The 104,960-nt window shown below is 68.1% G+C and carries 98 protein-coding genes, 1 tRNA gene and 1 pseudogene (1 of these 100 running past the window's edge); 68 read left to right on the plus strand and 32 right to left on the minus strand.

All coding sequences use genetic code 11. The annotated features are described in order from the left end of the window. The 11 genes from ftsH to lysS form a co-directional block, all read left to right on the plus strand. Positions 1-432: the final stretch of an ATP-dependent zinc metalloprotease FtsH gene (ftsH, locus tag NCG93_RS05960; protein WP_194414847.1), read on the plus strand. Its footprint begins 1,575 nt before the window's first position; the window shows 432 of its 2,007 coding nt (coding positions 1,576-2,007); the start codon falls outside the window, past its left edge; its stop codon occupies positions 430-432. Between the two features lie 9 nt (positions 433-441). Then, positions 442-1,041, plus strand: coding sequence for a GTP cyclohydrolase I (folE, locus tag NCG93_RS05965; protein ID WP_194414846.1), 600 nt, complete (start codon positions 442-444; stop codon positions 1,039-1,041). Continuing rightward, positions 1,038-1,892, plus strand: coding sequence for a dihydropteroate synthase (gene folP, locus NCG93_RS05970; protein ID WP_194414845.1), 855 nt, complete (start codon positions 1,038-1,040; stop codon positions 1,890-1,892). Before folE ends, folP begins: the two co-directional genes overlap by 4 nt. 8 nt (positions 1,893-1,900) lie before the next feature. Next, positions 1,901-2,287, plus strand: a complete 387-nt coding sequence (gene folB / locus NCG93_RS05975) for a dihydroneopterin aldolase (protein WP_206687794.1) — start codon at positions 1,901-1,903, stop codon at positions 2,285-2,287. Further along, a complete protein-coding gene (folK, locus tag NCG93_RS05980; protein ID WP_194414843.1) occupies positions 2,284-2,844 on the plus strand; it encodes a 2-amino-4-hydroxy-6-hydroxymethyldihydropteridine diphosphokinase in 561 nt (186 codons plus the stop codon). The genes folB and folK overlap by 4 nt, the downstream gene beginning before the upstream one ends. Further along, on the plus strand, positions 2,841-3,338 hold the full coding sequence (locus NCG93_RS05985) for a DUF3180 domain-containing protein (protein ID WP_194414842.1): 498 nt from the start codon (positions 2,841-2,843) through the stop codon (positions 3,336-3,338). The genes folK and NCG93_RS05985 overlap by 4 nt, the downstream gene beginning before the upstream one ends. After that, the gene (locus NCG93_RS05990; protein WP_194414841.1) at positions 3,280-3,861 is read left to right on the plus strand and encodes a PH domain-containing protein; all 582 of its coding nucleotides are present in this window, start codon (positions 3,280-3,282) and stop codon (positions 3,859-3,861) included. The genes NCG93_RS05985 and NCG93_RS05990 overlap by 59 nt, the downstream gene beginning before the upstream one ends. Beyond that, positions 3,858-5,666 (plus strand): PH domain-containing protein, encoded by a 1,809-nt coding sequence (locus NCG93_RS05995; RefSeq protein WP_194414840.1) that lies wholly within the window; start codon positions 3,858-3,860, stop codon positions 5,664-5,666. The genes NCG93_RS05990 and NCG93_RS05995 overlap by 4 nt, the downstream gene beginning before the upstream one ends. After that, entirely contained in the window at positions 5,663-6,376 is a 714-nt protein-coding gene (locus NCG93_RS06000; RefSeq protein ID WP_194414839.1) for a Rossmann-like and DUF2520 domain-containing protein, read from the plus strand. Before NCG93_RS05995 ends, NCG93_RS06000 begins: the two co-directional genes overlap by 4 nt. Then, a complete protein-coding gene (gene panC / locus NCG93_RS06005; RefSeq protein WP_194414838.1) occupies positions 6,376-7,221 on the plus strand; it encodes a pantoate--beta-alanine ligase in 846 nt (281 codons plus the stop codon). The genes NCG93_RS06000 and panC overlap by 1 nt, the downstream gene beginning before the upstream one ends. Before the next feature lie 173 nt (positions 7,222-7,394). Beyond that, positions 7,395-8,918, plus strand: coding sequence for a lysine--tRNA ligase (gene lysS / locus NCG93_RS06010; protein WP_194414837.1), 1,524 nt, complete (start codon positions 7,395-7,397; stop codon positions 8,916-8,918). 31 nt (positions 8,919-8,949) lie between these two features. On the opposite strand, the gene NCG93_RS06015 is transcribed toward lysS, so the two are convergent. Further along, complete coding sequence (locus tag NCG93_RS06015; protein WP_194414836.1) at positions 8,950-10,347, minus strand: DUF4192 family protein; 1,398 nt, start codon at positions 10,345-10,347, stop codon at positions 8,950-8,952. Positions 10,348-10,533: 186 nt separating this feature from the next. Between NCG93_RS06015 and NCG93_RS06020 the strand changes: the two genes are divergently transcribed. The 3 genes from NCG93_RS06020 to NCG93_RS06030 all read left to right on the plus strand — a co-directional run bounded on the left by NCG93_RS06020 (position 10,534) and on the right by NCG93_RS06030 (position 13,227). Continuing rightward, complete coding sequence (locus tag NCG93_RS06020) at positions 10,534-10,722, plus strand: hypothetical protein (protein WP_194414835.1); 189 nt, start codon at positions 10,534-10,536, stop codon at positions 10,720-10,722. A 177-nt stretch (positions 10,723-10,899) separates the two neighbouring features. Further along, the gene (cls, locus tag NCG93_RS06025; RefSeq protein WP_194414834.1) at positions 10,900-12,366 is read left to right on the plus strand and encodes a cardiolipin synthase; all 1,467 of its coding nucleotides are present in this window, start codon (positions 10,900-10,902) and stop codon (positions 12,364-12,366) included. Positions 12,367-12,492: 126 nt separating this feature from the next. Then, complete coding sequence (locus NCG93_RS06030) at positions 12,493-13,227, plus strand: hypothetical protein (RefSeq protein ID WP_194414833.1); 735 nt, start codon at positions 12,493-12,495, stop codon at positions 13,225-13,227. A gap of 163 nt (positions 13,228-13,390) precedes the next feature. Here NCG93_RS06030 and NCG93_RS06035 read toward each other — a convergent pair whose 3' ends face one another. Genes NCG93_RS06035 through NCG93_RS06045 form a run of 3 tightly spaced genes read right to left on the minus strand, consistent with a single transcriptional unit; the run spans position 13,391 to position 14,855 of the window. Then, positions 13,391-13,624, minus strand: coding sequence for a helix-turn-helix domain-containing protein (locus tag NCG93_RS06035; protein WP_194414832.1), 234 nt, complete (start codon positions 13,622-13,624; stop codon positions 13,391-13,393). Continuing rightward, entirely contained in the window at positions 13,621-14,229 is a 609-nt protein-coding gene (locus NCG93_RS06040; protein ID WP_194414831.1) for a hypothetical protein, read from the minus strand. The genes NCG93_RS06035 and NCG93_RS06040 overlap by 4 nt, the downstream gene beginning before the upstream one ends. Then, positions 14,229-14,855 carry a hypothetical protein gene (locus NCG93_RS06045; protein ID WP_194414830.1) on the minus strand — a complete coding sequence of 209 codons (627 nt, stop codon included), beginning with the start codon at positions 14,853-14,855 and terminating at the stop codon, positions 14,229-14,231. Before NCG93_RS06045 ends, NCG93_RS06040 begins: the two co-directional genes overlap by 1 nt. 208 nt (positions 14,856-15,063) lie before the next feature. Here NCG93_RS06045 and NCG93_RS06050 point away from each other — a divergent pair, with 208 nt between their 5' ends. From NCG93_RS06050 to NCG93_RS06060, 3 genes are all read left to right on the plus strand, one after another. Then, positions 15,064-17,589: an ATP-dependent Clp protease ATP-binding subunit gene (locus NCG93_RS06050; RefSeq protein WP_194415014.1), complete on the plus strand. Its 2,526-nt coding sequence runs from the start codon at positions 15,064-15,066 to the stop codon at positions 17,587-17,589. A gap of 250 nt (positions 17,590-17,839) precedes the next feature. Continuing rightward, positions 17,840-18,343 carry an amino-acid N-acetyltransferase gene (locus tag NCG93_RS06055; RefSeq protein ID WP_194414829.1) on the plus strand — a complete coding sequence of 168 codons (504 nt, stop codon included), beginning with the start codon at positions 17,840-17,842 and terminating at the stop codon, positions 18,341-18,343. An 84-nt stretch (positions 18,344-18,427) separates the two neighbouring features. After that, positions 18,428-19,129, plus strand: coding sequence for a hypothetical protein (locus tag NCG93_RS06060; RefSeq protein ID WP_194414828.1), 702 nt, complete (start codon positions 18,428-18,430; stop codon positions 19,127-19,129). A 1,397-nt stretch (positions 19,130-20,526) separates the two neighbouring features. Here the strand turns inward: NCG93_RS06060 and NCG93_RS06065 are convergent. After that, positions 20,527-22,095: an amino acid permease gene (locus NCG93_RS06065; RefSeq protein WP_194414827.1), complete on the minus strand. Its 1,569-nt coding sequence runs from the start codon at positions 22,093-22,095 to the stop codon at positions 20,527-20,529. Between the two features lie 187 nt (positions 22,096-22,282). On the opposite strand from NCG93_RS06065, the gene NCG93_RS06070 reads away from it, so the two are divergent. From NCG93_RS06070 to NCG93_RS06095, 6 genes and pseudogenes are all read left to right on the plus strand, one after another. Next, positions 22,283-23,638 carry a glutamine synthetase family protein gene (locus tag NCG93_RS06070; protein WP_194414826.1) on the plus strand — a complete coding sequence of 452 codons (1,356 nt, stop codon included), beginning with the start codon at positions 22,283-22,285 and terminating at the stop codon, positions 23,636-23,638. A 199-nt stretch (positions 23,639-23,837) separates the two neighbouring features. Then, a pseudogene (locus NCG93_RS06075) lies at positions 23,838-24,533 on the plus strand (gamma-glutamyl-gamma-aminobutyrate hydrolase family protein); the annotation flags it as partial. A gap of 221 nt (positions 24,534-24,754) precedes the next feature. Continuing rightward, positions 24,755-26,131, plus strand: coding sequence for an aldehyde dehydrogenase family protein (locus NCG93_RS06080; protein ID WP_194414825.1), 1,377 nt, complete (start codon positions 24,755-24,757; stop codon positions 26,129-26,131). 10 nt (positions 26,132-26,141) lie between these two features. Beyond that, positions 26,142-26,915, plus strand: a complete 774-nt coding sequence (locus NCG93_RS06085) for a 3-oxoacyl-ACP reductase (RefSeq protein ID WP_194414824.1) — start codon at positions 26,142-26,144, stop codon at positions 26,913-26,915. A gap of 129 nt (positions 26,916-27,044) precedes the next feature. Next, complete coding sequence (locus NCG93_RS06090) at positions 27,045-27,761, plus strand: FadR/GntR family transcriptional regulator (RefSeq protein WP_194414823.1); 717 nt, start codon at positions 27,045-27,047, stop codon at positions 27,759-27,761. Between the two features lie 63 nt (positions 27,762-27,824). Then, a complete protein-coding gene (locus tag NCG93_RS06095) occupies positions 27,825-28,235 on the plus strand; it encodes a dehydrogenase (protein ID WP_194414822.1) in 411 nt (136 codons plus the stop codon). A 307-nt stretch (positions 28,236-28,542) separates the two neighbouring features. Here NCG93_RS06095 and radA read toward each other — a convergent pair whose 3' ends face one another. From radA to NCG93_RS06110, 3 genes are all read right to left on the minus strand, one after another. Next, on the minus strand, positions 28,543-29,913 hold the full coding sequence (gene radA / locus NCG93_RS06100) for a DNA repair protein RadA (protein WP_194414821.1): 1,371 nt from the start codon (positions 29,911-29,913) through the stop codon (positions 28,543-28,545). A 208-nt stretch (positions 29,914-30,121) separates the two neighbouring features. Further along, complete coding sequence (locus NCG93_RS06105) at positions 30,122-31,075, minus strand: L-lactate dehydrogenase (protein WP_194414820.1); 954 nt, start codon at positions 31,073-31,075, stop codon at positions 30,122-30,124. Positions 31,076-31,143: 68 nt separating this feature from the next. Continuing rightward, the gene (locus NCG93_RS06110; RefSeq protein ID WP_194415012.1) at positions 31,144-32,514 is read right to left on the minus strand and encodes an MFS transporter; all 1,371 of its coding nucleotides are present in this window, start codon (positions 32,512-32,514) and stop codon (positions 31,144-31,146) included. A 193-nt stretch (positions 32,515-32,707) separates the two neighbouring features. Here NCG93_RS06110 and NCG93_RS06115 point away from each other — a divergent pair, with 193 nt between their 5' ends. From NCG93_RS06115 to NCG93_RS06125, 3 genes are all read left to right on the plus strand, one after another. Then, a complete protein-coding gene (locus tag NCG93_RS06115; protein WP_194414819.1) occupies positions 32,708-33,553 on the plus strand; it encodes a class II glutamine amidotransferase in 846 nt (281 codons plus the stop codon). A gap of 58 nt (positions 33,554-33,611) precedes the next feature. Beyond that, the gene (locus NCG93_RS06120; protein WP_194414818.1) at positions 33,612-34,472 is read left to right on the plus strand and encodes an LLM class F420-dependent oxidoreductase; all 861 of its coding nucleotides are present in this window, start codon (positions 33,612-33,614) and stop codon (positions 34,470-34,472) included. A gap of 55 nt (positions 34,473-34,527) precedes the next feature. Next, positions 34,528-34,618: transfer RNA gene (locus tag NCG93_RS06125), tRNA-Ser, on the plus strand. A 398-nt stretch (positions 34,619-35,016) separates the two neighbouring features. Here NCG93_RS06125 and NCG93_RS06130 read toward each other — a convergent pair. Further along, a complete protein-coding gene (locus NCG93_RS06130) occupies positions 35,017-36,636 on the minus strand; it encodes a class I adenylate-forming enzyme family protein (RefSeq protein WP_194414817.1) in 1,620 nt (539 codons plus the stop codon). A 106-nt stretch (positions 36,637-36,742) separates the two neighbouring features. Here NCG93_RS06130 and NCG93_RS06135 point away from each other — a divergent pair, with 106 nt between their 5' ends. Genes NCG93_RS06135 through NCG93_RS06150 form a run of 4 tightly spaced genes read left to right on the plus strand, consistent with a single transcriptional unit; the run spans position 36,743 to position 41,482 of the window. Beyond that, a complete protein-coding gene (locus tag NCG93_RS06135) occupies positions 36,743-37,621 on the plus strand; it encodes a branched-chain amino acid ABC transporter permease (protein WP_194414816.1) in 879 nt (292 codons plus the stop codon). A gap of 1 nt (position 37,622) precedes the next feature. Beyond that, positions 37,623-39,536: a branched-chain amino acid ABC transporter ATP-binding protein/permease gene (locus NCG93_RS06140; protein ID WP_194414815.1), complete on the plus strand. Its 1,914-nt coding sequence runs from the start codon at positions 37,623-37,625 to the stop codon at positions 39,534-39,536. Further along, complete coding sequence (locus NCG93_RS06145) at positions 39,536-40,228, plus strand: ABC transporter ATP-binding protein (RefSeq protein WP_194414814.1); 693 nt, start codon at positions 39,536-39,538, stop codon at positions 40,226-40,228. The genes NCG93_RS06140 and NCG93_RS06145 overlap by 1 nt, the downstream gene beginning before the upstream one ends. Positions 40,229-40,255: 27 nt before the next feature. Continuing rightward, positions 40,256-41,482: an ABC transporter substrate-binding protein gene (locus tag NCG93_RS06150; protein ID WP_194414813.1), complete on the plus strand. Its 1,227-nt coding sequence runs from the start codon at positions 40,256-40,258 to the stop codon at positions 41,480-41,482. A gap of 55 nt (positions 41,483-41,537) precedes the next feature. On the opposite strand, the gene NCG93_RS06155 is transcribed toward NCG93_RS06150, so the two are convergent. Genes NCG93_RS06155 through NCG93_RS06170 form a run of 4 tightly spaced genes read right to left on the minus strand, consistent with a single transcriptional unit; the run spans position 41,538 to position 44,920 of the window. Then, positions 41,538-42,323, minus strand: a complete 786-nt coding sequence (locus tag NCG93_RS06155; RefSeq protein ID WP_194414812.1) for an SDR family NAD(P)-dependent oxidoreductase — start codon at positions 42,321-42,323, stop codon at positions 41,538-41,540. Further along, on the minus strand, positions 42,320-43,120 hold the full coding sequence (locus NCG93_RS06160; protein WP_194414811.1) for an SDR family NAD(P)-dependent oxidoreductase: 801 nt from the start codon (positions 43,118-43,120) through the stop codon (positions 42,320-42,322). The genes NCG93_RS06155 and NCG93_RS06160 overlap by 4 nt, the downstream gene beginning before the upstream one ends. A gap of 2 nt (positions 43,121-43,122) precedes the next feature. Beyond that, positions 43,123-43,929, minus strand: coding sequence for an enoyl-CoA hydratase/isomerase family protein (locus tag NCG93_RS06165; protein WP_194414810.1), 807 nt, complete (start codon positions 43,927-43,929; stop codon positions 43,123-43,125). Continuing rightward, positions 43,919-44,920: an NAD(P)H-dependent flavin oxidoreductase gene (locus tag NCG93_RS06170; RefSeq protein ID WP_194414809.1), complete on the minus strand. Its 1,002-nt coding sequence runs from the start codon at positions 44,918-44,920 to the stop codon at positions 43,919-43,921. The genes NCG93_RS06165 and NCG93_RS06170 overlap by 11 nt, the downstream gene beginning before the upstream one ends. 58 nt (positions 44,921-44,978) lie before the next feature. Between NCG93_RS06170 and NCG93_RS06175 the strand changes: the two genes are divergently transcribed. After that, positions 44,979-45,734 (plus strand): enoyl-CoA hydratase-related protein, encoded by a 756-nt coding sequence (locus tag NCG93_RS06175; RefSeq protein WP_194414808.1) that lies wholly within the window; start codon positions 44,979-44,981, stop codon positions 45,732-45,734. Here NCG93_RS06175 and NCG93_RS06180 read toward each other — a convergent pair. Genes NCG93_RS06180 through NCG93_RS20315 form a run of 3 tightly spaced genes read right to left on the minus strand, consistent with a single transcriptional unit; the run spans position 45,707 to position 48,686 of the window. After that, entirely contained in the window at positions 45,707-46,537 is an 831-nt protein-coding gene (locus tag NCG93_RS06180; protein ID WP_194414807.1) for an SDR family NAD(P)-dependent oxidoreductase, read from the minus strand. The genes NCG93_RS06175 and NCG93_RS06180 overlap by 28 nt on opposite strands. 2 nt (positions 46,538-46,539) lie before the next feature. Beyond that, positions 46,540-47,643, minus strand: a complete 1,104-nt coding sequence (locus NCG93_RS06185; RefSeq protein WP_194414806.1) for an acyl-CoA dehydrogenase family protein — start codon at positions 47,641-47,643, stop codon at positions 46,540-46,542. Beyond that, positions 47,640-48,686: an acyl-CoA dehydrogenase family protein gene (locus NCG93_RS20315; protein ID WP_194414805.1), complete on the minus strand. Its 1,047-nt coding sequence runs from the start codon at positions 48,684-48,686 to the stop codon at positions 47,640-47,642. The genes NCG93_RS06185 and NCG93_RS20315 overlap by 4 nt, the downstream gene beginning before the upstream one ends. A gap of 111 nt (positions 48,687-48,797) precedes the next feature. Between NCG93_RS20315 and NCG93_RS06195 the strand changes: the two genes are divergently transcribed. From NCG93_RS06195 to NCG93_RS06205, 3 genes are all read left to right on the plus strand, one after another. Next, a complete protein-coding gene (locus NCG93_RS06195) occupies positions 48,798-49,946 on the plus strand; it encodes an acyl-CoA dehydrogenase family protein (RefSeq protein ID WP_194414804.1) in 1,149 nt (382 codons plus the stop codon). Next, positions 49,943-50,914 carry an acyl-CoA dehydrogenase family protein gene (locus NCG93_RS06200; RefSeq protein WP_194414803.1) on the plus strand — a complete coding sequence of 324 codons (972 nt, stop codon included), beginning with the start codon at positions 49,943-49,945 and terminating at the stop codon, positions 50,912-50,914. Before NCG93_RS06195 ends, NCG93_RS06200 begins: the two co-directional genes overlap by 4 nt. A gap of 76 nt (positions 50,915-50,990) precedes the next feature. After that, positions 50,991-51,797 (plus strand): FadR/GntR family transcriptional regulator, encoded by an 807-nt coding sequence (locus NCG93_RS06205; protein WP_206687653.1) that lies wholly within the window; start codon positions 50,991-50,993, stop codon positions 51,795-51,797. Between the two features lies 1 nt (position 51,798). On the opposite strand, the gene NCG93_RS06210 is transcribed toward NCG93_RS06205, so the two are convergent. From NCG93_RS06210 to NCG93_RS06225, 4 genes are read right to left on the minus strand one after another with little or no spacing between them, the layout of a single operon-like run. Next, the gene (locus tag NCG93_RS06210) at positions 51,799-52,653 is read right to left on the minus strand and encodes an SDR family oxidoreductase (protein WP_194414802.1); all 855 of its coding nucleotides are present in this window, start codon (positions 52,651-52,653) and stop codon (positions 51,799-51,801) included. Continuing rightward, positions 52,650-53,420 carry an enoyl-CoA hydratase/isomerase family protein gene (locus tag NCG93_RS06215; protein ID WP_194414801.1) on the minus strand — a complete coding sequence of 257 codons (771 nt, stop codon included), beginning with the start codon at positions 53,418-53,420 and terminating at the stop codon, positions 52,650-52,652. The genes NCG93_RS06210 and NCG93_RS06215 overlap by 4 nt, the downstream gene beginning before the upstream one ends. Before the next feature lie 3 nt (positions 53,421-53,423). Then, the gene (locus tag NCG93_RS06220; protein ID WP_194414800.1) at positions 53,424-54,182 is read right to left on the minus strand and encodes an SDR family NAD(P)-dependent oxidoreductase; all 759 of its coding nucleotides are present in this window, start codon (positions 54,180-54,182) and stop codon (positions 53,424-53,426) included. After that, the gene (locus tag NCG93_RS06225; RefSeq protein WP_194414799.1) at positions 54,179-54,784 is read right to left on the minus strand and encodes a TetR/AcrR family transcriptional regulator; all 606 of its coding nucleotides are present in this window, start codon (positions 54,782-54,784) and stop codon (positions 54,179-54,181) included. Before NCG93_RS06225 ends, NCG93_RS06220 begins: the two co-directional genes overlap by 4 nt. A 75-nt stretch (positions 54,785-54,859) precedes the next feature. Here NCG93_RS06225 and NCG93_RS06230 point away from each other — a divergent pair, with 75 nt between their 5' ends. From NCG93_RS06230 to NCG93_RS06265, 9 genes are all read left to right on the plus strand, one after another. Then, a complete protein-coding gene (locus tag NCG93_RS06230) occupies positions 54,860-56,011 on the plus strand; it encodes an acyl-CoA dehydrogenase family protein (protein WP_194414798.1) in 1,152 nt (383 codons plus the stop codon). 17 nt (positions 56,012-56,028) lie between these two features. Beyond that, complete coding sequence (locus tag NCG93_RS06235; protein WP_194414797.1) at positions 56,029-57,204, plus strand: thiolase family protein; 1,176 nt, start codon at positions 56,029-56,031, stop codon at positions 57,202-57,204. 444 nt (positions 57,205-57,648) lie between these two features. Next, a complete protein-coding gene (locus NCG93_RS20445) occupies positions 57,649-58,062 on the plus strand; it encodes a helix-turn-helix domain-containing protein (RefSeq protein ID WP_372495959.1) in 414 nt (137 codons plus the stop codon). A gap of 1,398 nt (positions 58,063-59,460) precedes the next feature. Then, positions 59,461-60,333, plus strand: coding sequence for a nucleoside hydrolase (locus NCG93_RS06240; protein ID WP_252787466.1), 873 nt, complete (start codon positions 59,461-59,463; stop codon positions 60,331-60,333). 36 nt (positions 60,334-60,369) lie between these two features. Further along, complete coding sequence (locus tag NCG93_RS06245) at positions 60,370-61,674, plus strand: sugar ABC transporter substrate-binding protein (protein WP_194414794.1); 1,305 nt, start codon at positions 60,370-60,372, stop codon at positions 61,672-61,674. 124 nt (positions 61,675-61,798) lie between these two features. Then, on the plus strand, positions 61,799-62,641 hold the full coding sequence (locus tag NCG93_RS06250) for a carbohydrate ABC transporter permease (protein ID WP_206687652.1): 843 nt from the start codon (positions 61,799-61,801) through the stop codon (positions 62,639-62,641). Continuing rightward, positions 62,638-63,474: a carbohydrate ABC transporter permease gene (locus tag NCG93_RS06255; RefSeq protein WP_194414793.1), complete on the plus strand. Its 837-nt coding sequence runs from the start codon at positions 62,638-62,640 to the stop codon at positions 63,472-63,474. Before NCG93_RS06250 ends, NCG93_RS06255 begins: the two co-directional genes overlap by 4 nt. Then, complete coding sequence (locus NCG93_RS06260; RefSeq protein ID WP_194414792.1) at positions 63,471-64,400, plus strand: ribokinase; 930 nt, start codon at positions 63,471-63,473, stop codon at positions 64,398-64,400. Before NCG93_RS06255 ends, NCG93_RS06260 begins: the two co-directional genes overlap by 4 nt. Continuing rightward, entirely contained in the window at positions 64,397-65,524 is a 1,128-nt protein-coding gene (locus tag NCG93_RS06265) for a hypothetical protein (RefSeq protein WP_194414791.1), read from the plus strand. Before NCG93_RS06260 ends, NCG93_RS06265 begins: the two co-directional genes overlap by 4 nt. 51 nt (positions 65,525-65,575) lie before the next feature. Here the strand turns inward: NCG93_RS06265 and NCG93_RS06270 are convergent, their stop codons facing one another. Together NCG93_RS06270 and NCG93_RS06275 are read right to left on the minus strand one after the other, a co-directional pair. After that, complete coding sequence (locus tag NCG93_RS06270; protein WP_194414790.1) at positions 65,576-66,598, minus strand: LacI family DNA-binding transcriptional regulator; 1,023 nt, start codon at positions 66,596-66,598, stop codon at positions 65,576-65,578. 102 nt (positions 66,599-66,700) lie between these two features. After that, a complete protein-coding gene (locus tag NCG93_RS06275) occupies positions 66,701-67,843 on the minus strand; it encodes a glycoside hydrolase family protein (RefSeq protein WP_194414789.1) in 1,143 nt (380 codons plus the stop codon). A gap of 94 nt (positions 67,844-67,937) precedes the next feature. Here NCG93_RS06275 and NCG93_RS06280 point away from each other — a divergent pair, with 94 nt between their 5' ends. After that, positions 67,938-68,996, plus strand: coding sequence for a glycoside hydrolase family protein (locus NCG93_RS06280; RefSeq protein ID WP_194414788.1), 1,059 nt, complete (start codon positions 67,938-67,940; stop codon positions 68,994-68,996). 405 nt (positions 68,997-69,401) lie between these two features. Here the strand turns inward: NCG93_RS06280 and NCG93_RS06285 are convergent, their stop codons facing one another. Both NCG93_RS06285 and NCG93_RS06295 read right to left on the minus strand, forming a co-directional pair. Then, positions 69,402-69,620: a hypothetical protein gene (locus NCG93_RS06285; protein WP_194414787.1), complete on the minus strand. Its 219-nt coding sequence runs from the start codon at positions 69,618-69,620 to the stop codon at positions 69,402-69,404. Positions 69,621-70,019: 399 nt separating this feature from the next. Continuing rightward, complete coding sequence (locus NCG93_RS06295; protein WP_194414785.1) at positions 70,020-70,625, minus strand: TetR/AcrR family transcriptional regulator; 606 nt, start codon at positions 70,623-70,625, stop codon at positions 70,020-70,022. Between the two features lie 124 nt (positions 70,626-70,749). Between NCG93_RS06295 and NCG93_RS06300 the strand changes: the two genes are divergently transcribed. The 7 genes from NCG93_RS06300 to NCG93_RS06330 all read left to right on the plus strand — a co-directional run bounded on the left by NCG93_RS06300 (position 70,750) and on the right by NCG93_RS06330 (position 80,117). Beyond that, complete coding sequence (locus tag NCG93_RS06300; RefSeq protein ID WP_194414784.1) at positions 70,750-72,276, plus strand: ABC transporter substrate-binding protein; 1,527 nt, start codon at positions 70,750-70,752, stop codon at positions 72,274-72,276. A 57-nt stretch (positions 72,277-72,333) separates the two neighbouring features. Further along, positions 72,334-73,275 carry an ABC transporter permease gene (locus NCG93_RS06305; protein WP_194414783.1) on the plus strand — a complete coding sequence of 314 codons (942 nt, stop codon included), beginning with the start codon at positions 72,334-72,336 and terminating at the stop codon, positions 73,273-73,275. Continuing rightward, on the plus strand, positions 73,272-75,008 hold the full coding sequence (locus tag NCG93_RS06310; RefSeq protein ID WP_241741916.1) for a dipeptide/oligopeptide/nickel ABC transporter permease/ATP-binding protein: 1,737 nt from the start codon (positions 73,272-73,274) through the stop codon (positions 75,006-75,008). Before NCG93_RS06305 ends, NCG93_RS06310 begins: the two co-directional genes overlap by 4 nt. Continuing rightward, positions 75,005-75,898 carry an ATP-binding cassette domain-containing protein gene (locus tag NCG93_RS06315; RefSeq protein WP_206687650.1) on the plus strand — a complete coding sequence of 298 codons (894 nt, stop codon included), beginning with the start codon at positions 75,005-75,007 and terminating at the stop codon, positions 75,896-75,898. Before NCG93_RS06310 ends, NCG93_RS06315 begins: the two co-directional genes overlap by 4 nt. Next, on the plus strand, positions 75,895-77,679 hold the full coding sequence (locus NCG93_RS06320; RefSeq protein WP_194414782.1) for a glycoside hydrolase family 3 protein: 1,785 nt from the start codon (positions 75,895-75,897) through the stop codon (positions 77,677-77,679). Before NCG93_RS06315 ends, NCG93_RS06320 begins: the two co-directional genes overlap by 4 nt. Before the next feature lie 28 nt (positions 77,680-77,707). Then, positions 77,708-79,114 carry a DUF1593 domain-containing protein gene (locus NCG93_RS06325; protein ID WP_241741915.1) on the plus strand — a complete coding sequence of 469 codons (1,407 nt, stop codon included), beginning with the start codon at positions 77,708-77,710 and terminating at the stop codon, positions 79,112-79,114. Positions 79,115-79,187: 73 nt separating this feature from the next. After that, positions 79,188-80,117: an SGNH/GDSL hydrolase family protein gene (locus tag NCG93_RS06330; RefSeq protein WP_194414781.1), complete on the plus strand. Its 930-nt coding sequence runs from the start codon at positions 79,188-79,190 to the stop codon at positions 80,115-80,117. A gap of 934 nt (positions 80,118-81,051) precedes the next feature. Here the strand turns inward: NCG93_RS06330 and NCG93_RS06335 are convergent. From NCG93_RS06335 to NCG93_RS06345, 3 genes are all read right to left on the minus strand, one after another. Continuing rightward, positions 81,052-82,605, minus strand: a complete 1,554-nt coding sequence (locus NCG93_RS06335) for a CocE/NonD family hydrolase (RefSeq protein WP_194414780.1) — start codon at positions 82,603-82,605, stop codon at positions 81,052-81,054. Next, positions 82,602-83,867: an MFS transporter gene (locus NCG93_RS06340; RefSeq protein ID WP_194414779.1), complete on the minus strand. Its 1,266-nt coding sequence runs from the start codon at positions 83,865-83,867 to the stop codon at positions 82,602-82,604. The genes NCG93_RS06335 and NCG93_RS06340 overlap by 4 nt, the downstream gene beginning before the upstream one ends. 196 nt (positions 83,868-84,063) lie before the next feature. Continuing rightward, entirely contained in the window at positions 84,064-84,726 is a 663-nt protein-coding gene (locus NCG93_RS06345; RefSeq protein WP_194414778.1) for a TetR/AcrR family transcriptional regulator, read from the minus strand. Positions 84,727-84,851: 125 nt separating this feature from the next. Here NCG93_RS06345 and NCG93_RS06350 point away from each other — a divergent pair, with 125 nt between their 5' ends. From NCG93_RS06350 to NCG93_RS06375, 6 genes are all read left to right on the plus strand, one after another. Continuing rightward, entirely contained in the window at positions 84,852-85,832 is a 981-nt protein-coding gene (locus NCG93_RS06350) for a fumarylacetoacetate hydrolase family protein (RefSeq protein ID WP_194414777.1), read from the plus strand. Between the two features lie 34 nt (positions 85,833-85,866). Continuing rightward, complete coding sequence (locus NCG93_RS06355; RefSeq protein ID WP_194414776.1) at positions 85,867-86,904, plus strand: VOC family protein; 1,038 nt, start codon at positions 85,867-85,869, stop codon at positions 86,902-86,904. 56 nt (positions 86,905-86,960) lie between these two features. Further along, positions 86,961-88,094 carry an FAD-dependent monooxygenase gene (locus NCG93_RS06360; protein ID WP_194414775.1) on the plus strand — a complete coding sequence of 378 codons (1,134 nt, stop codon included), beginning with the start codon at positions 86,961-86,963 and terminating at the stop codon, positions 88,092-88,094. A gap of 120 nt (positions 88,095-88,214) precedes the next feature. After that, on the plus strand, positions 88,215-89,231 hold the full coding sequence (locus NCG93_RS06365) for a phosphotransferase family protein (RefSeq protein ID WP_194414774.1): 1,017 nt from the start codon (positions 88,215-88,217) through the stop codon (positions 89,229-89,231). Then, positions 89,224-90,507 (plus strand): phosphopyruvate hydratase, encoded by a 1,284-nt coding sequence (eno, locus tag NCG93_RS06370; RefSeq protein WP_425563544.1) that lies wholly within the window; start codon positions 89,224-89,226, stop codon positions 90,505-90,507. Before NCG93_RS06365 ends, eno begins: the two co-directional genes overlap by 8 nt. A gap of 1 nt (position 90,508) precedes the next feature. Beyond that, positions 90,509-91,498, plus strand: coding sequence for a C-terminal binding protein (locus NCG93_RS06375; RefSeq protein ID WP_194414773.1), 990 nt, complete (start codon positions 90,509-90,511; stop codon positions 91,496-91,498). A 174-nt stretch (positions 91,499-91,672) separates the two neighbouring features. Here NCG93_RS06375 and NCG93_RS06380 read toward each other — a convergent pair whose 3' ends face one another. After that, positions 91,673-92,194 carry a carboxymuconolactone decarboxylase family protein gene (locus NCG93_RS06380; RefSeq protein ID WP_194414772.1) on the minus strand — a complete coding sequence of 174 codons (522 nt, stop codon included), beginning with the start codon at positions 92,192-92,194 and terminating at the stop codon, positions 91,673-91,675. Between the two features lie 77 nt (positions 92,195-92,271). Here NCG93_RS06380 and NCG93_RS06385 point away from each other — a divergent pair, with 77 nt between their 5' ends. The 5 genes from NCG93_RS06385 (at position 92,272) to NCG93_RS06405 (ending at position 96,651) form a co-directional block, all read left to right on the plus strand. After that, positions 92,272-93,333 (plus strand): 3-hydroxyacyl-CoA dehydrogenase family protein, encoded by a 1,062-nt coding sequence (locus NCG93_RS06385; RefSeq protein WP_194414771.1) that lies wholly within the window; start codon positions 92,272-92,274, stop codon positions 93,331-93,333. Then, on the plus strand, positions 93,323-94,753 hold the full coding sequence (locus NCG93_RS06390; protein WP_194414770.1) for an aldehyde dehydrogenase family protein: 1,431 nt from the start codon (positions 93,323-93,325) through the stop codon (positions 94,751-94,753). The genes NCG93_RS06385 and NCG93_RS06390 overlap by 11 nt, the downstream gene beginning before the upstream one ends. Then, positions 94,750-95,223 carry a nuclear transport factor 2 family protein gene (locus NCG93_RS06395; protein ID WP_194414769.1) on the plus strand — a complete coding sequence of 158 codons (474 nt, stop codon included), beginning with the start codon at positions 94,750-94,752 and terminating at the stop codon, positions 95,221-95,223. The genes NCG93_RS06390 and NCG93_RS06395 overlap by 4 nt, the downstream gene beginning before the upstream one ends. Next, entirely contained in the window at positions 95,220-95,963 is a 744-nt protein-coding gene (locus NCG93_RS06400; protein ID WP_194414768.1) for an enoyl-CoA hydratase/isomerase family protein, read from the plus strand. The genes NCG93_RS06395 and NCG93_RS06400 overlap by 4 nt, the downstream gene beginning before the upstream one ends. Positions 95,964-96,033: 70 nt before the next feature. Next, positions 96,034-96,651, plus strand: coding sequence for a TetR/AcrR family transcriptional regulator (locus tag NCG93_RS06405; protein WP_194414767.1), 618 nt, complete (start codon positions 96,034-96,036; stop codon positions 96,649-96,651). On the opposite strand, the gene NCG93_RS06410 is transcribed toward NCG93_RS06405, so the two are convergent. Both NCG93_RS06410 and NCG93_RS06415 read right to left on the minus strand, forming a co-directional pair. Then, complete coding sequence (locus NCG93_RS06410; protein WP_194414766.1) at positions 96,644-97,633, minus strand: cyclase family protein; 990 nt, start codon at positions 97,631-97,633, stop codon at positions 96,644-96,646. The genes NCG93_RS06405 and NCG93_RS06410 overlap by 8 nt on opposite strands. Next, entirely contained in the window at positions 97,630-98,652 is a 1,023-nt protein-coding gene (locus NCG93_RS06415; RefSeq protein ID WP_206687649.1) for an amidohydrolase family protein, read from the minus strand. Before NCG93_RS06415 ends, NCG93_RS06410 begins: the two co-directional genes overlap by 4 nt. Positions 98,653-98,765: 113 nt before the next feature. On the opposite strand from NCG93_RS06415, the gene NCG93_RS06420 reads away from it, so the two are divergent. Genes NCG93_RS06420 through NCG93_RS06440 form a run of 5 tightly spaced genes read left to right on the plus strand, consistent with a single transcriptional unit; the run spans position 98,766 to position 103,179 of the window. Next, positions 98,766-99,719: a fumarylacetoacetate hydrolase family protein gene (locus tag NCG93_RS06420; protein ID WP_206687648.1), complete on the plus strand. Its 954-nt coding sequence runs from the start codon at positions 98,766-98,768 to the stop codon at positions 99,717-99,719. Next, positions 99,716-100,492, plus strand: a complete 777-nt coding sequence (locus tag NCG93_RS06425) for a 3-oxoacid CoA-transferase subunit A (RefSeq protein ID WP_194414764.1) — start codon at positions 99,716-99,718, stop codon at positions 100,490-100,492. The genes NCG93_RS06420 and NCG93_RS06425 overlap by 4 nt, the downstream gene beginning before the upstream one ends. Then, positions 100,489-101,172: a 3-oxoacid CoA-transferase subunit B gene (locus NCG93_RS06430; protein WP_194414763.1), complete on the plus strand. Its 684-nt coding sequence runs from the start codon at positions 100,489-100,491 to the stop codon at positions 101,170-101,172. Before NCG93_RS06425 ends, NCG93_RS06430 begins: the two co-directional genes overlap by 4 nt. Next, entirely contained in the window at positions 101,169-101,945 is a 777-nt protein-coding gene (locus NCG93_RS06435) for an enoyl-CoA hydratase-related protein (RefSeq protein WP_194414762.1), read from the plus strand. The genes NCG93_RS06430 and NCG93_RS06435 overlap by 4 nt, the downstream gene beginning before the upstream one ends. 25 nt (positions 101,946-101,970) lie before the next feature. Then, entirely contained in the window at positions 101,971-103,179 is a 1,209-nt protein-coding gene (locus NCG93_RS06440) for an MBL fold metallo-hydrolase (RefSeq protein ID WP_206687647.1), read from the plus strand. Between the two features lie 212 nt (positions 103,180-103,391). Here the strand turns inward: NCG93_RS06440 and NCG93_RS06445 are convergent, their stop codons facing one another. Together NCG93_RS06445 and NCG93_RS06450 are read right to left on the minus strand one after the other, a co-directional pair. After that, complete coding sequence (locus tag NCG93_RS06445; protein WP_194414761.1) at positions 103,392-103,625, minus strand: hypothetical protein; 234 nt, start codon at positions 103,623-103,625, stop codon at positions 103,392-103,394. Between the two features lie 242 nt (positions 103,626-103,867). Then, positions 103,868-104,485: a TetR/AcrR family transcriptional regulator gene (locus tag NCG93_RS06450; RefSeq protein ID WP_194414760.1), complete on the minus strand. Its 618-nt coding sequence runs from the start codon at positions 104,483-104,485 to the stop codon at positions 103,868-103,870. An 87-nt stretch (positions 104,486-104,572) separates the two neighbouring features. Here NCG93_RS06450 and NCG93_RS06455 point away from each other — a divergent pair, with 87 nt between their 5' ends. Beyond that, positions 104,573-104,935, plus strand: a complete 363-nt coding sequence (locus NCG93_RS06455; protein WP_194414759.1) for a nuclear transport factor 2 family protein — start codon at positions 104,573-104,575, stop codon at positions 104,933-104,935. Positions 104,936-104,960 lie beyond the last annotated feature (25 nt).

Raw genomic sequence — 104,960 nt, forward strand, 5'->3', positions numbered from 1 at the left:
GTCAAGCTGGGCCAGTCGTCGGGCGAGGTCTTCATGGGCCGCGACATGGGCCACGGCCGCGAGTTCTCGGAGCGCATCGCCGAGCGCGTCGACACGCAGGTGCGCGACCTCATCGAGCAGGCCCACAACGAGGCCTACGAGGTCATCAACGCCAACCGCGCGGTGCTCGACAAGCTCGCCCTCGAGCTTCTCGAGAAGGAGACGCTCGACCACCTGGAGCTCGCCGAGATCTTCAAGGACGTCAAGCGCCTGCCCCCGCGTCCGCAGTGGCTGTCGAGCGAGCAGCGCCCGCCGTCGACGCTGCCCCCGATCGACGTGCCGAAGCGCCGCGACGAGGCAGGCCTCGCCGCGAGCGTCGAGGCCGAGCAGCCGGCCGCCGAGAAGGCGTCCAAGCGTCGTGCCACCGGACAGGCGCGGCCCGCGACCGCGTAGGCTCGGCCCGTGGCCGTCGATCGTGAGCGCATCGCCGCGCTCGTACGCGAACTGCTGGAGGCGATCGGCGAAGACCCCGAGCGCCCCGGACTGAGGCAGACGCCCGAGCGCGTCGCCGACGCGTACGCCGAGTTCTTCGCCGGAGTGGGAGAGGATGCCGCGGCCCCGCTCGCCCGCACCATCTCGGTGTCGCGCGGGCCGGCGCCCGACACACTCCCGTCGGGTGCCGTCATGCTGCGCGACATCCTGTTCCGCTCGGTGTGCGAGCACCATCTGCTGCCCTTCCGCGGCCATGCGCACCTCGCCTATCTGCCCGGCGAGCAGGTCGTCGGGCTGGGGGCGCTGCCGAAGGTCGTCGAGATCCTGTCGTCGCGCCCTCAGGTGCAGGAACGCCTCGGTGAGCAGATCGCCGACGTGATCGCGGCATCCCTCGACGCGCGCGGGGTGCTGGTCGTGCTGGAGGCGGCGCACGAGTGCGTGACGATGCGCGGCGGACGGCAGCCCGACGCCTCCACCGTCACGATCGCCGCTCGCGGCGAACTGGCCGAGCCGGCGGCACGCGCCGAGCTGGTCGCCCTGATCGGTGCGTCCCGGGGGATGCGCGCATGACGCTCATCATGGGCGTCGTCAACGTGACGCCGGACTCGTTCAGCGACGGCGGACGGCATGCGGATGCCGAGGCCGCCGTCGCCCACGGACTGGCGCTGCACGCGCAGGGCGCTGACATCCTCGATATCGGAGGCGAGTCCACGAGGCCCGGCGCCGACCGCGTCGATCCTCGCGTGGAGCAGGACCGCGTGCTCCCCGTCGTGCGGGCCCTCGCCGACGCCGGTGTCGTCGTGAGCATCGACACGATGAATGCCTCGACGGCGCTCGCCGCCGTCGCGGCCGGCGCACGCATCGTCAACGATGTGTCGGGCGGCATGGCCGACGCCGACATGCTGCCGGCTGTCGCGTCGACCGATGCCGACGTGGTGCTCCAGCACTGGCGGGGCCACTCCGCCGACATGTACGCCCGAGCCGTCTACGACGATGTCGTGACGGAAGTGGTCCACGAGCTGCGCGCACGCGTGGAGGCCGCGGCGCTGGCCGGGATCGCGCCCGATCGGGTGATCGTCGACCCGGGCATCGGCTTCGGCAAGCTCGGTGAGCAGAATTGGCAGACGCTGCGCGGGCTCGAGCGCTTCGTCGCGATGGGTCCACGGGTGCTGATCGGCACGAGTCGCAAGCGTTTCCTCGCCGACGCCCTCGTCGGCGACCGCGGCGACCCCGCCGACGCGACCGAGGCGACCGAGGCGAGGCGCGACCTGGCGACGGCCGTGACCAGTGTGTTGGCCGCCCAGGCGGGAGTGTGGGGCGTGCGCGTCCACGATGTCGCCGCTACGCGCGATGCTCTCGTGATCGCCGAGCGCTGGACCGGCGTGCGTCAGGCCGACCGATCGCGCAGCCGGGAGGGCTGATGGACTTCATGGACGAGATCACGCTGACCGGCGTGCGCGCCTTCGGGTATCACGGCGTGTTCGCCGAAGAGCGACGCGAGGGTCAGGAGTTCGTCGTCGACGCGACGCTGTTCGTCAGCACCGCGCAGGCCGCGGCATCCGACGACGTCGCCGACACGGTCCACTACGGCGAGGTCGCCGAGCGCATCGTCGAACTCGTCGGCGGCGAGCCGCTGAACCTCATCGAAGGCCTCGCCGTCCGCATCGCCGACGACCTCCTCGCCCGCGACGGCGTGAAGATGGCAGCGGTCACGGTCCACAAGCCCCACGCGCCGATCACCGTGCCCTTCGCCGATGTGTCGGTGACCGTCCGGCGCGTCCGCCCCGGAGAGCAGAACTGGACGGTGGGATCGTGAGCCGTCGCCTCGCGCAGGGCTTCGATCGCGATGTCGAGCGCCATCCGCGCGGCCCCGTCGAGGCCGTCGTCGCCCTGGGCGCGAACCTCGGCGATCGCGCCGAGACCATGACGGCGGCGATCACGGACCTCGCCCGGGTGCCCCTGGTCGACGCCGTCCGCGTGTCGGAGCCGATCGAGTCTGTCGCGATGAAGCCGGAGGGACCGGATGCCGCGGCCCCGGCGTATCTGAACGCCGTGGCGATCCTCACCACGCGCCTCGCGCCGTCCGTGCTGCTGGGGTACCTCCATGCCATCGAGCAGCGGCACGGCCGGGTGCGGTCGGCCGCCCGCTCCGCGAACGAGGCCGGGTGGGAGGATCGCACGCTCGACCTCGATCTCATCGCCTACGGCGATGTCGTCAGCGACGACCCTCGACTCGTGCTGCCGCACCCGCGCGCCGCCGCCCGCGACTTCGTGCTGGGGCCCTGGCTGACCGTCGACCCGGATGCTGTGCTGCCGGGTGCAGGTCGTGTCGACGAGATCCTCCGGCGGCTGGGCGAGGCGGGGCCGCGATGAAACGCACCGGTGCCGGCGTTCTGGCCATCTCGGCGATCCTCGGTGTCGCCGCGGGCTTCCTCGTCGACCAGCTGCTCACGTCCTCCGGGCGCCCGACGTTCACCCCCGCGGTGACCCTGCCGATCCTCCTCGTCCTGCTGGGCGCGCTGGCGATCGCGCTGGCCGTCCCGATCCGACGCGCCACGCGCGGCACCTCGACGGCGAAGGTCGACCCCTTCCGTGCCGTGCGCGTCGCGATGCTCGCCAAAGCCTCCAGCATCGTGGGCGCCGCGGTCGGCGGCGTCGGAGCGGGTCTGTGGATCTTCCTGGCGACCCGGCCGGTCACGCCATCGCTAGGCTCGTTGGGAGCGGTCATCGCGACGACCGTGAGCGGCGCCCTGCTGGTCGCCGCCGGCCTCGTCGCGGAGCACCTGTGCACCATCCGGAAGGACGATGATGACGAACAGCCCGGAGGCGACGACCCCGGACTCGAACCCCGCCTCCACGACCACTGAGGCCGGGAGCGGGTTCGACGGCATCGTCGAGCCGCGATCCGAGAACCGGTTGGTGCTCCAGGGTGGGGTGTGGCACCAGATCTCGCCGAAGTACGTGACGGTGCAGCTGATCTCGACCGGCTCGTTCCTGGTGCTCGTCATCGCGGCCACCCTGGTGCTCACGCTGCTGATGCACCAGCTGTGGGCCTGGATCCCGGGCGGCATCCTGACGGTCATCCTCGCCTGGACGCTCGTGATCCTGCCGCGCCAGGCTCGCTCGATCGGCTACCAGCTGCGCGCCGACGACCTGGTCTTCCGCCGCGGCATCCTGTGGCAGCGGTTCGTCGCGGTGCCGTACGGGCGCATGCAGCTGATCGACATCACGCATGGCCCGCTCGACCGGGGCTTCGGAATCGCGCAGCTCAAGTTCGTCACCGCCGCGGCAGCGACCGGCGTCGTGATCCCGGGTCTCGAGCAGACCACGGCCGAGACGCTGCGCGACCACCTCGTCGACGTCGCCGAGAGCCGGCGCACCGGTCTATGACGTCGACCTCCGAACCCTTCGAAGCACCCGGCACGTCGACCGGCGTGCCGGGCGCGCCGCCCCCGCAGCTGGTGCGATCGCCGCTCAGCGACGGCGAATGGCATCGCCTGCACCCGCTCACGCCGCTCCTGCGCGGCGGGCTGTTCCTCATCGTCGTCATCGGCATCGTGTTCGCGAACCTCCGCGATCGCCTCGTGTTCATCTTCCTGCCGTGGCTCGCACCCGACATCGAAGACGAGGTCGGCGAATGGGAGGGAGCCGAGGGCGACCCGATCGACTTCATCATCGCGAACAACCTCTACGTCCTCGCCGGGCTGGCGGTGCTCGGGGTGCTGATCGTGCTGGTCGCCGTCTTCTACACCTCCTGGCGCTTCCACACGTTCCGGATCACTGACGACGACGTCGAGGTGCGCAGCGGCATCCTGTTCCGGACCCAGCGCCGTGCCCCGCTCGACCGCGTGCAGGGCGTCAATCTCACCCGGCCGATGATCGCGAGACTGCTGGGCATGGCGAAGCTCGAGGTCGTCGGGGCCGGAGCGGACGCCAACGTCAAGCTCGAGTACCTCTCCACGGCCAACGCCGAGGCAGTGCGCGCCGACATCCTGCGGCTCGCGTCCGGCCGTCGCCTCGGCATGACGTCCGGGACCGCCGCCCCACGGCCTGTGGGCAGGGCTGCCATGCTGAGCCAGACGGTGGGGCGCGAGATCACCGGCCTCATCGAGGGGCCCGAGGCGCCGGTGGCTGAGCTCGAATCCGTCGTGCACATCCCGGTGGGCCGGCTCGTGGCATCCCACATCCTCAGCATGTCGACGCTGGGGCTGCTGGTCGCCGTGGTCGCGATCGTGATCGGTGTCAGCCAGGGCGTCACCTGGCTGCTGTTCGGCTTCGTACCGGCCATCATCGGCTACGGCGCGTACTGGCTGCGCTCGATCGTCCGATCGCTGCGGTACGCGATCGCGCCGACGCCCGACGGCGTGCGCATCACGTTCGGCCTGTTCACCACCATCACCGAGATCGTGCCGCCCGGGCGCGTGCACGCGGTCGAGGTGACGCAGCCGATCCTCTGGCGCCCCGCCGGCTGGTGGACCGTCCGCATCAACCGCCTCACCGGTCGCAGCGTCGCCGACAGCAGCACCGATCAGTTCACGACCGCCCTGCCCGTCGGCACCGCCGCCGACGTCGAGCGGGTGCTGCGGCTGCTGCAGCCCGCTCTGCCCGACGGCGAGCGGGCTCTCGTCGTGCAGCAGGGCATGTTCGGGCCGGGGGAGGGCGACACCTTCACGAACACGCCGAAGCGCGCGTGGTGGATCCGGCCCCTGTCGTATCGCCGGAACGGATTCCGGCTCACCGGCGACGTCCTGCTGATGCGGCGCGGCGTCGTGTGGCGCAAGCTGGTGATCCTGCCGCTCGCACGCCTGCAGAGCCTCGGGCTGTACCAGGGCCCGCTCGACCGGGCGTCGGGTGTGACCAACGTGCGCGCGCACGTGGTGACCGGCCCGGTATCGCCGTTCCTGGCGGCGGTCGACCGCGACAGCGCGCTCGAGCTCTTCGACGATGTCGCGCGCGGTGCGGTGCGCGAAGCGCTCGCCGACCGCACGCATCGGTGGGCGCAGGAGGCGACGGATGCCGCAGCCGTCGCACCCGCCGGATCCACCGCAGCGGACGACGCCGGCGACGTTCCGTCTCGCTTCGGTCCCTCGACGTCCGAACCTCCGGTTGCGGTGGTCGAGCGGGCGAGCGCCGGCGAGCGAGACGACACCCGCCGAGCCTCCGAAGGCACGCCGAGCGAGGAGGACCGCACATGACCCGTGACGGGCGACTCGGAGTCGGGATCATCGGGGCCGGCCGTGTCGGGCCGGTGCTCGGTGCCGCGCTCGGCGGTGCCGGTCACGCGCTGGTCGGGATCACGCAGGGCTCCGACCCGGAACGGGTGCAGGCGATCCTGCCGGGAGTGCCGGTGCTGGACGCGACGGAGGTCGCACGGCGGAGCGAGCTGGTGATCGTCGCCGTGCCCCACGACCAGCTCGAGGGACTCGTGGCGGGTCTCGCCGAGGTCGGCGCCTGGCAGCCCGGACAGCTCGTGCTGCACACGGATCCGGCCTGGGGCGCCGGCATCCTGTCCCCTGCGGTCGCCAAGGGAGTCATTCCGCTCGCCGTCCATCCCGCGATCGAGTTCAGCGGCACATCGATGGATCTGCGGGCGCTCGCGAGCGCCTACGCCGCGGTCACCGCGCCCGGGCCGGTGCTCCCGATCGCGCAGGCCCTCGCGGTGGAGCTCGGCTGCGAGCCGGTCGTCGTCGAGGAATCTGCCCGGCCGGCGTACGGCGAGGCCATCGCGACGGCGCGCGTCTTCTCGCGGTCGATCGTGCACCAGGCGGCGGCGCTCCTCGCCGAGGCGGGGGTGCCGTACCCGGGGTCGTTCCTCTCCGCCCTGGCGCACACCACGCTCGATCACGCGCTCGCCGAGGCTGGCTCTGGTCCGGTGAGCGGTGAGCCCCCCGCTACGATCCAATGATGATCAGCACCATCGACGGGCTCCGTGCTCGGCTCGCCGAGGTCCGCGCGACGGCACCCGAGGCACGTGTCGCCCTCATCTCGACGATCGGCTCCCTGCACGACGGTCACATCGACCTCGTGCACCGGGCACGTGAGCTCGCCGACATCGTGGTCGTCTCGGTGTTCGTCAATCCGCTGCGCTTCGCCTCGCCGGCCGACTTCGCCGCGTATCCCCGCACCCCCGACGAGGACGCCCGGCTGCTCGAATCCCTCGGGGTCGACGTCGTCTTCGCGCCGGAGACGAAGGAGCTGCTGCCCGACGGCTCGGCGACGACGAAGGTCACGGCCGGCGACCTCGGCCTACGCTATGAAGGACGCTCGCGCCCGTTCTACTTCGACGGCCTCCTCACCGTCGAGGCGAAGCTGTTGCACCTCGTCCGGCCCGACGTCGCCGTCTACGGCGAGCGCGACCGGCAGCGCGTCTTCCTCGTGCGGCGCATGGTCCGTGACCTGTTCTTCGACGTCGAGGTGGCGACGGTGGAGACGGTACGCGGCGACGACGGCCTGCCGATCTCGACCCGCGTCGGGATGCTCGAGGACCGCGACCTCGCCGCGGCGGCCCTCCTTCCGGCGGCCCTGGATGCCGCCGCCGCCAACGCCGACCGCGGCATCGACGCGTGCATCGCCGCGGCCCAGTCCGCGCTCATGGGCGAGCCGCGCATCCGCCTGGAGTACCTGAGCGTCGTCGACCCGACGACGTTCCTTCCGGTCGACGAGGGCAGCACCGGTCCGGCACTCGCCCTCATCGCCGCGACGGTGGCAGGTCACCGCCTCATCGACAACGCCGAGATCTACCTCGGCTGAGGGTGCCGCGACGCCGGCGGGGGCCGGCAACGCAGGCCGCGGCATCCGCTCACCGGCAGAGCTGCTCGGCAAGGCCGGAGACGCCCGCCGATAGAATGGCGAGTCCGTGCTGCGCGGAGCATCCCCCACGGAGCACCTGCCGCAGCGCACATGCCATTCAAGGAGCCCATCCCGTGACCGACACGACCTCGCCTGCCGAGACCGACGAGCCGACCGAAGAGGAAGTCTTCGAGCAGAAGGCCGTGCGGCTGGCCAAGCGCGAGCGGCTGATCGCGGAGCGCACGGATGCCGCGGGCGGGGCGTACCCGGTCAGCCTGCCGATCACCGACACCATCCCCGCGCTGCGTCAGCGCTTCGCGGAGCTGGAGGCGGGAGCCGAGACGGGCGTCACCGCCGCCGTCGCGGGTCGTGTCGTCCTGAGCCGCAACGGCGGCAAGCTCTGCTTCGCGACGCTGCAGGCGGGAGACGGCAGTCGCATCCAGGCCATGGTGTCGCTCGCCGCCGTCGGCGACGAGTCGCTGCAGGCGTGGAAGGAGCTCGTCGACCTCGGCGACCACGTGTTCGTCAGCGGCGAGGTCATCTCGAGCCGTCGCGGCGAACTGTCGATCATGGTGTCGGAGTGGGCGATCGCGGCGAAGGCCGTCCTGCCCCTGCCGAACCTGCACAAGGAGCTCAGCGAGGAGAACCGTGTCCGCAGCCGTTTCCTCGACCTGATCGTGCGCGATCGCGCCCGCGAGACCGTCGTCGCGCGGGCAAAGGTGAACGCGAGCCTGCGGGCGACGTTCGCCTCGCACGACTTCATCGAGGTCGAGACGCCGATGCTGCAGGTGCAGCACGGCGGCGCCTCCGCCCGGCCGTTCATCACGAACTCGAACGCCTTCGACGCCGACCTCTACCTGCGCATCGCGCCCGAGCTCTTCCTGAAGCGCGCCGTGGTGGGCGGCATCGACCGGGTCTACGAGATCAACCGCAACTTCCGCAACGAGGGCGCCGACTCGACGCACAGCCCGGAGTTCGCGATGCTCGAGGCCTACCAGGCCTACAGCGACTACCACGGCATCGCCGATCTGACGCAGGAGCTCATCCAGAACGCCGCGATCGCCGTGGCCGGCTCCACCACGGTCACCTGGGCGGACGGCACCGAGTACGAGCTCGGCGGCCAGTGGGACCGCCTGTCGATGTACGGGTCGCTGTCGGAGGCGGCCGGCCGAACGATCACGCCCGAGACGCCGTTCGAGGACCTCGTCGCGCTCGCGGAGGCGGAGGGCGTCGACCTGCCGCCGCACGCGATCCACGGCAAGCTCGTCGAGGAGCTGTGGGAGCACTTCGTCAAGCCCGGCCTCACCCGCCCGACCTTCGTCATGGACTTCCCGCTCGACACCAGCCCGCTCGTGCGCGAGCACCGCTCGATCGGCGGCGTGGTCGAGAAGTGGGACCTCTACGTGCGGGGCTTCGAGCTCGCGACCGGCTACTCCGAGCTCGTCGACCCGGTCATCCAGCGTGAGAGGTTCGTCGAGCAGGCCAAGCTCGCGGCCCGCGGCGACCTCGAGGCGATGCGGATCGACGAGGAGTTCCTGCGCGCGCTCGAGCACGGCATGCCGCCGACTGGGGGCATGGGCATGGGGATCGACCGCCTGCTCATGGCGATCACGGGGCTCGGCATCCGAGAGACCATCCTCTTCCCGCTCGTCAAGTAGTTCGGCCGGTCGCCCGCCGCCGGGCATCGCGTCACCGTCCGTTCGCACGCCGGAAGGCCCAGTCGGGCAAGTGCCCGGCACCGACGAACGAGAGCACGATCTGAGACAGACCGTGTTCGGGCTCGATCTCGCACGCGCGCTCGGCGTAGGCCGCCGCATGGGTCGAGCGTCCGAGTGCCCACGACAGCCAGGCGCACATGGCGAGGGCGCCCGGCTGCGATGCGCGCGGCGAGAGTGCGGCGGCGTGCCTGGACAGGGCGAGTGCGGCCTCGAGCCGTGAGACCTGCGGCTGCTCGCCCTCGCCCCACATGCGCATCGCGAGGTGCGCCGGATACTCCTCGCCGGCCTCCCAGCGCAGCTGCGCGTCGAACGCCTCGTCACCCTGCGCGAGGTTGCCGCTCCACTGCACCAGCGCCACGTCCCGCAGCGCGGGACGTGCGAGGCACCACACCAGAGCGGCCATGCCGTACACGTCCCCGGCTGCGAGCTGTCCTGAGAGAGCGTCTTCGAAGAACCGCGGCAGGTCGTCCAGACGGCAGACCGTCGCCAGCGCCTGCGGGTCGACCCGCGATGACGCCTCGCTGTCGGATGCCTCGTGCTCGACGGCGCCTGACACCGGAGCCGGGACTGGTCCGAGGTCGCTCGCACGTGTGCGCGGTGAGATGCCGGTGACCGCACCACTCGTCGGCCGGGCGACCGGCCGCGCCACCGGCCGCCCGAACGAGTCCCGATCGTGGTCCGGCGCCGCGGAAGCCCGTGGTGACGCGGAAGCCGGTGATGACGCGTTGCGCCGCGGTGCAGCGCGGCGCGGCCGGCGAACAGAACGCCCCGAGCCGCCCGCGGTGCCGCTGTCGGCATCGGGCCCGCACAGCACCGAGACCGCTTCGCCGAGGGCGGTCATCGCCTTCGCCACCTGGGCCCGTTCCTCGGCCGAGCATGCGGGCAGCTCGGCGCCGGTGGCCTGGTCGCCGTCCGGCGCGGGGACGTCGTCCGGGCCGACCCAGGTCAACTCGTCGAGGGGCCGCCCCGCCGCCGGACGGTCCTCGTCCAGGAACGATCCCCACCCGTCGGCGGCGACGCACAGCAGGTCGGTGACGCGCAGGCCGCACGCGTCCGCGCGGCGCTCGAGCGCAGCGAAGAGCTCGAAGTGCGGCATCCGTCCGTCGTCGTGGAACCGGGCATCCGTATACGCGATCGCGGCGATGGCATCGGCCTCCGGCAGGCGGCAGGCCATGCCCGTCACGGTCGCCGCGGTGCGGTCGAGGGATTCGCCGTCGCCCTCGGGCAGGTCGAAGCGCATCGCTCCGAGACTGCTTCCGCCATGAAACGGGATCACCACGAGACTGCGGGTCGGGTGGTATCCCAGCATGCGCGGGACGACGGACAGGAACTGCGCGGCATCCGCGGCTTTGACGACGGTGGGGGTCATGAACGATGAGCCTCGCGGACCATACCGCGGCGCGGGACGTGGATGGGTTCGACTGGGGATGGCTTCGAGAACGGGCCGCGGGAGCGCATCGGGGGAGGAGCCGGCGACGGCTGTGCACAGGTCGCGCATCGCGCCCATCTCCGCCGGCTGGGGCGGAGCGATACCCGCACCGCGTATCCTGGAGACATGGATTACTGGGTCGCGGCGCTGTGGACGCTCCTGCCGACCGTCCTCGTGTCGCTGATCTTCTTCTTCGTGCTGCGCAGCATCGTCCGCGCCGACCGCACGGAGCGGCGGGTCTACGCGAAGATCCAGGCCGAAGAGCGCGCCAAGCGCGGACTGCCGCCGGTCGCCCCCGGTCCGGCCGACGGCTGACGTCCACCCCCCTCTCACGACCCCACCGCCCTGCGCGCCGGTCTGCTGAGCCGCTGACCGGCCGGCGCCGGCGCGGTCGCGACACCACCGCCTGCGCAGAGGCGTCGGTCGCCCCCGATAGTGTGAGCAGACCGCCGCCCTTCCGCTCCGTCCGACCCTGTCGAGAGGCACTGCTCGATGATCACCATCACGTTCGATGCGACGTGGTGGGTGGTGCTCGTCTTCGTCCTCGACCTCGTGATCCGTGTGGCGGCGATCATCATCGTCCCGCGCAACCGGCGCCCGACGGCGGCGATGGCGTGGCTGCTCGCGATCTACTTCATCCCGATCATCGGGGTGTTCCTGTTCCTGCTGATCGGCAACCCCCGGCTCCCGCGCAAGCGGCGGCGCAAGCAGGAGCGCATCAACGACTACATCCACGACACCAGCACGTCGCTCGACTTCGGCACGCTGCGCCCGCACGCCCCGGCCTGGTTCACCTCGCTGGTCACGCTGAACCGCAACCTCGGTGCCATGCCCCTCGCCGGCGACAACGCCGCGCACCTGATCCCGGACTACCAGGAGAGCCTCGACGCAATGGCCGATGCCATCCGCGAGGCGAAGCGCTATGTGCACGTCGAGTTCTACATCCTGCAGACGGATGCCTCGACCGACAACTTCTTCCGCGCGCTCGAGGAGGTCGCGGCCCGCGGTGTGACGGTGCGGGTGCTCCTCGATCACTGGGCGAACCGTGGCAAGCCGTACTACAAGCGGACGCTCAAGCGCCTCACCGACATGGGCGCGGAGTGGCAGCTGATGCTGCCGGTGCAGCCGCTGCGCGGCAAGTACCAGCGGCCCGACCTGCGCAATCACCGCAAGCTCCTCGTCGTCGACGGCCGCGTCGCCTTCACCGGGTCGCAGAACGTCACCGACTCGACCTACAACCTCCGCAAGAACATCAGGCGCGGCCTGCACTGGGTCGACCTGATGGCCCGGATCGAAGGCCCGGTCGTGGCATCCGTCAATGCGGTGTTCCTGAGCGACTGGTACAGCGAGACCGATGAGGTGCTCACCGACCAGATCGACCTCTTCGACGTGACGAGCGGACCGGGCGACCTCGACTGCCAGATCGTCCCGTCGGGACCGGGGTTCGAATTCCAGAACAACCTCAAGCTCTTCGCGGGCCTCCTCTACGCCGCACAGCGCAAGATCATCGTGGTCAGCCCGTACTTCGTGCCCGACGAGGCGCTGCTCCTCGCGATCACGACGGCGTGTCAGCGCGGCATCCATGTCGAGCTCTTCGTGTCGGAGGAGGGCGATCAGGCGATCGTCTACCACGCGCAACGCAGCTACTACGAGGCGCTGCTGCGGGCGGGCGTCAAGATCTGGATGTACAAGAAGCCGTACATCCTGCACACCAAGAGCCTGACCATCGACGACGAGGTCGCGATCATCGGCTCGAGCAACATGGACATGCGCTCCTTCGGTCTCAACATGGAGATCTCGCTGTTCGTGCGCGGCGAGGAGTTCGTGCGCGAGATGCGGACCGTCGAAGACAGGTACCGCTCGCTCAGCCGCGAGCTCACCCTCGCCGAGTGGGAGAAGCAGCCGCTGCGCTCGACCGTGCTCGACAACCTCGCCCGGCTCACCTCCGCCCTGCAGTGAGGCGATCTCCCGGCGGATCGTGACCAGTGCGTGACCGTCGTTACTGAGATTTGGGCGCCGGTTACGACACCATAGGGATGACGGATGCCGCGGGGGATGGCGTCCGCGAACCGAGGAGGCTCTCGCATGCCCAACCGCTCTCGCTCACTCGCCGTCGCGACAGGCATCGTGCTGCTCGCCGCCGGCCTTCTTACCGCCTGTGCCACTCCCGCCGGTTCCGGGGGGACGCCATCCTCGTCCGCCACGACCAAGGGCGACGACGGCAACGAGCAGGACGTCAGCGCGGCCTGGCTCGACGGCGGACGCATGGTCGGCATCGTCACGCAGGGCAGTTCCACCTGCGTGCCCACCGCCGAGGAGGCCACCTACGCGAACGGCGTGATGAAAGTCACCCTCGTGGAACCCGCCGCCGACACGGCCTGCACGCGCGACCTCGTCCCGCGGGTCTCGCTCGTGGGAACCCCGAAGGGCGTCGATCCCGCCAAGGGTGTCGAGATCGAGGTGACCGGCGACGGCGGGCAGGGCGACACCGACCTCGACGGCGTCCCGGACCTCGCCACCGGCGGCGAGACCGACTACCTTCCGAGCGCCGGCTGGACCGACGTCGACGGCCAGTTCGTGATCCTGTCATGGGGCTCGTCGACGTGCGCACCCGTGATCGAGAACACCGAGGCGACCAGCGCCAGCGAGGTCACCGTGACCTTCGTGACGCCGCCCGCAAACCAGGTCTGCACGATGGACATGGTGCCGCGCGGCGTCGTCACGGCGGTGAACGGTCTCGAGGACGAGGACGCCGACACCTTCGCGATCCTGACCGGTGCCGAGTTCGACAACGTCCGCATCCCGATCTACCCGAACTGACGCGTGTGATTCCGGATGCCGCGGCCCGCGGCATCCGGAACAGCACGGAGCTCGACCCTCGTTCTCGCGTCGCGAGCGAACGCTGCAGTTTGCTGCGAGCGCGCCGCCGCCCGATGCGGCTCTCGCCGGAAACTGTCGCGTTCGCGCCGAGCGGATGCCTCGGCTACGAGTCCGCGCGCACCAGGAGATCGCCGATCTCGCAGTCGAGCGCGCGGCAGATCGCCGACAGCGTCGAGTAGCGGATGGCGCGGGCCCGGTCGTTCTTGAGGATCGACAGGTTCACCACCGACACCCCGACCAGCTCGGACAGGCGGGTCAGCGTCATGCCCCGCTCGAGCAGCAGCTCGTCGAGCCGGCAGTGGACACCCGAGGGCCCCTCGTCGTCGGCCGGGGTCATACGAGTCCGTCCGTGTCGCGCTGGAGGCGGATGCCGCGGCGGAACGCGAGCGAGATGAGGCCGAGCACGATCGCGGCGATCCAGATCGGGATGAACGACGCGGTGATGGCCCAGGAATCGGGTAGGAATTCGCCGAGGCCTGCGGCGGCGAGGACGCCGTTGCGTCCGAACGTGTCGAGAAAGTAGACCGCCAGCGCCCCGCCCAACATCGTCCAGCTCGCGGCGTCGAGGAGCCGCGGATTGGTCGGGTCGAAGAACCGTCCCCTGAGGAACCGCACCGCCAGCGTTCCGAAGAGCGCGATCACCACGAGCCATGCGGCCGCGCTCACGATGATCGACGCGCCGACCGAGAACGTCGAGACGGCGTTGACGCCCACGGCGATCACGTCGCCTTCGGTCACGCGCACCGTCGTCACGGGCAGGCCGTCAGCGGGCGCGAAGTCCGCAGGCACCCCGGCGAACGGCACGGGGACCGAGATCCCTTCGAGCGTGAAGGTCTCGAGCCATCGGACGACCGATGCCACCACGACGATCGCCGCGACCACGCCGGCGACCACCAGGGTCGAGATGATGTCGTTGCGCTCCTTGGTCGTCGTCTCGGGCATCAGACCAACCCCTCCGTCTCCCGCTGCAGGCGCGTGCCGATCTGGAACGCAGCCGCGACGAGTGCGAGCGCGAAGCTCCAGCCGACGGGTGCGAGGTCGAGCTGCATCAGGAACATCCAGAAGACGTCGGTGACATCGGGGTTCGTCGCCGTAAGATCCTCGACGAGCATCGCCCGCCCCCACGCCCCCGCGAACTGGCCGAAGAGTCCACCCGCGATCACGAGGCACGCCACGACACCGATCGCGGCCGGCATCGAGGTGCGGAACGGCCGCGCGCGGATCAGCGAGACGCCGAGCCACCACGCCATCGCGCACACGCCGATCGTGGCGAGTGCGGGAAGCGCACCCTCGAGCAGCAACAGCCAGCTCACGCCGGTCGGCAGTGATGCGAAGGTGACGTCGGCAGAGGTGTACACGGCGGCGGTCACGTCCGTGATCCCGTCGAGGGCCTCGACGTCGCCACCCGTCACCGGCATGGCGACGGTCGGGTCCTCTCCGAAGACGCCGATCGCGCGCTGCACGATGGCGACGAGCGCCGCGATCCCGACGCTGACCGCGCCGGTGGCGATCAGTCCCAGAGTGATCCCTTCGGCGAGCGAGACGTGTGTCCGCTGTGAGGAGTGCATTGCTCGGCTCCGTCCATATCGATAAACGTTGTTATCGACAAACGATATGCCACACGACCGCCTCGGCGCAAGGCATCCCGCATCTCAATGTCGGCGCGGCCGCGCTATGCCCACGGCGAACACGGCCGTACGCTCCCGACCGCCTCGTTACCCTCGATGTAAGGCGCAGTGGGCTCAGCAGACCCGCATCGCCCAGGAGGAGTGAATGATGTTCGAGAGATTCACGGACCGTGCCCGTCGTGTCGTCGTCCTCGCCCAAGAAGAGGCGAAGATGCTGAACCACAACTACATCGGCACCGAGCACATCCTGCTCGGTCTCATCCACGAGGGTGAGGGCGTCGCCGCCAAGGCCCTCGAGAGCCTCGGCATCTCGCTCGATGCCGTGCGCGAGCAGGTGCAGGACATCATCGGCCAGGGTCAGCAGCAGCCGACCGGCCACATCCCCTTCACGCCGCGTGCCAAGAAGGTGCTCGAGCTGTCGTTGCGCGAAGCGCTGCAGCTCGGTCACAACTACATCGGCACCGAGCACATCCTCCTCGGCCTCATCCGTGAGGGCGAGGGCGTCGCCGCCCAGGTGCTGGTGAAGCTCGGCGCCGACCTCAACAAGGTCCGCCAGCAGGTCATCCAGCTGTTGTCCGGCTACCAGGGCAAGGAGCCCGCCGGCGTCGCGAGCGGCGCGGGCGAGCAGACCCAGGGCACCACCCAGGGAGGTTCGCAGGTGCTCGACCAGTTCGGCCGCAACCTCACGCAGGCCGCACGCGACAACAAGCTCGACCCGGTGATCGGACGCGAGAAGGAGATCGAGCGCGTCATGCAGATCCTGTCGCGCCGGTCCAAGAACAACCCCGTCCTCATCGGCGAGCCCGGTGTCGGCAAGACCGCGGTCGTCGAGGGTCTCGCACAGGCGATCGTCAAGGGCGACGTGCCCGAGACGCTGAAGGACAAGCAGGTCTACTCGCTCGACCTCGGCTCGCTCATCGCCGGCTCGCGCTACCGCGGCGACTTCGAGGAGCGCCTGAAGAAGGTCACCAAGGAGATCCGCACGCGCGGCGACATCATCGTCTTCATCGACGAGATCCACACCCTCGTGGGTGCGGGTGCCGCCGAGGGGGCGATCGACGCGGCGTCGATCCTGAAGCCGCTCCTCGCCCGTGGCGAGCTGCAGACGATCGGTGCGACCACGCTCGACGAGTACCGCAAGCACTTCGAGAAGGATGCCGCGCTCGAGCGCCGCTTCCAGCCGATCCAGGTCGCCGAGCCGAGCCTGCCCCACGCGATCAACATCCTCAAGGGTCTGCGCGACCGCTACGAGGCGCACCACAAGGTGCAGATCACGGACGGCGCGATCGTCGCGGCGGCGAACCTCGCCGACCGCTACATCTCGGACCGCTTCCTGCCCGACAAGGCGATCGACCTGATCGATGAGGCCGGCGCCCGCCTGCGCCTGTCGATCCTGTCGAGCCCGCCCGAGCTGCGCGAGTTCGACGACAAGATCGCCAAGGTCCGCGAAGACAAGGAGCGCGCCTCCGAGGACCAGGACTTCGAGAAGGCTGCGGGCCTGCGCGATGAGGAGAAGTCCCTCCTCGCCGAGCGCCTGCGCCTCGAGAAGCAGTGGCGCTCGGGTGACGTCGCGACGCACGCGGTCGTCGACGAGGGGCTGATCGCCGAGGTGCTCGCCCAGGCCACCGGCATCCCGGTCTTCAAGCTGACCGAGGAGGAGTCGAGCCGTCTCGTCTTCATGGAGAAGGCGCTGCACCAGCGCGTCATCGGCCAGGAGGAGGCGATCGCCGCGCTGTCGAAGACGATCCGCCGCCAGCGTGCTGGACTCAAGGACCCGAAGCGCCCCTCGGGCTCGTTCATCTTCGCCGGCCCCACGGGCGTCGGCAAGACCGAGCTCGCCAAGGCGCTCGCCGAGTTCCTCTTCGACGACGAGCACGCGCTGATCTCGCTCGACATGTCGGAGTTCGGTGAGAAGCACACCGTCTCGCGCCTGTTCGGTGCCCCTCCCGGGTTCGTCGGGTTCGAAGAGGGCGGCCAGCTCACCGAGAAGGTACGCCGCAAGCCGTTCTCGGTCGTACTCTTCGACGAGATCGAGAAGGCCCACCCCGACATCTTCAACTCGCTCCTGCAGATCCTCGAAGAGGGTCGCCTGACCGACGGCCAGGGTCGCATGATCGACTTCAAGAACACGGTGATCATCATGACGACGAACCTCGGCTCGTCGGCGATCGCCGGAGGCCCGGTGGGCTTCCAGGTCGAGGGCAACGCCGGCACCACGTACGAGCGCATGAAGGGCAAGGTGAACGAGGAGCTCAAGCGCAACTTCAAGCCCGAGTTCCTGAACCGCGTCGACGACATCATCGTCTTCCCGCAGCTCGACAAGGACGAACTGCGCCAGATCGTGGGTCTGTTCACCAAGCGCCTCGGCGAGCGCCTGCTCGATCGCGACATGACCATCGAGCTGTCGGATGCCGCGAAGGACAAGCTCATCGAGATCGGCTTCGACCCCGCACTCGGTGCGCGCCCGCTGCGTCGCGCCATGCAGCGTGAGGTCGAGGACCGCCTGTCGGAGAAGATCCTGCACGGCGAGCTCCACCCGGGCGACCACGTGAAGGTCGACGTCGAGGACGGCGAGTTCGCGTTCGAGCACGGCCCGCGCGGCGAGAAGGTCGCGGTGGGCGTCGTCCACAACGGCGAGATCTCCGCCACGCCGGATCTCGCGGCGAACGCGTAACCCTTCGACAAGCTCAGGGACCGGCAGCGGTTGCTGAGCCCGTCGAAGCACACGAAGAGCGGATGCCGCGGCCCAGAGCCGCGGCATCCGCTCTTCTGTGTCCGCTCAGTGGTGACCACCTGCGTGGTCGAGGATTCAGGAGACACGCCGCAGCCGGCGCCCCGGGTGAGGGCCCAGCGGCGATTCTCTGAATCCTCGACGGGCGGGACACGGGGACCGGCTGCCGGAGCCGGGGATCTACGCTGGACGGGTGGCAGAGTTCACGGTCAGGCCCGCGCGCACGCGCGATGTCCGCCGCATCCAGGCGCTTCTCGAGCCGTTCGTGCAGCGGCGCATCCTGCTCGGCAAGGACCTCGTCGTCCTCTACGAGGCGACGCAGCAGTTCCTCGTCGCCGAAGACGCGGACGGCGAGCTCGTCGGCTGTGGCGCGCTGCACGTCATGTGGGAGGACCTCGGCGAGGTCCGCACGCTGATCGTGGCCGACGGCTGGCTTCATCACGGCGTGGGGCGGGCGATCGTCGAGGCGCTCGAGGCGAACGCCCGCACACTCGGGCTGTCGCGCCTGTTCTGCCTGACGTTCGAGGTGGACTTCTTCACGCGCCGGGGGTTCACGCCGATCGGCGAGCAGGTGGTGGATCCCGACGTCTACTCCCAGCTCATCCGCTCGCCCGACGAGGGCGTCGCCGAGTTCCTCGACCTCGCGCACGTGAAACCGAACACGCTGGGCAACACCCGCATGATGAAGCGCCTCTGACCGGCGCCATGGCGAGGCCCGTCCGGCTCGGCGTGTCCGGGCGCGCCGACGGGAGAACACCGGCGACGCGGTTAACCTGTGAGCATGACCGGCACCACTCCGCGACGCCGCCCCTCGCCGGCGGTATACCGTCGCCGGCGTCTCGTGCTGCTGATCGCTCTGCTCGTCATCGCGGGCGTCGTCTGGCTGTTGATCGCTCAGCCGTGGGCGGTCGCCGCGACGGACTCGTCGAAGAAGCCCGACACGGAGCAGTCGCAGAACTCGGCCGAGTCCCTGCCGGTGCCGTCGTCGCAGGCGACCGTCGGGGGCACGGACACCGGCGTCGTCGAGGGCGCGGTGGTGGAGGGCGCGACGCCGACGCCCGGTGCGACGCCGGTGGCGGCGCCCTGCGTCGCCAGCGAGATCACGGTCGATCCCGTGACGAGCGCCGACACCTACGCGGGCGACCAGAACCCGCAGTTCTCGATCACGCTCACCAACAACGGCGCCGACTGCACCCTGAATGTCGGCACGAGCGCCCAGTCGTTCACCGTGACGAGCGGTGACGACGTGTGGTGGCGCTCCACCGACTGCCAGAGCGAGCCGAGCGACATGGTCGTGCTGATCGCGGCCGGCCAGACCGTGTCGAGCGCCGCACCCCTCACGTGGGACCGCACCCGCTCGGCCGTCGGCACCTGCGCCGACGGCAACCGGCCTCTCGCGCCCGGGGGCGGGTCGTCGTACCACCTCTCGGTCGAGATCGGCGGCGTCGCGTCGACCGAGCCGAAGCAGTTCCTCCTCTACTGAGGAGATCCGCGTATCTCCGCTGTAGATCAGGCCTGAGTCCGCCTGGAAACAGGGGCGCTGGCAAGGGCGCCCGTTCGACTCGGCGGCGGAGCAGAGTCAGTCCCTCCGTCGCCGAGTCACACCATGACAGCTCGGTCCCCGAAGTGTCACCGGCACAGCGGGCCACGTGTTCACGATGTGAAGCCCTCATTGCGGAATGCGCAAATTGCCGGAATCACATGCTCATGCGCCGTTGGCTATGCCATCGTGGCTAGTGGTTTCGTCGGCACGCCAGTCCCATCCCCAGTGGGTCCTCGTTGGGCGGTGCGGGTTCCTGTCCCCAGCAGGAACCGCACACGCCGTAGAAGCCCGGTCCCCCTCGAGCTTCGGTTAGCTGGCAAGCACGGGCTCGAGGGGGGCTGCTCAGAAAGCGCCCGCACAACTCGGCCGTTCCCCAGTTTCCCCAGTTGGCTTGTCGCGAGGCGAGACCCCCAGAGTCTCCCCAGCGCCCCACAACGTCGCCAAGCAAAAAACTACCTTGTCCCCCAAACGGGGGACATCCACTTCCGGGCATCTTGCGGAAATCTTGCGCTTTCCTTCTACTCCCGTTCAGACGGCCGCGGCTCTTGCCCCGGAGGAACAGCAGTCCGCCTCCGCCGCACGCGTTTCCCCGCGGGCGGTCGCGCGGACCTGCCCCGCCGGTCGGGCAGCGTGATTGTGCCTACCGGTGAGCAAGTGTGGATTCTCCACACGTCGCTTCTTGTTATCGACGCCGACGATCGGCGCGATGGCTTGCCTGCTCATGCCCGGTGGGAAGTTCGGCGACGAGTTCCTGCCGATGGTCGCGCCCCAATAGCAAAAGGCGCGTCGCCCAGGTTGGTGCTTGTCCACCGGGCCGGGGTTCCTTTCCCCGGCCAGGCTTCGCGCCTACCACCGACACCACGACGGGTGTACCCTCGCCATTGCAGCCCTCTCACCCGACACGGGAGAGCCGCACCACGCCTTTTGGGTGCTGGAGAACCGTGGTTCTGGCAAGGGCGCCGGTTCGGTCCGGCGACGAAGCTGGGTCAGTCCCTTCGTCGCCGGGCTTAATGAGCCGCCGTGGATGCTTGGCCCGTCCAACCGCGGCGGTAGCGGGAAGTTCATCGTCGGCAGCGTCTCACTTCGAGGCTGCGCCCCATCGCATCAACCATGCTCAGAGGCGTCTCAAGTAGATACTCACCCCGTCATCATCTTCGACGTTGAGATACTTCTGCCCTGTCCACAGCTCAACTGAGGTCGCTGCTCCGCCCGACGCCGCTCGGCTGCTCGCGCGACGACGGGTCGCGGCATCCGTCGACCGAGTGCAACGACGAAGCGGGACGGCGCCCCACGCCGCCCCGCTTCGCCCTCCCACCTGAGGGTCTGGCCGAACTCCTCTAGGTCTTGTCGCCGAACACCTCGGTCTCCATCGCGTCGTAGCCCTCCTCCAGGGGGTCACCGTGGGTGCCGCCCGAGAGCGCGTACTCCTCCTCCGGCGAGAGCACGAGGCGGTGCCGGAAGTAGAGCGCGAACCCGACCAGGATCACGACGTAGACGATGGCGATGGCCACGATGGCCGGACGGGCAGGCTCGTTGATGAAGAAGCCGAAGAAGATCAGCACCGAGACGGCGCCCGCGATGACGGCGCCGGGGATGCCCCACGGGCTGCGGTACGGGCGGTCCGCGTTCGGATACTTGCGGCGCAGGATCACGTACGACGTCATCTGCAGCGCGTAGGCGATGACCGCCCCCCAGATCGCGATGTTCAGCACGATCGCTCCCGCCACGCCGGTGGTTCCGCCGAGCGAGTCCACGAGCACGAGGGCGACGAAGCCGATCACCGCGCCCACCACGAGCGCGACCCAGGGGGTCGCACGCTTGCCGGTGAGCGACAGGAACTTCGGGTAGTAACCCGCCCGCGACAGCGAGTACATGTTGCGCCCGTAGGCGAACATGATGCCCTGCAGCGAGGCGAGCAGACCGATGAGTGCGAACAAGGCGAGCACGGCCGCCAGTTCGTCGCCGACGATGGCCCGGAAGCCGTCGAGCAGCGGCTCTCCTGCGGTGCCGGTCGCCTCGGCGCCGACCACACCGGTGTTGAGGAACAGCACGAGCAGGCCGGTGACGATCAGGGTCGTGCGGGCGATGAAGCCGGCACGGGGGATGTCGCGCTCCGGATTGTGCGACTCCTCCGCCGCGAGCGGGAGCTCCTCGATCCCGAGGAAGAACCACATCGCGTACGGCAGCGCGAACAGGATCGGGATCACGCCGTGCGGCAGGAAGGCACTCTGGCCGGGATCGGGAGCGATGTCGAAGAGCTTGTCCCAGCTGAACTGGCCGGAGAAGATCGCCATCACCGAGAAGACCAGGATGATCGCGATCGAGATGATCGACACGACGATCGCGAACTTGAAGGAGATCGCTGCGCCCGCGGCGTTCAGCGCGATGAAGGCGGCGTAGAGGATGATCCACCACACCCACGTCGGCATCGAGAAGTTCAGCAGCTCGCTGGTGATCGCGTCGGCATAGGACGCCGAGAAGTACACGATGACCGCGGTCGTCGCGACGTACTCGATCGTCTCGGCGGCGCCGGTGACGAGGCCGCCCCACGGCCCCATCGCGGAGCGCGCGAACGAATAGGCCCCGCCGGTGTGCGGCATGGCTGCCGCCATCTCGCCGATGGAGAAGATCATGCCGTAGTACATGACGACGAGGATGGCGAAGGCGATGAGCATGCCGCCGAAGCCGGCGAAGTCGATGCCGAAGTTCCATCCTGAGAAGTCGCCCGAGATGACGGCGGCGACCGCGAGGCCCCACAGGCCCCAGACGCCGGCGGAGCGCTTCAGGGTGCGCTTCTGGAAGTAATCGTGGCCGGCGCGTGTATAGGTCGCTCCCGCGACCTTCGACTGTCGGCGGGAAGAGGATGCCGGGGACTCCGGCGGAGTGGCACTGCTCGCTTGGGACATCGGTCCTCCAAGGATTAGCGAAGGGAGGTGCGCTCGGGTGCGCGGATGCGCTTTTCGCCGATTGTGGTGCCTATTGGTCGGCTGTGTCTACCTTTGAGGAGGAATTTGGTTAGAGTGTGCGGGTGAGCGCGGTTCGGGGGGACCGCGCTCACGAGTCCGTCGGACGTCGACACAGGAGGAGGAGCGGATGCCGGGAAACCTCACCGTCGAGCAGTTGAACGCCGGGATCGCGGCGGGCGACATCGACACCGTCGTCGTCGCCTTCGCCGACGCGCAGGGGCGGCTGGTCGGCAAGCGCGTCTCGGCACGGCTCTTCCAGGAAGAGGTGCTGCCGCACGGGGCCGAGGCCTGCAACTACCTGCTGTCGGTCGACGTCGACATGAACACCGTCGATGGGTACGCCATGTCGAGCTGGGAGACCGGCTACGGCGACATGATGCTGCGACCCGACGTCACGACCCTCCGCCGCCTCCCGTGGCAGCCGGGATCGGCGCTGGTCATGGCCGACCTCACGTGGGAGAACGGCGAGCCCGTCGTGCAGTCGCCCCGCGACATCCTCAACCGGCAGCGCGCCCGCCTGGCGGACCGGGAACTTGTGGCGTTCTCGGGCACGGAGCTCGAGTTCCTCGTCTTCGACGATACCTATCGGGATGCCTGGGCCAAGGGCTACCGCGATCTCACGCCGTCCACGGACTACAACGTCGACTACGACCTGCTCGCCTCGGGGCGTCTCGAACCGCTGCTGCGCGACATCCGTCTCTCGATGGACGGTGCCGGCCTGTACACCGAGGGCGTCAAGGGCGAGTGCAACCTCGGCCAGCAGGAGATCGCGTTCCGCTACGCCGAGGCGCAGGAGACCGCCGACCAGCACGCCATCTACAAGAACGGTGCCAAGTCCATCGCCGACCGGCACGGCAAGGCGCTGACGTTCATGGCGAAGTTCAACGAGCGTGAGGGCAACAGCTGCCACATCCACCTTTCGGTGCGATCGGCCGTCGGTGATCCCGTGATGGCGGGCGACGGCGAGCACGGCTTCAGCCCGCTCATGGAGCACTGGATCGCCGGCGTGCTGGCGACGCTCCGTGAGTTCACGCTGCTGTTCGCGCCGAACATCAACTCGTACAAGCGGTTCGCGAAGGGGTCGTTCGCCCCCACCGGCATCGCGTGGGGAATCGACAACCGCACGTGCGCACTGCGGGTCATCGGCCGCGGCTCGTCGCTCCGCGTCGAGAACCGGGTGCCCGGCGGCGACGTCAACCCGTACCTCGGCATCGCTGCGATCATCGCGGGCGGCCTGCACGGCATCGAGAACGAGCTGCCGCTGCCCGAGCGGCTCGAGGGCAACGCGTACACCGCGGGCGTCGACCACCTGCCGACCACGCTGCGCGAGGCGGCGCAGCTGTTCGGCGAGTCGGCCATCGCCCGCGACGCCTTCGGCGACGAGATGGTCGAGCACTACCTGAACCAGGCGCGCATCGAGATCGAGGCCTACGACGCTGCCGTGACCGATTGGGAGAGGGTCCGTGGGTTCGAACGGCTCTGACGCTTCGACCGGCTCAGCGACCGGGGGTGCCGGCTCAGCGACCGGGGGTGCCGGGGCGACCGGGGGTGCCGGCTCAGCGACCGGGGGTGCCGGGGCGACCGGGGGTGCCGGCTCAGCGACCGGGGGTGCCGGGGCGACCGGAGGTGCCGGGGCGAGTTGGGATGCGGTCCCTGAGCCTGTCGAAGGGCGCCGGCCGGTCATCGGCCTGACGACCTACCTCGAGCAGGCGAAGCAGGGGGTGTGGGACGTCCGCGCCGCGTTCCTGCCGCAGCAGTACTTCGACGCGGTGACCGCGTCGGGCGGCATCGCCGTCCTGCTGCCGCCACAGCCCGAGCCCGACACCGCGGCCGCCAGGGTGCTCGACGGGCTGGACGGCCTGATCCTCACCGGGGGACTCGACGTCGACCCGTCGCTGTACGGCGCGGAGCGCCATCCGCTCACCGATCCGGCGCGTCCCGATCGCGACGCGTGGGAGCTCGCCCTGTTCCGCGGCGCGGAGGAGCGACGGATGCCGGTGCTCGCGATCTGCCGTGGGCTCCAGCTCGTCAACGTGGCGCGCGGCGGCACGCTGCACCAGCACCTGCCCGAGGCGCTCGGCACGGAGCGGTTCCGCATCGGCGGCGGGGTCTTCGCGACCAACGAGGTCGCCGTCGATGAGGGCTCGCGTCTCGCGGAGCTCGTGGGCGTGGGTGGCCTCGACGTGCACAGCTACCACCACCAGGGCATCGACCGGCTGGGTGCGGGGCTCGTCGCGACGGCGCGCACCGACGACGGCCTGGTGCAGGCGTTCGAGTCGGACGGCGACGGGTACGTCCTCGGCGTGCAGTGGCACCCCGAGGAGAACCGCGAGGACCGCAGGCTCTTCGCAGGGCTCGTGGCGGAGGCATCCGCGTTTCGTCTCGCTTCGCTCGCTCAACGACCGGAGGTAGGTTCTCGGTCGTCGAGCGAGACGGAAGGTCCCGAGTCAGGTCCCCGGTCGTTGAGCGAGCGCCCTTCGACAAGCTCAGGAACCGCGAGCGAGACGAAACGCACCGAGGCGGTTTCCCGGTCGTCGAGCGAGCGCGCTTCGACGAGCTCAGCGACGGCGCGCGCCCCGCGGTCGAACGGGGTGCTGGCATGACGTCCACGTTCACCGTCATCGACCCGACGACCGCGCGGCCGATCCGCGAGATCGCCCGCGCCGATGAGGCGCAGACGGATGCCGCGATCGCCCGTGCCGTCGTCGCCCAGCGTTCGTGGGCGTCGCTGCCGCCCGTTGCGAGGGCCGATGCGCTGCGCGCGTTCGCGCGCGTCGTCGAAGCGCATGCCGAGGAGCTCGCGCAGCTCGAGGTGCGGAACTCCGGGCATCCGATCGGCTCGGCGCGGTGGGAGGCGTCGCACGTCGCCCAGGTGCTGAACTTCTACGCCGGCGCCCCCGAGCGTCTGAGCGGGCAGCAGATCCCGGTCGCCGGTGGGATGGACGTGACGTTCCACGAGCCCTACGGCGTCGTCGGCATCATCGTGCCCTGGAACTTCCCGATGACGATCGCGTCGTGGGGCTTCGCCCCGGCGCTCGCCGCGGGCAACGCCGTCGTGCTCAAGCCGGCCGAGCTGACGCCCCTCACCGCGATCCGCCTGGGTGAGCTCGCGCTCGAGGCGGGGCTCGCCGACGGTCTGTTCACGGTGATCACCGGGTCGGGCTCCGTCGTCGGGCAGCGGTTCGTGTCGCACCCCGACGTGCGCAAGGTCGTCTTCACCGGCTCCACCTCGGTGGGGATGGATGTCGCGGCCGGCTGCGCCCGCGAGCTCAAGCCCGTGACGCTCGAGCTCGGCGGCAAGAGCGCCAACCTCGTGTTCGCCGACGCGGACCTCGAGAAGGCGGCGGCCGCCGCGCCGGGAGCGGTGTTCGACAACGCCGGACAGGACTGCTGCGCGCGCAGCAGGATCCTCGTCGAGCGCTCGGCGTACGACCGCTTCCTCGAGCTGCTCGAGCCGGCCGTTCGGGCGTGGCGGGTCGGCGACCCCGCCGACGAGGGGACCGACATGGGACCTCTGATCTCGGCATCCCATCGCTCCACCGTCGCGGGATTCCTCGATGGGACCAACGTCGCGTTCCGCGGCTCGGCGCCCGCCTCGGACGACCCGATGCTCGGAGACGGCTTCTGGTTCCCGCCGACCGTCGTGCTCGCCGAGCCGCATGACCGCATCGCACGCGAAGAGGTGTTCGGCCCGGTCGTCGCGGTGCTGCCGTTCGACGACGAGGCCGACGCGATCCGCCTCGCGAACGACACCGCCTACGGTCTTGCGGGCTCCATCTGGACGGAGAACCTCGGGCGCGCGGTGCGGGTGTCGCGGGGTGTCAAGAGCGGCGTGCTGTCGGTGAACTCGCACTCGTCGGTGCGGTACTGGACGCCGTTCGGCGGCATGAAGGCGTCGGGGCTCGGCCGGGAGCTCGGGCCCGACGCGGCGGAGCACTTCACCGAGACCAAGAACGTCTTCTTCGCGACGGAATGAGAGGAACAGCATGGATCTGACCCAGCGGCTGAAGGACCGGGTCGCGATCATCACCGGCGGTGCCTCCGGCATCGGCCTCGCGACCGCGCGGCGCTTCGCCGCGGAGGGTGCGCGCGTCGTGATCGCCGACCTCGACCCGGTCACCGGCGAGGTCGCTGCCGACGAGGTCGACGGCGTGTTCCGCGCCGTGGATGTCGCGGACGAGACCCAGGTCAACTCCCTCTTCGACGGCGTCGCGGCCGAGTTCGGCCGCGTCGACATCGCCTTCAACAACGCGGGCATCTCGCCCGCCGACGACGACTCGATCGAGACCACCGAGCTGCCCGCGTGGGATCGCGTGCAGGACGTCAACCTCAAGAGCGTCTATCTCTGCTCGCGCGCGGCGCTGCGCCACATGGTGCCGGCGGCTAGCGGCTCGATCATCAACACCGCATCGTTCGTGGCACTGCTCGGCTCGGCCACGTCGCAGATCTCCTATACGGCGTCGAAGGGCGGCGTGCTCGCCCTGACCCGTGAGCTGGGCGTGCAGTTCGCGCGACAGGGCATCCGCGTCAACGCGCTGTGCCCGGGGCCGGTGAACACTCCGCTGCTGCAGGAGCTCTTCGCGAAGGACCCCGAGCGCGCCCAGCGCCGGCTCGTGCACGTGCCCATGGGGCGCTTCGCCGAGCCCGAGGAGCTCGCCGCCGCCGTCGCGTTCCTCGCCTCGGACGACGCGTCGTTCATCACCGCCACCGCGTTCGTGGTCGACGGCGGCATCACCAACGCATACGTCACACCGCTGTGAGAAAGGCCGGTCGTTGAACGAGCGAAGCGAGTCGAAACGCCCCGGGCGGGTGCGGAGAGTCCGGTGCGTCTCGTCTCGGTCGCTGCTCTCCCTCGCTCAACGACCGGGGCTCGACGAAGGCGGTGTCGCATGACCGATGCTCCCCTGCACGAGGTGCGCAGGGCCGTCTACCGGCCGGTGCGCGAGGGTAACGCGCTCGAAGACACCGTCGCACGCCTGGTGCAGACCATCCGGCTCGGCGTCGTCGCGCCGGGGGAGTCTCTGCCATCGGAGCGGGAACTCGCCGTGCTGTACGCCGTGAGCCGCGACACCGTGCGCGAGGCGATCCGCGAGCTGGCCGACACCGGCTACCTCGTGCGCCGGCGCGGCCGGTACGGCGGCACGTTCGTCGCCGATCCGCTCCCGCAGCCGCCGCATCCGCGCGACGTGACGGCGGCCGAGCTCGAAGACGTGCTGGGCCTGCGTCGCGTGCTCGAGGCCGGAGCCGCCCGCGCCGCTGCCGCCCGCAGTCTCGACGCCGCCGCGCGCGACGAACTGTGGGCGCGGTACGAGGTCGTGGCCGAGGCATCCGAGACCGACTATCGCCGGCTCGACACGCTGCTGCACCTCGCGATCGCCGAGCTCGCCGGCATCCCATCGCTCGTCGCGCTCGCCGCGGAGAACCGGGCCCGCGTCAACGAATGGCTCGACACCTTCCCGCTGCTGCCGCGCAACATCGAGCACTCCAACGTGCAGCACGAGCACATCGTGACCGCGATCCTCGCCGGGAGACCGGATGCCGCCGAAGCGGCGATCCTCGAACATCTCGCCGGCTCGGAGGCACTGCTGCGCGGGTTCCTCGCCTGATCGGGGTGATCTGCCGCGGGGTCTGCGGGCGATCACGCCGGAACGGCTGATTAGGCTGGACGGGTGGCAAGCAAGAAGCGCGCGAACAAGCAGAAGGAACCGCTGGAGTTCCGCAACACCCAGCTCGCCGACGCGCTCCAGACCCAGGACATGGCAGCCGTCGCCTTCGCGCTGCGGCACGGTCCGACGGTCGCGCCGCTGATGCGGCCCGGCGATCGCGACAACCCGCTCGACGTCGGGGAGGTGTGGACGTACCGCGACCCGAAGACCGGCGATATCGCGCTGCTGCTGTTCAGCGACGCCACGCACAAGCCCGCCTCACTGCCGCCCGGCGTCGCACTCCAGTCGCCGGCGTGGCTGCGCGCGTTCCTCGGCGCTCACGAGGACGAGATCACGACGGTCTTCTTCGACATCGCCGGCCCCCACCCGCTGCAGGCGTCGCCCGCCGACCTGATCGCCGCACTCGACGCCTGACGCGTCCAGCGGTGAGCTTCACCGGGTTTGGGGCGCGTCGCACCCGTCTGGGGCGCGTCCGGTGCGCCCCGAACGACAATTCTGCGCCCCAAACCCCTGATGCGCCGGGTGGGCACCCGCTCGACAGAAACGGGACTCTCCGGTGAAGAGTTTGCATCTCCGGGGGTGACGGGGCAGACTCGCCGGGTGGAATTCCTGCTCGTCGGAATCGTGTGCGCGGCCGGACTGGTGATCCCCATCGCCCTCGGGTACGTCGACCCTTCGCGTCGACGCCGGACCCGGGGTCGCTGAGCGGACGGGCCGAACCTCAGAAGTCGGGGATGTCTTCCCCTGGCCGGCCCTTGGCCCGAGCCCGCACGTCGCTGACGGCGCCGCCCAGCGACCCCGAGCGGTGGTCGATGACGTCTCGATACCCGAGGCGGGCACCTTCGCTGCGCCGCTGCGTCGCCTGGGTGACGGGCCGCACTTCGCCTGCCAGGCTCAGCTCGCCGACCGCGGCGATGTGACGGGGAATCGTCCATCCCTCGACCGCGCTGGCCACGGCGAGAGCGATGGCGAGGTCGGCGGCAGGTTCGGCGAATCTCACTCCGCCGACGGTCGAGACGTACACGTCTTGATCCGAGGTCTTGATCTTCATCCGCTTCTCGAGCACCGCCAGCACGGTCGCCACGCGTGCGGCGTCGACGCCGTTCACGATGCGCCGCGGGTTGCCCGACTTGCTGTCGATCGTCAGCGCCTGCACCTCGACCGGGAGTGCCCGGCGCCCCTCGAGCGCGATCGACACGCAGGTTCCCGGCTCGGTGCTGCCGTGCCCCAGGAACAGGGCGCTCGGATCGGGCACCTCGGCGATCCCGGCGCCGGTCATATCGAAGCATCCCACCTCGTCGGTCGGCCCGAAGCGGTTCTTGAGGGCGCGCACGAAGCGCAGCGACGTCTGGCGGTCGCCCTCGAACTGGCACACCACATCGACCAGGTGCTCGAGGATGCGGGGGCCCGCGATCGAGCCGTCCTTCGTGACGTGCCCGACGATGATCGTGGGGATGCCGCGGTCCTTCGCGACACGGATGAGGGTGGCTGCGACCTCGCGCACCTGTGACGGATGCCCGGCCATGCCCTCCGACAGGGCGGACGACACCGTCTGCACGGAGTCGACGATGAGCAACTCGGGTGCGACCTCGTCGACGTGACCGAGGATCGTCGCGAGATCCGTCTCGCTCGCCAGGTAGAGCTCGTCGTGGAGGGCGCCGGTGCGCTCGGCCCGCAGGCGGACCTGCGCCGTCGACTCCTCCGCGCTCGCGTACAGCACACGTCGGCCCGCGTGGGCCGAGCGGGCGGCCACCTCGAGGAGGAGCGTCGACTTGCCCACCCCCGGTTCGCCCGACAGCAGGATCGCCGCACCCGGCACGAGACCGCCGCCGAGCACCCGATCGAACTCGCTGACGCCGCTCGTGCGCCGCGGTGCGTCCGCAGTGTCGATGCGGGTGATGGGCTGCGCCGTGCGACCGGCGCCGGGGGCGACCGGCGTGATCGAGCGCAGGATGCCGGTCTGCTCCGCGGCCTCGACCACCGTGCCCCACTGCTGGCACTCGCCGCAGCGCCCGGCCCACTTGAGCGTCGTCCAGCCGCACTCGGTGCACCGGTAGGGCGCGGTCTGCGTCGGGCGTCTGGCAGCGGGCATGGCTTCAGCGTACGTCGAGGTCACGACATGACCGGGCCGGCGGGCCGGGCGTGCGGCGCGGTCAGTCAGCCGCCGCCGTCAGCGAGGCCGCCGGCGTTCACGGGCCGTGCCGATAACGCGTGTGCGCGCGACGTCCGTCGACTCGTTGCTGCAGGGCCAGACGAGCGGGGGCGGATGCCTCGGCCGCCGGCATCCGCTCATCTTGCCGTCAGTCGCGCAGCGAGTCGGCCACCTGCTTCAGGGCGTCGGCCGAGGCGTGGAACAGCTCCAGCTCGTGCGCGTCGAACTGCGTCTCGCGGATCGGCACGGCACCCGCGGCGCTGACGATCGACGGCACGGACAGCGCCACGCCGTCGACGCCGTGGAAGTCGCGCAGCACCGGCGAGACGGGCATCACCGCGCGCTCGTCGTTGAGGATCGCCTCGATGATCCGTGCACTCGACAGCCCGATCGCGTAGTTCGTCGCGCCCTTGCCCTGGATGACCTTGTAGGCCGCATCGCGGACGTCGATGGCGATCTGGTCGAGCTCCTCGACCGTCAGGCGGTCGCCGCCAGGCGTCACCCATTCCAGGATCGGGACGGTGCCGATCGTCGCCTTGGACCACAGCGGGAACTCGGTGTCGCCGTGCTCGCCGACGATGTAGGCGTGCACGCTCGATGTCGAGACGCCCGCCCGCTGGGCGAGCTTCCACCGCAGGCGCGAGGTGTCGAGCACGGTGCCCGACGCGAAGATGCGCTCCGACGGAAGCCCGGTGTCCTCCTGGGCGAGCACGGTCAGCACATCGCACGGATTGGTCACGATGACGTAGATGGCGTCCGGCGCCGCGCTGAGCAGCTGCGGCATCATCTTCTTCATGATCCCGGCGTTGACGCCGGCCAGCTCGATGCGCGTCTGACCAGGGTCCTGCTTGGCGCCCGCCGTGATGACGACCACGTGCGAGCCCTCGACGACCGACAGGTCGCTGCCGCCGACGATGTCGCTCGTGCCGGTGAACTGCGTGCCGTGCGCGAGGTCGAGCACCTCGGCTTCCACCTTCTGAGTGGCGATGTCGTAGAGCGCGACGTGCCGCGCGGAGCCCCGGATCAGCGCGGCGTACGCGGCGCTCGAGCCGACGCTGCCGGCTCCGACGATGGTGACTTTCGAGTTCTCGATGACGGCCATGCCGCCAGTCTTGCAGGGGGCGGCGCCCAGACCCAGCCTCGCCGCCGGGTGGCGGCATCCGTCATGCGTCAGGGTGAGGGAGAAGCGGCGGGAGTGCGAGCCGGATTGCGGATGCCGAGGAACGACGTGACGCCTCCGGCGATCATGAGCGTCGCCGTGACGAGGGCCGCGCGGTGGAATCCCTCGAGGTCGAGGCTGCCGCCGACGATCGTGGCGAGCAGGGCGACCGCGATGAGTCCGGCGACGCGCGCGACGGCGTTGTTGACCGCCGACGCGATGCCCGAACGCTCCGGCTCGATCGCGCCGAGGATCGCGGAGGTCAGCGGCGCGACGGTGAGCGCGAGGCCCGCACCCATCACGATCATGCTCGGCAGGATCTGCCACCAATACGAGAACTCTTCGGACGTCGTGAGGAGCAGGAGTGCGCCGATGCCCATGGTGATCGGGCCGACCGTCATGAAGAACCGCGGACCCCATCTGCCGCTGAGCGCGCCGACGCGGGAGCTGAACAGGATCATCAGGATCGTCATGGGAAGGCTCGCGAGTCCGGCGAAGGTGGCTTTCAGCGCGGCGCCTTCCTGCAGGTACACGACCACGACGAGGCCGTTGAGGGCGAGCGCCCCGTAGATGAACGCGGTCGCCACGTTGCCCGTCCAGAAGTTGCGCACCCGGAACAGGTCGAGTGGCAGGATCGGGTGCCGCGTGGTGCGCTGACGGAGGATGAAGGCCGCGAACATGCCGGCGCCGAGCACGAGCGTCAGCCAGATGACGGGCGAGCCCCAGCCGAGGTTGGGCTGCTCGATGAGGGCGTAGACCATCCCGCCGAGACCAAGTGTGCACAGGGCCGCGCCGATCCAGTCGATCGAGGCGTCGGGATGCCGCGAATCGCGGAAGCCGCCGCGCGCCAGCAGCACGAGGGTGACGGTGATCGGCACCACGTTGATGAGGAACGCGAGTCGCCAGGAGACCAGGTCGACGAGGATGCCGCCGATGAGCGGTCCGACGATCATCGCGGATGTCGTCATCGCGGTCCAGATGCCGATCGCGCGACTCTGCGCGGCGCCGCTGAAGTTGGAGGTGATGAGCGCCAGCGAACTCGGGACGAGGAACGCGCCGGCCGCGCCCTGGACAGCGCGCGCGACGATGAGGAACTCGGCGGTCGGTGCGGCCGCGATGGCGATGGACGCGATGCCGAAGCCGATGAGTCCGATGCGGAGGACGAGGACGCGGCCGTACGCATCGCTGACCGAGCCGGCGACGAGGATGAGTGCGCCCAGCGTGATGAGGTACGCGTCGACGACCCACTGCTGCGTCGTGATGCCGCCGCCGAGCTCGGCGCTGATCGAGGGAAGGGCGACATTGACGATCGTGCCGTCGAGGAAGGCCACGAAGGATCCGAGCACCGCGATCCACAGCACCGCACGCTGGACGGTGCTCATGCCGCTGTTCGGCGCGGATGCGGGTCTCGCCGCGTCGGAAGCAGGCTGATGATCGGTCACCAGCCCACGCTAGACCCGGTGGACGACACCGAGGGCGGCATCGCGGGATGCGGGCTATCGGCGGGCGACAGCCCCGCCCTACGATGGCGACAGCGCCGCGCCGCGGTGTCGACGGACGACCCGGGGAGCTGCGATGTGCCGCTGGCTGGCTTACACGGGGGAGCCGCTGCAGCCGGCGGCCCTCATCCTCGACGCGCAGCACTCGGTCGTCGCGATGGCGGAGAACTCGCCGCTCGGCGCCGAGACGGTGAACGGTGACGGCTTCGGGTTCGGGTGGTATCCCGTCGCGAATACGGATGCCGCGGGGCCGCGGCATCCGTCGGTCTTCCGCAGTATCGAGCCGGCGTGGAACGACCAGAACCTCCGCGAGATCAGCCGGGCGGTCGTGAGCCCGCTGTTCTTCGCGCACGTGCGCGCGGCCGCGGGGCCGCCGATCCAGCAGACGAACTGCCACCCGTTCCGTCACGACAACTGGCTGTTCATGCACAACGGCGCGATCTCGCAGTTCGGCCTGATCAAGCGCGAGCTGGCGCTCGCCGTCGACCCGTCGCTGTATCCGCTCATGCAGGGGACGACCGACAGCGAGGTGCTCTTCCACCTTGCGCTGACCCTCGGTCTCGCGGACGACCCGATCGGTGCGGTCCGGGCCGCCATCCGCCGCGTGGAGGAGGCCGGCCACGCCGCCGGCGTGCAGTTCCCGATGCAGGGCACGCTCGCGGTGTCGGACGGCGAGACGGTGTGGGCTTTCCGGTACTCGTCGCAGGGGCGGTCGCGCTCGCTGTTCCACTCGGCGGACGTCCCCACGATCCGGGCGATGTACCCGGACGCCGACCGGCTCTCGCTCTTCGGCGATCACGCGCAGGTCGTCGTGTCGGAGCCGCTGAACGACCTGCCCGGCGTGTTCCGCGAGGTTCCGGAGTCGACCGTCGCCGTCTTGGACCCGGAGGGCTATCACCACGAGGCGTTCCTCGACGCGTGAACCGCGGACGGCTAGCCTGACCGTGCAGCGGACCGAGCCGCGCGGACGGAGCATGCCGATGGACTACGGGCTTCACATCGCAGATTTCACGTGGCGCAGCGGCGCCGCCCAGCTGGGGCCCGCGCTCGCGCAGCACGTACGCAACGCCGAGGCCGCCGGCATCCGTCGCATCACCGTGATGGACCACTTTTGGCAGCTGCCGGGTCTCGGTCCGGTCGAGCACGAGATGCTCGAGGCGTACGCGACGCTCGGGTTCATCGCGGCCCACACCGAGAAGGCGATGCTGCACGCCCTGGTGTCAGGAGTGATCTATCGCCACCCGTCGCTGCTGGCGAAGCAGGTGACCACCCTCAACGTGCTGTCGGGCGGTCGCGTCGGCCTCGGGATCGGAGCCGCCTGGAACGAGCAGGAGTGCCGCGGGCTCGGCTTCCCGTTCCCGCCGGTCGCCCGGCGCTTCCGCGAGCTGGAGGAGACGCTGCAGATCTGCCTGCAGATGTGGTCGGACTCGGAGGAACCGTTCGAGGGAGCGATCTGGCAGCTGGAGCGCACGCTGGACTCGCCGCAGAGCATCAGCCGTCCGCATCCGTATCTGCTGATCGGCGGGGGTGGCGAGAAGAAGACGCTCCGCCTGGTGGCGCAGTACGCGGATGCCTGCAACCTCGGTGTGAGCGGCGGCAACCTGCCCACGCACAAGCTCGACGTGCTGCGCGGCCACTGCGACGACGTGGGCCGCGACTACGACGACATCGAGAAGACCGCGATGATCGCGATCACCCCCGAGTCGACCTCGACCGATGTGGCGGCGCTCGCCGAGTCGCTCGCGGGCGTCGGCTTCACCGCGACGTATGTCTACGCGGTCGGGATCGACGAGCCGGAGCGGGTCGTCGACGTGATCCGCGGTGCTATCGAGCGCGGCTGAACGCGGAGTCGGCGCCGATTCGCGGCATCCGTCGACGTGTCGTAAGATTGTCGGCGGTGACGTGTCCGAGCGGCCGAAGGTGCAACTCTCGAAAAGTTGTGTAGGGTAACCCCCTACCGTGGGTTCAAATCCCACCGTCACCGCCAGAAAAACCCCTGATAATCAGGGGTTTTTCCATTACCGCAACCACAGAATGCCCACACCGCGCCCACATTCGGCCCCGATTCCACCGCCTGAGAGGCGAGCGCCCGCGGCGAGGTGCTGGACTTCATCGAACGGATCTTCCGCCTCAGTCCGCGGAATTCCGCGAGTCTGAGGTCATGCCGCTGATGGAATGCGCGCACGGGCGGCTGTAACCCGCCGTCCCTACCGTGGGCATGTTGCCCACCGGAGACCGAGCTTTCAAATTTGTCCGTCTCCGCGCTTTGGGTCACACTCAGGGACCGTTCGCGCGGTCAGGTCAAGCTGATGACCGTCCTGCCAATCTCCCGTCTATCCTCTCCGCCGAGCGGCGAGTCGGTCGGTCAGTCACACTGCGTCAGCGTCATGTGCCGTCGAACAGGGCGAGCATGGCGCGCTTGTCGACCTTGCCGGTGGCATTCACCGGGATCGCCTCGACGACGACCACCAGCTCGGGTGTCTTCTGTTTCGCGACGCCGCGGCTGGTCATGAAGTCCGCGAGCGCCGCGGGGGTAACGTCCTCGTCGCCCACCATGACGGCGCCGATGCGTTCACCGAGCCGCCCACCGGGAACCGCGATGACCGCGATCGCCTCGATACGAGGATGGGCGCGCAAGTGCTCCTCGATCTCGCGCACGCTGAACTTCTCGCCGCCGCGATTGATGATGTCCTTGGTCCGGCCGCTGATGCGCACGTACCCGTCGGCTCCAAGGAACCCGACATCACCCGTCGTGAACCAGCCATCCTCGCTGATCGCCCCCATAGCAGTGTCCGCCCCCACATAGCCCAACATCATCTCCGGTCCGCGGAGGAGCAGGTTCCCCTCGTCGCCGGGTTGGAGATCGCGGCCGTCGTCGTCGACGACGCGCAGCTCCACACCCGGGGCGAGCCGGCCGTCCGTCTCGGCCCGTGCCCACAGCGGGTCGAGTTCGCTTGAGAGCGTCGAGGTGGGCAGCTCGGTCATCCCCCATGCCCGATACGCCGCGATACCCAGACCGTCCGCATCCCGGATCAGCTCGGATGGCACGGCCGCGCCGCCGCAGCAATACTGGCGAAGACTCGACGTTGTGCGGCCGGCTGCTGCGTACGCCGCGAGCAGTTCACGAAGGAACGGCGTCGCGCCGGCCATATAGGTGCCGCCGTGACGTTCGATGAGTTCGACGGCCTCGGCGGCGTCCCATCGGTCCATCAGGATCGATGCGCCGCCTACGCGCGTCGGGATGAGGAATCCCTGCAGCAGGCCGGTGATGTGGGTCATGGGGGAGGCCATGAACATGCGGTCGTGGTAGGTGATGCCCCACTCCGTGACGCAGGAACGCAATTCGTGCATGAGTCCGGCGGTGGAGTGCACCGCTCCTTTCGGCGCCGCCTCGGTCCCCGAGGTGTAGAGGATGAGCGAGGGGGCGTCTGCCGGGGCAGGCTCGACGGTCGGCGGCAGCGCTCCCGATCCTTCACCCTCAGCGTCGAGCCAGCCCGCGTGGGCCCCTTCTGCGAGGAGACGCACGCGAGGCTCGTGCCCGACCGTGGCGAGCACCGCGTCGAACTCCTCCGGAAGGCGTCGCCCTCGTACCAGCGCGTTCGTGATCACGGCGACAGGACGGGACTGCTCGACCACCGCGGCCAGCTCGCGGGCGCCGTAGATCGGGACGATCGGGCTGCTGACCGCGCCGATGCGCCAGATCGCCGAGGCCACCCATACCGCTTCGGCGTCCGTCGGCAGCATCCAGCAGACCGTGTCTCCGCTGCGCACGCCGTGGGCGACCAGGGTGCGCGCGACCGCCAACGCGCGCTGCTGCAGCTCCCCGTAGGTGAACTGTCGCGTCCGGGTGAGCACCGCGATCCGGTCGGGCATGGTCCGGGCGCGGTCTTCGAGCATCCAGCCGAGCCGCTCGTCGGTGTGGAATCCGTGCGAGCGCCAGGTCTCTTCGATCGCTCGTCGCGATGTGGTGGAGAGCTGCCTGGCTTCGGGGGTTTCGGTCGTCATCGTCCGTCCTCAACGGTGAAAGGGGGTGAGGTTGCAAATCCTCTAATCTTTATATAGTTTAAAACCGCTTCCCGTCATCGTCGACTTCGAGGTGGAACCCGAATACATGGACCAGTTCATCCAGTCGATTCTGCTGCCCGGGCTTTCTCAGGGGGCGATATACGGCCTGATCGCCGTCGCATTCGCGGTGCTCCATCTGACGACAGGTGTCATCAACTTCGGCCATGGCCAGCTCGTCGTGCTCGCTCCCATCGTCATCCTGCTGAGCGCGGCAGCGGGCGTGCCGGTGTGGCTCGCTTTCCTCCTCGGGTTCGCAGCCCTGCTCATCGCGGCGCTCGTCACGGAAGTCGTCGCGATCCGGCCGTTCGTCCAGTCGGGCTCCGCGGTCTCGTGGATCCTCTCCACTTTCGGCGTCAGCATCGTGCTGACCGAGATCCTCGCCATTCCGGCGGGCGGAGAGGCGACGTACTTCCCATTCGGCATCCCGTCCACGCCCTTCACCTTCCTCGGCTTCCGCGTCTCCTGGGCGGAACTGGCGACCCTGCCCGTGCTGCTGCTCGTCGCGGCGGCCCTGCTTATCTTCTATCGCCGGACCCGCGTGGGCCGCGAGCTCCGCGCCGTCGGGCAAGATGTGCGCGGTGCGGAGGCGTTGGGTATCTCGAGGGCACGTGCGTCGCAGATCACCGTGCTCATCTCGGCCGTCATCGCGGCGATCACCGGATACCTCGTGGCGTCCTCGCAGATCCTCATGCCCAACCTCGGTATCTTCTTCCTGTTCTACGGCTTCGTGGCCGTCTCTATGGGCGGGATGAACAGCGTCCCGGGTGCTGTCATCGGCGGCGTGGTGGTCGGGCTGGTGAGCCAGGGCGCCGCCGTCTACATGGGGCCGCTCTACGGCAACCTCGCAGTCTTCGTGCTGCTCGTCCTCGTCTATGTCGTCAGGCCGCACGGGATCTTCGGCTCGCGGCCGGTCCGGGAGGTCTGAAATGGCGCGTCTCCAAGAGAACCTCCGCACCGGCAGTTACGCAGTGCAGGATGCCGTCAACCGCGGCCTCGATCGCGTGCTCGATCGACTGCCGGCGCCGCTTCGCCGGGTCGCGGTGATGCCATCGGTCCAGGGGCTCGTGATGGTCATCGTGGCACTCGCGATCCTGCTCATCACCGGTCCGATGTCGTACCCCGCGTACGTGGTGCTGCTCATCTGCGTCTACCTCGTGTCGGTGTACGGCGTGAACGTGACGATCGGCTTCTCGGGCGTGCTCTCGCTCGGGCAGGGCGCGGCATTCGCGGTGGGCGCGTACGTCGCCGGCATCCTTGCGGGCACCTACATGTGGCCGATCTGGCTCACCCTGCCCCTCGCACTGCTGAGCGGCGTTGCCGTCGGTGCGCTGGTCGGCCTGCCTGCCGGCCGCCTCGCGGCGCTCGGCCTCGCGATGCTCTCGCTCGGAACGGTGCTGGTCGTCTCCGACATGCTCGTCGCGCTGGACGACCTTACGCGCGGCCATGGGGGCATCTCCGGGATCACTCCGTTCCTTTCGTTCGACCCCAGCAGCTACGTGCTGTGGGAGTGGTTCGTGCCGCTCGTCATCATCGGCATCGCGTTCCTCGCGTTCTGGTTCCACGCCCGCTATCGCACGAGCCGCATCGGTCGCGCGACCGCGGCCGTCCGCGATGAGCCCATCGGCGCATCCGCTCTCGGCATCGGCGGCTACGTCACGAAGGTGGCCGCGTTCGCCGTGGGCTCGGGTCTGGGCGGATTGGCGGGCGCGCTGTTCGCCTACCTGTCGGTGTACATCTCACCCGACGCGTTCCTGCCGTCGCTGTCGATCCTCTTCCTCGTGATGGCGGTGCTGGGCGGTCTGGGATCTCAGCTCGGTCCGCTGGTCGGTGTCATCATCCTGGTGATCGTGCCGCTGATGCTGGCGCCTTACCCGCACGTGAACATCATCGTCTACGGCGTACTGCTCGTCCTCCTCATGCGCCTGCGTCCGCGCGGGCTCTTCAGCCGCACCGCTGCGGCGGCCGACCCGGTCAGAACATCGCTCCGGCTCGACGGCACCACCGATGGCCCCAAGGCTGCGGCATCCCTCGCCGAACCCGTGCCCGCGGCATCCGTCACAGCCGAACCCGAACCCGAGCCTGCGGCCGCGGCCGCTCCGAAGAACGCGGTGTTGAGTGTCGACGAGGTCAGGCGGAGCTTCGGAGGTGTGAAGGCTGTCGACGGTGTGACGCTCAAGTTGCGTGAGGGCGAGATCCTCGGCCTGATCGGACCGAACGGCTCGGGCAAGACCACGATGCTCAACCTCATCGGCGGCTACTACCGCCCGTCCGCGGGCAGTGTCGCCCTCGATGGCGTCGACATCAGCCGCTCGCGCCCGCAGGAGAACGCGCGCCGCGGCATCGCCCGGACATTCCAGACACCGAAGACCTTTGCCGGGATGAGCATCGACGAGCACATCGAGATCGCGGTGCAGCGACAGCTGGACGCCTCTCCGGAGCGGGTTGCGGCATGCCGCACCGCCGCGCTCGCCCTCCTGGAGGCGGGCGGCCTGAAACCGGACGACCTGAAGATGGGACGCCGCGAGAGCCGGTTCCTCGGCCACGGACAGCTGAGGTTCCTCGAGGCTGCAATGGCGGTGGCGCGATGCCCCAAGGTACTGCTGCTCGACGAGCCGGCAGCCGGGCTGTCCGCCTCCGAGATCGACGCGCTGGAGACCATCGTGAAGGAGGTCGCGCGCGCTGGCGTCGCAGTGATCATCGTCGAGCACCACCTGGAGATGGTCAGCCGCCTGGTCGACCGCATCGTCGTGCTCGACCTCGGCCGAGTGCTGTGGGAAGGCCACCCCGACGATCTGCACGACGCCGAAGCGGTCCGCGCCGCATACATGGGGACGGTGTGATGGAAAGCGAACTGGTCGTCCAGAACCTAACGGTCCGATACGGCGCCGTCGTTGCCGCAGAGGGCGTGAGCTTCACCGTGAAACCCGGCGAGTGCGTCGTGCTGCTCGGCGCGAACGGAGCCGGGAAGACCTCGACGCTGCACGGCATCGGAGGGCTCACCCCGTCGGTCGGCACCGTTCGCCTCGGTGATGTGGAGCTCGGCCACCTGTCCGCGAGCAGGCGGGCACGGGCGGGACTGGGCCACGTCCTCGAAGGCCGCCATGTGTTCCCCGACATGACAGTGGCCGAGAACCTCGACGTCGCGCGACCACGATCCGGAGCGAAGCCGCCCGTCCGGCCGCTCGAGCTGTTGCCGGAACTCAAGGAGCACCTCAACCGCGCCGCCGGAAGACTCAGTGGCGGTCAGCAGCAGATGCTGGCCATCGCGCGGGCCGTCGCCGGTGCGCCCCAGGCGATCATGCTCGACGAGCCCACCAACGGGCTCGCACCGAAGCTCGTCGCACGAACGACCGAGATCATCGCGACCCTGCGCGACCTCGGCTACGCCGTCCTCGTGGTGGAACAACGCCTCGAGGTCGCGCAGAACCTCGCGGCCGACGTGCTGGTCCTGCGGCACGGTCACATCGTCCACGAGGTGAACGGCACGGATCCGGAGCTGCCGGATCTACTGCACGCCGCCTACCTGTCCTAGACGGCACCCGACAACCGAAGGAGAAACATGTTCCGCACCAAGAGAGGGCTGCTGGGAGCAGTCTTCGCGGGAGCACTGGCGCTCTCGCTCGCCGCGTGCTCGAGCGGCGCCGGAGGCGGCGCCGCGGCGCCGAGTGAGAGCACCGCCGAGCTCCCCGACAAGCTCACGATCGGGTTCGTCGGCTCGCTGACCGGTCCGCTTGCAGCATCCGGCATCAACTCCCTCGCGGGATTGAAGGCTGGCGCCGAGTACGCCGAGACGCTGCACCCGGGCATGACCATCGAGGTCGTCGAGCGCGACACGGCAGGCGAAGCCACGGCCGCCGTCGCACAGACGCGCGAACTCGCCCAGGCCGGTGCGACCGCGATCTTCTTCACGACCGAGGCATTCCCGGCCGTGCAGGACGTCCTCAACCAGGTAAAGATCCCCGGCGGCACCTCCGGCGGCATCGCCGCGGTGCTTCCCGAAGTGGGCGATTCGAATCGCTACAAGTACGCGTTCTCGACGGGCGCCGGCAACGCCGGCGAAACGGCGATCACTCCGCTGCTGGACTACGCATCGCAGTTCGGCGACAAGATCGGACTGGTCGAGGACGCGTCGGCGTTCGCCGTCGCGCAGGCGGACCTCACGGAGGAGATCGTCGCCGAGGACTACCCGGACGTCGAACTCTTCCGCGTGAGCTTCCCGGCGTCCGCGAGCGATGCGACGGCGCAGCTCAGCACACTGCAGCAGGAGGACGTCGATGCGGTCGTCATGTGGCCGTATGGCACGCCCGCGGTCACGGTGATGAGCTCGTTCGACAAGCTGGGCTGGTACCCGCCGACCGCCGGCACGCTGGGCCTCGGAACTCCGGCGATCGTGGAGGCCACGCCCGCCGAGCTGGCGGAGAATCTCGCAGCCGGACCGATGGCGAAGACCTTCCTCGACCCGGATCTCGACACCACGGGTGTCGTGTCCGAGTTCGTCACCCGCTACATGGAAGCACTCGACAAGACGGAGTTCACCCCGCTCGACACGGTCGGCGCGAACAGCTTCGACTGGTCGGTGCTCATCGCTCAGGCCGTGGCCGACACCGGTAAGACCGACGGCGATTCGATCAAGTCCTTCCTGACCTCGGGTGAGGAGTTCACCGGCGCCAACGGCGTGTACGTCTTCGGACCCGACAAGCGCATCGGCATCGACGCGAGCGAGCTGCAGCTCTACCGGTCGACCGAGCCGTGCTCGCCCGAGGGCATCTGCGTCCCCGTCGAGTAGACGACCCCGCATGAAGAAGAGGTCCCGCCTTCGGGCGGGACCTCTTCACGAGGCATCAGCGCTCCGGCAGGGGATGCCGGTAGGGCGGGCCGGCGAGAAGACCACCGTCGACGGGATACGACGCCCCCGTGCAGAACGCGGCTTCGTCGCTCGAGAGAAACCCGACGACCGCCGCGACCTCTGCCGGGTCGGCCACACGGTACAGCTGGGGAAGCCCCACGCCCGCCGAGCCGGATTCGGCACGCTTCGTCGGCGTGGCCGAGGCCCACACGGCGGTGTCCGTCGGACCCGGGTGAACGGCGTTGACACGGATGCCGAACGGGCCGCCTTCGATCGCCGCGGCCTTCATGAGACCCACCACCGCGTGCTTACTCGTGATGTACGCACCCATCCCGCCGCTGCCGCGCAGGCCGCCGGTCGAGGACGTGATCGTGATGACGCCGCCCGTGGCCTGCTCGCGCATCGCCCGCATCGCCCGGGTGGTGCCGAGCCACACTCCTCGGACGTTGACCCTCATGACCACGTCGAACGCGGTGAGCGGGTAGTCGTCCATCGGCGCGGCGGGGCCGAGGATGCCGGCGTTGAGGAAGGCGATGTCGACACGGCCATGACGAGCCATACACTCCGACACGTAGTCGTGCCCCGGCTCCGCGTCGGCGACGTCGGCCGGGAAGGGTTCGAAGGCCGGTCCGAGTTCGGCGCGCACGGAATCGAGTGCGACGTCATCCGTGTCCACGCCGACGACGGTGGCGCCCTCGGCGACGAACATCCGGGCCGCTGCCCTTCCGATGCCGTTGCCGGCGCCCGTGATGACCGCGACCCTGCGGTCGAACCGGCTCACTGCTCCTCCTCCGCGACGAGGGCGGCGGCGATGTCTTCGACCTGCCAGCCTGTCGGCGAGGCCGCGACCGTGCGCAGTGACGATCCGTACCGGCCGAGCGTCGTTCCGTCGAACCGCAGCACGGCACCGGTCATGGGGGCGCTGGCATCCGACAGCAGCGCCGTCACGACGGGGGCGACGCGCGACGGATCGGGCATCGGCGGACGGTCGGATCGATGATCGGCCTGCGACATGCGAGTGAGCCCGAGCGGTGAGATCGCATTCACCCGTATCCCGTGCGCACGGCCGGCCAGCGCCCAGTTCGCGGTCATCGCGGCGACGGCGCCTTTCGATGCGCCGTACGCGCTCATTCCGGCAATGCCGTCGCGGGCCCCCGAGACGACGGTCACCACCGAGCCGCCGCGTCCTGACTCGACCATGGCGCGCATCGCATGGCGTGCGGTGAACTGGACGCCGAGGATGTTGACCTCGGCGATGGCCCGCAGGTCGGCCTCGTTCTCGTCCCACGGGTCCGCGCTGCGCATGATCGCCGCGTTCGCCACCACGCCGTCGACGCCGCCGTACTCGCGCAGGCAGCGTTCGGTCAGGGCCCGCGCTACTGCCCAGTCGGCGACAGAACCCGTCACGGCGACGGCATGGCCGCCCGAGGCGCGGATCGCCTCGACCGTCTGCGCGGCGGCATCCCCGTCGATGTCGCCGACGACGACCGACGCGCCGGCCTCCGCGGCGGCGATCGCGTACGCACGGCCGAGCCCCTGCCCGGCACCGGTGACGATGATGCGCTTCGCCGCGAGCACGGTCAGTCGCCCCCTGCCCAGCGTGGCGCGCGCTTCTCGAGGAATGCCCGCGGACCTTCTTGGGCGTCGGGATGCGGCCAGTGATCCTGGACCGCCTTCCAGCCGGCGTCCATTTGGCGTCGCATCAGGTCGGCCTCGAAGTCGCGGATCACGGCACGGGTGGCGCGGACTGCTTCGGGAGAGCCCTCTGCGATGCGTTCGCCGAGAGCGGTCGCGTGCGCCAGCAGTATGTCGGCGGGGACGACCTCGGATACCAGCCCGGCCTCTTTCGCGCGGGCGGCGTCCAGGGTCTCGGACCGGCCGAGCAGTGCCATTCGCACGATGACGTCGCGCCGGGCCTTGAGCATGAGCTCCACCGGCTCCATGCCGCTGACCTGACCCACGGTGACGTGCGGATCCACGAATCGTGCGGTGCCGGCAGCGATGCAGAGGTCGGCATCGGCGACGAAGTGGAGACCTCCGCCGGCGCAGACCCCGTTGACCGCGACGATGACCGGCACATCCAGGTGCGGGCCGGGAACGAAGGACAGCTCCTCTGCGGCGTCGCGCCCGATGCGGGTGCGCGGCTGGGCGAGCATGGCCGCGTCCGCGCCGGCGCAGAACGCGTTGCCGGCGCCGGTGACGATCACCGACCGCACCCAGCCTGCGGCGGCCACCGTGCGCCACAGCGATCGCAGGTCGTCCATCATCGGCTCCGTCAGCGCGTTCGCCCGCGACGGCCGATTGAGCGTGACGATCAGTGAGGACCCGGCGGAGTCGAGTAGGAGGTCTTCGCTCCGGGGGAGAGCGGAGAGGCGATCATCCGTCACGGGGGGTCCTTTCGGAGGAGGCGAGTTCGGCGGCGGCTCGCCGATGGCCGGGGGCGTCGCACGCGTCGCGATATTCCGCCGCCAGACGGCGAGCCAGCTCGGCGACGGGCGGGCTGTCGTGAATCAGCTCGATCCCTTGTCCGGCCGACCATAGGTCCCGCCATGGGCGCACGTCGTCCGGTAGGTGCTCGTGGCCCCGGTTCGTGGGGTCGGGAAGTGCCTCGATGTCGATGGCGTGGTGTTCCAGCGAATCCAGCATCCAGTTGGCGGGCACACCGTTCACCTTCGCGGTGTAGCGCAGGCGCCTCGAGTCTCCGCTGACGATCCACTCCTTTTGCAGCGGGTTCGCGCGCGATTCGACGGTGGCGGCGAAGCGTGTTCCCACGAACGCCAGGTCGGCTCCGAGAACCTCCGCAGCGCGCACGGCGGCGCCGGTGGCGACGGCGCCGGCGAGCGAGATCGTGCCGTCGAACATCGACCGCAGTCTCGGGATGAGTGCGAGATGGCTGACCGTGCCGGAGTGGCCGCCGCCTCCCGCGCCGATGCAGTTGAGCCCGTCCACACCGGCGGCGATCGCCTTCTCGGCGAAGGTCACCGACGTCGCGTCGTGGTGCACGAGCAGGCCGCGCTCGTGGGCGAGTCGCGTGATGACGTCGGGCTTTCCCACCGAGGTGATGACGATGTCGACCCCGTGCCTCGCGCAGGCGTCGAGGTCCGCCGCCATCTCGTCCTCGGGGAGCGTCGTCGGGATGTTCACCGCCAGCGGCCCGGGATGGCGCCCCCGAATGTCGCTCGTCGCCTGGCCGGCGTCGCGGATGCGGCACAGCCAGTCCGCGAACTGATCGGCCGAGCGGGCATTCTGGCGTGGGAAGGCCCCGATGAACCCGCAATCGCGGGCGGCGGCGACCAGCTCGGGCCCAGAGATGAGGAACATCGGCGCGCACACGATCGGAAGCGTCAGCCGCCGCGCGATGTGATCGGGGAGTGTCATCGTTGATTGCCTCCGATAATTACATCAATCATTATAGAGATTACCGAGAGAGGCTGCCATGACCGATCAGATCCGATTCCGAGTCCGTGTCGCCGACGACGTGATGGTGCTGACCTTCGACCATCCTCCGACACGCAATGCGCTCGACCGGGCCACGCGCGCGCGCCTGGTGGAGGTGCTGCAAGAAGCGGATGCCGCACCCGACGTCCGCGCGATCGTCCTGACGGGCACCGACCCAGCCTTCTCGAGCGGCGTCGACGCGAAGCAACTCCTCGACGACCCTGACTACACGCGTCTGCCGGTCGATCCTGCCACCGCGCTGCGGGCTCTGGCGACGCCGACGATCGCCGCGGTGAACGGCTCCTGCGTGTCAGGGGGACTCGAGATCGTCCTCGCCTGCTCGATGGTCATCGCTTCCACCGAGGCGCGCTTCGCAGACACCCATGCCAAGCTCGGGCTCACTCCGGGGTGGGGTCTCAGCACTGAGCTGCCCGCCGCCGTCGGGGTGTGGCGCGCACGGCAGCTGACGCTCACCGCACAGCCCATCGATGCCCGCACCGCGTACGACTGGGGTCTCGTGAACGAGGTCGTCGACCATGGATCGCTGCAGCGCCGCGCGCTGGACCTCGCCGGGACGATCGCTCAGCTCGACGCCATGAGCGTTGGAAATGCGGTGCGGCTGTACGCCGCCGGCCAGCAGGCGTCGTTGGGCGCAGCCCGCGCCGTCGAGCGCGCCGCTCTGGGCGGCTGGGCGGTGGACCGCTCGTCGGCTCGAGCGGCGTTCGATCAGAGGGTCTCCCCGCCGTCGACGTAGATGACCTGCCCCGTGATGAACGAAGCGAGATCGCCCGCCAGGAAGGCCGCGAGCGCGCCGAGTTCGCGGACATCGCCGGCGTGATGCATGGGGATCCGCTCCCGCAGCCACGCCTGTCCCTCTTCGCTATCGTGCAGCGCCTTGGACATGTCGGTGCGGAAGTGCCCGGGTGCGATCGCGTTGACCGTCACGCCGTGCTCCGCCCATTCCTTCGCCAGCGCGCGCGTGAAGTGCATCATCGCGCCCTTGGCCACCTTGTAGGGGCCGGACAGGTTCGGCGTGCGTCCGACGGCGCTGGAGCCGATGTTGATGACACGTCCCCAGCGACGCTGCAGCATTCCGGGACCGACGAGGCGGATGAGTTGCAGGGACGCACGCACGTGGGTATCGAAGATCGCGTCCCACTCCTCGTCGGCCATTCCAACGCTCGCCGGCCCGGAACCCGGCTGCCCCACAGCGACGCCGTCGTCGACCGGCAGGGGGATGAAGGGGCGCTTCAGATTGACGCCGGCGTTGTTGACGAGGATGTCGATCCCGCCGAGTTCTGCGAGGACCGGCTCGACCGCTGCGGCCACTCCTTCGGCGTCCGTGAGGTCCGCGGGGGCGGCGACCGCATGGCCTCCGGCGGCATCGATGAGCGCGACCGTCTCGGTCACCTGCTCTGCGTGGCGGGCCAGGATGACGGTGCTCGCGCCCGCCTCTGCGAGCGACAGGGCGATGGCGCGGCCGATGCCGCGGCCGGACCCCGAGACCAGCGCGGTGCGCCCCGCCAGCGGACCGGAGGGTTCGGGCAGATCAGGCATGTTCATGCTCCCTTCGGCAGGCCGAGGACACGCTCGGCGATGATATTGCGCTGCACCTCGGAGGTGCCCCCGTAGATCGTCGCCGCCATCGACTCGAGATACTCGTCGAAGCGGTCGAGGGGAACCTCGTCCTCGTCTGCTCCGAGCTCCAGTGCGAGCGCGGCAGCGCGCTGCACGGACTCCGATCCGAAGAGCTTGAGGATGCCCGATATCGGCGAGTAGATCCCGGCTGTGCGGGCACCGACGCTGCGCATGCCGGTGAGACGGATCGCCTCGGTGTCTGCGAGCAGTCGACCCACACGCTCGTTCGCGTATGACGGCCGCGCAGGGTCGTCCAGAACCGGAGCGAGCGCGCGCTGCATCTCCAGCCAGTTGTGGACCCAGATCATGTCGCGTTCGTGCTCGAGGGCCGACACTGCGACGCGCCATCCTCCGTTCAGCTCGCCCAAGAGCTGGTCGGCGGGTACTTCGACATCGTCGAAGAACACCTCGCAGAAGGACTCGATCGACGGTCCGGCGGTGCGGATCCGTCGTACGGTGATGCCGGGCGAGTCCATGTCGACGATCAGGCAGCTGATGCCGCGGTGCTTCGGCGCGGTCGCATCCGTTCGCGCGTAGAGAGTGCACCAGCGTGATCCGTCGGCCTGCGTCGTCCACACCTTCTGGCCGTTGACGACGAACATGTCGCCGCGGCGGACGGCGGTCGTGCGCAGCGACGCGAGGTCGGAGCCCGCGTCGGGCTCCGACATCCCCAGCGCCCACCACGCCTCGCCCCGCAGCGTCGGGCGGAGATACCGCTCCTGTTGCTCCGGGGTGCCGAATGTCCGCAGTGCCGGGGCGACCACGCCGGCCGCCTGGATGTTCATTTCCCGCGGGATACGCAGCCGGGCGCCCTCGATACGGATCGTGAGCGCCTCGGTGCGCGGCAGGTCGCGCCCGCCGAGGCCGTGAGGCCATTCCGGGATGAGCCATCCCTCGTCGAACATCGCCGCCTGGAACCTCCGGCGCAGATCTTCGTCCTCGCGGTACCCCGCATAGGCGACCGCGTAATCATCGGGGAGAACGGTGTCCAGAAAGGAGCGGAACTGCGTCAGCGAATCGGTCATCGCACGGCCCCCAGTGCTTCGGCCGCAACGGCGGCATAGAGTTCCCCCGGATTCCCGAGCAGCGGGATCGTGTGCCGTGCGCGGCGAACCGCCAGCGGGCTGTCGGACTCGAAGGTCAATCCCATAGCCCCGAGCAGCTGTGTCTGCAGCGCGACGCTCTGAGCCGCGGCATCCCCCGCGGCCGCCTTCGCGAGCCGTGACAGGCGGGACCCCTCGGCGGAGTCGCGCGAGGCGCCGAGGGCCACAGCGCTGCCCAGAGCCAGGCTCCGCGCGCGCTCAACCAGGACATACGCGTCGGCGAGCTGATGTTTGACCGCCTGAAAGCTCCCGATCGAGCGCCCGAACTGCTCGCGACCGAGGGCATGGGTGATCGCCCCATCGAGAGCGCGTGCGGCGACGCCGATGAGCTCCGCAGCCACGCAGGTGCGCGGCGCGGCCACGACGACGTCGCGATGCTCGGCGCAGGCGTGTTCCCGCGAGGGGATGTCGTCGAGCGCGAGCCGTGCGAACGGGCGAGATGGGTCGACGGCGGGGATGACGTCCCGGTCGACCCCCGTGAGGGTGAAGACGCGGACCACGCTCATTCCGTCGGCGGAATCGACAGCGACGGCGATGTCGGCGTCGGTGCCGTCGAAGACATGGAGCGTTCCGCCGCGGATGCGCGCAAATGCGAGCCTCGACGAGGCGGTCGTCTCATCGAGGAGCCCCGCGGTGAGCAGCACTTGTGCGGCCATCGCATGTGTCAGCAATGGGGCTGGCAGCAGGGCTCGGCCGGCCTCTTCGAGGAGGGCCGTGAGGTCCACCAGCGTACCGAGGCCATCGAGTTCCTCGGGGAGCCCGATCAGCGTGTAGCCGTGCTCGACCAGCGGCTCCCAGAGATCCGGGCGCGGGTCGCCGTCGTACGTACGGCGAATGTCATCGGCCGAGAACAGCGCTGCGAAATGATCGCGAGCGGCCTCAACGATCGCCTGGGTCTCTTCGCGCGGGATATAGGCGTCCCAGTCGATGACGCGATCCGTCACCGTTGACGTTGCTTCGTTCACGACGGTTACCCTATCAATCCTTTAGAAGATTAGCTCTAGGCTTTGCTATGATCGACGGGATTACTCTGTAATCTTTATAAAGTTAACCGACAGATCACAAGGTGGTGATACGTGCTCGACTACCGTGAACCCGAGTCCGTCTCGCGGTTGCGGTCCGACCTGCGTGCTCTCATCGCAGAGCACCTTCCAGCCGACTTCCTCGGCGCGTTCACGCCGGACCCCGCAGACTTCGCCCTCACCGAGGCGTTCTCGCGCGAACTCGGAAGACGTCAGTTGCTTGCGTCAGCCTGGCCTCGCGAGTTCGGCGGCGCGGCGGCCGACGTCTGGGAGCAGACGGCGGTCCGCGAGGAGATGTGGGCGGCGCATGAACCGCGCGGCGCCCAGTACATGGGCGTCAACTGGGTCGGTCCCGCGATCATGCGTCATGGGACACCTGCCCAGCAGGCGCAGCACCTGCCCGCCATCGCGGCCGGCGAGGTCGTGTGGTGTCAGGGATTCAGCGAACCCGGTGCCGGCTCCGATCTGCCGGCGCTGCGTACGAAGGCTGTCAAGGTCGACGGGGGATGGTCCATCACGGGGCAGAAGGTCTGGACCTCGTACGCGCGCATGGCCGGATGGTGCTTTCTGCTCGCCCGCACCGGTACCGCCGGTGGCCGCAAGAGCGGCATCACCGTGTTCCTGATGCAGATGGACCAGGCGGGGGTTGAGGTCAGGCCGATCGGAGCGATGCTCGGCGAGCATCACCTCAACGAGGTGTACCTCGACAGCGCCTGGGTGCCCGACGATCAGGTGCTCGGCGAGATCGGCGCAGGGTGGGACGTCGTCGCCGAGGTGCTCGGATTCGAGCGCATCGGCATCGCACGCTACGCCCGCTCGGAACGGCTCCTGCGAGAGGCGCCCGAAGCGCTGGCCGACCGCTGGCACGACCTCCCGGAGTCGCTGCACGAGCGATGGGCGGCGGCCCTCGTGCGCGCACGCCAGGCTCGGCTTCTTGCTTATCAACTCGTGGCTGCGAACGAGTCCGAGCTGTCACCGCTGTCCGCGGCCGCCTACCGCATCGTGGTGACCACCCTCGACCAGGAATCGGCGGAGATCCTCATGGAGATGCTCGGACGGGATGCCGTCGGAGCGACGCCGCAGTCGACGTACTTCGAGCGCGAGGTCGAGGACCACTGGCGGTACTCGCAGGCCGCGACCGTGGCATCCGGCACCGTCGAGATGAACAAGCAGACGATCGCCAAGTCCCTGGAGCACACATGAACTCGTCCCTGGCTGAAGAGGCCGTCGAAGTCGCCGGCGTCCTCCGGGAGAGCATCGCGACCGCGGGGGGCGTCGACATGCTTCGCCGGGCGGTCGATGACCCGGCGGTGCGAGATGTCGCGGGTGATCTGGTGGATGCCATCGGCCTCTGGGAACTCGAACCCCTCGAAGACCCACTGCAGCTCGAAGTCGCGGCTGCAGCGAGCCAGGCCGCCGGCTTCTATGCTCTGCCGTATCCCGTGACCGAGCGGTTCGCCAGATCCGCGGGTGGCGAGGCCACGGCCGTCGTGGGCACGGAGCCGACCGTTCTGGTGGCGCACGGTGATCTTCCGCTGGACTGGACCGGCGTCGATCCCGACGGCTTGCTGCACCGCCTCACCCTCGATTCGGCCCCCCTCGGCACGAAGCTCGCACCGTTCGCGGTTCGGATGGCGGCTGAGCCGATGGGTGAGCGGGCGCCCGCCGCGGCATCGCTCGGACTGACACTGCAGTCCTGGTGGCTGCTTGGCCTACTCGAACACGCGGTGGCAGATACGGTGCGCTACACCCGCGAGCGGGAGCAATTCGGCCGGCGACTGATCTCGTTCCAGGGAGTGGGATTCCAGCTTGCCGACATGGCCGTCGCCGTCGAGGCGCTCGGCGAACTCGGCAAGTACACGCTGTGGCGCATCGCCACTGCGGGCGACGGTTCGCTCGTCGACGCGGTCGCGCTGCGGTCGGCTGCAGTGGCCGCCGCTTCGACGGTGCTGCGTGGCGCGCACCAACTGCACGGGGCGATGGGCTTCACCGACGAAGTCGACGTCTCATGGCTGTCGCGAGCATCGCAGCTGGTGCGTCGGCTTCCCGAGGGCGCGCACAGCACCGCTGCGCGTTTGGTGGCGCTGATCGACGCGGACGGATGGGCCGACTTCGGATATGCCGACGCGCCTACCGCGGAGCGGACGGCGGAGAGTGTTCGCTACGCGTAGCGTGTTTCCGAGAGGTCGAATCGCATAACCGTATAAGGTTTGCGAAGAATCGAGTTCCACGAGGTGAGGCGCAGGCGTGAGTGAATCGGGCACGAGCCAGGGCGCGCGGTTGGGCTTCTCGCCTCGCGTGGCGGAGTCGATTGCAGCCGACCTGCGCAAGCGCATCCTTCGCAGCGAGTCGGACAACGTGCCTCTTCCGCGTCAGGACGACTTGACGGCACAGTACGGCGTGAGCGGCCCTTCGCTGCGCGAGGCTCTGCGCATTCTCGAGGCCGAGGGGCTGATCACTGTGCGCCGCGGCAAGTTCGGCGGCGCCTACGTCCACAAGCCCAGCTGGTCGTCGGCCGCGTACGCGTTCGGGCTCTCGCTGCAGGGGCAGGGTGTCACGGTGGCCGACCTCGCCGCCACCATCCTGACGCTCGAACCGATGTGCGCCGCGGCCTGCGCCGCACGGGCCGACCGCGGCGAGACGATCGTTCCCGCGCTCGAAGCCAGCCTGACCGAGACCGAGGCCCACATCGGCGACGGCGCGCGGTACTCCGCGGCTGCACGCGTGTTCCACGACATCCTCGTCGCCGGCCTCGACAACCAGACGATGCAGTTGCTGGTGCGCAGTATGGTCGCGATCTGGTCGATCCAGGAGCAGATCTGGGCGGAGTCCGCCAATGCCGCGTCCCAGTACCCCGGCGTCGAGCCGCAGAAAGAGTCGTTCCGGACCCACGCAGCGCTGGTGCGCCTCATCGCCGAGGGCGATGTCGAAGGCGTCACAAAGCTCGCTACGGCGCACCTGCGGGCCACGCAGGCCATCGTCTTGGAGCGATACGGCAACGAGGTCGTCGACGGTTCCTCGCTCGCAGCGGTTCAGGCCTTCAAGAGCCTCTGACTCAGTCCAAGAAGAAGTCGCCGTCGAGGCCTTCGTCCCGGCCCGAGTAGGCGTAACCCGAGAAGTCGGTCACGCCGGCTTCTCGGAGCACGTCGTCGTCGATGAGCAACTGCCCGGTGCGCGCTCGGGACCGGGTGGTGAGGATCGCGTATGCAGCGTCCGCCATGATCTCCGGTCGCCGCGCGCGGGCCAGCGCTTCGTCGCCGCCGAGCAGGTTGCGCACAGCATCCGTCCCGATCGTGGTCCGCGGCCACAGCGAGTTCGCCGCGATGCCTGCCGACGCGAACTCCGCGGCGATCGTGAGCGTCACCAGGCTCATGCCGTATTTCGACAGGAGGTAGCCGGGAAACTCGGCGAGCCACCGCTGCGACGTGAGATTCAACGGCGGGCTGAGCGTGAGCACGTGAGGGTTCTCGCTCTCACGCAGATGCGGAAGGCAGGCCCGGGTGAGCATGAAGGTGCCCCGGGTGTTGATGTCCTGCATGAGGTCGTACTGCGCCGGCGTGAGGCCCAGCGTCCCCCTCATCCGCAGTGCGCTGGCGTTGTTGACGCAGATGTCGATGCCGCCGAAGGAGTCGACCGCCGCGGCGGCGGCCGCAGCGACGTCATCGTCTGATCTGACGTCACCGACGACGGCGATTGCGCGTCCGCCGGCGACCTCGATCTGGGCGGCAGCGTCATGGATGGTCCCGTTCAGACGCGGGTCGGGCTTGTCCGTCTTCGCGAGCAGCACGATGTTGGCGCCGTCGCGGGCCGCTCGCAGCGCGATCGCCAGGCCTATGCCGCGGCTGCCGCCCGACATGACGATCGTCTTGCCTTTTAGCGTGCCGTGGAGCTCGAGCGAGGACAGGGTCATGCCTGCTTCTCTTTCTGACGATGGACGAAGCCGCGGATGAGCGATGCTGCTGAAGTGGATGCCGCCGCCGCGACGAGCGCCGCCCGTTCGGCGTCGAGCGCGGCCGCGTACTGACCGTCGGTGTCGCCGCGCAGCAGTCGTCGGGTCGCCGACATGTGCGCTTGCGAACGGCCGGTGGCCGACGAGGCGAGCTCCGCTGCGCGAGCGGCAGGATCCGTCTCGACGACCTCGGCGACGAGGCCGGAGCGCGCGGCGGTCGCGGCATCCATCACACCGCTCAGCGCACTCATCTCGGCCGCCCGACCGAGGCCGACGACGCGGGGGAGCAGGAACGAGACTCCGCTGTCGGGGGTGAGCCCCACCGCCTCGTAGGCGGTGAGGAACCGCGCGCGCGGCGAGGCGATCCGCACATCGGCGTTCAGTGCGAGGCCGAGTCCGCCGCCGGCCGCTGCGCCGCCGATCGCTGCGAAGATCAGCGCATCCAACGAGGCGAGCAGGAGCAGCCCCTCATGGAACGTCTCGGCGAGCAGATCGAGGTAGGTGGGGAGGTCGGGCGCCTCGCTCATTTCGCGCACGTCGCCGCCGCCGCAGAAGGCGCGCCCGCGGGCCGCGATCACCACTGCGGCGGGTGGCTGTCGCTCCAGGTTTCGCATGTGGTCCCGGAATCGGCGCGCGACGGCGAGGTTGATGGTGTTGGCTGCGTCGGGACGATTCAGGGTCAGGTGCGCGACGTCGTCGGCGAGCACCAGTTCGACGGGATCCGACATCATTCAGCTCGGCGCCATGCGCAGCGCGCCGTCCATACGGACGGTCTCGGCGTTGAGGTAGTCGTGCTCGATGATCATTCGCGCGAGCTCAGCGAACTCGTCGGGTCGAGCCAGGCGCTGCGGGAAGGGGATCGAGGCGGCGAGCGACGCTCCCACCTCCGGCCCGAGGCCGGCCAGCATGGGTGTGTCGACGATGCCCGGTGCGATCGTGTTGACGCGGATGCCGACCGCGGCGAGGTCCCGTGCCGCGGGCAGCATCATGCCGACCACGCCACCTTTCGACGCAGCGTACGCGACCTGCCCGATCTGGCCCTCGAACGCCGCGACCGAGGCGGTGTTGATGATGACCCCCCGCTGCCCGTGCTCGTCCGGTTCGGTCTGCGACATGGCGGCGGCCGCGAGCCGCAGCACGTTGAAGGTGCCGACGAGGTTGACCTCGACAGCGCGACGGAAGAGGTCGAGATCATGCGGGCCCTTCGAGCCGAGCACCTTGCGCGCCGGCGCGATGCCCGCACAGCTGACGACGATACGAAGAGCTGGTTGATCGGCCGCGATCGAGTCCACCGCGGCCTGCACGTCGTCGGCACTGGTCACGTCCGCGGCGACGTAGCGGATGCCGGGGGCAGGTGCCGCGTGGTCGACGGCGGCCGGCAGATCGAGAGCGACGACTTGCGCTCCCGACTCGGCCAGACGGCGCGCGGTCGCGGCGCCCAGGCCGGATGCGCCGCCCGTGACGAGGGCTGAAGTGGTGGCGATTTTCATGCTTCTCCTGCTTCGTCGGAGGGGTGAAGACTGCGGACGATGAGTTCCGCGAGTGCGCGGTAGGCCGCCGAGTCGTCCAGTCCGGCGGTGGTCTCAATCTCGCCGCGATGGATGGCTTCCATGACCTGTGCGGCGACGGCTCCAACGAACGCGGCGTTCTGGTCGCCCGAGGCTGCCTCGCGCACCAGCGACTGCACTTTCTCGGCGGCGGCTCGGGTGTTGGTCTGGTATATCTCCCGGGTGGCCGGCCAGGCGTCGAGGTCGGCGAAGAAGGTCGCCGACGCGGGGGCGAGCTGCTCCGAGATCGCGACCAGATAGCTCCGGATCTGCTCGAGCGGATCGTCGATGGTGCGTAGGAGCCGAATCTCGACGCGGTCCGCCGCGCGGCGGAAGAAATGCCTCACGCCGGCCACCACGATCGCCTCCTTCGAGGGGGCGATGCCGTAGAGGGTCGTCTTAGAGCACTGCAGCTCACGTGCGAGATCCTCGACGCTCGCATCGGCGAAGCCCTCGCGCAAGATGACGTCCACCAGCCGCTCCAGCAGCGCGACGCGGCGCTGGGTCTGATTCGACGCAGTCGCCCTATCGCGAAGAAGTGTCATACTCAGCAGAGTACCAGACTCGCTGATCTAGTACTGATCGCAGTACTGAAATCAAAAGATTAAGAGGATTGCACTGTGAGTTCAATCGCCGAAGCCACGTCTGAGATCGCCGACGACCTCCTCTCGCTCACCGCGGACATCTGCGCGCGATCCCTTGCTCCGTATGCGGCGGCGGCTGAGCAGGCCGAGCGATTCCCTCGGGAGCAGTTCCGCACGCTGGGTCAGGCCGGCCTGCTGAGCCTGCCGTACCCGGAGCAGTACGGCGGGGCCGGGCTTCCCGCAGAGCTGTACCTCCAGGTATTCGAGTTGCTTGGGCGTACCTGGGCGTCGGTCGCCGTCGGCGTCAGCGTGCATGCGTTGGCCTGCCTGCCGATGGCGAGCTTCGGAACCGACGAACAGAAGCGCCGTTGGCTGCCGTGGATGCTCTCGGGCGGATCCCTCGGCGCGTACTGTCTGTCCGAGGCGCACGCGGGATCGGACCCCGCCGCGATGCGCACCCGCGCGACCCGCGTCGACGGCGGCTACGTCCTCGACGGCGCAAAGGCGTGGACCACACACGGCGGCGAGGCGGACTTCTACACGGTGATGGCGCGCACGTCGCCCGATCCGCGAAGCGGGATCTCGTGCTTCTTCGTGCCCTCGGACGCCGTGGGGCTCTCGGCATCCCCTCCCGAGCGCAAACTCGGTCTGACGGCTTCGACGACCGCCACGGTCAACTTCGACGGGGTCTTCGTCCCCGACGACCGGGTCATCGGCGGCATCGGGGAGGGGCTGCGCATCGCCCTGGCGGCGCTCGACTCCGGCCGGCTGGGGATCGCGGCGATCGCAACCGGCCTCGCGCAGGCGGCACTGGACGAGTCGGTCGCCTACGCACGCGACAGGGAGGCGTTTGGCCAGCCGATCATCCGGCACGAAGGCGTCGGGTTCATGCTGGCCGACATGGCCGCGACAGTCGAGACGGGTCGCGCCATGTACCTCACGGCCGCGCGCCGACGTGATCGTAGGCTCCCGTTCACCCGCGAAGCGTCCATCGCGAAGCTCGTCGCCACGGATGGAGCCATGGCGGTGACGATGAACGCCGTGCAGGTCCTCGGTGGCGCCGGCTACACGAAGGACTTCCCCGTGGAGCGGTACATGCGAGAGGCCAAGGTGATGCAGATCTTCGAGGGGACCAACCAGATTCAGCGCCTCATCATCGCGCGCGACCTCGAGCGCGCGGCGAGCTGAGAGAGAAGGAACGAGTGATGCAGACAGCCGTGATCGTCGATGTCGTCCGGACGCCGTCGGGTCGGGGGAAGCCCGGAGGTGCGCTCGCCTCCATCCACCCCGTCGATCTCGCCGCGCGGGTACTTTCGGCACTGCTTGATCGCAACGGGCTCGAATCCGTGCAGGTCGACGACGTTCTCATGGGGTGCGTGAGCCAGGTGGGAGAGCAGGGAGCGAACATCGCCAGACAGGCGGTGCTGGCGGCGGGCTTCGACGAGAGCGTGCCGGCTGCAACGATCGACCGGCAATGCGGATCGAGCCAGCAGGCCGTGCATTTCGCAGCGCAGGGAGTGATGGCTGGTGCGTACGACATCGTCATCGCCGCAGGCGTCGAGTCGATGAGCCGCGTCCCGCTGGGCTCCTCGGCCGCAGGTGCCCCGCCTGCGCCGGGCCTGACGGGCCGGTACCCCGCGGGACTCGTGAACCAGGGCATCTCGGCCGAGTTGATCGCCCAGCGCTGGGAGCTCTCGCGGGAAGACCTCGACGCCTATTCCGCACGGTCTCATCAGCGCGCGGCGGCGGCCGGGGCCTGCGGGCTGTTCGACTCGCAGTTGGTCTCTGTGGACGTGGCCGGCAGCGAGGTCGACGTCGACGAAACCATTCGACCGTCGACCACCGTCGCCGGCTTGTCGGCGCTGCCGCCGGCCTTCCTCACCCCCGAGGCCGAGGCGCGGTTCCCGCAGCTGTCCTGGCACGTCACCGCGGGGAACTCCTCACCGTTGACGGATGCCGCGTCAGCCGCGCTCATCATGAGCGAGAGCAGAGCCACGGAACTCGGACTACGGCCGCGCGGGCGGTTCCATGCCTTCACGGTGGTCGGGGACGATCCCGTCATGATGCTCACCGGACCCATACCGGCTACCCGGCGCATCCTTGAGCGCTCCGGGCTGGTAATGGACGATCTCGATGCGTACGAGGTCAACGAAGCGTTCGCCTCAGTTCCCCTCGCGTGGGAGCGTGAGCTCGCCGCAGACCCCGAGCGGCTCAATCCCTGGGGCGGTGCGATCGCCCTCGGTCACGCCGTGGGAGCCTCCGGTACGCGACTCCTCGGCACGCTGCTCGCCCACCTCGAGCACACGGGCGGCCGGTACGGACTCCAGACCATGTGCGAAGGAGGCGGCATGGCGAACGCGACAATCATCGAAAGACTCTGACGTGACAGAGGAGGAGATGACCCGCACGACGATCAGCAGCGCAGTGGGCTGGATCGAGCTTCACCGTCCGCGGAAGCTGAACGCCCTCAGCGCTGCGTTCGCAGGCGCGTGCGACGCAGCCGAGCGAAAGGACCGGATGACCCCTTCCGCTCAGACGCCCCGCCGCCGATTCTCTGACCGGTGAAGGTCGCCGGTATGGGGCAGTCGCATGAGGATGTGGCACACGGCACCGCACTGGGCTTTCGCGCGGGCTGCCGCTCGCGTGGCGGGTGCCCTCTCCATCAGTCGGCGACGCTTTTGACTTGCGTGGAAGCTGAATTCGCCCGCCGGGGAGACTACGCGATCGCTCGCCTGCCGATCGACGAGCCGGTGGCTCGCGTCAAGGCTGTAGCAACACCGCAGTCGAGCCGCGTGCAGGAGCGCCCGCGTGAACGTCGTGAATCGATGCGGAACCCTCGAACGGGCGCGCGGGTGGGGAAGCGGGCATCCTCTGAGCCGCCGCATGGCACGACGGCGCGGTATCTGCGAGGTTGTCGGAGCAGCGGTGACTGCCCACGGAACGCTGATGATCTCAGTTGTGTGGAGGCTCGCAACGCCGCAAGGCGCAATCAAGCGCGAAGGAGGGGCGTCCCCGCGTACCGGGCATCCGTCGATGCGACCCAGGTTGCAAGAGTGATAAGGACCCTGCCCGACACCGGGGTGAGCCTGCGGCAGTTCGCGAAGAAGAGCGGGGTTGGCCGCACCACGGTTGCCGGCCTCGCTAATGGGAGCGTCCCCAGAGTCCATCCCGACACGCTGGCGCGACTCGCTCGCGCTCTGGATGCGATCCGACCCGCGATGGAGAAGGAGAGGGCCTAGAGTCGCATCCGTTCGGCTCCATGGGCCCCAATGCCCTGGACGCGACGAAGTCGTGGCGTCCGCCGCTGCAGCACCACGTGCGCACATCGCCGCGTGCCTGGACCGCACGGCGCCTCTGGTGGAGTCGGGCGGGGGAGGGCTCGGTCCGTAGTGAGGTCACTCAGACAGGTCGCGCTCGTGGCGCTGAGATGCGAGGCAACCGACAGTAGCGAATGAGGCGATCGAGGCGGATGGATGCGCTCAGCTTGCGCCCCGATTACGTCCGGCTGAACGACCTCCAGCATCGCTGAACGTGCCACACAGGACCGCGAACCGCGTCGAATCAACTCGACTGACTACGAAAGGCCGTGGACGCCATCCCGGCGGCCGGGTTCGACTCCCCCTTTCTGGATGACCGAGGCGAGACTGATACTCGGGTGTTGTTGCCGCGACATGAACTGCGGTGACACGCTTAGCAGACAAGACGATTACGTCGACGATCGGTCACGCGCGTAACGCCGGGTAGAGAACTCGTGCCCACATGGTGCCCACAGATGGTCACGGTCGGTACGGGCCCAGAGGGAACGGCAGCAAATTCTCGGCGGTCGCAAGCCGCGAACTTCCGCCGTTGAGACTGGTTGAGATGGATGTAGCCTCTTTGGGTTCAAATCCCACCGTCACTGCCATTCGAAACCCACTCAAACTCATCAGACTGATCGAGTTGAGTGGGTTCGTTCTGTTTGCATCCAATTCAGTTGGTGCCAGGGTGTTGTGCCTCACCAGCGATTCGTTGGGCCTGAGCCTTGACCCGCCGTTGCACACCATCGGAGGCGCTTCGCGATCGACTGAGCACTCTGTCTGATCCGCGTGAGTCCGCGGTTCCGTAGCAGCAGGTTGGCAACACCTGCCGAGTGTGGGATAGCCGGAGGCGGCGCAACATTTGCTGGAGGCCGGAGGCCAGCGGGCTGACTCGGAGTCGAAGTCGCGTTCGCGGGTTCCGGACGTCCGGACCCACGGAATCCTCGTATGTTGCCCTTGTGTCGCCTGCGGCGCGTGAGCGGCGCGCCTGTCCCCCGTCCCGCCCATGGGCATCAAACCCACGGGAGGGGCGTGACAATGCCTTCCGCAGTCGGTCCCGCTGCGACCGTCTGCCTGCCCGCTTGGGACCCATGTCCCAGTGGCCGTGGAACACAAGCTCCACTGAGCGGTGGCCATCCTCGCTGGGCAGAATCTGGATCCTGCGATCTGGCCACGCCGCACGGCGCACATACGGACCCCACACCAGCGCAACTCGAGTAGATTCTGACTTGCAGGCGCGAATCTACACGAGTAGCATCGTGGACGATCGACCCAGCGACCTACTTTGGTCTCGCGAGTTAGGAACAGATGAGCCAGTCACCGCAGACTGCCCACACACCGGTGGACAGCATTCTTGAAGAATTCGTCCTGGACACCGACATCGGTACGGACGTGGACGATCTCCTTGCGCTGTCGATGGTCTTCGGCTCTCCCGAGCTCGCCATTCGTGCCGTCACGACCGTGTACGGCGACGTAGCCTTGCGGGCCCGCATAGTGGCGAAGACCTACTCGGCAGCGGGTCGGCCGCAGCCGCCGATCGCGCCGGGGTTCGCTGAGACGCTGTCGGGACGCGACGTGTGGTGGCCAGGCCACGAGGGGGCGACCATCACCGACCTCGACGCGCAGACCTATCGCTCCGACTCTTCAGCCATCGAGCTGTTGGCTGCGAGCCCGACGGTCCTGGCGATCGGGCCGCTGACCAACATCGCCGTCGCGGTGCGGCGCCCGGAGTGCGTCACCGGACGAGTCGTCCTCATGGGCGGTGAGTTCGCAAGCGGCACCATCGAGCACAACATCCGCTGTGACGTCGACGCGGCCCGTGCGCTGTTCGGCGCGGGCCTGCCCGTCGTGGCGGTCGGGCTCGAGCAGACCGGCCGGGTCCGTCTCGGGCACGAGGAGCTCGCGCGAATCGAAGCGGCGGGCGCCCTCGGCGAACTGGTCGGCAGAGAGATGAAACGGTTCTGGGAGTTCGCCGAGCAGGACTACAACGTGCCACACGATCCGATCGCGGTGCTCACCCTTGCGCGCCCCGACCTGTTCGAGTTCACCTCGGGCACCGTGACTGTCGCCGACGACGGCGTCACCAAGTTCCGCGCCCACCCGGACGGCGTCCACACGATCGTCACCGATATGGACACGGATGCCGTGGCATCCGAGATCACCCGACGAATTCTCGCCGCGGCCGGGATCGCCGCTGCGCGAATCCATTCCTGAACTCCACCCTGCAAACACTCGACGAGGAGAGAATCCATGCAGAAGAACAGAGCACTTCATGTGTCATTCGTCGCCGGTGCAACGCTGGCGGCTCTGACGCTCAGCGGCTGCGCCGGTGCGAACCCGAGCGACGGCGCAGCCGATGGCGACAAGGTCACCTTGACGTTCGCCAACGCGGATCCGGCCGAGACCTGGGCGAAGGTGATCGACGCATTCGAGAAGGAGCACCCCGACATCCATGTCAAGCAGCTCAACATCCCCTACGCGCAATACACCAGCACCATCAACCAGCGCCTCGGTGGAGGCGGAGGCGGCATCGACGTCATGGTGGTCGACGCCGGTGGTGCGGCGATGGATTGGACGAACCGCGGATTCCTCGCCGATCTGAGCAACCTCAAGGATGACGCGGTGGCAGCTGCTGTGTCCGAGAGCATGGTCACCGCCCGGGAGGTCGACGGCGTTCTGCGCGCGATCGAACCGTGGACCACATCACAGTTCCTCTACTACAACACCGACCTCTTGGAAGCGGCCGGAGTCGAACCACCCTCGAGCGAGCCGAGCGAACCGTGGACGTATGAGGAGCTCACGCAAGCCGCCCGCGAAGTGAAAGAGGCCGGAGTCACCGAGTATCCGTTCCTCTTCGACCAGTGGGACAGCTACTACCAGCTCCAGATGGTCGGGCGGTCTGCCGGCGGTGGCGACGGCATCGACGAGGAGGGGGTCGTCGACTTCTCCAATGCCGGGTGGCAAAAGGCGCTCACCTGGTACCACTCGCTGTTCGAGGAAGGGCTGTCGCCTCGCGGCATCACCAACGACAAGAACGGCGCGCTCTTTCAGAACGGAAAGGCCGCGTTCATGATCTCGGGCCCGTGGGGCGTCGCCGTCAACGGGGCAGGCGACATCAACTGGGGCGTGGCGCCCGCACCGTACTTCGAAGGGGGCGAGGCCGCCACCTCGACCGACTCGTGGGGTGTCGGCATCGCGGAGAAGACCGAGAATCGCGAAGCCGCCGACGAGTTCCTTCGGTATCTGACGATCGACCCCACCGGAAACGCGGAGTCGGCAGAAGTAGCGGGCATCACGCCCACCAACAAGGACGCGTATGCCGAGTACGCGGAGCGTGTCAGCGCCGTCGCGGGCGAGGCATCCGCTCCCTTTGGCGCGATCATGGAGTACCAACTCCAGAACAATGCCGTTCACCGCCCGATCGTCGTCGGCTACAGCGTCTTCGAGCCAGGAGCGAACCTGATGTTCTCGGACATCCGCAACGGCTCCGATCCCGCCGAACGCGCCGCTCAGGCCGACAAAGAGATCACCGCTCAGATCGAACGACTGAAGTAAGGCAGCTATGAGCACCACGATGCAACGGCATCGGGAAGGGGCGGCGGATCCTGCCGGGTCCGCCGCCCCGCTTCCTCCCGACCGACGAAAGACACGTCGAAGCCGCGCCGCCCGGACGACACTGATGGCGCTGCTCATGCTCGCGCCGGCGCTTCTGGCGCTCGTGTTCATGCGCGTGCTGCCGATGATCACCGCGGTCGGGCAGAGCTTTCAGACCACGTCGCTAGCGACCGGCGTTACCTCGTTCGCCGGCATCGAGAACTATGCATACCTCTTCACGGACCCGGGCTTCCACTCGGTGCTGCTCGTGACTCTCGTGTTCAACCTCGTCCTGAACCCGGTCATCGTCGTGCTCTCCGCTGCGCTCGCACTGCTGACGGTGCAGAACGTGCCTCTTGTCGGTCTCTGGCGCTCCCTGATCTTCGTGCCTGCGGCCGTTCCCGGCGCGGTGGTCGCGCTCATCTGGTCTACGGCGCTTCAGCCGGACGGCCTGGTCAACGCGATCCTCGAGACGGTAGGGCTTCCGCCACAGCCCTTCCTGACGTCCGCGAACCAGGCGGCCTTCTCGATCGGGCTGATGGTCACGTGGGGTGCCATCGGCTATTGGATGATCTTCATCATCGCCGGACTGAAGGACATCCCCGACAGCCTCTACGAGGCGGCAGCTCTCGACGGCGCCGGATGGTGGCGTCGACTCTTCTCCATCACCCTGCCGCTCCTCAAGCGCCCGATGTCCTTCGTGCTCATCGCCTGCACGGTCGGATCGTTCCTCATCTTCGCGCCCGTGCAGGTGCTCACCAAAGGTGGGCCGAACGGTGCGACGAACTTCATCATGTACGACATCTACAACCGCGCGTACCTGCTCAACGATCTAGGCGTCGGTCAGGCCGAGGTGGTCGTCCTGATGCTGCTCCTGTCGGTCATCGTCGCCATCCAGTTCCGTCTCCTCCGGGAGGACAGGCGATGAGGCGCTCTCGCGGTGCAACGATCACGTTGTCGATGGCGGGAGGACTCATCGCCATCGCGGTCTTCCTGCCCCTGTGGTGGGTCTTCGTGTCTTCCACTCGCCCGGGGAACACCTACGTCGAGAACATGACGCCGCTGTCGTGGCTCGCATTCATCCCGTGGGGCGGCGACCTGACGAATTACGCCGGCCTGTTGAGCGGTCCGTTCGTCGTGGGGCTGTTCAACAGCTTCCTGGTGGCGGGCGCGACGATCCTGTTCGGCCTGATCATCGCCGTGCCGGCCGCCTACGCGCTCGCAACACTGCAGTTCCGTGGGCGCGGACTGATCTTCACCTTCATCGTGATCGTCGCCATGATCCCCTTCGACGCGATCGCGATTCCGCTGTCCGCGCTGTTCCAAGGCTGGGGCCTGTCGGACTCGTACGCGGGCCTGGTCCTCCCCGCCCTCGCCAACGGCTTCGCGATCTTCGTACTCCGCCAGTTCTTTCTCGGCATCCCATCTGAGCTGATGGATGCTGCCGAGGTCGACGGTCTGGGCACCCTCGGAACCCTGTGGCGCATCGTGCTGCCGCTGTCGAAGCCGGCTCTCATCGGCGCCGGGATGATGCTCTTCCTCTCTCAGTGGCAGGCGTACCTCTGGCCGCTCCTGATCGGCACATCGCCCGAACGGCAGCTGGCGCCCATCGCGCTGGCGAACCTCAGCACGATGTTCACGGTCGATCTCGGACAGATCCTTGCGGGGTCGTTCGTACTCAGCGTGATCCCGATGATCCTTCTCCTGTTCTTCCAGAAGCAGTACACCCAGTCGCTCTCGACGACAGGACTCAAGGGATGAACCTCGATGTCGTCGTGGTCGGCTCGCTCAACCTCGACCGCACGTACACGATGCCGATGCTCCCCGATGCGGGCGAGACTCTGCACGCGACGGGAACCATGGTGTCGTCCGGAGGAAAGGGTGCCAATCAGGCGGTCGCCGCGTCCAAACTCGGCGCACGCGTCGCGTTGGCGGGCGCTGTCGGATGCGACGACGCGGGGGATGCCGTGCTGGGCGCGGTCTCCCGGGCAGGTGTCGATACGTCGCTGGTGCGCCGCATCCCCGATGCGCCCACCGGTGAGGCGGTCATCCTCGTCGATGGCGAGGGCCGGAACTTCATCGTCGTGACGGAGGGCGCCAACGCGGCCGCGGTTGCGCCGGAGCCATCGGCCGCGGTTGAAGCGAAGGTCGTCGTCGGCGGGTTCGAGGTTCGCGACGAGAGCGTGATCGGAGCCGCCGCGCTCGCGGAGTCCGTCGGGGCGCTGTTCGTCCTCAATCCCTCCCCGTTTCGTCCCCTGCCTGCGGCGATCGCGGGACGTGTGGACGTTCTGGTCGTGAACGAGCATGAACTCGCAGAAGCAGCGGGGGTGGACGTCGACACCGAGTCGGACGCCGCTCTGGCGAGCGCGCGTGCCGATCTGGGGGCGGCGGCCCTCGTGGTCACCCTGGGCGCCCGGGGAGCGGTGGCCGTCGCAGACGACGGCTCCGTCGTGCGTGTGCCCGCCGTCACCGTTCAGGCCACCGACACGAGCGGAGCCGGCGACGCGTTCATGGGTGCGCTGGTGGCGCGAATGGCGGCCGGTGCGTCGATGGTGGATGCCGTGGCCTTCGCTGCTGCGGTCGGCAGCTACTCGGCGACCAACCCCGGCACCCAGCTCTCGTATCCCACGCTCGCCGAGCTGGAGGGCTGGATGGTGCTCCCGCCCGCCGTGAGGAGGCGGATGTGAGAACACCCGTGATCGTGGTCACCGATCTGTACCAGCCCCCGGAAGACCCCGGCGACAACTTCGACATCGTTCTGCCCTTCGCGTGGGACCGGATCGATCTCCGCGCGGTCGTTCTCGATGTCTCGGTGGAGAAGCGCGACTCGAAGCGCGAAGGGGTGCCCGGCTATCCCGGTCCCCGTGAGCCCGGCATCATCCCGCTGGCACAGCTCAATGCCCTCTTCGGCGCATCCGTTCCCTCAGGAGTGTCGCCGTTCGCGCGCATGCGTCACGGCGAGGATCAGATGCGGGATGCCCCTCCCTTTCAGCAGGCAGGGCCTGAACTCATCCTTCGAACCCTGTGGGAGTCGGAGCGACGCATCGAGATCATGTCGTTCGGATCTGCCCGGCCGATCGCGGTGGCCTTCAACCGCGAGCCCGATCTCTTTCGCGAGAAGGTCGCGCGGATCCACCTCAGCGCGGGCTCCGAGACGCTCGACTATCTCGAATGGAACGTCTATCTCGACCCGATCGCCGTCACGCGGCTTGTGAGGTCGGACCTCCCGATGGCGCTCTACCCTTGCGCCACTGCCGTGGACTGCTTCTCGTACGGCACGCACAACACTCTGTGGTGGCTGGAGGACTTCACCTGGCTTGACAGTTTGGATCCCGCCGTGCGCCGTTACCTTCTCTACGGGCTTGGCGCCTCGACCAGGATCGACTTCCTGCGCGCGCTCGATGAGGACCCACCTCACGAGATGGTCCGCCATGTCTATGGCCGACGCCACGCGGTATGGGAGACGGCGGCGTGGGTGGAAGCATCCCGCTCCGCCATCGTCCGTCGCGAGGACGGGACGCACGCGATCATCGGTCGAGAGGAGGTGCTGCCGAACGACACCGTGATTCGCAACGAGCTCGTGCCGGCACGGCGCGAGGCGCACGACTCGGGCCTCTATCTGTTCGACATCGAGGACTCCGACGGTCGAACGACAGTGTTCACGCGCGATGACCCCTACCAGTATGAGACGGCGCTGCGAGACGCGCTCCCGCGGCTGTACGCCTCGTTCGTCGCCGAAGGATGGCACGGAACCGCGACCGGCCGCCTGGCGGATGGGCCGCGAGTGCCGTACGCCGGCCCGCTGCACTGACCGCCCTCGGGACCTGCCGACGTTCGACGCGCGGTCAGTTGGGGGCAGGTTTCAGTCAGCGTGTGGCATGGGCGGACACCCGCAGGAGTCGCGAACGACCAACGTGACGGGGATCCTCGTCTGCACCGGCTGCTCGGGAGTGAGCACTGCGGCAAGGGCCGCCGATGCGAGCGCCGCGATCGGCTGCTCGATGGCGGTCAGCGGGGGATCGCTGAAAACGGCGTCATCGGTGCCGTCGAACGAGATCACCGCCAGATCTTCGGGCACTCGCACGTGTGCCTCGCGCGCGGCCGCGAGAAGGCCGAGGGCCTGTACGTCGGATGCGACGAAGACCGCGTCGGGACGATCTGGGCGGGCGAGCAGCTCACGCCCGGCGTTCAGCCCGCCCGCGCGCGTGAAGTCCGAGCGGACGAGCAGGCCGTCGGTGCTGAGCCCCGCAGACGCGCACGCGTTCATCCACCCCTGCAGACGCGCGTCGGCTCCCGGAAGCGTAGCGAAACCGCCGATGTGCGCGATGCGCCGTCGACCGTGCCAGACCAGATGCTGCACAGCCTTTTCGGCGCCGCCGAGGTCGTCGACGATGATCGACGTCTGCCCGGGCTGAACCCGCCTGTCGAGGTACACCGTTCGCGTGCCCCGTACGTCGGCTTCGGAGTTCGGTTCCAGGCTCGTGATGATCAGGCCATCGATCTGGTGACTCACAAGCGACTCGATCTGGGCTCGCTCGCGCTCCAGGTCGTTGTTCGCGTCCCCCAGCATGAGCGCGTAGCCCGCGGTGAAGGCCTGGTCGGACAGTTCCCGCGCGAGGGCGCCGAAGAAGGTGTTGCTCACGTCAGGGACCACGACCCCCACGGCGTGCGCCCGTCGGAGCTTGAGCGCCCGCGCGAGAGCGTTGGGCCGGTAGCCGAGCTCGTTCATCGCGTTGACGACGCGCTCGCGAGTCGCCTCGGCGACAGGCCTCGGACCGTTGTTGACGACGTAGCTCACGACAGCCGTACTGACGCCCGCGAGCTTCGCGACGTCGGTGCGCGTCGCGTGCCGGTGCTCGTCTTGGCTCTCGCTGAGTGTCGTCATGGGATCCGCTTTCTGCTGGGTTCCGAGGATAGTCGCTGACCCGCGACGGCAGGGGAGCGAGCCGGCCCCGAACGCGGGGCTCGGTGCCGCCTCGTGGGAAGGTCAGCGCCTCTTCCGCAGTTCGCCGTCGATCGACCAGAGGTCGTAGGAGTAGAGCGAGTCGCACGTCGCTTGACTCCAGTCCTGGTCATCGACCGTGGGGAGGCTGGAGCAGCTCTTCGTGAAGACAACCGTGACATCATCCTTCGCGGCGAGGTTGCCCTTCCAATCACGTGCGAATCCGGCGTTGTGGTTGCGCGGGAAACCGGTCAGCGACTCATCGACGTCGCCCGCGGGCGTCCACACTCCGCGCCCCTTCACGAGGTCGTCGGCGTCGATTGCGGCGACCTGAACGGAGGGTCCGATCCACCATGGATTGTCCGTCGGATACGGGTGCTGCTCTCGCACCGTCAGAAAGCGGTCGCCTCGCTTGTCGTAGACGAGATCGAAGCCGTTGAGGTAGTCGGGCGCGCCGTCGGTGCCGGTCAGACCAGCCGTGGGCAGCAGCCTGGGTTCGCTGATCTTCGCCGACTCGGCAGCGCGGAGATCCACCGACACGACGAACGCACGGGTGCTGGTGTCGCCTTGCGTATAGCCCAGCAGCACCGTGCCCGGCTTGCCGGGCATGCTCACGGCCGTCGGCTGCCCGGCACCCCACTGATCGGTTCGATCGAACGTCACGACCGGATCCGGGAGCTTCACCCACGGGCCCTCCGGACGGTTCGCGAAAGCGACCCCGACCTGGTTGTGCGCACTGGCGTCGAGATCGTTGCCGAGGTAGAACATGGCGAGCCCGTACGTCGTGCCCTGGTAGCTGAACCTGCCCGCTACGACGCTCGGATCGCAGACGTGGAAGCTGTCCCACGCCGGAGACGGGGACGCCTGCAACACGGAGCGCGAGTCGACGACGACGCCGTCGACGATCTTCGTCAGGTAGATGTGGTCCTTGATCACCCGGAAGTCGTCGTTGTGGCAGCTCCAGATCCACTCGGTCGCTCCTTCTCGGATCACCGATGGGGCGTAGGAGTAGTACCCGTCGGCCGGTGCATACACCTCGTCGATGGACGAGGCGTCCCACTCGACAGGCGGTGCTCCGGTGTCAGCGAGAGCCGGGCCGCCGATCAGCGAGGCCGCGGTGACGGCGAATGCCGTCGCGGCGATGGCAAGAAATCCTCGACCGATGTGACGAGATCGTCGGTGCTTCATTGCGCTCCTTATCTTCATGGCTACTCGTGTAGATCTTCATACTACTCGTGTAGATTACGGTACGCCAGGTTGCGATGAATCGAAGGAGATCGTCATGAAAGCACTCAGCCGGCTCTGCGTGGCGTTCGTCGTCGCCACCGTAGTCATCCTTGGTCCTGCCGCATCGGCGTCGGGACTCGGCGCGTGGTCGACACCGACGTTCGTGTACGCCGCCAGCTCGATTCAATCCCCGGGCTACTCGTACGCACCATCAGCTATCGCCGGAAGCACCGAGCGCTACTACACCTGTCACAGCCGGGTCAGCGGCGACGTCCGTGATCATGCGTTCCTCACTAAGCGGAGTGGCGGATCGGTCGCGTCGAGCGCCTCGGCGCTCGCACCGTCGGCTTCGGGATGGGATTCTTATCACCTCTGCGATCCGAGCGTGATCCGGGTGAATGCGACATTGGGCGGGCAGTCGTACACCCACGCGATGTTCTACCTTGCGAATGACATGAACTGCTCATGCCACAACCAGATCGGAGTGGCGTATTCGAACAGCCTCGATGGGCCGTGGGTGCGGTACGGCTCACCCCTTGTCCCCTTCAAGGCGGGAGAGCCCTCCTCCGATTGGGGAGCCGGTCAACCAAGCGCTACGACCATCGATGCGAACAGCGGCACAGCGGTTCTCACGTGGACCGAAGGCTACGGAGGGCCGAACAAAGGAAAGATGGCGATGGTCGATCTCGATGGCGCCGCCCCGGTGGTGACCGGCGTGCACGACATCACGACCTCGGGGTTGATCGACGCGAACGGGAACCCCGATGACTTGAACAACTTCGACATCGTCTACTCGCCCCAACGCGATCGGTTCTACATGGTCAGGGAGCGGCACCCCTACCCGGCGTCGAGCCCGAACTACATCTCGACCGCCGTCGAAGTCCTGAGCACTCCGGGCAGCGACATGTGGGCTGGGACAGGCACGTGGACGGTCGAAGGGGTCATCGACAGTTCCGTCTCTGGCGCTGCTCGTACGCACAATCCCGGATTCCTGCGGACGGAGTACGGCACGCTTCCGAATGAGAACGAGATCACTGTCGTATACACGACCGCCACTCTCGATCCAGGGTCGCTCTGGTCCTACGCACTGTCCCGGACGACAGCGGCCCTCTGAACTCGACCCGGTCCATATGGCGAGAGCAACGGCGTGAGGAGATCCCTCGAGCGTGGCGTGGCGTCGCCGTCAGGTAGATGCGATGCTGAAGCGGCGATGCCTCGACCGGGACCGACCCTCGGTAGCGGGTAGCATTGCGAACCGCTCAGCAGCGGACATCGTGGCAACGCAATGGCAACAACTGAATCAGTTCGGCTGCGATTCACCTGATCGAGCCGGCACATCGAGTTGATCGGATCAGCGTGAATCCAGGTCTCAGTATCGGATCTGACGTCGGGCTTGTGGGTTCAAATCCCACCGTCACCGCCATTTTGGGCCAGATCGACGTCCTTCTCGGACGGTCTCGATCTGGCCCATTCCTTTTGGTTCCGTCTCGTTGCGAATCAGATGTGGGCACGGCCGTGGTCAGGGGTTTCCCGAGCAGGCGAGACCGTTGAGAGCGATCGTGTCGAGCGGGAACGAGACCGACTCGGGCGACTTGAGAAGGATCGAGACGGACATCGGATCGTCGTCGAGAATGGCCGTGCCCACATTTTGCCCACAGAATCTCCCGTGGGTCAGTTGCCCACCGGCGACCGAGGTGTCAATCCCTGCGTCTTCGCCAAATGAAGTCCTGAGCGTCATGGCGCACATGCAACGGACGCTTGTCGCCGCGCCGCGTGAGCGCGCAACAACTGGGTCACGCCGGAGCCTGATCGTTTCCGGCGCCTCGCTGTGGCCGCTTGCAGGAATTTGCATCGTCAGACGCACTTGGCCGGATCAGGTCACCCGGAGCGGTTGGATCAACCAGCACGGGGCTCTCAACCGCTTCGTGCCGTTCGGCGGCACGAAGGCCTCGGGCTACGGGCAGGAGTTCGGGGTCGCGGGACTCAAGGCGGTCGCCGCGGCCAAGGTCGTCAGCCGCTGACCACAACAGGAGTTGTTCCAGCGCGTGCGACGGCGTGAGAGCGCGCCACCCCAGCGTGAATCTGCGCGGGTCGCCACATGGTGTCGAGCGCGATGCCCGTACGTCACGGCATGCGTTCACCCATCGAGTGAGGTCTGCACCACACTCTGGAGAAACCGACGAGTCAGGGTGGCCTGTCGCACTTGGTCCACCCCGTAGAGCCGCTGGAGCTGGAGTCCGTCAGACAGTGCGGCGTACATCTGGGCGGCCTCCGCGGGAAGCACCCCCGGCCGCAGGTCACCGTCTTCGGCGGCTTCTTCGAAGGCCTGACGCACAGTGCGCAGAATCAACAGATAGCGGTCGTGGAAGTACGCATGGGCGGGGTGGTCATCGATGGTTGCCTCTGCGGAGAGGATCGCGAACAGCTGGGTCAACCCGCGGTCGTGTTCGTCGCGTTCCGCGATCTCGAGGAGCCCGTTGAGCAGTCCGACTCCACGTCGGCCTAGAAGACGGCTCCCTGCATCATCATCCCGTTCGCGGAGAACGGCTTCGAGCAGCCCGGACTTCGTGGGAAAGTGGTGCGTCACCCCGGGCATAGTCATTCCGGCGCGCTTCGCGATCTCGCTCATCGAGCTGTTCAGATAGCCGGAGCGCGCGAACACCTGGAAAGCAGCGTCGAGGATCTCCTCGCGACGTCTGGGCGTCTTCGCGTAAGCACCGCGTGGACCAGGGCTCCTTGGCATCTATGCACCGTATCAAAACCCTTCGAGACATAAAAAGTTTCAGCACTTAAGGTTTTTATGCTACTTTCGCCTCGTCGTCACAGTTCCGTGCCGAAACCAGTTCGTTCCGAAAGGACGTGCAACGATGCACCGCACCAAGCTCGCGAGCGTTGTCGCGGCCGGTGGGCTCGCTGTAGCCCTCGCCTTGACTTCCTGCTCTTCCCCTGCCTCCCCTGAAGAGGATCACCCAACTCTTCGCCTCGGCGTCATCACGCAGCTGACCTCGTTCGCGCCATGGGAATCGGCATGGGCGAATGAGTCCCCGTACCTCCAGGCGGTCTACGACACGCTCCTTCGCGCCGAGCCCGACGGGACGATCACCGAAGGCCTCGCCACCGACTGGAAGTGGGACGAGTCCAAGACCGTACTCACACTGACGCTGCGCGACGACGTGGAGTTCAGTGACGGGACTGCCCTTACCGCGCAGGTGGCCGCCGACAACCTCGCTCGCTTCCGAGACGGCACCAGCGCCAACGCATCCTTCTTGGCCGGCATGACCTCCGCCGAGGCGCCCGACGACACAACGCTCGTGATCACGCTGGCTCAGCCCGACCCCGCACTGCCGGTGTACCTCAGCCAGAACGCAGGGCTCGTCGGCAGTCCCGCCATGTTCGACTCGCCCGACGCGAAGACGACGCCCATCGGCAGCGGCCCCTACGTCCTCGATGCCAAAGACACCGTCGTCGGCTCTAAGTACGTGTACGACGCGAACCCCGACTACTGGGATGCGGACTCCGTGCACTACGACACGATCCAGATGGCGTTCTATGGCGACCCGACCGCACTGATGAACGCGGTAAAGGGCGGCCAGGTCGACGCGGCCAACCTGCAGAGCGCGAACCAGATCGCCGACGCCGAAGCCGCGGGATTCACGGCCGAGAAGTCGGAGCAGAGCTGGAGTGGATTCCTTCTGGTCGATCGCGACGGCACGATCAACCCGGCCATGGGTGACGTGCGGGTGCGTCAGGCCATCAACTACGCGCTGGACCGCGAGGGTCTGCTGAAGGCACTCGACAACGGCCTCGGTACGGTCACCACCCAGGTCTTCGGCACGACCACATCGGCCTACGACAAGAAGCTCGACGACCGCTACCCCTACGACCCGGAGAAGGCGAAGGCGCTCCTGGCGGAGGCCGGCTATGCGGACGGATTCATCGTCGTCATGCCGAGCAACAACTTCGTCCCGGAGTCGGTGTTCGCCGTCTACAAGGAGCAGCTGGCCGCTGTTGGCATCACCGTCGAGTGGGAGGCCACCGGCGATGATCTGTTCGGTCGCATGCTGGGCGGCACTTGGGCGGCCTTCCCCTTCCTCCTGCAGACCGACCCGACCTCGTGGCAGACCATCCAGTTCTCGATGCTGCCCGGGTCAGCGTGGAACACCTCCCATGTTGCTGATCCCACGGTGATCCAGCTCTCCGAGGTCGTACGCTCCGGCGAGCAGGCGGACGCGGATGCGGCGGCGAAGGAACTCAACACCTACGTGGTCGAGCAGGCCTGGTACGCGCCGCTGTACCGACCCACGTCCGCCTTCATCACGGCAGCAGGAACTCAGGCGACGGTTCAGGTCGGCAACACCGTTCCGTACCTGTGGAACATCCGCCCCACCGAGTAATCAGGAAGGATCGCGCACGGGGCCGGCGAACCCGGTCCCGTGCGCGACACCACGTCGATGCTGACTTTCATCCTTCGCCGCCTGGGAGCAGGCGTGCTCACCGTACTCACGATCAGCGTGCTCGGCTTCTACCTCCTGCACCTCGGCGCGCGCGACACCGCGCGGCGCATCGTCGGCGACACGGCCGACCCCACGATCGTCGCCCGCAAAGCGCACGAGCTCGGCCTGGACCGGCCCATCATCGTGCAGTTCTTCGACTGGGCGGGCAGCGCCCTCAGGGGAGACATGGGCCGTTCCTGGTTCTCCGGCCAACCCGTCACGGACGCACTAGCCAGCCGCCTGCCCGTGACGCTGTCGCTGACCATCGGTGCGATCCTGGTCACGGCGGTCGTCGGCACGATTCTCGGCGTACTCGCCGCAACGCGCCGCGGCAGAGTCGATGGCAGCATCCAGGTCGGCTCGTTCGTCGGCGCGGCCATCCCCGGCTTCCTGGTCGCCCTGATCCTGGTTCTGGTCTTCGCCGTCGGGTTGCACTGGGTGCCGGCGACCGGTTACATCACACCGGAGACATCGATCACCGGGTGGTTGTCGACGATCATCCTCCCGATCATCGCCCTCTCCATCGGGGCGACCGCCAGCATCGCCCAGCAGGTACGCGGCTCAATGCTCGACGCGCTGCGCCTGGACTACGTCCGGACGCTTCGGGCACGCGGCATCCCGAACCGACGAGTGACCTACGACCACGTGCTGCGCAACTCCGCCGGGCCCGCACTCAGCGTGCTGGGCATCCAGTTCATCGTCATGCTCGGCGGCGCGGTCGTCGTCGAGCAGGTGTTCTCGCTCCCCGGCCTCGGGCAGACCGCGGTCTCCGCGACCATCCAGGGCGACATTCCGCTCGTCATGGGACTGATCGTCGTCACCGCCGTCATCGTGCTCCTCATCAATCTCGCCGTCGACCTCTTACAGGGATGGCTCAACCCGAAGGTGCGACTGTCATGATCTCGTCCACCCCGCCGCGCCGTTCGACCATCGGGAGGCTTCTGAGGACGCCGCTCGGCGCGATCTCGACGGCATATCTGGTGTTCCTCCTCTTCGTCGCCATCGTCGGCCCGTTCCTCGCGCCCTACTCACCTTCCGATACCTCCCTGTCGAACGTGCTGGCCCCGCCCAGCCCGGAGCACCTGCTCGGCGGTGACAGCGCCGGCCGTGACATCCTCTCCCGCCTCATCTTCGCGACCTCGACCAGCCTCCTCGGCGCTACCATCGCCGTGCTGGTGGCCGCCCTCATCGGGGTCAGCACTGGCCTGATCGCGGGCTACCGCGGCGGCTGGTTCGACACCGTCTCCAGCTGGATGACCGGCGTCATTCTCTCCCTCCCGGCGATTGTGATCCTGCTCGCCGCTCGAGCCGTCATCGGCCCATCGATCTGGTGGATCATGGCGATCTTCGGCATCGTCCTCTCCGCCTCCTACTACCGCATCGTCTACGGCGCGGTCCGGAACGTCCGCCAAGAGCTGTACATCGACGCCGCCCGCGTCGCTGGGCTGAGCGATCTGCGCATCGTCGGCCGACACGTGCTCACCGCCGTCCGCGCTCCCGTCATCCTGCTCACCACCGGGCTTTTCGCCGTGGCTATCGCCATCCAGGCGAGCCTCGACTTCCTCGGCGTCGGCGACCCGTCCCTGCCCACCTGGGGCGGGATGCTGAGCGAAGGCTTCTACAACCTGTCCCGCACGCCCTGGCTCATGGTGTGGCCGAGCCTCGCGATCGCCCTGACCTGCATCGCGCTTTCGCTCTTCGGCACCGCATTGCGCGATGTGCTCGAGCAGTCCGGCGCCCAGAACCGCGGAGGATCCGCACGATGGGCACCGCCCGCACCCCGTCCGGAAGCCGTGGTGCGCCATGACGACGCTGCGGAGACCGACCCGCTGCTGGAGATCGATGGCTTGTCTGTCGCCTACCGCAACGGCCAGGGGTGGACGACCGTCGTCGACGACGTGTCAATCACTGTGCGCCGCGGCGAGGTGCACGCCCTCATCGGAGAGTCCGGGTCGGGGAAGACGCAGACGGCATGGTCGGTGCTGGGGCTTCTGCCCGAGGGAGGCACTTGCGTCGCCGGAGCGATCCGCTTCGAGGGCAAGGATCTCCTGCAGATGGGCGCCCGAGAACTGGGGAGGCTGCGCGGGCGTCGCATCGGATATATCCCGCAGGAGCCGATGTCGAACCTGGATCCGTCGTACACGGTCGGCCATCAGCTCGTGAAGCCGCTGCAGTTCACGCTCGGCATCTCGCAGCGGGAGGCGAAGGCCCGCGTCCTGGCGCTGCTGGCCCGTGTCGGGATCGCCGACCCGGGACACACTTTCGCCGCCTATCCGCACCAGATCTCTGGCGGCATGGCCCAGCGCGTCCTCATCGCCGGTGCCGTGGCGACCGAACCGGACCTGATCATCGCCGACGAACCGACGACGGCGCTCGACGTCACCGTCCAGGCCGAGATCCTCCAGCTCCTCCGCGGCCTCCAACGCGAGAGCGGGATGTCGATCCTGATCGTCACCCACAACTTCGGGGTCGTCGCCGATCTCGCCGACCGGGTGTCCGTGATGCGATCAGGAAGCATCGTCGAGACCGGCACGGTCGCCGACGTCTTCGCCGACCCCCGGCACGACTACACCCGCGGGCTGTTCGACGCTCTCCTCGACAACGCCCCCGCACGAGGAGCGCTGCACGCATGAGCGACACCGCATCTGCAACGGCAACATCGGCGCACCCGCTGCTCGAGATCCGCGATCTCCGCGTGGCGTACCCGGGACGAGGGATCCGGAAGCGACCCGTTGAGATCCTCCATGGCGTGAGCCTGGACGTCCGCGCCGGCGAGACGGTCGGCCTCGTCGGCGAGTCCGGATCCGGCAAGTCCACTCTCGGCCGCGCCGCCCTCGGCCTCGCACCGGTGACCGGCGGAACCATCACCCTGGACGGCGAGGACATCGCCCACGCCACCCGGGCGCGTCGTCGTGAACTGGCTGTCGACCTCCAAGTCATCTTCCAGGATCCCTACTCCTCGCTCAGCCCGGCCCTCACCGTCGGCGACACGCTGGCCGAACCGCTGCGCGCCCGGGGCATCGGCGCGAAGGACGCGGCTCGAAGGGTGCGTGACCTGCTCGATCTGGTTCATCTCCCCGCGGACGCCGCGCAGCGACTGCCGCGGGAGTTCAGCGGCGGCCAGCGCCAGCGCGTCGCGATCGCACGAGCCGTCGCCCTCGAGCCGAGGCTGATCGTCTGCGATGAGCCGGTCTCGGCGCTCGACCTGACCACCCAGGCGCGCATCCTCGAACTCCTCCTCGAGGTGCAGGCGCGCACGGGAGTCGCATACCTGTTCGTCTCCCACGACCTGAACGTGGTCCGGGTGCTCTGCCATCGCGTTGCCGTCATGCGGGCCGGCGAGATCGTCGAGTGGGGAGACGGCGACACCGTCACCTCGAACCCCAGCCACCCCTACACCCGCAGGCTGCTGCTGGCCTCACCTGTCGCCGACCCAGCGACCCAGGCGGAACGCCGCGCACTGCTCCGGTCAACTGCTCTCGCCGACCCCGCGACGCATCCCAACCAGAAGGAATCCGTATGACGCTCGAAACCTCTCTCGCTCCCGACGTCCGCCGCCGCGCGCAAGAGGTCGTCGCCGGACTCAGCGGCGCCGAGGTCGCCGGTCTGCTCTTCCACCCGATCGTCGTCCTCGACGCCGATCACGACCCAGACGCCTCGTCGCCGTTCGGGCCATCGACCCGCGAGCTGATCGTGGAGCGCGGCATCCGGCACTTCTGCCTTGCCACGATTCCTTCACCCGCGCAGACCGCGCCCGTGATAGGTCGTCTGCAGGAGATCGCGACATCACACGGCTCACGGCTGCCGATCGTCTTCTCCACCGACCCGCGGCACTCCTTCCTGCAGAACATGGGAGCTACCCACCGAGCAGAGGGAGTGTCGCAGTGGCCGGAACCCATCGCGTTCGGCGCTCTTGACGATCCCGACCTGGTCCGCGAGTTCGCACGCATCGTCCGCGACGACTACCGCGCCATGGGCATCCGCATGGCTCTGCACCCTCAGGTCGATCTCACCACTGAGCCCCGCTGGGCGCGCCAGGCCCAGAGCTTCGGTGCGGATCCTGCGCTCACCTCCCGCCTGCTCGCTGCATTCCTGGAGGGGCTGCAGGGTCCGGCTCTCGGTGCCGAAAGCGTCGCTGCCACGGTCAAGCATTTCCCGGGGGGAGGACCGCAGAAGGATGGGGAAGACCCGCATTTCGCCTACGGGCGAGAGCAGGTCTACCCGGGAGGCCGGTTCGAGGACCACCTCCTGCCTTTCCGCACCGCGATCAGTTCCGGCGCCGCAGCGATCATGCCCTACTACGGGATGCCGGTCGGCCTCACCCGCAACGGGCAGGCCGTCGAAGAGGTCGGCTTCGCCTTCAACCGGGCTTTGATCACCGACCTGCTCCGTGACGAACTGGGTTTCGAAGGGCTCGTGCTCAGCGACTTCGGCTTGGTGCATGACGCGGTGGTGTTCGGCAAGCCGTTCCCCGCGCGCGCCTGGGGGGTGGAGCACCTCGACCCCGGGTCCCGCATCGCCCGCCTGCTCAGCGCAGGCGTCGACCAGCTCGGCGGCGAAAGCGATACGGCACTGCTGCTGTCGCTCCTCGAAGAGGGGCGAGTCTCGCTGGAGCGCGTGCAGGATGCGGCAGTCCGCGTCGTCGAATTGAATCTGCGACTCACGGGCGACGCGGGCAACCCCCCTTCCACACCCGACCCGGCCGACCTTCCGCTCCGCGAGCACGTCGAACTCGGCATGCTTGCCCAGTCTCGATCGATCACAGTTCTGCAGAATGGCCTTCTCGGCTACCAAGAAGCGCTGCCGTTGGATCGTCCACTCAGCGCCTATCTGCGTGGCATCGACCCCTCTGCGCTGCCCGATGGCTGGAGTGTCGCCGAACCCGCGCAGGCGGACGTTGCGATCGTCCGCCTCGCAGCTCCGTTCGAGCCGCGCGACCACTTCTTCCTGGAGAGCGGCATGGAGCAGGGCTCGCTGGAGTTCGCACCAGCGGTGGTCGACGAACTGCGCACACTGGCAGCGCAGACCGCGCTGATCATCGCCGTCACGCTCAGCCGCCCCGCGATCCTCACACAGATCGCCGAGTTCGCCACCGCCATCATCGCCGACTACGGCGCATCCGATGAAGCGCTCCTCGACGCCCTCACCGGTGTGGTGACCCCGGAGGGACGCCTTCCATTCGAACTCCCCCGCAGCATGGCGGCAGTAGCGGCCAGCCGGCCCGACGTCGCCGGCGACACCCACGACCCGCTGTACCCGGCGGGGTGGCGGGTCACTCTGGAGATCCCGTCCACATCGGAGTGAAGACCATCATCTTTTGCAGGAGAGACTCTTGACCAATCCGACCGCCCGCATCATCGTCACGACCGACCCCGAGTTGGACGACCTGAACTCCATGCTCCGCCTGCTGCTCTACAGCAACGAGATCGACATTGCAGCTCTGGTCTACACCGCGAGTATCTTCCACCACAGAGGTGACCCGGCTCGCGGCGTGTCCGCGCACCGTTGGCCGGCAGCGGGGGAGCGTCTCCACATCGACGAGGCTGTCGACGCGTACGCGGCGGCCTACGACAACCTTGTCCGGCACGACCCGCGATATCCGTCACCGGACGCACTGAGGGCCATCATCGCGACGGGCAATATCGACGAGGCCGGCGACACCCGGCATCCCACCCCAGGATCGGACCTGGTGAAGGAAGTTTTGCTGGCTGAGGCACCCGGGAAGGTGTTCGCTCAAGCCTGGGGCGGGACGAACACGATCGCCCGGGCTCTCATGTCGATCGAAGCCGAATACCGAGGCACCGACCAGTGGGATGAGATCTACGACCTCATCGTCGGCCGCACCGTCATCACCAGCTTCGGTGAGCAAGACGACACGTTCGCCCACTACATCCGGCCCGCATGGCCGGAACTCGAGTTCCGGGACGTCGCAACGGCGGCGTGGGGCTACTTCGCGTGGGACGTGGTCCCCGATGAGGCGCTGCAGTACCTCTCCGCCGAATGGACCCGCGACAACGTCTCGACGGTCGGCCCGATCGGCCGCGGCTATCGGGTCTGGGGCGACGGCAAGCAGATGGCAGAGGGCATCGACCGCGAGGACTACTTCGGCGTCCCAGATGCCAGTGTTGAGAGCCTTGTGGCCGAGGGATACCAGCTCTGGGCTCCTCTGCGACCGAAAGGCGCGTGGATCTCCGAAGGCGACACGTCCAACTTCGCCATGCACATCGACAACGGGCTGCGCAACGCCGAGCACGCGATGTTCGGAGGCTGGGGCGGCCGGCAGGAACCGGATAAGAATGACCCGCACCGGTGGACCAGTGCGGGGCAGCGCCCCTGGGCGCCTGGTGCCGAGATCGTCGATGCCGGCGAGGTCGGCCAGTGGTTCGGGGCATACCAGCGCGACTTCGCCGCACGACTGCAGTGGAGTGTGACATCCGAGTTCACGGAGGCCAACCACGCGCCCCGGATCGTCGCTCCGCAGCTGGATCTCGCGGTCTCCCCGGGGCAACGCGTCGTGCTCCCGTTCTTGATCATCGACCCCGACGGCGACACCGTCACCGTGACCGCTTCGCAACTTCGCGGGCCCGCCTGCACCGTCGAGGTCTCGCCTACCGAAGCTGTCATCAGCATTCCCACCGATGCGCCAGCACACACAGACATCCATGTCATCGTCCAAGCGGTCGACAACGGCTCACCAGCACTAACCGGATACGCCCGCTTCGTCCTGACACTCGCCTGAAGAATCCGACCAAACGAGCAATCGGACAGCCGATGCTCGATTTACCCCAGCTTCATCTTTCAAAGGAGAAACCATGAAAGCTCACCACGTCGTCACCGCTGCGACCCTCGCGCTATCTCTCGCGATGTCGGGAGCCGCCGTAGCCTCGGCGGACACCCCAGCAGGAGGGGTCGCCCCGGGAGACTCATACGTTGCGCTCGGCAGTTCCTACGCGGCAAACGGTGCCACCGCCGGCGACTTCCTGTGCGGACGATCCCCGGACAACTACGCTCACCTGGTCGCGGCCCATTTCGGGCTCATCTTGACGGACGCCACCTGCAGCGGCGCCACGATCGACAACATCGTTGACACGCCTCAGGTCCACTACACCGGCGCGCGAATCCCGCCGCAGATCGACGCCGTCCAACCTGGCACCGACCTCGTGACTGTCACCATCGGCGGCAATGACGTCAGCTACATCTCAACAATCTTCCGCCGCTCCTGCGCGGCAGACCGCAGTCCATTCGACGCCCTGGCTGCGCCGCCCGCTCTCCGGGCGGCTATCGAAGGAGCGTTGTGTTCGGGGACAGTCGATAGCGCGGCCATCCAGACAGCGCTCGACGGGCTGACAGACGAGCTGACGAACATGGTCGACGCCATAAGGGTGCGGGCACCGCATGCCCGAATCGTCTTCGTCGACTACCTCACCGTGCTTCCCCAGTCGGGCAAGCCGTGCGTGGGCGTACCGCTCGCCAAGGACGATCAGAAGCACATCCTTGACATCGCGAGGCAATTGCAGTTGGCCACCAAGCATTCGGCCCAGCGCACGGGTACCGAGCTGATCGAGTTGTCTAAGGCGAGCCGCTCGCACGATGCCTGCTCGGACGACCCATGGGTCAAGGGCTGGGACGTCAGCGGCACGGTCACTGGCAACGCAGGGCCCTACCACCCGAACGCGGAAGGCGTCCTCGCCGCCGCGAGGCTCCTGATCGAGCAGCTCGGCTCTGGCCGCCCGTCAGATTAGGTCGTTTCTACGTCGGCGTAGCGGAGTGGTCGTCGATGAGCTGGAAGATCACACACTTTCGCCCGCCGACGAGCGCGTACTCGGTCGTGGTGGCAGCGACTCTGCGAAGAATCTGCGAACACCCGAACAGCGCCGAGCCTCCCTCAACGTTGGCCACCGTGAACGGGAACCGCGTCGAATCAACGCGGACGCGCCTCAGGACCGCGGGATGCAACCGTGCAACGGGGTTCAGATCCCGGCGTTCTGGATGACCGAGGCGAGACTCACGGCTCGGGTGTTGTTGCTTGAGACGAGGTGCGGTGAGACGCTAAGCGGACAAGACAATACGTCGTCCGATCCGTCAACACGCGTTCCCGCGGTTCGGCAGTTCGTGCCCACATGGTGCCCACGGACGATCACGATTGGTACGGGTCCAGAGGGAACGGCAGCAGATTCTCGGCGGTCGCAAGCCGCGGAAATCCGCGGTTCTCGGTCGAGAGAGATTGAAATGGATCGAACCTCTTTGGGTTCAAATCCCACCGTCACCGCCAATCGAAACCCACTCAAACTCATCAGACTGATCGAGTTGAGTGGGTTTCGTTCTGTCTGAGCGCGGTTCAGTTGTTGCCAGGATGTTGCCGCTGACCAGCGATTCGTTCGGCGTGAGCCTCGACCCGCCGTTGAGCATCATCCGCAGGCGCTTCGCGATCGACTGTGCACTTTGTCTGGATCCACGTGATTCCGCGGTTCCGTGGCAACAGTCTGGCAATAACTCCCGACTCGGGAGGTTCCGGACTCCGGTACGCGCGCTGGCGCGTAGGAACGGACTGCCGGTGGGGTTGAGCCCCACCGGAGACAGGATGCGTTGCGCTCAAACCCGAGCGGTCCCATCAGTTCGAGGTGGCCGACAGCTGCCCGTACGAGGATCGTCGGGTGGGCCAGATGCGCGCCCTCGTCAGGTTTCCCCGTCGCGCGGAGGCACTACCGGCGCGAGCAGGTGCGAGTCGAACGAACCGCCCGTGTGGATGGTCGTGATCCCCGAGAAACGTCGCGGATCGCGATCGTGCGGATCGTTGTGCGCGAAGACGCCGAGATCGTCGTCGCTGCCGCGGATCTCCACCACGAGTGCATGGCCCTCCGGGATCACGATGCTCGTCGGCCAGATCTCGATATCGAGGCACACCGGCTCACCCGGAACGAGCGGCAGCAGGCGGCGATGACGGTGCACCGGTCGAAAAGGCTCGGAGCGCTGCTCGTCACGCTCGCGGTGGGAGGCGCGCAGCCAGCCCATCGCCAACGGGATCGGGGAACCCTGCGGCCCGATCCCTGAGTAGCGGTGCCCGTCGGGTGCCTCGAGGTGCACGTGTACGAACACATCGACGTCGTGAGCGGTCGACGACACCCACAGGCGCAGGCTGGCGGGGCCGGTCAGCTCGGTCTCGGACGCAGGGGTGTAGCGGAAGGCGACGCGTCCATCGCTCGGGAAGTCGAGTGAGTCGGCAGTTTGCGGCGCGTCCTCGACAAGGCCGCGGGCGGCCACGTCGAGGTGGAGTGGAGTCCATCGTGTACGAGCGAGCGGCCATTCGTCCTCGTCGCGCCAGAAGAACGCGTCCCGGTCGCGGATCGCCAGGCGTACGGGCGGGTCGTGTTCGGCACCGTTGTCGATGCCCTTGAGCCAGCGGTCGAGAAACCTCTCCTGACGCTCTTTGGCCCAATCCTCGTAGAAGGGCCCGATGTGAGTGCCGGACGTTATGACCAGCTGCTTGACCACTGACGCTGCACGTCCGATGCCCTCGAGAATGCCGCGCTGGTGCAGGACGAGCGAGCCCCAGTTGCCGGATGCAAGGATGGGCAGCTCGATCCGTTCCAGGTCAGGGGACCGTTCCTCGTACCAGTCGTCGAGATTCTCTCTCGCACGCGCCTCCTCCAACAGTGCGATCGGCCCGCCCGGGGAGGGTAGCTGCGGCTCGATCTGCTTGCGCCACCAGAAGTCGACGAACGCATTGGAGAGGATGCCGCCATGGCGGAGGAACTCTCGGTATACGTCGGACGAGCCCTCCCACGGAATGATCGCAGCCAGGTGCGGGGGTCGCCGCGCGGCCGCGTGCCACTGCAGCATCGCGAGCCATGAGATGCCAAGAGCACCGACCTTGCCGTTGGACCACGGACGAGTGCCGGCCCACTCGATGACGTCGACGTACGCCTGCACTTCGCTCGGGCCGAGAAGATCGGCGGTACCCGGCGATTTGCCCGTGCCGGGGGAGTCAGCGCGGACCACGGCGTACCCGCGCTCCACCCACCAGGCTGGGAAAGGCGTCTCCCACACCGCTTCATCGCCGGGATCAGTCTGCTCGTAGAGCGGGAACCGGTCCTGCCAGGGGACATCCTTGCCGTACGGACTCATCGTGACGATGACAGGGACCTCGCCACCGGCGTCCGGTCGGAACACGTCGACGAGGATCAACTCGCCCTGCGTGCCGCGCAGCGCCACGTCGCGCTCGATGATCATTTCGCCGCAATCGGATCGTCGGCCTCGACCAGGGGAGCCTCTACACCCGGATCGACGCGGGGCGTTCGGGGAAGTGTAAGAAGCAGAATCACGCCGACGACGATGAGGGACGCGGAGAGGATGAGGGCCGTGGCGTAGCTGCCCTGAGCGGCGAAGATGTATCCCGCGACAACAGGCCCGAGGCCGGCACCGATCGAGAAAGCGCCGTAGATGATGCCGTAGAGGCGACCGTAGGCGCGTGGGCCGAGGTAGCGCGAACTGAGGTATGACGCCAGGTCGACCTCGGCACCGAACCCGATGCCGACAAGGAGCGCTGTCACGGGAGCGAAGCCAGCGCCGCCGAATTGGAGCAGGAGTAGTCCCACCGCAGCGAGAAGGAACAGCGGCGCGCCGACCTTGATTGCGTCATAGCGATCGAGGAACCAGCCGATGACCGGCCTGGCGATGACCGTGCCGATGCCGACGAGCGACGACAGCGCTGCCGCCTGGAGCGGGTCCACCCCTGTATCGATGAGCAGAGGGACGAAGTGAGGCACCATGCTCACCAGGGCGAAACCGACGAGAAGGAAGATGACGAGCAGTGTCCAGAAGGCGCGACCGCGGAGAGCCTCGCGGGGGCTGATTCCAGGCAGAGGTGCAGCGGACGCGGCGCGCACCTTCCGGTCGTCGGGAAGCTTCACGAAGAAGACCAGGACGAGCGGGATCAGCGCACAGATGGTCATGATGACGTAGGTCGATCGCCAGCCCCACGTCTGGATGGCCCATCCCATGAGCACGGGGAAGAAGATCGCGACCGAACCGAGGCCTGCCGACACGATCCCGAGTGCCAAGCCGCGGGCCTTGTCGAACGCGGTGGCGACCACCTTCGCGTACATGACGGCGGATGTTCCCGTGCCCACGACGCCGAGGACCGCATAAGTCGACAGGAACAGCCACAGGGGGCCGTCGAAGAACGCGAGCGAAAAGGTCACCGCCGCGAAGATCGGGATCGCGATGATGAACACGAGCCGCGTGCCGCGCCGGTCGGCGAAGGAGCCCGTGAACGGCAGCATCACTGCGAGCGCCACGGCACTCCACAGCGTCGTCTGCGTGACATCGCCTCGGTTCCATCCGAACTCTTCGCCGAGCGGGATCACAAGAGGGCCGACGAAGTATGCGAGCGCGGTGTAGCCGAAGGCGACGCCCACGGTCGAGAAGATGAGGGCGGGAAGCCAGGTGCGGAACTCCTGCTTGGCAAGAGGCCCGGCGGCGGTGACGGACATAACTCTCCTTGAACATGCAGCGGTGCGATGTGGCGGCAATCTACCATCCAGACGGTAGAGCAGCAAGCATTCCCCCTTGCGCGCGACATGGTCACGCGTTGCGGCCAAGGTCCGCGGCTCTCGTGAATTCCGCGCTGTCGAACACGGCGTCTGACCACCTCGTGCGATCAGCGCACCTGCCGTCGAGCGAGTGCTCCTATCGCTGAGCAGTAGAGGCCGCGTTCAGGGGGCCCAGGAGGTAATCCGCAATGGCACGGGCGAGTTCTGCGAGGAAGACCTCATCGCTGAGCGGGCGGGTCGATTCGAAGTCGGACCCGTGAGTGATGCGGCGAGCCGTCATCGAGTAGAGCATCCGGAACGCGAAGTCGGCGGCCGTCTCAGGATCGGGATGCCGGAAGTCGTCTCGGCACACGAGCAGCGCGGCCTCGAACTGCTCGGCCACACGCTGCGAGCCGGCGCGACCGCGAACGAAGATCTCCGGGTCTTCCGGGCCGCGGCGCATGAAAGCCCGGAGGATGCCGGCGTTGGCGAGCATCTGCGCGGAGGTCTTCGTGACGACCCGCTCGATATGTTCGCGGGCTCCGCCGGGAGGCACGGACGTCGGAGCGAGCCACACTTCCTCGCGGTCCATCCGATCCATCTCCTGAGCGTGGATCGCGAGGAGCAGCGCTTCGCGGCTCGGGGCGCGCAGGTAGATCGATCCGACGGAGACGCCGGCACGCTTGCTCACCGCCTGGACGGTGAAGCCGGAGAGGCCCTCCTCTTCGAGGATCTCCCGACCTGCCTGGAGCACGCGCGCGAACGCCTCCTGGCTGCGCCTTTGCAGCGGTTGGCGGATCTGCGAGTCGGTATCAGACATCGGTTTCATCGTAAGGGTGCCCTCGAGGTGCCTGTCAGATTCGTGCTTGACAGCGGTGGGATAGATGCGAACAATCTAACTAGAACGCAGGTTCGTGTTCTAGTTCAAAGAGGAACGAGGAAGCAGTGACCCCCAACGTGACCACCGCGGTCGCCCCCGAAGCGTTCGGTCTCGGGACCTTCGCCGCTTCCGGCCAGACGTTCGTCGGGATGCTGCGCGACGGTGTCGTCCACGACACCCGCCCGGTCCTTGGGCGCGACGCCACGATCCGCAGCCTCCTGCAGGACTGGGACGCCGCGATCGACACGCTCATCGAGGTTGCCCCGTCGCTCACAAGCGGGATTTCGCTCGAAGCGCTGGAAGTGCTCCCCCCGGTGCAGCCGGCGGGTCAGATCCTGTGCGCGGGCGCGAACTACCGCGTACACGTGGAGCAGATCGTGCAGAGCACGCTCCGCAATGCGGGTGACCCGCGCAGTGACGAGGAGCTGCACGCCTTTGCGCTGGAGACTGTTGAGCGACAGGCGCAGACTGACCCGTTCATGTTCGTCGGGCTGCCCTCCGCCGTCTCCGGCGCCCACGACGACGTCATCCTCTGGACGCCCGGCGAACAGCACGACTGGGAGCTGGAACTCGGCGTCATCCTCAAGACGGCGGCGCATCGGATCTCGCCCGAAGAGTCGTTCGACAACATCGCGGGCTACGTGATGAGCAACGACATCACGGTGCGAGACGTGATGTCGCGTTCGAACGTGCCGTTGACCGACTTCGTCACGTCGAAGAACCGTCCGACCTACTTCCCGACAGGTCCGGTCATCCTGCCGTCTCGGTTCGTCTCGGACTATCGCCGACTGAGGATCACGCTGAAGGTCAATGGCGAGACGATGCAGGACGAACTGGTCGCCGACATCATCCACGGCGTCGAGAAGTGCGTCAGCTACGCCTCGCACTCGGCGCGCCTGTCGGCCGGCGACATGATCCTGACCGGGTCACCGGCCGGCAACGCCGGCAAGCACGGCAACCGCTGGCTCCGGCCCGGTGACGTCATGGAAGCGAGCATCACGGGCCTCGGCACTCAAGTCACGCGATGCGTCGCACCGCCCCAGTAAGACCCCCCATCATCGACGAAGGAGTCACCAGAAAATGTCAGAGATCCTGCTCTCGCAGCTCGCGCACGTCGAGCTGTTCAGCCCGAAGCCCGAGGAGACCGTCGCGTGGATGAAGGAGATCTTCGGTCTCGAAGAGACCACGCGCGAGGGTCAGTCCGTCTACCTGCGCGGCTGGGCGGAGTGGCTGCATTCCAGCCTGATCGTCACCGAGGCCAAAGAGTCCGGTATCGGCCGCATCGGCTGGCGCACCTATGGGGCAGAAGACCCCGAGACGATCGCCAAGCGCCTGCAGGATAGCGAAGAGCACGTCGGCTGGGTCGACGACTGGACCGGCCACGGCCGCACCTACCAGTACCGATCGGCGTTCGGTCGCCACCTGCACGAGGTGTTCTGGGATGTCGATCTGTATGAGGCGCCCGAAGACAAGAAGGACCACGCGGTCCCCAACCGTCCGCAGAAGATCCCGACCAACGGCGGATCCGCCGTCCGCTACCTCGACCACGTCACGATGCCCAGCGCGAACATGGGGGGTGACATCGAGTTCTACAAGAAGCTCGGCGCGCGCCACACCGCCGCGACCGAGGTCGAGCCGGGGTTCTCGGTGTTCTCGACCCTCACCTGCAACGGCATCCGCTCAACCCATGACATCGCGCTCGTCCCCGACTTCAGCGGCATGACCGGTCGCGGCCACCACATCGCGTTCCGCGTCGACCAGCGCGTCGACGTCGAGCGCATGGCCGAGATCGCCGTCTCACACGGCACCCCGATCGAGCTCGGCCCCGGCGTGCACGGCATCGATGAGATCACCTACCTCTACCTCCGCGAGCCGGGCGGCTTCCGTATGGAGGTCAACTCGGGCGGCTGGGTCAACAGCATGCCCGACTGGGAGCCCAAGACCTACCAGGCAGCCGGCGGCAACCCCGGTCAGTCGATCTATCGCAACGTAACCATGCCCGAGTCGTTCTACGAGGCCTGGCCGCTGCCGCCCAAGGAAGCCGCCGAGAAGGAACAGGCAGCAGTCAACGACGAAGCTCTCGGGGACTTCTTCCACCAGACGCCTCAAGGCGTCTGATCCTGCCGCAAAGTTCAACGTGAGATCGATGAGGATCTCAGAGAAGGGAGACCGCAATGGCTGCGGTGAAGAAGGTGGCGATCGCCGGCTGTGGCGTCGCCGCAATGGCGGCAGCGATACAGCTCGCCAAGCTCGGCGTCGATGTGCATGTTTTCGAGAAGAAGCCCGAACTGACTGCACTGGGCTCCGGTATCACGTTGCAAGGCAACGCCCTGCGAGCCCTGGACGAGGTCGGAGTGTGGACCCAGGTGCTCGAGAAGGGATATCCGGCCGAGGGTCTTGTCATCAGGGCGCCGGGGCCCGGCGCACCGGTCGTCATGTCCCTTCCCGAAGCGAAGACCGGAGGCCCGGACTATCCGGCTTCGTTGGGGATGTATCGGCCGGATCTGACCGGCATCCTGCACGCGGCCGCCATGGCGCAGGGTGTGACCTTTCGCTTCGACGCGGAGATCACCGGTCTCGCGCAAGAGGGAGAGCGCGTCGAGCTCGTCGTGAACGGCGAGCCGGTGGGAGACTTCGATCTGCTCATCGGTGCCGACGGGCTCCACTCGACGGTGCGCGAACTGATCGGCATCGATGTCGGACCCCAGCGGACAGGGATGGGTGCGTGGCGGGCATTCGTATCGCGTCCTTCCGAGGTCGTGTCTTCGGAGGCGTTCTACGGCGGCCCGGTCTACATCGCCGGCTACACGCCGACAAGCGAGGACGCGATGTACGCGTTCCTCGTCGAGCCGGCCCACGATCGCTCGGCCCTCTCAGACGAGGAGCACGCACGTCTCATGTATGAGACATCCCTCGCGTACGACGGGCCGTGGAATTCGATCCGGGCGGATCTGCTCACGTCGCCGCAGGTGAATTACACGTGGTTCACGTCGCACCTCGTCCCGGATGCCTGGAACCGAGGCCGTGTCGTGATCATCGGGGATGCAGCACACAGCTGCCCCCCGACGATCGCGCAGGGTGCGGCACAAGCCCTCGAGGACGCACTCGTCCTCACCGAACTCCTCGAGTCCCACGACGAGCTGGGCCAGGCGTTGTGGGATGAGTTCCACGCCCGTCGTCTGCCGCGTGCGGCCGCAGTGGTCGAGGCCTCGGTGCAGGTCGGGCAGTGGCAGATCGACGGCGACCAGCACGCCGACGTCGGTGGCCTCATGTTCGCGGTGGCGCAGAAGATGGCGGTACCGGCCTAGCCATGGGTCGCACGCTGCAGGCGGCCTCATGAGTGCGGCGATCTCGACGATTCGCGGGGACGCGCCGCGGCGACCGGCGGCCCCGCGCACCCATCCTTTGACGACGGCGAGGAGACGAAGATGATGACGGCAGAGGCACGAGCGGGAGACGAGCTCCGCGACCTCGCGCTGTCCGCTCTGCGGCGGGCCGGACTGCTGGGGGCCGAGCCGCCCACGGTCGAACCGCTGGCGGGCGGGGTGTCGAACGACGTTCTCATGGTGCGGACGGCACAGAGCGCATTCGTGGTGAAGCGGGCGCTGCCGCGCTTGCGCGTCGCGGAGGTGTGGGAAGCGTCGGCGGAGCGTTCCTACACCGAGGCCGCGGCGCTGCGGTGGGCCCACGGTGTGGCGCCGGATGCCGTACCCGGCGTGGTCACGGTGGACCGCGAGAACAATGTGCTCGTCATCGAGCTCGCACCCGACGGCTATGGGGACTGGAAGCAGCAGCTGCTGGCCGGTGACGTGCGGCCGGATGTCGGCACCCGGCTGGGCGCCCTCCTCGCCGGGTGGCACGTGGCCTCGGCATCGGATGCCGACGTGCTCGCGGAGTTCAACGATCAGGAGGCTTTCGGGCAACTGCGCGTGAAGCCGTTCTACACCGTCGCCGCAGAGCGCAACCCCGAGGCCGCGCCCGTCATCGCGACGCTCGTCGAACGGATGGCGGGCACTCGTGTGGCTCTCGTGCACGGCGATTTCTCTCCCAAGAACGTTCTTGCTCAGCCGGCCGACGGCGGCGGCCTCTGGGTGATCGACTGGGAGGTCGCCCACACCGGGGACCCGGTGTTCGACGTGGCGTTCCTGTTGCATCACCTGATCTGCAAGATCATCGTCCGACCCGATCGTCGGCACGAACTGATGACCACGGCGGAGAACTTCGTACAGAGCTACTCCGACCGAACGAGGACCGCCTTCCGCGACCTCGACCATCGCTACCTGCTCGCCCACGCGGGAGCGCTCGTGCTCGCGCGGGTCGACGGCAAGTCGCCGGTGGACTACTTCTCGACGGCACAACGCGACGAAGCTCGCGCGCTGGCCCTCGATGTGCTGCGCGAGGCCCCCGACGGACTCGCTGAACTCTGGAGGATGACGAGTGTCTGACCCGATCGAGATGATCACCGCCTTCGAGGCTCTGGACTCGCGAGGCCGCCCCACCGTGGGCTGCACCGTCGTAACGCGGGGAGGTGCCCGCGGCCGTGCGATCGTGCCCTCGGGCGCCTCGACCGGCTCCCATGAGGCGCGGGAACTGCGCGACGGCGGCGCGCGCTACGGCGGGTACGGCGTGCGGCGAGCCGTCGCCAACGCCGAAGGTGAGCTGTTCGAGGCGGTGCGGGGGATCGACGTCACGGACCAGGGTGCGGTCGACCGCGCGCTCCGGGAGGCCGACGGCACGGTTGACGGCGGACGGCTCGGCGCCAACGCGATCCTCGCGGTCTCGGTCGCCGCTGCGCAGGCAGCCGCGGCCTCCCGCGGCCTCCCGCTCTACGCCGCAGTCAGCGAGGGGCTTCGCACGCTCCCGATGCCGATGATCAACATCATCTCCGGCGGCGCGCACGCGGCCCGTGCGCTCGACATCCAAGACTTCCTGGTCGTCCCCGTGGGTGCCGCGACGTTCGCCGAAGCGATCGAGACCGTCGCCCGCGTCCGCGCCGCGACGGGGGAGGTGCTGCGCGACCGAGGTGCGACATGGGCGCTCGTGGCAGACGAGGGTGGCTATGGACCCCAATTGTCATCGAACCGCGAGGCACTGGAGGTGCTCTCGGACGCCTTCGAACGCGCCGGTCTCGCGCCAGGCGACGACATCGCCGTCGCCATCGACGTGGCCGCGACGCAGTTCCACTTTCCGACCGAAGGCACCTACATCTGGGAGACGGAGAATCGCCGGATGCGCGCCGACGAGCTCGTCGAGGAACTCGTTGCCTGGTCGACCGACTTCCCCATCGTCTCGATCGAGGACGCGCTCGCCGAAGACGACTGGGTGGGCTGGCGTACAGCGACGCAGCGCCTCGACGCCATCCAGCTGCTCGGCGACGATCTCTTCGTGACGTCACCCGACCGGCTTCGCCGAGGCATCGAGGAGGGGGTTGCCAACGCGGTGCTCGTCAAGCCGAACCAGATCGGCACACTCAGCGAGGCGCGCGAGGTCGTCGAGATCGCCCATGCCGCCGGCTACGCCACAGTGCTCTCGGCGCGTTCGGGCGAGACCGAGGACCACTGGCTGGCCGACCTGGCCGTCGGATGGAACACCGGTCAGCTCAAGATCGGCTCCACGATGCGCTCGGAGCGCACGGCGAAGTGGAACCGGGTGCTCGAGATCGAGCGCGAACTCGGCGAGGACATCGAACTTGCCCGGCCCACATTCGGGACGGGTTCCTGACGTGGCGACGATCGTGATCACGGACATCGCCTGGCCGAGTCCGGCGATCGAATCCGACCTGGCGCACGCCTCAGGCCATGAGATTCTGCTCGCGGACTCCGACGAACACCTGCTGACCCTCGCTCCGCAGGCGGACGCCATCCTCACGTGCTTTCGTCGGGTGCCCGCGGAGGTTCTCGATGCCGCGCCTCGGTGTGTGACTGTCGCCCGTTACGGGGTCGGCGTCGACAACATCGATGTCGACCACGCGACCGAACTCGGCATCCTGGTCAGCAACGTCCCCGAGTTCTGCACCGAGGAGGTCGCCGACCATACCCTCGCGCTCACGCTCGCGACGCTCCGCAACCTGGTTCCAGCCTCCGATGCGACCCGCAGCGGTGGCTGGACGCCCGCGGCCGCGTACCCATCGCGGCGGCTCCGCGGCCTCGTGTTCGGGGTCGTCGGGTTCGGCGCCACCGGCCGCGCGGTGGCAGAGCGCGCCGCGGCCTTCGGGCTCGAGGTCGTCGTCTCGTCGCGCGCGCTCGCGGCCGACCCCGGTTCGGCGCCTCCGTCGGTGACCCGCGTGGTCGGTCGCGACGAGCTGCTGCGCCTCGCGGATGTCGTGTCCCTCCACGTCCCCCTCAACGCCGAGACCCGTCACCTGGTCGGCGCGGATGAGCTCGCGATGATGAAGGACGGCGCACTGCTGATCAACGTCGGGCGGGGTGGTCTCGTCGAAACCGAAGCGCTCCGGGCAGAACTCGAGCGTGGCCGGCTGCGGGTGGCGCTCGACGTCACCGACCCGGAGCCCCTTCCTGCAGACCACTGGCTCCGCTCGAGCCCGGCCGCAATCATCACGCCCCACGTCGCCTTCGCCTCGGACGGTTCCCTCATCGAGCTGGCCACGAAGGCGACGTCGAACGCGCTCGCCGTGCTTGCCGGCCGGCGCCCGGCATCCATCATCAATCCCGAGGTGCTCACCTCTGACCTCCTCCGCATCACCCCGCAGTAAACCCGATCAGAACGCACTCGACGAAGCGAGCAGGTGGCGCAGCTCGACATCATGGGGCCGGACATCCACACGCCTGCCCCGGCCGTACAGCTGGCGCACTGACACGGAGGCGACTCTGCTCCCCATGGCGGGCTGACATCGCCGATCCGACCGAACCCGCCGCTCCCGCCCCGCTCAGCCGGGCGGGAGCGGCGGTTCCACGTGGAGCACGTTGTTCATCAGCGCGACTTTGACATACTGCGCGCCCACGAATACGGCTTCCACGGCGCCCCGGGTGCCCACCGCATCATGGATCCGGCGCCAGAGATCGTCGTCGACGGCACCGCGCCCGCTCACAGCGTCTGCCAACTCGAGCATCGCACCCTCCACGCCCGGCAGCATCTTCTGGCTCGACCGCACGGCGGTGAGGTCGGACGCCGAGATGTCCGCGGCAGCGGCAAAGAGCTGCAGATGCACCTGCCATTCCGCGACCGCGTCGTAGTTGTGCAGGATGCGCAGAATCAGCAGTTCCCGTAAACGCGGAGGCAGTTCTGTCGCGTGCAGCACGCGCGCCGTCGCGCCTTTGAGGTCAGCAAACGCCGCCGGAGAGTGGGCGACGACCCCGAACAGGTCGAGCGGGCGACCATCCGGGAGCCGGTACGAGTCGAGCGACGGATCGACGATCGGCTCGATCCTTCTGCGCCGTTCCACGAACATGCTGGCTCCCTCGTGTGCGAATGATGTAATCTACCACCCAGACGGTAGATAATCTTGATCGTCAGAGAGGCCGGGTAATGAATCGCACCGACATCGCACACGCACTGCTCGAGCGCTACTACGCCGACGCAGATCTGCTCGTCGACCAGGGGGTAGCCTCCTCGGACGACGTGGATGTGGCGATGCGATTGGGGGCCGGGTACCCGGCGGGCCCCTTCGAGACGCGCGGTGGGCGGCACTCTGCCGTTCCGGACGCGCCCCCTCGACCGGACTCGCCCTGGTCGGCCGTGGCCGTCGTGGGTACCGGGCACATGGCCTCGGGTATCGCGGAGGCGGTGGCCCGCGCGGGTGAGGTGGTCACGGTGATCGGCCGGGGCGCGGCATCCCTCGACCGCTCGCGAGCCGCGATCGGCGCCAACCTCGACCGTTCGGTCGGACGTGGACGCCTTTCGATTCAGGATGCCGCACTCGTCGTGGACCGGATCCGATTCGTGACGGGCCTCGATGCCCTGCCTGACGACACGGAGGTCGTCATCGAAGCGGTCACCGAAGACCTCGCCGTCAAGCGCTCCGTGCTGACCCAGATCGACCAGCGGGTCGGATCGGCAGCCGTCCTCGCGACGAACACGAGCTCGTATCGGGTGGCCGATGTCATGCAGGACGTGTCGATGCAGCGACGCACGCTGGCGCTCCATTTCTTCAATCCGGCCGCCGTGATGAAGCTCGTCGAGGTGGTACCCGGGCCGGCGAGTGATTCCGTCGCAGCGACGGCGGCGGACTGGGTCCGATCGCTCGGCAAGTCGCCGGTCTTCAGTGCTGATGCGCGAGGGTTCATCGTCAACCGGCTGCTGATCCCGTACTTGAACGATGCCGCGCGGCTTCATGACAACGGCTGTTCGGTGGACGACATCGACGCCGCCATGAAGGGCGCGCCCGGCCTTCCCATGGGGCCGTTCGCCCTGCTCGATCTCATCGGACTGGACGTCACCGTCGCGGCACTCGACTCGATGGCCGAGGCGGAGCCGGGCGACGAACGGTTGGTGCCCGCCGCGGCGCTCATCCAGCTCGTCGCCGAAGGCCGTCTCGGCCGCAAGAGCGGCGCGGGCTTCTACTCCCACGGAGGCACTCATGCACGATGACCTGCGCGAACGCGGCCGGTTCTTCATCGACGGCCGGTGGACCGCGCCCCTCGTCTCGGCGCCGGCGGTGGAGGTGACGGATTCCTCCAGTGGCGGTCGACTGGGAAGTGTGCCGGCAGGCGGCGCGGGCGATGTCGACCGTGCGCTGGCCGCGGCGCAGGGAGCCGCCGACGAGTGGCGGCGTACTGATCCCGGCGAGCGGGCGTCCGCGCTGGAAGCCGTCCGCGAACGCCTCGCGGCACGCCTCGACGAGATCGCCCAGGTCATCAGCCTCGAGGTCGGGACTCCCGCCAACATCTCCAAGAAGGTGCAGGTCGGTCTGCCCTTGGCGACCTTGCAGGGTTTCGCCGATTCTGCGCGCTCGTTCGAATGGGATCGCCCCGTCGGGAACTCCGTCGTGACACGGGAGGGCGCCGGTGTGGTCGCGGCGATCACACCGTGGAACTACCCGCTGCATCAGCTCGTCGGCAAGGTCGGCGGCGCTCTCGCAGCGGGAAGCACCGTGGTGGCCAAACCCGCCAGCGATGCTCCGCTGGCGGCGTTCGCCCTGGCCGATGCCATCGAGGCGGCGGGTCTGCCGGCAGGCGTGTTCAACCTCGTGAGCGGCGGCGGCGCCGCGGTGGGCGAGCCGCTCGCGAGCGACCCGAGGGTTGATCTCGTCTCCTTCACCGGCTCGACCTCGGTGGGCGCGCACATCGCCGCCCTCGCGGCGGCGAACGTCACCCGCACGAGCCTCGAACTCGGCGGCAAGTCGGCCAGCATCGTCCTCGACGACGCCGATCTCGAGCGTGCCGTCCGGTCCAGCGTCGGAAACGCGTTCCTGAACTCTGGTCAGACATGCTCCGCCTGGACACGGCTCGTCGTGCCGCGGGCGCTCCAGGACCGTGTGATCGAGATCGCCGCCGCGTCGGTCGAACGGCTCCGACTCGGCCATCCCCTCCAGGAGAGCACGCGGCTGGGCCCGTTGGTGTCGGCGGCGCAGCAGCGATCGGTGCGGGCACACATCGATCGCGGCGCGGGGATCGCGCGGCTGATCGCCGGGGGCTCGGCGCAGCCTGCCGGCCTCGAGACGGGGTTCTACGTCGCGCCGACGATCTTCGCCGATGTCGACAACTCCTCACCGCTGGGGCAAGAAGAGATCTTCGGCCCGGTGCTGTCCATCATCCCGTTCGACTCGGAGGAGCAGGCGGTGGCCATCGCCAATGACAGCCCCTACGGGCTCGCAGGCGGCGTGTGGAGTGGGGACCCGGAGCGCGCGCTCGCCGTCGCGCGGCGCATCCGCACCGGACAGGTGGACATCAACGGCGCGGCCTTCAATCCGGTCGCTCCTTTCGGCGGAGTGAAGTCGTCGGGTTACGGACGTGAGTTCGGCGAGTACGGCATTGAAGAGTTCACCGTGACGAAAGCGATCCAGCGATGAGCCGCACCCACCTCCAATCGATCAGCCGCTACTACGACGGGTGCTCCGGCGGTGACATCCCGCTCATGCTCGAGACGCTGCATCCTGATGTCGTCCACTATTTCCTTGCGCCGAACGTCGGTTCCGCACCGGTCGCCGGAGCCGAGCACCTCGTGCGGTACTGGCGGAAGGTCACCGGCATGATCCACGCGACCTGGGTCGTCGACCACATCCTCGACGGGGTCGACGAAGCGGTGATCGAGTGGACGATGTCTTGGACGCCCTCCGGCAAGGAACAGTCAGTGGCCACGAGAGGGGCGGAGTGGTTCGTGTTCCGCGAGGGCCTCATCTCAGAGATCCGCTCCTACTACCAGCAGCGACCCGACACGACGGAACTCGACGGGTTCCCGTACACGGAACGCGGCTACTCCACCGTCGGCCACCTCGACAGCGCGATCCATCAGCCAGTGCAGAACAGGGAAGCGCGATGAGCATCGACCTCCACATCGGCGACGGGCACGCGACAGTCACGATCAATCGGCCAGAGCGGATGAACGCTCTCGACGAGCCGACGAGGCTGGCGCTCGCCGAGGCCATCAGATCAGCCGCAAGCGAGCCGGAAGTCGGCGCGATCATCATCACCGGCGCAGGACGCGCCTTCTGCGCGGGCCAGGATCTGGCCGCGGTCCACGAACTCGACGACGCGTACGACACCGTCGCGCGCACGTACAACCCGATCGCCGAGGCGATCGGCTCCGCATCCGTTCCGGTCATCGCCGCCGTCAACGGCGCCGCCGTCGGGGCGGGGATGGGCATCGCGCTGGCGTGTGACGTGGTGCTGATGTCGGAGAGGGCATCACTCGCCTGCGTCTTCGGCAAGGTCGGCCTCGTTCCCGACACGGGGACGTCGTGGCAGCTCGTGCGCAGTGTCGGCTACCTCCGGGCGTTCGAACTGGCCACCACGGGACGCCGCATCAGCGCGGACGAAGCACTCGCCCTGGGCCTAGCGGCGGAGATCGTCGACCCCGAGGCGCTGATGACGCGGGCGCAGGAGCTCGCCGGTGAGCTGGCGTCCGGTCCTCGCCTGGCGCAGCAGCTGACCAAGGAGGTGCTCCGGCTCGCTCAGATCGCCACCCCGAGCGAGACGATGGAGCGGGAGGCCGTCAGCCAGGGAATCGCTGCACGTGACGGTGCGCATCTCCGCATGCGATCCGCGTTCCTCGCCCGTTGAGTCGAGGACGACCTCCGGCGCGCGTCGCACGGCCTGCGATATCGTGACTGCACATCAGGGGAGAGAATTCGTGAGCACCGCAGCCGAACGACGACCGATCACGTCGCGGATGTCGGGTGATGCGCGCCGTGCCCAGATCCGGGAGGTCGCCGCCGATCTCTTCGACCGCTCGGGCTACCGCGATACGTCGATGGACAGGATCGCCGAGGAAGTCGGCATCAAGAAGGCGTCGCTGTACTACTACTTTCCGAGCAAGGACCGACTGCTCATCGAGATGCACGACGAGATGATCGAGCTCATCATCGCGTCGCACGAGGCGAGGATGAATGCCGGCACCGCCACCGCATCCGAACTGCTCCGCGGGATGATGACCGACATCATCTCGCTCCAGGAGACGCACCCCGGGTCGTTGCGGGTCTTCTTCGAGCACTTCAAGGAGATACCCGAGCCCGAGCGCGCCCGGGTCATGGAGCGTCGAGCGGTGTATGAGGGGTACCTGCGCGAGCAGCTCCAGCGCGGAATGGACGGCGGGGAGTTCAAGCCGCTCGACATCCGGTTCGCAACATTCGCGATCCTCGGAATGGCCAATTGGTCGTATCAATGGTTCCGGCCGGGAGGCACCGCCACCGCCGAACAGGTCGCCGCGGCATTCTGGAGCATGCTCAGCGAAGGCATCGCTGCTACTTGACTGCGATCGGATTCACCGGCGACCCTACAGCGCCGGTGAACGGCAGCGGTTGCGCCGCAAGGAGGAACTCGTAGGTGCCGTCGGCAGCGCAATCCGCGGCAAGGCGGTCGAGGTCCCACATCTCGCCGAGCAGCAGTCCCACATGTGGCAGGAGCACCTGGTGCAGTGGCTGCATCGAGTTCGGGAACTCGTTCGGTCGCACCTCCACGCCCCACGTGTCTGTCGCCACGGCGGCGATCTCGCGCGCGTGGAGCCATTCAGCCGTCGTGAAGGACAGCCCCGGCGCGGGGCCGCCGGCGTACGTCCCCCAACCGACGCCGCGGCGTACGCGCGTGAGCTGACCGGTCCTCACGAGCAGGATGTCGCCGCGCCCGACCGCCGATGAGGCGCCCTGGGCCTCGATTGTGGCGTCGAGATCGGCGGGCGTGATGGCGTATCCATCCGGCAGTTCCCCACCGGCGAGGACACGGCCGACGTCGAGGAGCACGCCTCGGCTGACCATCGGCTCCGAGACATGCTCGATGCCCGTCGCGAGGTCGCCCTCGCTGGTCACCGTGCGGGCAGCCACGCGGTTGTTCCACCCGATGCCGTGGTCGAACACGTGGCCGAGCCCATCCCACTGGGTCGAGCATTGCAGCGGCATGAAGACGCAGTCGTCGGCCACCGAGAGCCCGTGCGGAAGTCCCATGATTTCGGCTGTATCCATGCCGGTGCTGGTCATGGTGTGCACGGGGTTGACGCGCCGCTTCCAGCCGTTCTGCGGGCCGTCGTTGTCGAACGGGAGCGACAGCGAGAACGTCTCGCCGCGTATCACGAGCGATGACGCCGCGACGCGCTTGTCGGCGTCGATGAAGTTGACGGTGCCGCGCGCATCGTCGGGGCCCCATCGATCCCAGTTGCTGACACTCGCCGATACCGACGCGATCGCCGCCTCGGCGTCGTTGCCGTAGCGTGCGACGGCGGGTGTGGTGACGTCGGTCATAGGGTCTCCCTCATCGTGATTCGTTCCATGAGCCGCGGCCCGAAAAGCCCCTGAGCGCTCCCGGACGTGACTGCGGCGCGTGCCGCGCGGTCGCTCAGCGCGGCTTCGATCCGGTCGATCGGGTCGTCGACGCCCATGTCGAACGGGTAGTCGCTTCCGAGCGTGACGTGGTCGTCGCCGACACTTTCGACGAGGAATCGCAGGGCAGGTGCCGTGTAGACGAGCGCGTCGAACCACATCCGTCGCAGATACCAGCTGGGCGGATGCTCACATGTGCGCGCATCCTCCCGCTGATGCCAGGCGTGGTCGGCGCGGCCGCTGTAGCTGGGCAGCCATCCCCCCGCATGCGCTGCCCAGACCCGCAGATCCGGGAACCGGTCCAGCACGCCGCCGAAGATGAGCCGCGACAATGCGAGCGACGTCTCGGTCGGGTTGCCGACGTGATTGAACATGTAGCCCACGTCGAGGCGCTCGGCGAGGCTGCACCCCCATGGATGAATGAGCACGGGCACGTCCAGCTCGACGGCCGTCTCCCAGAACTGGGAGAGCGACGGATCGTCCAGCTCCACGCCCGGCGCGGCCGTCGTCGAGATCTGCACGCCGACCGCTCCCAGCTCGACCGCCTGGCGCAGCTGACGCGCCGCGAGATCCGGAAGGTGGAGCGCGACCGTGCTCACAGGCACGAGTCGATCGGGCGCCGCGCGGCAGAAGTCGGCCACCGCGGTGTTCACCTCGCCGACGTAGCGGTCGGCCAGGGACCGCTGCATCCACGGCCGCGCGATCGGAGTCGCACTCACCGCTTGGACATCGACGCGCGCCGCATCCATCGCTGCCAGGCGTTCGGGCAGCGAGGTGAGCCTTCGTGCGAGTGCCGCGAACTGCTCCCGGTTGTACGCTGCCGATTCGGCGCCCAGTGCTCGTGCGTCGGAGGCGAGCTGGGCGGTGAAGCCAGGCTCTCCGGCGAGGAGCCGATCGGCGTCGGGGGTTCCCAGATGGGCGTGCACGTCGATTGTTCTCACGGCCCGAGACCTCCCTTGGTTTCTCTTCGCCGCCACGTTATCGTTCTCTGAGGACGCTATCAACCGTCCGTAAGGTAGATAAGGAAGAGAGGACACCCGTGCGACTCGCAACGATGCGGAATGGCACACGCGACGGAGCACTGCATCTGGTCGCTCGCGACGGCATTCGGGCCGCGAGCGCGCAGGCGGTCGCCCCGACTCTGCTCGCTGCGCTGGAGGAGTGGCCACGCGTGCGAGCAGATCTCGAAGCGCTCGCCGCTGAGCTCGAGGCCGGTGGACCTTCGACGATCCCGTTCGACGACTCCCTCGCGCTCGCTCCGTTGCCCCGCACGTGGCAGTGGCTCGATGCGTCCGCCTTCCTCAACCACGGCGCACTGCTCTCGCGCTCACTCGGAATGGACCCGATCGTTTCGCCGGTGCCGCTGATGTATCAGGGGATGTCGCACGAGTTCCTCGCTCCGCACGAGCCCGTCACGTTGTGGAACCCGCGCGGCGACCTGGATTTCGAAGGTGAGTTCGCGGTGGTCCTTCGCGAGACTCCGGCAGGGATCGACGCCGACGCGGCCCTGGAGCACATCGCACTCGTCACCTTCGTCAACGACTGGTCGCAGCGCGCCATCGTGGTCGAGGAAATGGGCCGAAAGTTCGGCTTCATCGAAGGAAAGCCCGCGACCACGATGGCCCCGGTCGCGGCCACCCCGGACGAGCTGGGCGAGTGCTGGCAGGACGGCCGGATCACCGCGACCCTCACCGTCGCATTGAACGGGGAGCGTTTCGGCGAGGTGCCGGCGGGGGAGATGGACTACAGCTTCGGTGAGCTGATCGCCTACGCCGCCCGGACGCGCAACCTGGCGGCGGGAACGGTGATCGGCAGCGGGACGGTGTCGAGCACCAAGTACGCGGAGACGGGCTCGGCGTGCATCGCGGAGCGGCGCGGCATCGAGATCATCCAGACCGGCTCCGCCTCCACTCCCTACCTCCGCGACGGTGACCGTGTGAGCATGCGAGTCGAGATCAATGGAGACACCGTGTTCGGCCGGGTGGATCAGACCGTGGTGCGTCGATGATCGACAAGTCTGTTCCGGATGCCGCAGCCGCCGTCGCCGGGATCCGCGACGGAGCCACCATCATGATCGGCGGCTTCGGGCGCGCTGGGGAACCCGTCGAGTTGATCGACGCGCTTATCGAACAAGGCGCGCAGGACCTGACCATCGTCAACAACAACGCGGGAAGCGGCGACTCCGGGCTGGCCGCGCTGCTAGCCCGAGGCCGCGTACGCAAGGTGATCTGTTCGTTTCCGCGGCAGCATGACTCCTGGGTCTTCGACGGCCTGTACCGCGCGGGTGAGCTCGAGCTCGAGCTCGTGCCGCAGGGCAACCTCGCCGAGCGGATCCGCGCTGCCGGCGCGGGGATCGGCGCCTTCTTCACGCCCACCGGTGTGGGCACGGAACTCGCAGCGGGCAAGGAGGAACGCGTCATCGACGGCCGCACGTACGTCCTGGAGCATCCGATCAAGGCCGAATATGCCCTTGTCAGCGGATGGCGCGCTGACCGCTGGGGGAACGTCGTCTACCGAAAGACGTCACGCAACTTCGGACCTGTCATGGCGGCCGCCGCGACCACCACGATCGTGCAGGTCGACGAGCTTCTGCCGCTCGGATCGCTCGACCCCGAGAGCGTCGTGACACCCGGCATCTTCGTCGATCGGATCGTCGGCGTCGGCGATCGTGCGTGGCTGAACGAGGGCGATTTCGTCGGCGGAGTGGACATCGAAGGTCGTCCGCTCGCGAGCGCTTCGACAGGCTCAGCGACCGGGACGAAGAGGAAGGTCGACCAGTGAGCGTCAGCGAACCGAAGGCGCAGGCCGCCCGCATCAGCCGCGAGCAGCTCGCGGCCCGCATCGCGCAGGACATCCCGGAGGGCTCGTACGTCAACCTCGGCATCGGGGCGCCCACCCTGGTGGCGAACTTCCTGCCGGAGACGCTCGAGATCATCCTGCATACCGAGAACGGGCTGCTCGGCATGGGACCGGCCCCCGAGCCGGACCTCGTCGACCCGGACCTGATCAATGCGGGCAAGCTGCCGGTCACCGCGCTGGCGGGGGCGGCGTACTTCCACCATGCCGACTCGTTCGGCATGATGCGCGGCGGGCATCTCGACGTCTGCGTGCTCGGCGCCTTCCAGGTCTCCGAGCGCGGTGACCTGGCGAACTGGTCCACCGGTGCGCCCGGCGCGATCCCCGCCGTCGGCGGCGCCATGGACCTCGCCATCGGTGCGAAGAACGTCTACGTCATGACCGACCTGCTCACCAAGACCGGCGAATCCAAGCTCGTCGAAGCGTGCACGTACCCGCTCACCGGCGTCGCGTGCGTGACCCGTGTCTACACCGACCACGCGATCTTCGATGTCACGCCCGACGGATTTGCCGTGCGCGAGGCGTTCGGCGAGAACACCGTCGCGTCGCTGTCGGAGCTGACCGGCCTGGAGTTCGCAGAGATCGAGGCGGTTCAGCTCTCATGACAGGACCGCGACTCACCCGAGTGGAGACGCAGGGGCGCGTCGGCTGGATCACGATCGATCGGCCCGAATCGCTCAACGCCCTCAATGCGCAGGTGATGCGCGAGGTCGTCGACGCGGCGACAACCTTCGACGCCGATCCGCAAATCGGCGCGATCGTCCTCACCGGGAGCGAGCGGGCCTTCGCGGCAGGTGCGGACATCGCTGAGATGGAGCCGCTCTCCGGTCTCGATCTCATGATGGACGAGCCGTTCGGCGGCTGGGCGAGGTTCGCCACCGTACGCACTCCGGTGATCGCCGCCGTCGCCGGGTATGCACTCGGGGGTGGCTGCGAGGTAGCGATGATGTGCGACATCATCCTCGCTGCCGACACAGCGACCTTCGGCCAACCCGAGATCAATCTCGGCGTCATTCCGGGAATGGGCGGAACGCAACGACTCATCCGAGCGGTCGGCTACTACAAAGCCGCCGACCTCGTGCTCACCGGCCGACTCGTCAGCGCTCACGAAGCGGAACGGATCGGCCTGGTGTCACGAGTCGTGCCCGCCGACGACCTGCTGGCCGAAGCGGCGCGTACCGCCGAAGCTATCGCGGCCAAGTCGCTGCCCTCGGTATACGCAGCCAAGCAGGCCTTGGATGTGGCGATGGAAGGGTCGCTTGCCGAAGGCCTGCGCTGGGAGGCCCGCGCGTTCGCGGCGCTCTTCGACACGCACGACCAGAAGGAAGGGATGCGGGCCTTCCGCGAAAAGAGAGCGCCAGCGTTCCGCCACGGCTGAAGCCCTGCATCGGCAAGACCACCGCGTGCGCGGGCGCACGCAGATTCAAGGAGGAATCCACATGTGCATCGACATTCCCGCTTCGGCCCCCGGCTCCACTCGCCGCGGCTTCCTGACCGGTCTCGGGGTCACGGCCGCCGCAGGCGCGACGTACCTCGCCGCTCGACCGGCATCCGCGGCAGCCTCACCGACCATGAGCCAAGGGCGCAGTCGGACGCGAATCGTGCCGCTCGGTACCGCCGGCGGGCCGATCTATCAGGGAAGCGGCCGCAACGGCACATCCACGGCGGTCGTCGTCGGCGAACGCGTGTACATCGTCGACCTCGGTCTCGGTTCGCTGCAGCAACTGGCAGCGAGCGGCCTCGCTGCTTCGCCGACACTCCCGAGCTCTCTGGCACACGTCTCAGGTGTTTTCTTCACGCATCTTCATTCGGATCACACCGCGGATTGGCCGGCGATGTTCGCCACCTCGCCGTCCAACATCAACGGTCGAACTGGACCTGCGATCCGGGTGTACGGCCCGGGAAGCCGCGGCAGTCTGCCCCGCGTCTATCCGCCGAGTCGTCCCGAGCCCGCAGTGATCTCCCCGGAGGACCCGGCGCCGGGGATTACGGCGATGACGGGTTACTTGACCAAAGCGTTCGCGCAGGACCTCAACGACCGGATCCGGGACAACAATGCCCCGTCCCCAGGGTCGCTGTTCGAGCTGCACGATATCGACATCTCAACGATCTGGGCGGTCGATCCCGACGGTGTTCCGCCGCGCACGGATCCGTTCCTCATCTGGGAGGACGGGGATGTGAAGATCACTGCGACGCTCGTCGACCACCGCCCCACCGCGCCCGCCTTCGCCTACCGCTTCGACACACCGGACGGGTCGATCGTGGTCTCGGGCGACACGACGGTGAGTGAGAACCTCATTGCGCTCGCTGAGGACGCCGATTATCTCGTGCATGAGGTGATCGACGCCGCGTGGGTCGACGAGATCGCAGCGAGCGTCCCCGAGCCGATCCGTGAAGCGTTGCGGCAGCACCTGATCTCCTCCCACACGACGATCGAGCAGGTCGGAAAAGACGTGGGCGAGCGGGCGGGAGCCAAGAACCTCGTGTTGACGCACCTTGCGCCGTCCGACAACCCGGACGGCAGATGGATGCGGGCTCGAAGGGGTTACAGCGGCAAGGTGATCGTCGCTCGCGAACTGGTGGAGATCCCCGTGAGCAAGCGGCGTTCCTGACATGTGGTGAGTCATCGGCTCGTCGGGGATGGTGGGAAGCCTCGACCCCGGCTTTCACGCGACCCCCGGCGTCGATGGCTCGAGCGGCCGAGAAGCATGGATGGTTGGACCACGGGCGCGGGAGCGTCGCGGGCTGAGGGGCCGCGCCGAGACACGGTCCGCCAGGTGTCTCCGGACGGATTCCCGATGATCGTTGCCTTCCCTCGGTGGTGCTAGATCGATACCGCGGGCGTGGGTGCGTCGACGGCGAGCTTGATCCCGATTGCGCCGAGGAGTGTGCCGGTGACCCATCTCTGCCACCGCATCCACGCGCGAGAGGAGGTCATGCCTGCACGCCACCCTTGGCTGATGCTGCGTGAGACGAGGTAAATCATGTTCGGGCCTGGGGTGAGCACGAGCCCCAGCTCGACGAGCGCAATACCGGATGCGGCAGCCAACGAGATCATGAGCGTTCCTTCGCAAGATCGGATGAGCATCCTCATCGACGCGAAGTCCATCAGAGTCTGTCACGAGCTCACCCAGGCCCGATGGATGCCGCGGCCCTCTCGTTCGCGATGGCCAACGACCGATCCTGTCGTGGCCGAGCGGGCGCGGTACGCGCCGCCGTCGAACCTCGACCTCGGCGTGATCGCGACGATCGAGAAGCTGCTGGAGGGCCTGCGGACGAGCTCAGCGACGCGAGATCGGTCTACGAGCCAGTTATCGCGCCGGGGCGGACCCGGAGACCCTCGAGCATGGCGGCGATCTCGGACCGTACTGCCGTCCTCGTCTGCACAGGCTCCGGAGAACGCGCGATGACGACTGCCGCCTCGCACAATGCTCCGAGGAGGAGCCGGGATCTCACTGAGCTGTCTCCCTCGCGCACCTGGCCCGCTGCCTGCAATCGGGCAAGGGCATCGGTCAGCAGCGCGCCGACGTATTCGTCCTCGACCGCTCTGGCCAGATCACGGCCGAGGACGGCAGGGCCGTCGAACACGACGATCTGACCGATCGGCGGGCGCTGGCACTCTCGAATGAAAGCGTCGATGCCGGCGATGAGGCCGTCCCACCCACTGCCGGCGTCGGCGGCTGCGGCCGCCAGCGTCGACACGAGTTGCTGCTGCACCTGGACGAAGACCGCTCGAAAGAGCGCCGACTTATCCGCGAAGTGATGGTAGAGCGCGCCCTTGGTCATACCCGCAGATGCGGCGATGTCGTCGGTCGAGACCGCCGCGTAGCCTTCGTCGCCGAACAGCTGCGCTGCGGCGTTCACCAGCCGGGCGGCTGTGGCCTCTGAGCGCTCCTTCTGGCTGTGCGGGGTCATCATTGGGCCCTCCTTGACGGCGCGGGATCGCATCGCTAACGTACATACTCCAAGTACATACTCCAAGTATGTCGATCGCAAGGAGCCTTCATGAATGATTTCGTCGAACGGTGGGCGGCCTTCTGGGCAGCCCCCGACCCCGATGCAGTTCACGCCATCGCGGACGAGCGCATCGTGCTGCGCTACCCGGGAGTATCAGAACCGATGACCGGTATCGACGCATGGAAGGAGCGTGTCGGGTCGATCGTCGAACGGTTTCCTGACGTGCGCCTCGACGTGACCTACCACGCGACCGTCGATGACCTCTGCTTCATCAGCTGGCGCGCGTCGGCCACAAGTCAGGGCAGGCCCATCTCGTGGGAGGGTACTGACCGGATGCTGCTCAGAGACGGCCGAGTGATCGACTCGATGGTTGCGTTCGACACGTCGGGCCTGCGCCCGGCCGCCGCTTGAACAGGAGCGCGGCGCTCGCCCTCTG

This window comes from Microbacterium yannicii, assembly GCF_024055635.1.
In the GTDB taxonomy this organism is placed as follows: Bacteria; Actinomycetota; Actinomycetes; order Actinomycetales; family Microbacteriaceae; genus Microbacterium; species Microbacterium yannicii.

What these genes read in the sequence shown, in the direction of transcription:
- NCG93_RS06210 (WP_194414802.1), bottom strand. Translation starts at nt 52,653, where the DNA reads ATGACCCTGTCCTCGCTCGAGCTCCACGGCACGCTAAAAGGCAAGACG.
- NCG93_RS06225 (WP_194414799.1), bottom strand. Translation starts at nt 54,784, where the DNA reads ATGACACTTCTTCGCGATAGGGCGACTGCGTCGAATCAGACCCAGCGC.
- NCG93_RS06135 (WP_194414816.1), top strand. Translation starts at nt 36,743, where the DNA reads ATGGACCAGTTCATCCAGTCGATTCTGCTGCCCGGGCTTTCTCAGGGG.
- NCG93_RS06445 (WP_194414761.1), bottom strand. Translation starts at nt 103,625, where the DNA reads ATGATCTCGTTGGCTGCCGCATCCGGTATTGCGCTCGTCGAGCTGGGG.
- NCG93_RS06380 (WP_194414772.1), bottom strand. Translation starts at nt 92,194, where the DNA reads ATGTTCGTGGAACGGCGCAGAAGGATCGAGCCGATCGTCGATCCGTCG.
- NCG93_RS06130 (WP_194414817.1), bottom strand. Translation starts at nt 36,636, where the DNA reads ATGACGACCGAAACCCCCGAAGCCAGGCAGCTCTCCACCACATCGCGA.
- NCG93_RS05985 (WP_194414842.1), top strand. Translation starts at nt 2,841, where the DNA reads ATGAAACGCACCGGTGCCGGCGTTCTGGCCATCTCGGCGATCCTCGGT.
- folP (WP_194414845.1), top strand. Translation starts at nt 1,038, where the DNA reads ATGACGCTCATCATGGGCGTCGTCAACGTGACGCCGGACTCGTTCAGC.
- NCG93_RS06340 (WP_194414779.1), bottom strand. Translation starts at nt 83,867, where the DNA reads ATGTCCGTCACCGCCGCCGGGCCTCTTGCCAAGCAGGAGTTCCGCACC.
- NCG93_RS06385 (WP_194414771.1), top strand. Translation starts at nt 92,272, where the DNA reads ATGAATCGCACCGACATCGCACACGCACTGCTCGAGCGCTACTACGCC.
- radA (WP_194414821.1), bottom strand. Translation starts at nt 29,913, where the DNA reads ATGCCCGCTGCCAGACGCCCGACGCAGACCGCGCCCTACCGGTGCACC.
- NCG93_RS06040 (WP_194414831.1), bottom strand. Translation starts at nt 14,229, where the DNA reads ATGCCCGAGACGACGACCAAGGAGCGCAACGACATCATCTCGACCCTG.
- NCG93_RS06305 (WP_194414783.1), top strand. Translation starts at nt 72,334, where the DNA reads ATGCTGACTTTCATCCTTCGCCGCCTGGGAGCAGGCGTGCTCACCGTA.
- NCG93_RS06435 (WP_194414762.1), top strand. Translation starts at nt 101,169, where the DNA reads ATGACAGGACCGCGACTCACCCGAGTGGAGACGCAGGGGCGCGTCGGC.
- NCG93_RS06335 (WP_194414780.1), bottom strand. Translation starts at nt 82,605, where the DNA reads ATGATCATCGAGCGCGACGTGGCGCTGCGCGGCACGCAGGGCGAGTTG.
- NCG93_RS06315 (WP_206687650.1), top strand. Translation starts at nt 75,005, where the DNA reads ATGAGCGACACCGCATCTGCAACGGCAACATCGGCGCACCCGCTGCTC.
- NCG93_RS06410 (WP_194414766.1), bottom strand. Translation starts at nt 97,633, where the DNA reads ATGACCGACGTCACCACACCCGCCGTCGCACGCTACGGCAACGACGCC.
- NCG93_RS06420 (WP_206687648.1), top strand. Translation starts at nt 98,766, where the DNA reads ATGCGGAATGGCACACGCGACGGAGCACTGCATCTGGTCGCTCGCGAC.
- NCG93_RS06390 (WP_194414770.1), top strand. Translation starts at nt 93,323, where the DNA reads ATGCACGATGACCTGCGCGAACGCGGCCGGTTCTTCATCGACGGCCGG.
- NCG93_RS05995 (WP_194414840.1), top strand. Translation starts at nt 3,858, where the DNA reads ATGACGTCGACCTCCGAACCCTTCGAAGCACCCGGCACGTCGACCGGC.
- NCG93_RS06260 (WP_194414792.1), top strand. Translation starts at nt 63,471, where the DNA reads ATGAACCTCGATGTCGTCGTGGTCGGCTCGCTCAACCTCGACCGCACG.
- NCG93_RS06250 (WP_206687652.1), top strand. Translation starts at nt 61,799, where the DNA reads ATGGCGCTGCTCATGCTCGCGCCGGCGCTTCTGGCGCTCGTGTTCATG.
- NCG93_RS06045 (WP_194414830.1), bottom strand. Translation starts at nt 14,855, where the DNA reads ATGCACTCCTCACAGCGGACACACGTCTCGCTCGCCGAAGGGATCACT.
- NCG93_RS06365 (WP_194414774.1), top strand. Translation starts at nt 88,215, where the DNA reads ATGATGACGGCAGAGGCACGAGCGGGAGACGAGCTCCGCGACCTCGCG.
- NCG93_RS06065 (WP_194414827.1), bottom strand. Translation starts at nt 22,095, where the DNA reads ATGTCCCAAGCGAGCAGTGCCACTCCGCCGGAGTCCCCGGCATCCTCT.
- NCG93_RS06080 (WP_194414825.1), top strand. Translation starts at nt 24,755, where the DNA reads ATGACGTCCACGTTCACCGTCATCGACCCGACGACCGCGCGGCCGATC.
- NCG93_RS06060 (WP_194414828.1), top strand. Translation starts at nt 18,428, where the DNA reads ATGACCGGCACCACTCCGCGACGCCGCCCCTCGCCGGCGGTATACCGT.
- NCG93_RS06185 (WP_194414806.1), bottom strand. Translation starts at nt 47,643, where the DNA reads ATGACCGATTCGCTGACGCAGTTCCGCTCCTTTCTGGACACCGTTCTC.
- NCG93_RS06175 (WP_194414808.1), top strand. Translation starts at nt 44,979, where the DNA reads ATGACCGATCAGATCCGATTCCGAGTCCGTGTCGCCGACGACGTGATG.
- NCG93_RS06320 (WP_194414782.1), top strand. Translation starts at nt 75,895, where the DNA reads ATGACGCTCGAAACCTCTCTCGCTCCCGACGTCCGCCGCCGCGCGCAA.
- NCG93_RS06215 (WP_194414801.1), bottom strand. Translation starts at nt 53,420, where the DNA reads ATGTCGGATCCCGTCGAACTGGTGCTCGCCGACGACGTCGCGCACCTG.
- NCG93_RS06345 (WP_194414778.1), bottom strand. Translation starts at nt 84,726, where the DNA reads ATGTCTGATACCGACTCGCAGATCCGCCAACCGCTGCAAAGGCGCAGC.
- NCG93_RS06280 (WP_194414788.1), top strand. Translation starts at nt 67,938, where the DNA reads ATGAAAGCACTCAGCCGGCTCTGCGTGGCGTTCGTCGTCGCCACCGTA.
- NCG93_RS06150 (WP_194414813.1), top strand. Translation starts at nt 40,256, where the DNA reads ATGTTCCGCACCAAGAGAGGGCTGCTGGGAGCAGTCTTCGCGGGAGCA.
- NCG93_RS06450 (WP_194414760.1), bottom strand. Translation starts at nt 104,485, where the DNA reads ATGATGACCCCGCACAGCCAGAAGGAGCGCTCAGAGGCCACAGCCGCC.
- NCG93_RS05990 (WP_194414841.1), top strand. Translation starts at nt 3,280, where the DNA reads ATGACGAACAGCCCGGAGGCGACGACCCCGGACTCGAACCCCGCCTCC.
- NCG93_RS06090 (WP_194414823.1), top strand. Translation starts at nt 27,045, where the DNA reads ATGACCGATGCTCCCCTGCACGAGGTGCGCAGGGCCGTCTACCGGCCG.
- panC (WP_194414838.1), top strand. Translation starts at nt 6,376, where the DNA reads ATGATCAGCACCATCGACGGGCTCCGTGCTCGGCTCGCCGAGGTCCGC.
- NCG93_RS06115 (WP_194414819.1), top strand. Translation starts at nt 32,708, where the DNA reads ATGTGCCGCTGGCTGGCTTACACGGGGGAGCCGCTGCAGCCGGCGGCC.
- NCG93_RS06180 (WP_194414807.1), bottom strand. Translation starts at nt 46,537, where the DNA reads ATGCCTGATCTGCCCGAACCCTCCGGTCCGCTGGCGGGGCGCACCGCG.
- NCG93_RS06050 (WP_194415014.1), top strand. Translation starts at nt 15,064, where the DNA reads ATGTTCGAGAGATTCACGGACCGTGCCCGTCGTGTCGTCGTCCTCGCC.
- NCG93_RS06355 (WP_194414776.1), top strand. Translation starts at nt 85,867, where the DNA reads ATGTCAGAGATCCTGCTCTCGCAGCTCGCGCACGTCGAGCTGTTCAGC.
- NCG93_RS06300 (WP_194414784.1), top strand. Translation starts at nt 70,750, where the DNA reads ATGCACCGCACCAAGCTCGCGAGCGTTGTCGCGGCCGGTGGGCTCGCT.
- NCG93_RS06330 (WP_194414781.1), top strand. Translation starts at nt 79,188, where the DNA reads ATGAAAGCTCACCACGTCGTCACCGCTGCGACCCTCGCGCTATCTCTC.
- cls (WP_194414834.1), top strand. Translation starts at nt 10,900, where the DNA reads ATGATCACCATCACGTTCGATGCGACGTGGTGGGTGGTGCTCGTCTTC.
- NCG93_RS06360 (WP_194414775.1), top strand. Translation starts at nt 86,961, where the DNA reads ATGGCTGCGGTGAAGAAGGTGGCGATCGCCGGCTGTGGCGTCGCCGCA.
- NCG93_RS06120 (WP_194414818.1), top strand. Translation starts at nt 33,612, where the DNA reads ATGGACTACGGGCTTCACATCGCAGATTTCACGTGGCGCAGCGGCGCC.
- NCG93_RS06105 (WP_194414820.1), bottom strand. Translation starts at nt 31,075, where the DNA reads ATGGCCGTCATCGAGAACTCGAAAGTCACCATCGTCGGAGCCGGCAGC.
- NCG93_RS06140 (WP_194414815.1), top strand. Translation starts at nt 37,623, where the DNA reads ATGGCGCGTCTCCAAGAGAACCTCCGCACCGGCAGTTACGCAGTGCAG.
- NCG93_RS06310 (WP_241741916.1), top strand. Translation starts at nt 73,272, where the DNA reads ATGATCTCGTCCACCCCGCCGCGCCGTTCGACCATCGGGAGGCTTCTG.
- NCG93_RS20445 (WP_372495959.1), top strand. Translation starts at nt 57,649, where the DNA reads ATGCGGAACCCTCGAACGGGCGCGCGGGTGGGGAAGCGGGCATCCTCT.
- NCG93_RS06270 (WP_194414790.1), bottom strand. Translation starts at nt 66,598, where the DNA reads ATGACGACACTCAGCGAGAGCCAAGACGAGCACCGGCACGCGACGCGC.
- NCG93_RS06070 (WP_194414826.1), top strand. Translation starts at nt 22,283, where the DNA reads ATGCCGGGAAACCTCACCGTCGAGCAGTTGAACGCCGGGATCGCGGCG.
- NCG93_RS06245 (WP_194414794.1), top strand. Translation starts at nt 60,370, where the DNA reads ATGCAGAAGAACAGAGCACTTCATGTGTCATTCGTCGCCGGTGCAACG.
- NCG93_RS06000 (WP_194414839.1), top strand. Translation starts at nt 5,663, where the DNA reads ATGACCCGTGACGGGCGACTCGGAGTCGGGATCATCGGGGCCGGCCGT.
- NCG93_RS06255 (WP_194414793.1), top strand. Translation starts at nt 62,638, where the DNA reads ATGAGGCGCTCTCGCGGTGCAACGATCACGTTGTCGATGGCGGGAGGA.
- NCG93_RS06015 (WP_194414836.1), bottom strand. Translation starts at nt 10,347, where the DNA reads ATGACCCCCACCGTCGTCAAAGCCGCGGATGCCGCGCAGTTCCTGTCC.
- NCG93_RS06220 (WP_194414800.1), bottom strand. Translation starts at nt 54,182, where the DNA reads ATGAAAATCGCCACCACTTCAGCCCTCGTCACGGGCGGCGCATCCGGC.
- NCG93_RS06035 (WP_194414832.1), bottom strand. Translation starts at nt 13,624, where the DNA reads ATGACCCCGGCCGACGACGAGGGGCCCTCGGGTGTCCACTGCCGGCTC.
- NCG93_RS06275 (WP_194414789.1), bottom strand. Translation starts at nt 67,843, where the DNA reads ATGAAGCACCGACGATCTCGTCACATCGGTCGAGGATTTCTTGCCATC.
- NCG93_RS06170 (WP_194414809.1), bottom strand. Translation starts at nt 44,920, where the DNA reads ATGACACTCCCCGATCACATCGCGCGGCGGCTGACGCTTCCGATCGTG.
- NCG93_RS06295 (WP_194414785.1), bottom strand. Translation starts at nt 70,625, where the DNA reads ATGCCAAGGAGCCCTGGTCCACGCGGTGCTTACGCGAAGACGCCCAGA.
- NCG93_RS06200 (WP_194414803.1), top strand. Translation starts at nt 49,943, where the DNA reads ATGAACTCGTCCCTGGCTGAAGAGGCCGTCGAAGTCGCCGGCGTCCTC.
- NCG93_RS06425 (WP_194414764.1), top strand. Translation starts at nt 99,716, where the DNA reads ATGATCGACAAGTCTGTTCCGGATGCCGCAGCCGCCGTCGCCGGGATC.
- NCG93_RS06110 (WP_194415012.1), bottom strand. Translation starts at nt 32,514, where the DNA reads ATGAGCACCGTCCAGCGTGCGGTGCTGTGGATCGCGGTGCTCGGATCC.
- NCG93_RS06285 (WP_194414787.1), bottom strand. Translation starts at nt 69,620, where the DNA reads ATGACGCTCAGGACTTCATTTGGCGAAGACGCAGGGATTGACACCTCG.
- NCG93_RS06400 (WP_194414768.1), top strand. Translation starts at nt 95,220, where the DNA reads ATGAGCATCGACCTCCACATCGGCGACGGGCACGCGACAGTCACGATC.
- NCG93_RS06020 (WP_194414835.1), top strand. Translation starts at nt 10,534, where the DNA reads ATGGATTACTGGGTCGCGGCGCTGTGGACGCTCCTGCCGACCGTCCTC.
- NCG93_RS06085 (WP_194414824.1), top strand. Translation starts at nt 26,142, where the DNA reads ATGGATCTGACCCAGCGGCTGAAGGACCGGGTCGCGATCATCACCGGC.
- NCG93_RS06455 (WP_194414759.1), top strand. Translation starts at nt 104,573, where the DNA reads ATGAATGATTTCGTCGAACGGTGGGCGGCCTTCTGGGCAGCCCCCGAC.
- NCG93_RS06395 (WP_194414769.1), top strand. Translation starts at nt 94,750, where the DNA reads ATGAGCCGCACCCACCTCCAATCGATCAGCCGCTACTACGACGGGTGC.
- NCG93_RS06235 (WP_194414797.1), top strand. Translation starts at nt 56,029, where the DNA reads ATGCAGACAGCCGTGATCGTCGATGTCGTCCGGACGCCGTCGGGTCGG.
- folB (WP_206687794.1), top strand. Translation starts at nt 1,901, where the DNA reads ATGGACGAGATCACGCTGACCGGCGTGCGCGCCTTCGGGTATCACGGC.
- NCG93_RS06145 (WP_194414814.1), top strand. Translation starts at nt 39,536, where the DNA reads ATGGAAAGCGAACTGGTCGTCCAGAACCTAACGGTCCGATACGGCGCC.
- NCG93_RS06030 (WP_194414833.1), top strand. Translation starts at nt 12,493, where the DNA reads ATGCCCAACCGCTCTCGCTCACTCGCCGTCGCGACAGGCATCGTGCTG.